105 protein-coding genes, 1 tRNA gene and 1 riboswitch (2 of these 107 only partly in view) are annotated in these 115,343 nt (G+C 46.1%); of the genes, 85 read left to right on the plus strand and 21 right to left on the minus strand.

Annotated elements, in window-relative coordinates; translation table 11 throughout:
- The 5 genes from ACETMN_RS08800 to ACETMN_RS08820 all read left to right on the plus strand — a co-directional run.
- Positions 1–379, plus strand: the 3' portion of a protein-coding gene (locus tag ACETMN_RS08800; protein WP_411736030.1) for a GNAT family N-acetyltransferase. Its footprint begins 311 nt before the window's first position; only the last 379 of its 690 coding nucleotides appear in the window; the start codon falls outside the window, past its left edge; its stop codon occupies positions 377–379.
- A complete protein-coding gene (locus ACETMN_RS08805; RefSeq protein WP_091014889.1) occupies positions 379–849 on the plus strand; it encodes a GNAT family N-acetyltransferase in 471 nt (156 codons plus the stop codon). The genes ACETMN_RS08800 and ACETMN_RS08805 overlap by 1 nt, the downstream gene beginning before the upstream one ends.
- A gap of 67 nt (positions 850–916) precedes the next feature.
- Positions 917–1,303, plus strand: a complete 387-nt coding sequence (locus ACETMN_RS08810; protein ID WP_411736031.1) for a hypothetical protein — start codon at positions 917–919, stop codon at positions 1,301–1,303.
- A gap of 115 nt (positions 1,304–1,418) precedes the next feature.
- Positions 1,419–2,201, plus strand: coding sequence for a glutamate racemase (murI, locus tag ACETMN_RS08815; RefSeq protein WP_411736032.1), 783 nt, complete (start codon positions 1,419–1,421; stop codon positions 2,199–2,201).
- A 24-nt stretch (positions 2,202–2,225) separates the two neighbouring features.
- Positions 2,226–2,777 carry a histidine phosphatase family protein gene (locus ACETMN_RS08820; RefSeq protein ID WP_411736033.1) on the plus strand — a complete coding sequence of 184 codons (552 nt, stop codon included), beginning with the start codon at positions 2,226–2,228 and terminating at the stop codon, positions 2,775–2,777.
- A 69-nt stretch (positions 2,778–2,846) separates the two neighbouring features.
- On the opposite strand, the gene ACETMN_RS08825 is transcribed toward ACETMN_RS08820, so the two are convergent.
- Positions 2,847–3,209 (minus strand): DUF423 domain-containing protein, encoded by a 363-nt coding sequence (locus tag ACETMN_RS08825; protein ID WP_091014882.1) that lies wholly within the window; start codon positions 3,207–3,209, stop codon positions 2,847–2,849.
- Positions 3,210–3,273: 64 nt separating this feature from the next.
- Complete coding sequence (gene coaA / locus ACETMN_RS08830; protein ID WP_036610217.1) at positions 3,274–4,203, minus strand: type I pantothenate kinase; 930 nt, start codon at positions 4,201–4,203, stop codon at positions 3,274–3,276.
- Positions 4,204–4,398: 195 nt separating this feature from the next.
- Here coaA and ACETMN_RS08835 point away from each other — a divergent pair, with 195 nt between their 5' ends.
- The 7 genes from ACETMN_RS08835 (at position 4,399) to odhB (ending at position 12,325) form a co-directional block, all read left to right on the plus strand.
- Positions 4,399–5,187: a DUF3891 family protein gene (locus ACETMN_RS08835; RefSeq protein WP_411736034.1), complete on the plus strand. Its 789-nt coding sequence runs from the start codon at positions 4,399–4,401 to the stop codon at positions 5,185–5,187.
- Positions 5,188–5,425: 238 nt separating this feature from the next.
- A complete protein-coding gene (locus ACETMN_RS08840) occupies positions 5,426–5,935 on the plus strand; it encodes an 8-oxo-dGTP diphosphatase (RefSeq protein WP_091014877.1) in 510 nt (169 codons plus the stop codon).
- Positions 5,936–6,071: 136 nt separating this feature from the next.
- Positions 6,072–6,494 carry a GNAT family N-acetyltransferase gene (locus ACETMN_RS08845; protein WP_306299270.1) on the plus strand — a complete coding sequence of 141 codons (423 nt, stop codon included), beginning with the start codon at positions 6,072–6,074 and terminating at the stop codon, positions 6,492–6,494.
- 117 nt (positions 6,495–6,611) lie between these two features.
- A complete protein-coding gene (locus ACETMN_RS08850; RefSeq protein WP_091014876.1) occupies positions 6,612–7,109 on the plus strand; it encodes a GNAT family N-acetyltransferase in 498 nt (165 codons plus the stop codon).
- On the plus strand, positions 7,110–7,544 hold the full coding sequence (locus ACETMN_RS08855) for an NUDIX domain-containing protein (RefSeq protein WP_091014874.1): 435 nt from the start codon (positions 7,110–7,112) through the stop codon (positions 7,542–7,544).
- Positions 7,545–8,177: 633 nt separating this feature from the next.
- Positions 8,178–11,051: a 2-oxoglutarate dehydrogenase E1 component gene (locus tag ACETMN_RS08860; RefSeq protein WP_105597929.1), complete on the plus strand. Its 2,874-nt coding sequence runs from the start codon at positions 8,178–8,180 to the stop codon at positions 11,049–11,051.
- A 5-nt stretch (positions 11,052–11,056) separates the two neighbouring features.
- Positions 11,057–12,325, plus strand: a complete 1,269-nt coding sequence (odhB, locus tag ACETMN_RS08865; protein ID WP_411736035.1) for a 2-oxoglutarate dehydrogenase complex dihydrolipoyllysine-residue succinyltransferase — start codon at positions 11,057–11,059, stop codon at positions 12,323–12,325.
- Positions 12,326–12,459: 134 nt separating this feature from the next.
- Here the strand turns inward: odhB and ACETMN_RS08870 are convergent, their stop codons facing one another.
- The 4 genes from ACETMN_RS08870 to ACETMN_RS08885 all read right to left on the minus strand — a co-directional run bounded on the left by ACETMN_RS08870 (position 12,460) and on the right by ACETMN_RS08885 (position 16,187).
- Entirely contained in the window at positions 12,460–13,440 is a 981-nt protein-coding gene (locus ACETMN_RS08870) for an alpha/beta fold hydrolase (RefSeq protein WP_411736036.1), read from the minus strand.
- A gap of 41 nt (positions 13,441–13,481) precedes the next feature.
- On the minus strand, positions 13,482–14,459 hold the full coding sequence (locus ACETMN_RS08875; protein WP_105597932.1) for a type I phosphomannose isomerase catalytic subunit: 978 nt from the start codon (positions 14,457–14,459) through the stop codon (positions 13,482–13,484).
- 189 nt (positions 14,460–14,648) lie between these two features.
- On the minus strand, positions 14,649–15,233 hold the full coding sequence (locus ACETMN_RS08880) for a class I SAM-dependent methyltransferase (protein WP_192134635.1): 585 nt from the start codon (positions 15,231–15,233) through the stop codon (positions 14,649–14,651).
- Positions 15,234–16,187 carry a TIGR01212 family radical SAM protein gene (locus ACETMN_RS08885; protein ID WP_210107585.1) on the minus strand — a complete coding sequence of 318 codons (954 nt, stop codon included), beginning with the start codon at positions 16,185–16,187 and terminating at the stop codon, positions 15,234–15,236.
- A gap of 432 nt (positions 16,188–16,619) precedes the next feature.
- Here ACETMN_RS08885 and ACETMN_RS08890 point away from each other — a divergent pair, with 432 nt between their 5' ends.
- Positions 16,620–16,820, plus strand: a complete 201-nt coding sequence (locus tag ACETMN_RS08890; RefSeq protein ID WP_105597935.1) for a hypothetical protein — start codon at positions 16,620–16,622, stop codon at positions 16,818–16,820.
- Between the two features lie 152 nt (positions 16,821–16,972).
- Complete coding sequence (gene trmB, locus ACETMN_RS08895; protein WP_411736037.1) at positions 16,973–17,728, plus strand: tRNA (guanosine(46)-N7)-methyltransferase TrmB; 756 nt, start codon at positions 16,973–16,975, stop codon at positions 17,726–17,728.
- Positions 17,729–17,856: 128 nt separating this feature from the next.
- Here the strand turns inward: trmB and ACETMN_RS08900 are convergent, their stop codons facing one another.
- Positions 17,857–20,109 (minus strand): AraC family transcriptional regulator, encoded by a 2,253-nt coding sequence (locus ACETMN_RS08900; RefSeq protein ID WP_411736038.1) that lies wholly within the window; start codon positions 20,107–20,109, stop codon positions 17,857–17,859.
- A 408-nt stretch (positions 20,110–20,517) separates the two neighbouring features.
- On the opposite strand from ACETMN_RS08900, the gene ACETMN_RS08905 reads away from it, so the two are divergent.
- From ACETMN_RS08905 to ACETMN_RS08915, 3 genes are all read left to right on the plus strand, one after another.
- Positions 20,518–21,423 (plus strand): ABC transporter permease, encoded by a 906-nt coding sequence (locus ACETMN_RS08905; RefSeq protein ID WP_017689672.1) that lies wholly within the window; start codon positions 20,518–20,520, stop codon positions 21,421–21,423.
- A 96-nt stretch (positions 21,424–21,519) separates the two neighbouring features.
- Positions 21,520–22,383, plus strand: a complete 864-nt coding sequence (locus tag ACETMN_RS08910) for a carbohydrate ABC transporter permease (protein ID WP_370511436.1) — start codon at positions 21,520–21,522, stop codon at positions 22,381–22,383.
- A gap of 100 nt (positions 22,384–22,483) precedes the next feature.
- On the plus strand, positions 22,484–24,037 hold the full coding sequence (locus ACETMN_RS08915; RefSeq protein WP_373419814.1) for an ABC transporter substrate-binding protein: 1,554 nt from the start codon (positions 22,484–22,486) through the stop codon (positions 24,035–24,037).
- Positions 24,038–24,177: 140 nt separating this feature from the next.
- Here the strand turns inward: ACETMN_RS08915 and ACETMN_RS08920 are convergent, their stop codons facing one another.
- Positions 24,178–25,329, minus strand: coding sequence for an MGDG synthase family glycosyltransferase (locus tag ACETMN_RS08920; RefSeq protein WP_091014854.1), 1,152 nt, complete (start codon positions 25,327–25,329; stop codon positions 24,178–24,180).
- Positions 25,330–25,379: 50 nt separating this feature from the next.
- Positions 25,380–25,907 carry a phosphatase PAP2 family protein gene (locus ACETMN_RS08925; protein ID WP_091014852.1) on the minus strand — a complete coding sequence of 176 codons (528 nt, stop codon included), beginning with the start codon at positions 25,905–25,907 and terminating at the stop codon, positions 25,380–25,382.
- Between the two features lie 711 nt (positions 25,908–26,618).
- On the opposite strand from ACETMN_RS08925, the gene ACETMN_RS08930 reads away from it, so the two are divergent.
- From ACETMN_RS08930 to ACETMN_RS08970, 9 genes are all read left to right on the plus strand, one after another.
- A complete protein-coding gene (locus ACETMN_RS08930; protein WP_036610177.1) occupies positions 26,619–27,857 on the plus strand; it encodes a glycosyltransferase family 2 protein in 1,239 nt (412 codons plus the stop codon).
- Positions 27,858–28,193: 336 nt separating this feature from the next.
- Positions 28,194–28,688, plus strand: coding sequence for a translation initiation factor IF-3 (gene infC, locus ACETMN_RS08935; protein ID WP_017689666.1), 495 nt, complete (start codon positions 28,194–28,196; stop codon positions 28,686–28,688).
- A 24-nt stretch (positions 28,689–28,712) separates the two neighbouring features.
- A complete protein-coding gene (gene rpmI / locus ACETMN_RS08940) occupies positions 28,713–28,916 on the plus strand; it encodes a 50S ribosomal protein L35 (protein WP_017689665.1) in 204 nt (67 codons plus the stop codon).
- An 88-nt stretch (positions 28,917–29,004) separates the two neighbouring features.
- Positions 29,005–29,364 (plus strand): 50S ribosomal protein L20, encoded by a 360-nt coding sequence (gene rplT, locus ACETMN_RS08945; RefSeq protein WP_017689664.1) that lies wholly within the window; start codon positions 29,005–29,007, stop codon positions 29,362–29,364.
- A gap of 580 nt (positions 29,365–29,944) precedes the next feature.
- Positions 29,945–30,985 (plus strand): BMP family protein, encoded by a 1,041-nt coding sequence (locus ACETMN_RS08950; protein ID WP_091014850.1) that lies wholly within the window; start codon positions 29,945–29,947, stop codon positions 30,983–30,985.
- Positions 30,986–31,284: 299 nt separating this feature from the next.
- Positions 31,285–32,823 (plus strand): ABC transporter ATP-binding protein, encoded by a 1,539-nt coding sequence (locus ACETMN_RS08955; protein WP_210107588.1) that lies wholly within the window; start codon positions 31,285–31,287, stop codon positions 32,821–32,823.
- Entirely contained in the window at positions 32,816–33,895 is a 1,080-nt protein-coding gene (locus ACETMN_RS08960; RefSeq protein WP_036610168.1) for an ABC transporter permease, read from the plus strand. Before ACETMN_RS08955 ends, ACETMN_RS08960 begins: the two co-directional genes overlap by 8 nt.
- The gene (locus tag ACETMN_RS08965; RefSeq protein ID WP_091014847.1) at positions 33,896–34,858 is read left to right on the plus strand and encodes an ABC transporter permease; all 963 of its coding nucleotides are present in this window, start codon (positions 33,896–33,898) and stop codon (positions 34,856–34,858) included.
- A gap of 218 nt (positions 34,859–35,076) precedes the next feature.
- Positions 35,077–35,466, plus strand: coding sequence for a hypothetical protein (locus ACETMN_RS08970; protein WP_047842246.1), 390 nt, complete (start codon positions 35,077–35,079; stop codon positions 35,464–35,466).
- 6 nt (positions 35,467–35,472) lie between these two features.
- Here ACETMN_RS08970 and ACETMN_RS08975 read toward each other — a convergent pair whose 3' ends face one another.
- A complete protein-coding gene (locus ACETMN_RS08975) occupies positions 35,473–35,916 on the minus strand; it encodes a GNAT family N-acetyltransferase (protein ID WP_237176231.1) in 444 nt (147 codons plus the stop codon).
- Between the two features lie 604 nt (positions 35,917–36,520).
- Here ACETMN_RS08975 and ilvB point away from each other — a divergent pair.
- From ilvB to ACETMN_RS08995, 4 genes are all read left to right on the plus strand, one after another.
- Positions 36,521–38,272: a biosynthetic-type acetolactate synthase large subunit gene (ilvB, locus tag ACETMN_RS08980; RefSeq protein WP_036610160.1), complete on the plus strand. Its 1,752-nt coding sequence runs from the start codon at positions 36,521–36,523 to the stop codon at positions 38,270–38,272.
- Positions 38,269–38,751 (plus strand): acetolactate synthase small subunit, encoded by a 483-nt coding sequence (gene ilvN, locus ACETMN_RS08985; protein ID WP_024628317.1) that lies wholly within the window; start codon positions 38,269–38,271, stop codon positions 38,749–38,751. The genes ilvB and ilvN overlap by 4 nt, the downstream gene beginning before the upstream one ends.
- A 261-nt stretch (positions 38,752–39,012) precedes the next feature.
- Positions 39,013–40,005 carry a ketol-acid reductoisomerase gene (ilvC, locus tag ACETMN_RS08990; RefSeq protein ID WP_036669754.1) on the plus strand — a complete coding sequence of 331 codons (993 nt, stop codon included), beginning with the start codon at positions 39,013–39,015 and terminating at the stop codon, positions 40,003–40,005.
- Positions 40,006–40,144: 139 nt separating this feature from the next.
- Entirely contained in the window at positions 40,145–41,686 is a 1,542-nt protein-coding gene (locus tag ACETMN_RS08995; RefSeq protein WP_017689653.1) for a 2-isopropylmalate synthase, read from the plus strand.
- 260 nt (positions 41,687–41,946) lie between these two features.
- On the opposite strand, the gene ACETMN_RS09000 is transcribed toward ACETMN_RS08995, so the two are convergent.
- The gene (locus tag ACETMN_RS09000) at positions 41,947–42,927 is read right to left on the minus strand and encodes an aldo/keto reductase (RefSeq protein WP_091014844.1); all 981 of its coding nucleotides are present in this window, start codon (positions 42,925–42,927) and stop codon (positions 41,947–41,949) included.
- A gap of 233 nt (positions 42,928–43,160) precedes the next feature.
- Here ACETMN_RS09000 and leuB point away from each other — a divergent pair, with 233 nt between their 5' ends.
- The 14 genes from leuB to ACETMN_RS09070 all read left to right on the plus strand — a co-directional run bounded on the left by leuB (position 43,161) and on the right by ACETMN_RS09070 (position 63,832).
- Positions 43,161–44,246: a 3-isopropylmalate dehydrogenase gene (gene leuB, locus ACETMN_RS09005; protein WP_091014842.1), complete on the plus strand. Its 1,086-nt coding sequence runs from the start codon at positions 43,161–43,163 to the stop codon at positions 44,244–44,246.
- A 277-nt stretch (positions 44,247–44,523) separates the two neighbouring features.
- Complete coding sequence (locus ACETMN_RS09010) at positions 44,524–45,063, plus strand: peroxiredoxin (protein WP_036610146.1); 540 nt, start codon at positions 44,524–44,526, stop codon at positions 45,061–45,063.
- Between the two features lie 356 nt (positions 45,064–45,419).
- The gene (locus ACETMN_RS09015) at positions 45,420–45,836 is read left to right on the plus strand and encodes a hypothetical protein (protein WP_017689649.1); all 417 of its coding nucleotides are present in this window, start codon (positions 45,420–45,422) and stop codon (positions 45,834–45,836) included.
- A gap of 447 nt (positions 45,837–46,283) precedes the next feature.
- A complete protein-coding gene (locus tag ACETMN_RS09020) occupies positions 46,284–47,390 on the plus strand; it encodes a PAS domain-containing sensor histidine kinase (RefSeq protein ID WP_091014840.1) in 1,107 nt (368 codons plus the stop codon).
- Between the two features lie 121 nt (positions 47,391–47,511).
- A complete protein-coding gene (locus ACETMN_RS09025) occupies positions 47,512–48,477 on the plus strand; it encodes an AAA family ATPase (RefSeq protein ID WP_017689647.1) in 966 nt (321 codons plus the stop codon).
- 4 nt (positions 48,478–48,481) lie between these two features.
- Positions 48,482–49,597 carry a DUF58 domain-containing protein gene (locus ACETMN_RS09030; protein WP_091014838.1) on the plus strand — a complete coding sequence of 372 codons (1,116 nt, stop codon included), beginning with the start codon at positions 48,482–48,484 and terminating at the stop codon, positions 49,595–49,597.
- On the plus strand, positions 49,594–50,907 hold the full coding sequence (locus ACETMN_RS09035) for a DUF4129 domain-containing protein (protein WP_091014836.1): 1,314 nt from the start codon (positions 49,594–49,596) through the stop codon (positions 50,905–50,907). Before ACETMN_RS09030 ends, ACETMN_RS09035 begins: the two co-directional genes overlap by 4 nt.
- Positions 50,908–50,990: 83 nt before the next feature.
- The gene (locus tag ACETMN_RS09040; RefSeq protein ID WP_047842252.1) at positions 50,991–51,947 is read left to right on the plus strand and encodes an aldolase catalytic domain-containing protein; all 957 of its coding nucleotides are present in this window, start codon (positions 50,991–50,993) and stop codon (positions 51,945–51,947) included.
- 287 nt (positions 51,948–52,234) lie between these two features.
- Positions 52,235–54,361 (plus strand): EAL domain-containing protein, encoded by a 2,127-nt coding sequence (locus tag ACETMN_RS09045; RefSeq protein ID WP_091014835.1) that lies wholly within the window; start codon positions 52,235–52,237, stop codon positions 54,359–54,361.
- Positions 54,362–54,520: 159 nt separating this feature from the next.
- Positions 54,521–54,591: transfer RNA gene (locus ACETMN_RS09050), tRNA-Gly, on the plus strand.
- A gap of 520 nt (positions 54,592–55,111) precedes the next feature.
- Complete coding sequence (gene abc-f / locus ACETMN_RS09055; protein WP_091014753.1) at positions 55,112–57,004, plus strand: ribosomal protection-like ABC-F family protein; 1,893 nt, start codon at positions 55,112–55,114, stop codon at positions 57,002–57,004.
- A gap of 410 nt (positions 57,005–57,414) precedes the next feature.
- Positions 57,415–58,449, plus strand: coding sequence for a phenylalanine--tRNA ligase subunit alpha (gene pheS / locus ACETMN_RS09060; protein WP_017689641.1), 1,035 nt, complete (start codon positions 57,415–57,417; stop codon positions 58,447–58,449).
- Between the two features lie 82 nt (positions 58,450–58,531).
- Positions 58,532–60,985, plus strand: coding sequence for a phenylalanine--tRNA ligase subunit beta (gene pheT / locus ACETMN_RS09065; protein WP_091014752.1), 2,454 nt, complete (start codon positions 58,532–58,534; stop codon positions 60,983–60,985).
- Between the two features lie 138 nt (positions 60,986–61,123).
- The gene (locus ACETMN_RS09070; protein WP_091014750.1) at positions 61,124–63,832 is read left to right on the plus strand and encodes a cell division protein ZapA; all 2,709 of its coding nucleotides are present in this window, start codon (positions 61,124–61,126) and stop codon (positions 63,830–63,832) included.
- A gap of 104 nt (positions 63,833–63,936) precedes the next feature.
- Here the strand turns inward: ACETMN_RS09070 and ACETMN_RS09075 are convergent, their stop codons facing one another.
- Both ACETMN_RS09075 and ACETMN_RS09080 read right to left on the minus strand, forming a co-directional pair.
- The gene (locus tag ACETMN_RS09075) at positions 63,937–64,329 is read right to left on the minus strand and encodes a cytochrome C oxidase subunit II (protein ID WP_091014748.1); all 393 of its coding nucleotides are present in this window, start codon (positions 64,327–64,329) and stop codon (positions 63,937–63,939) included.
- A 220-nt stretch (positions 64,330–64,549) separates the two neighbouring features.
- Positions 64,550–64,909 (minus strand): phage holin family protein, encoded by a 360-nt coding sequence (locus ACETMN_RS09080; protein WP_017689637.1) that lies wholly within the window; start codon positions 64,907–64,909, stop codon positions 64,550–64,552.
- Between the two features lie 187 nt (positions 64,910–65,096).
- Between ACETMN_RS09080 and ACETMN_RS09085 the strand changes: the two genes are divergently transcribed.
- From ACETMN_RS09085 to ACETMN_RS09100, 4 genes are all read left to right on the plus strand, one after another.
- Positions 65,097–67,463 carry an endonuclease MutS2 gene (locus ACETMN_RS09085; RefSeq protein WP_091014746.1) on the plus strand — a complete coding sequence of 789 codons (2,367 nt, stop codon included), beginning with the start codon at positions 65,097–65,099 and terminating at the stop codon, positions 67,461–67,463.
- 50 nt (positions 67,464–67,513) lie between these two features.
- A complete protein-coding gene (locus ACETMN_RS09090) occupies positions 67,514–67,954 on the plus strand; it encodes a DUF350 domain-containing protein (RefSeq protein ID WP_082219034.1) in 441 nt (146 codons plus the stop codon).
- Between the two features lie 119 nt (positions 67,955–68,073).
- Positions 68,074–68,640 carry a hypothetical protein gene (locus ACETMN_RS09095; protein WP_091014744.1) on the plus strand — a complete coding sequence of 189 codons (567 nt, stop codon included), beginning with the start codon at positions 68,074–68,076 and terminating at the stop codon, positions 68,638–68,640.
- A gap of 133 nt (positions 68,641–68,773) precedes the next feature.
- On the plus strand, positions 68,774–69,988 hold the full coding sequence (locus tag ACETMN_RS09100) for an MFS transporter (protein ID WP_091014735.1): 1,215 nt from the start codon (positions 68,774–68,776) through the stop codon (positions 69,986–69,988).
- A gap of 89 nt (positions 69,989–70,077) precedes the next feature.
- Here the strand turns inward: ACETMN_RS09100 and ACETMN_RS09105 are convergent, their stop codons facing one another.
- Entirely contained in the window at positions 70,078–71,298 is a 1,221-nt protein-coding gene (locus ACETMN_RS09105; RefSeq protein ID WP_091014733.1) for an NAD(P)/FAD-dependent oxidoreductase, read from the minus strand.
- A gap of 97 nt (positions 71,299–71,395) precedes the next feature.
- Between ACETMN_RS09105 and ACETMN_RS09110 the strand changes: the two genes are divergently transcribed.
- The 7 genes from ACETMN_RS09110 (at position 71,396) to ACETMN_RS09140 (ending at position 75,651) form a co-directional block, all read left to right on the plus strand.
- Positions 71,396–71,632: a hypothetical protein gene (locus ACETMN_RS09110; RefSeq protein ID WP_091014732.1), complete on the plus strand. Its 237-nt coding sequence runs from the start codon at positions 71,396–71,398 to the stop codon at positions 71,630–71,632.
- A gap of 31 nt (positions 71,633–71,663) precedes the next feature.
- Positions 71,664–72,059 (plus strand): spore coat protein, encoded by a 396-nt coding sequence (locus tag ACETMN_RS09115; RefSeq protein WP_091014731.1) that lies wholly within the window; start codon positions 71,664–71,666, stop codon positions 72,057–72,059.
- Positions 72,060–72,219: 160 nt separating this feature from the next.
- The gene (locus ACETMN_RS09120) at positions 72,220–72,720 is read left to right on the plus strand and encodes an Lrp/AsnC family transcriptional regulator (RefSeq protein ID WP_024628343.1); all 501 of its coding nucleotides are present in this window, start codon (positions 72,220–72,222) and stop codon (positions 72,718–72,720) included.
- 13 nt (positions 72,721–72,733) lie between these two features.
- The gene (locus tag ACETMN_RS09125) at positions 72,734–73,942 is read left to right on the plus strand and encodes an aminotransferase class I/II-fold pyridoxal phosphate-dependent enzyme (protein WP_036610094.1); all 1,209 of its coding nucleotides are present in this window, start codon (positions 72,734–72,736) and stop codon (positions 73,940–73,942) included.
- Positions 73,943–74,128: 186 nt separating this feature from the next.
- Positions 74,129–74,350 (plus strand): aspartyl-phosphate phosphatase Spo0E family protein, encoded by a 222-nt coding sequence (locus ACETMN_RS09130; protein WP_179198508.1) that lies wholly within the window; start codon positions 74,129–74,131, stop codon positions 74,348–74,350.
- Positions 74,351–74,519: 169 nt separating this feature from the next.
- Complete coding sequence (locus ACETMN_RS09135) at positions 74,520–75,071, plus strand: hypothetical protein (protein WP_091014722.1); 552 nt, start codon at positions 74,520–74,522, stop codon at positions 75,069–75,071.
- A gap of 37 nt (positions 75,072–75,108) precedes the next feature.
- Positions 75,109–75,651 (plus strand): bifunctional adenosylcobinamide kinase/adenosylcobinamide-phosphate guanylyltransferase, encoded by a 543-nt coding sequence (locus ACETMN_RS09140; protein WP_411736039.1) that lies wholly within the window; start codon positions 75,109–75,111, stop codon positions 75,649–75,651.
- A gap of 85 nt (positions 75,652–75,736) precedes the next feature.
- Here the strand turns inward: ACETMN_RS09140 and ACETMN_RS09145 are convergent, their stop codons facing one another.
- Complete coding sequence (locus ACETMN_RS09145; RefSeq protein ID WP_091014720.1) at positions 75,737–76,348, minus strand: DedA family protein; 612 nt, start codon at positions 76,346–76,348, stop codon at positions 75,737–75,739.
- 148 nt (positions 76,349–76,496) lie between these two features.
- Here ACETMN_RS09145 and ACETMN_RS09150 point away from each other — a divergent pair, with 148 nt between their 5' ends.
- From ACETMN_RS09150 to ACETMN_RS09185, 8 genes are all read left to right on the plus strand, one after another.
- Positions 76,497–77,072 carry a cob(I)yrinic acid a,c-diamide adenosyltransferase gene (locus ACETMN_RS09150; RefSeq protein WP_036610088.1) on the plus strand — a complete coding sequence of 192 codons (576 nt, stop codon included), beginning with the start codon at positions 76,497–76,499 and terminating at the stop codon, positions 77,070–77,072.
- A complete protein-coding gene (locus ACETMN_RS09155; RefSeq protein ID WP_091014718.1) occupies positions 77,069–78,052 on the plus strand; it encodes an RluA family pseudouridine synthase in 984 nt (327 codons plus the stop codon). The genes ACETMN_RS09150 and ACETMN_RS09155 overlap by 4 nt, the downstream gene beginning before the upstream one ends.
- Positions 78,053–78,494: 442 nt before the next feature.
- On the plus strand, positions 78,495–78,860 hold the full coding sequence (locus ACETMN_RS09160; RefSeq protein ID WP_091014717.1) for an arsenate reductase family protein: 366 nt from the start codon (positions 78,495–78,497) through the stop codon (positions 78,858–78,860).
- Between the two features lie 138 nt (positions 78,861–78,998).
- On the plus strand, positions 78,999–79,892 hold the full coding sequence (locus tag ACETMN_RS09165) for a 5'-3' exonuclease H3TH domain-containing protein (RefSeq protein ID WP_017689620.1): 894 nt from the start codon (positions 78,999–79,001) through the stop codon (positions 79,890–79,892).
- A gap of 5 nt (positions 79,893–79,897) precedes the next feature.
- The gene (locus ACETMN_RS09170; protein WP_301291341.1) at positions 79,898–81,004 is read left to right on the plus strand and encodes a phosphodiester glycosidase family protein; all 1,107 of its coding nucleotides are present in this window, start codon (positions 79,898–79,900) and stop codon (positions 81,002–81,004) included.
- Positions 81,005–81,035: 31 nt separating this feature from the next.
- A complete protein-coding gene (locus ACETMN_RS09175; protein WP_091014712.1) occupies positions 81,036–81,722 on the plus strand; it encodes an MOSC domain-containing protein in 687 nt (228 codons plus the stop codon).
- 72 nt (positions 81,723–81,794) lie between these two features.
- A complete protein-coding gene (locus tag ACETMN_RS09180) occupies positions 81,795–82,673 on the plus strand; it encodes an ROK family protein (protein WP_047842269.1) in 879 nt (292 codons plus the stop codon).
- Positions 82,674–82,851: 178 nt separating this feature from the next.
- Entirely contained in the window at positions 82,852–83,853 is a 1,002-nt protein-coding gene (locus ACETMN_RS09185; protein WP_047844208.1) for an HRDC domain-containing protein, read from the plus strand.
- A 71-nt stretch (positions 83,854–83,924) separates the two neighbouring features.
- Here the strand turns inward: ACETMN_RS09185 and corA are convergent, their stop codons facing one another.
- Positions 83,925–84,860 (minus strand): magnesium/cobalt transporter CorA, encoded by a 936-nt coding sequence (corA, locus tag ACETMN_RS09190; RefSeq protein ID WP_062833460.1) that lies wholly within the window; start codon positions 84,858–84,860, stop codon positions 83,925–83,927.
- Positions 84,861–85,311: 451 nt separating this feature from the next.
- Positions 85,312–85,435, plus strand: a riboswitch (SAM riboswitch).
- A 235-nt stretch (positions 85,436–85,670) separates the two neighbouring features.
- On the opposite strand from corA, the gene metA reads away from it, so the two are divergent.
- The 6 genes from metA (at position 85,671) to ACETMN_RS09220 (ending at position 92,567) form a co-directional block, all read left to right on the plus strand.
- Complete coding sequence (gene metA / locus ACETMN_RS09195) at positions 85,671–86,588, plus strand: homoserine O-acetyltransferase MetA (protein WP_036610071.1); 918 nt, start codon at positions 85,671–85,673, stop codon at positions 86,586–86,588.
- Between the two features lie 24 nt (positions 86,589–86,612).
- Complete coding sequence (locus ACETMN_RS09200) at positions 86,613–87,800, plus strand: PLP-dependent transferase (protein ID WP_105597999.1); 1,188 nt, start codon at positions 86,613–86,615, stop codon at positions 87,798–87,800.
- Positions 87,797–88,969, plus strand: a complete 1,173-nt coding sequence (locus ACETMN_RS09205) for a trans-sulfuration enzyme family protein (protein ID WP_105598000.1) — start codon at positions 87,797–87,799, stop codon at positions 88,967–88,969. The genes ACETMN_RS09200 and ACETMN_RS09205 overlap by 4 nt, the downstream gene beginning before the upstream one ends.
- A gap of 241 nt (positions 88,970–89,210) precedes the next feature.
- The gene (gene mqnC, locus ACETMN_RS09210; RefSeq protein WP_074096829.1) at positions 89,211–90,347 is read left to right on the plus strand and encodes a cyclic dehypoxanthinyl futalosine synthase; all 1,137 of its coding nucleotides are present in this window, start codon (positions 89,211–89,213) and stop codon (positions 90,345–90,347) included.
- A 232-nt stretch (positions 90,348–90,579) separates the two neighbouring features.
- A complete protein-coding gene (locus tag ACETMN_RS09215; protein WP_411736040.1) occupies positions 90,580–91,557 on the plus strand; it encodes an aldo/keto reductase in 978 nt (325 codons plus the stop codon).
- Positions 91,554–92,567 (plus strand): zinc-binding alcohol dehydrogenase family protein, encoded by a 1,014-nt coding sequence (locus ACETMN_RS09220; protein WP_411736041.1) that lies wholly within the window; start codon positions 91,554–91,556, stop codon positions 92,565–92,567. The genes ACETMN_RS09215 and ACETMN_RS09220 overlap by 4 nt, the downstream gene beginning before the upstream one ends.
- A gap of 79 nt (positions 92,568–92,646) precedes the next feature.
- On the opposite strand, the gene ACETMN_RS09225 is transcribed toward ACETMN_RS09220, so the two are convergent.
- The 4 genes from ACETMN_RS09225 to ACETMN_RS09240 form a co-directional block, all read right to left on the minus strand.
- Complete coding sequence (locus tag ACETMN_RS09225; protein ID WP_411736042.1) at positions 92,647–93,552, minus strand: YitT family protein; 906 nt, start codon at positions 93,550–93,552, stop codon at positions 92,647–92,649.
- A 112-nt stretch (positions 93,553–93,664) separates the two neighbouring features.
- Positions 93,665–94,903 carry a cation:proton antiporter gene (locus ACETMN_RS09230; protein ID WP_091014701.1) on the minus strand — a complete coding sequence of 413 codons (1,239 nt, stop codon included), beginning with the start codon at positions 94,901–94,903 and terminating at the stop codon, positions 93,665–93,667.
- Positions 94,904–94,907: 4 nt separating this feature from the next.
- A complete protein-coding gene (locus ACETMN_RS09235; RefSeq protein WP_036610059.1) occupies positions 94,908–95,402 on the minus strand; it encodes a cation:proton antiporter regulatory subunit in 495 nt (164 codons plus the stop codon).
- 294 nt (positions 95,403–95,696) lie between these two features.
- On the minus strand, positions 95,697–96,101 hold the full coding sequence (locus tag ACETMN_RS09240; RefSeq protein ID WP_091014699.1) for a hypothetical protein: 405 nt from the start codon (positions 96,099–96,101) through the stop codon (positions 95,697–95,699).
- Between the two features lie 180 nt (positions 96,102–96,281).
- On the opposite strand from ACETMN_RS09240, the gene ACETMN_RS09245 reads away from it, so the two are divergent.
- From ACETMN_RS09245 to ACETMN_RS09320, 16 genes are all read left to right on the plus strand, one after another.
- Entirely contained in the window at positions 96,282–97,226 is a 945-nt protein-coding gene (locus tag ACETMN_RS09245) for a putative sporulation protein YtxC (protein WP_143786484.1), read from the plus strand.
- Between the two features lie 414 nt (positions 97,227–97,640).
- Complete coding sequence (thrS, locus tag ACETMN_RS09250; protein WP_091014697.1) at positions 97,641–99,578, plus strand: threonine--tRNA ligase; 1,938 nt, start codon at positions 97,641–97,643, stop codon at positions 99,576–99,578.
- Positions 99,579–100,007: 429 nt separating this feature from the next.
- Positions 100,008–100,547, plus strand: a complete 540-nt coding sequence (locus ACETMN_RS09255) for a 3D domain-containing protein (protein ID WP_411736407.1) — start codon at positions 100,008–100,010, stop codon at positions 100,545–100,547.
- Positions 100,548–100,658: 111 nt separating this feature from the next.
- On the plus strand, positions 100,659–100,874 hold the full coding sequence (locus ACETMN_RS09260) for a hypothetical protein (protein ID WP_411736043.1): 216 nt from the start codon (positions 100,659–100,661) through the stop codon (positions 100,872–100,874).
- A gap of 198 nt (positions 100,875–101,072) precedes the next feature.
- Positions 101,073–102,101, plus strand: coding sequence for a cell wall-active antibiotics response protein LiaF (gene liaF / locus ACETMN_RS09265; RefSeq protein ID WP_192134689.1), 1,029 nt, complete (start codon positions 101,073–101,075; stop codon positions 102,099–102,101).
- A gap of 3 nt (positions 102,102–102,104) precedes the next feature.
- The gene (locus ACETMN_RS09270) at positions 102,105–103,130 is read left to right on the plus strand and encodes a HAMP domain-containing sensor histidine kinase (protein ID WP_091014695.1); all 1,026 of its coding nucleotides are present in this window, start codon (positions 102,105–102,107) and stop codon (positions 103,128–103,130) included.
- A gap of 18 nt (positions 103,131–103,148) precedes the next feature.
- Complete coding sequence (locus tag ACETMN_RS09275) at positions 103,149–103,811, plus strand: response regulator (RefSeq protein WP_091014686.1); 663 nt, start codon at positions 103,149–103,151, stop codon at positions 103,809–103,811.
- 148 nt (positions 103,812–103,959) lie between these two features.
- Complete coding sequence (locus ACETMN_RS09280; RefSeq protein ID WP_091014685.1) at positions 103,960–105,624, plus strand: S1C family serine protease; 1,665 nt, start codon at positions 103,960–103,962, stop codon at positions 105,622–105,624.
- Positions 105,625–105,799: 175 nt separating this feature from the next.
- Positions 105,800–106,489 (plus strand): response regulator transcription factor, encoded by a 690-nt coding sequence (locus ACETMN_RS09285; protein ID WP_091014684.1) that lies wholly within the window; start codon positions 105,800–105,802, stop codon positions 106,487–106,489.
- Position 106,490: 1 nt separating this feature from the next.
- Complete coding sequence (locus tag ACETMN_RS09290) at positions 106,491–107,951, plus strand: sensor histidine kinase (protein WP_091014683.1); 1,461 nt, start codon at positions 106,491–106,493, stop codon at positions 107,949–107,951.
- A 67-nt stretch (positions 107,952–108,018) separates the two neighbouring features.
- Complete coding sequence (locus ACETMN_RS09295) at positions 108,019–108,972, plus strand: 4-hydroxy-3-methylbut-2-enyl diphosphate reductase (protein WP_411736408.1); 954 nt, start codon at positions 108,019–108,021, stop codon at positions 108,970–108,972.
- A gap of 290 nt (positions 108,973–109,262) precedes the next feature.
- Positions 109,263–110,327 (plus strand): 3-deoxy-7-phosphoheptulonate synthase, encoded by a 1,065-nt coding sequence (aroF, locus tag ACETMN_RS09300; protein ID WP_036610039.1) that lies wholly within the window; start codon positions 109,263–109,265, stop codon positions 110,325–110,327.
- Positions 110,328–110,740: 413 nt separating this feature from the next.
- Positions 110,741–112,165, plus strand: a complete 1,425-nt coding sequence (glnA, locus tag ACETMN_RS09305) for a type I glutamate--ammonia ligase (RefSeq protein ID WP_091014681.1) — start codon at positions 110,741–110,743, stop codon at positions 112,163–112,165.
- A gap of 239 nt (positions 112,166–112,404) precedes the next feature.
- Positions 112,405–113,493, plus strand: a complete 1,089-nt coding sequence (gene serC / locus ACETMN_RS09310; RefSeq protein WP_411736044.1) for a 3-phosphoserine/phosphohydroxythreonine transaminase — start codon at positions 112,405–112,407, stop codon at positions 113,491–113,493.
- Positions 113,494–113,632: 139 nt separating this feature from the next.
- Positions 113,633–114,100 (plus strand): tRNA (uridine(34)/cytosine(34)/5-carboxymethylaminomethyluridine(34)-2'-O)-methyltransferase TrmL, encoded by a 468-nt coding sequence (gene trmL / locus ACETMN_RS09315; protein ID WP_017689589.1) that lies wholly within the window; start codon positions 113,633–113,635, stop codon positions 114,098–114,100.
- A 167-nt stretch (positions 114,101–114,267) separates the two neighbouring features.
- Complete coding sequence (locus tag ACETMN_RS09320) at positions 114,268–114,522, plus strand: AbrB/MazE/SpoVT family DNA-binding domain-containing protein (RefSeq protein WP_036610032.1); 255 nt, start codon at positions 114,268–114,270, stop codon at positions 114,520–114,522.
- Between the two features lie 100 nt (positions 114,523–114,622).
- On the opposite strand, the gene ACETMN_RS09325 is transcribed toward ACETMN_RS09320, so the two are convergent.
- Positions 114,623–115,343 carry the 3' portion of a serine hydrolase domain-containing protein gene (locus tag ACETMN_RS09325; RefSeq protein ID WP_411736045.1) on the minus strand. The gene runs 197 nt beyond the window's last position, so only the last 721 of its 918 coding nucleotides appear in the window; its start codon lies off the right edge, out of view; its stop codon occupies positions 114,623–114,625.

The raw sequence follows: 115,343 nt of genomic DNA on the forward strand, positions 1-115,343 counted from the left end.
TCAGTTGATTGGTCAGGAGCAGCATTATTTGCTGGCAGAGCATTTCCCTGAATTAACAGACCACTTGCATGAAAAAAGCCCTGTTGCCGCTTATGTTATTGGGGATTCTGCAGTGGCAGTGTGCTGCTCCGCAAGACTCTCCGATCATGGGGCGGAAGTGAGTCTATATACGGCACCCGGTTATAGAGGACATGGGTATGCAGCGGAGACGGTAAAATGCTGGCAGTATCATGTCAAGGAGCGTGGACGCATGCCAATCTACAGTACATCTTGGGATAATCTCGCTTCACAGCAAGTTGCCCGTAAACTGGGATTAATTCAGTTCGGTGTGGATTTCAGTATCACAACTGTAGATTTGAGGAAGGACTGTGATGTCTGATGATCCGCACTTTCGTACAAAAGGATCTGCAGTATGTCATTGAAGCGCATATTCGAATTTATCGAAATGAGTATAATTATGATCATAGCTTTGCTGAATTTATCGCCAACGCGGTTAATTCGTTTGGACTTAAAGGCAATCATTCGAGGGAAATGTTATGGATTGTAGAGTTAGATCAGACAGCTTCCGGCTCCATAGGACTTACTCAGGTGAATGAAAATACGGCTCAACTTCGCTGGTTTCTGATCGAACCGGAAGCACGTGGTGCAGGATGGGGCGTGAAGCTTATCGAACAGGCAATTCTTTTTGCAAAAGAAAAGGACTACACATCCGTGATCCTGTGGACCAATGAGTCTTTGATCGGCGCGCGTAGATTATATCAATCTGTGGGCTTTGTAATGAAGGAAGTCCGCAAGCAGATGTTGTCAGGTCAGGAGCTTACCGAAGAACAATGGGAACTTGTTCTGTAGTTGGCCGGGGGCTTGAGCATGAAAGCCGAATCTGTTGTCTTAACTCATTGTTGAAAGGAGTGGCACAGTGAATCGCAGAAGACTGATTCTGGGTTTGTTATCCGTATGCACAGCCTTGATGGTAGCAGCGTGTTCGACTCGGACGGAAGAACAGGTATTATCAGCAACCATTGCAAGCAATCTACAGCAGATCGTTAGCGACCCTGTCCTCGTGACCAGCAGCAATCCCAATGATTATATTACTGCTAACCGGGAGACTTACGAGGACATTCTGAATACGGGTGAGGCGGGACTGCCTCTCCTGCTACAGCAACTCGAATCCAGTCCGGATAACGGGCTCAAGGAATGGGTCATGGCTCAGGCAAGTACGGAACTGCTTGGAAAGCATAGCCCCGTAGAGGAATGGCATAGTGGCAAGGACTGGCTCATGCAGTATAAAATGAACGTAGAATAATGGTTCATCATCCTAGTGTGTGATGGGCCGGAAGTACAAACCTCACCTCCAGTCAGCATGAGCAGCATTGAGAGGTTCTTGGAACCCGAAATAATACATTATAGAGGTGAAATCCTTGAATAAGAAAATTGCTTTTTTTGATTCAGGCATCGGTGGTTTAACCGTTTTGCATAAGGCATTACAACAGTTTCCGGAAGAAAAATTCCTATATTACGCGGATACCTTACATGTCCCGTATGGAACCAAGTCTGCGGATGAGGTTAGAGGACATATTTTTGATTGTGTGGAAGCCATCGTTCAGGAGGATGTTCAAGCAATCGTGATTGCTTGTAATACAGCAACAAGTCTGGCTGTGAAGGATCTGCGCGCCAAGTACGATATCCCGATCATTGGCATGGAGCCTGCGGTGAAACCAGCCGTGGAGATGAATCGTGATAGTGGGAAGAGAGTGCTTGTATTTGCCACGGCCCTCACCTTGAGCCAAACCAAGTATAACGAACTGGTATCACGTGTTGATGATCACCACAGTGTGGATTCCATTGCGCTGCCGGAACTTGTGGAATGGTGTGAACAGCTGGATTTTGATCCGGGCAAAATCGCTGATTATTTCCGCTTCAAGCTGGCAGATCTCGATCTTCATGAGTATGGCACAGTGGTGCTTGGTTGCACGCATTATCCATTCTATACGTCCATTCTGCGCACGGTTCTGCCCGATCATATACAGATTATTGATGGCAGTACAGGTACGGTGAACCATCTCAAGCAGCGGCTTGGACTGGTGGCTCAACATGGAGACAGAACAGGGAAACAAGTCACTTTCCTCAGTTCATCAGGCCGACCGGAAGAGCAGGAGAAGATGTACAGTGCACTTCAATATCTTGAGAAGAACTCTATGTAGGTTACACTATAGGAGGTGATCGCTATGCAGTCCATTTATTTTATCCGTCACGCCAAGGCCACAGGGCAGGAACCCCATGCAGAGCTTACAGATGAAGGGATCAGGCAAGCCGAAAAACTTGCAGATATCTTGGCTCATCAATCCATTACGTATATTGTTTCCAGTCCGTGGAAAAGGGCCGTTCAGACGGCTATGCCGCTGGGCATGGCAACGCTGCAACATATACATACGGATGAACGTCTCCAGGAGAGGGTACTTAGCTCTTTGGATCTGCCTAACTGGATGGATGTACTGAAACGTACATATGATGATGTGGATTGGGTGGAAGAAGGCGGGGAATCTTCGAGAAACGCGGCTGCAAGGGGGTTGGCACTACTGGAAGAGTTGTGGAGCAGACCTGAACAACACGGGGCCGTGGTTACACATGGGAACTTGTTATCACTGCTTATTCGTGAGTATGAACCATCCTTTGGCTATGAAGAGTGGGCTAAACTTTCTAACCCGGATGTGTATGTGCTGGAGAGACAACGGCCAGATGCAGGGCAGCTCACCATTCGCAGAATCTGGACAGATTAAACAGGAAAAGAGTGCTCCAGCGATAGGATATCAGCCAGAACACTCTTTTCGTTTATCCAACGGGCATGTTTACAATGCGGCAATCATGATCATAACCCATCCAGCCAAAAATGCGACTCCGCCAAGTGGGGTAATGGCTCCCAATTTGCGAACACCCGTTACACTTAAAGTGTACAGGCTACCAGAGAACAGGATGATCCCGGCGAACATCAGCCATCCGGCAAACATGACGAGTGAAGAGGATTCGAGACGGTCTGCCAGCAGTCCAATCAGGATGATCCCAAGTCCGTGGATGAGGTGATATTGAACACCGGTTTCATAGATTTTGATCATGTCAGCGGATAGTTTGCGCTTGAGCGCGTGTGCGCCAAAAGCACCCAAAGCAACAGCCAGGAACATCATAATACTGCCGAGTATAATCAGGGTTTGCAATGTGTTTTTCTCTCCTTTTAAGGGTAATTAGTTATAACATCAAAGTGTACTGCACGAGTGTTGTCTACAGTTTACGCAATTGAATCTGCCCAATGGAGTGATCGGCTTCCTTTTTCAGAATCAGTCTGGCACGCCCTTTGGTTGGCAAAATGTTTTCATGCAGATTTTTGGCATTGATATCCTGCCAGATCTGGTTGGCCGTACGCACGGTTTCTTCTTCATCGATATTGGCGAATCGTTGATGGAAAAAGGAATCCGTGTTCTGGAAAGCTGTATTGCGGAGCAGCTTGAAACGCTCAACGTACCAGTGTCGTATATGCTCTTCTTCCGCATCAATGTAGATTGAAAAATCGAAGAAATCACTAACCAGCAAAGGCGTTTCCTTTTTGATCTGAAGTACATTGATACCTTCAATAATGAGAATATCCGGTTGACAGATCTGCTTCTCTTCCCCTTGAATGACATCGTAGGCGAGGTGAGAGTAGACGGGTGCTTTCACTTCGGGTTTTCCAGATTTTACATCACCCATGAACTGAATCAGGGATTTGATATCATAGCTTTCCGGGAATCCTTTGCGGTTCATGATGCCCTTCTCTTGCAGCACCGCATTGGGATATAAGAAACCGTCGGTTGTGACAAGGTCAACCTTCGGGCTATTCTTACCTCTGGCGAGCAGTGCCTGTAGCAAGCGGGCCGCTGTGCTTTTGCCCACGGCAACACTACCCCCGATTCCAATGATGTAGGGGGTGGGGAGAGCTTCTTTTTTCATAAAGGAGGCCGTCAGTTGATTCAGCTCTCGTGAAACTCTTGCATATAGGTCAATAAAGTGGGTAAGAGGCAAATATATATCTTCGACTTCTTGAATCGATACCTCTTCATTCAATCCCTTTAACTGTTCTAATTCGGCTTCCGTCAGTGGAAGAGTGGTCTGATGTTCTTTAAGTTCAGCCCATTCCTTGCGGTTAAACTCGATGTAAGGAGAGTATAAATTCATGAGATCCCGCTTTCTGTATGTAATATAATTGTGGACACAACCTTTAGTGTATCAAATTTCAGGAAACTGACAACACCTTTACATTGTGCCTTTCATAATGCCTTTCGTCAAAATGGAGCGAAAAACAACTTACTAGGAAAGTTTAACCCAATTTATGTTAAAGTCAACGTATACCATGCGGAAGGGTGACAGCAAATGATCGTATATGAGAGAGAGCATGATTTTGTTTTGACTGCACAGCATGAGCATGGATTAGTAGCCGGAGAGATGGCTGCCCACTGGAAAAATGAATTACTAGCCGATGCTGCGCATCGGGATGAATTGATTCTAGCGGCCAAGGAACATGACCGTGGCTGGATTGAACTGGATTCGTCTCCGTTCTGGAATGATTACAGTCAATCACCGTATTCGTTTCGTGACTTTCCATTGCGTCCGCGTTTTGTATTCTACCATAAAGGGATTGAAGAAGTTCGTCAGAAAAACCTCTACGCCGGATTATTGTGTAGCTTGATGTACACGGAGCTATTTCAGAAAAATCTGGGGGCCAATGCTCAGGATGATGATGACATCCGAGATTATCTGCAGCAAGAACACGAACGTCAGTTGAGTTTGGAGAATCAGCTGGGTGGCGATGCTGAAGCGCTGAAACGAAGGCTGCAAAGCGATGTGGAGATCATGCTTTTTTGTGATCAGCTCAGTCTGTTTCTCTGTATGGAGGAACCTGGAACACCTGCTGCGCGTTATGATTTTTTTGCAGAAGGGCTCAGTTGTACGTTTGATGCCTGTTCCAGACAACCGATTCAGGCAGAGTGGTTATCCAATGAAAAAGTAGGCCTGTCTTTTTTCCCGTTTGATGAGGACTTTACGATTGTTTTGCCTTATAAATCGGTGCCAAAGGCAAGTATCCGCAAATTTGGTATGCAACAGGCTTATCGCCGGGCTGAATGGAAGGAACGCCGGGTGTTGATTACGGAATTGAACTGAGAACTGTAAACTCCAGGCTTGAGGAAAGAGCAGCATAGAATATCACAAAACAGGCGGGCTTCTGATGTACAGGTGTACAGGGCGTCCGCCTTTCGTATGCATATATATCATCATCGACTATACTGTGAGACCGGTGAAAATACGAATGAATCAGAGTGGGAATAAAGAAGGAAAACACAGGTTATTCCCAGAAATGTTAGTGTACAGCAGAGAAGTGCATGTTAGCAGGAGGACGAATATGGATACTAGAATAGAGATATTAACGATGTGTATGGTATGGGACAAAATGAATGATCAGGTGTTGTTAATGAATCGGCCGGATCGCAAAGGATTTCCGGGATACATCGCTCCTGGGGGGAAGGTAGATTTTCCGGAGAGTATCGTGGATGGTGCCGTGCGGGAGGTTCTGGAGGAGACGGGGCTAGCAGTTAATGAGATTACGTATAAAGGGCTTGATGAGTTCTGTGATCCCGAACAAGGATTGCGGTACATGGTATTTAACTATTTGGCGACTTCATTCGAGGGTCAGTTATTGCAAGATCCGCCCGAAGGCGAACTGTTATGGGTGCCTATGAAGCGGGTTTTTGAGCTGCCTATGCAGGACTGGTTCGCTGAACGTGTCCCGCGTTTTTTCCAAAATGGTACTTTTGAGCGGAGTGTAATCTGGGAGAAGTCATCCGGACGTACGCTGCAAGAGACATTTATGGTGTATAGCGATTCTGTTCTTGAACAGCGCGAAGTCCGGTAAGGGGATTGAAGGTTGGATACAGCATGTAAAATTCTCAATTAATGATCGGTCATAATGTATCATCCATATCTATATATTTATATCCAGATATTATGATATAATGAAGTTTACTATTTTTATGGGAGATGAGTAGTCTGTGGGGATCGTATTTCGTGATAAGTTGGAAGATATAGATCTTGAACAGCTAGATGGGAATTTTTTTTATGGTTGGCCAAACCCGCCGTCTACGCCAACTTTTCTAAAGTTGCTGGAAAAGTCCTATGCCATTGAACTGGCTGTTGATGAAGATACAGGAAAGGTGGTCGGATTCATACAAGCCATCTCTGATGGTGTTCTCAGCGCGTATATCCCCTTACTGGAAGTAGTCCCAGAGTATAAGGGTCGGGGAATCGGGACGGCTCTTGTTCAACGCATATTTGAACGTCTTCGTGATCTTTATATGATTGATCTCTTATGTGATCCGGAGCTGCAGACGTTCTATGAGAAACAGGGGATGTCCAAAGCATCAGGAATGGTTATTCGTCATTATCAAAATCAATCGGGTACAGTAGTTGGTTAATAGATTGGGTGATAGGTTTGTTAGACTTAAGCAAGATATATTTGTAGATCTGCCATACATAGGCTTCTGCAAACAGAACGAGAATGAATATTGTACGATGAAAAGGTGGAGATTGGCATGAAATTGTCGTTCCGGATTTTGGACTGGGAAGAAGAGCGACCGTACGAACTTTTATTGATGGCTGATCCTTCAAAAGCAATTGTTGATGAGTACCTGAGTCGGGGTGTTTGTTTTATTGCTGAGTATGAAGGAGAGATGGTTGGAGAGTTCGTATTGTTAAAGACTCGTCCGGAGACTGCCGAGATTGTTAATATTGCCGTACAGGAAGAACTGCAGGGACAAGGTGTAGGCAAACACATGATTAAGGAAGCGATGGAAGCTGCACGTAGATTGGGCTGCCGGATTCTCGAGATTGGAACAGGCAACTCCAGCTTTCATCAATTGAAGTTATACCAACGTTGCGGTTTCCGCATTATCGGGGTTGATCGTGATTTCTTTGTGAGACATTATGAGGAAGAGATTATAGAGGATGGTATCCGCTGTGTGGATATGATCCGTATGGCCATAGATCTGGATGCTGTTATCGAGGATGAAGACGAAAGGAAGGGTACTTAAGTGAATCGGCATACACATATTGGCGTATATGGTTTGGTCACTTGGGAGCACAAATTCCTGTTGATTCATAAGGCACGCGGGGCATATCAGGGGCAATGGGATTTACCAGGCGGAAGGCTGGAATTTGGTGAACAGCCAGAGGCCGCACTTCAACGTGAGATTGAAGAAGAGACGGGCCTGACCCATCTGCAATTGATGATTCGTTCTGCGGAGTCTACGGTACTGGAATGGGTGTATCAAGGTGAGCCGGAAGAGCTGCACCATATCGGGATGTTGTATGATGTTGTTTTGACCGCAGCCAGTCAGCCGGATCATATCAAAAAAGAACCCGATGGCGAAGACTCGCTGGGCGCGGACTGGTTTACAATGGAGCAGGTTAGAGATCTTTCCCTAACGCCGTTTGCAGAGTATATGATTAGTCAAAGTACAACTTGATGCGCATTATCAACTGTAGTGTTAACTCAAACTTGTTGAATTCAAAGAAGCTGCTCGGATAATTTATGTCTGGGCGAGCTTTTTTCAGTTGGTCTCCTCAAGAAAACCCCAATTATTTGTTGAATGTGATGTCAATTGGTTAATGTTTAACTGGACGGTTTGTTTTTGAACATAATGGACCACAATTTAATTAAGGAGGTAAATGGGAGATCGTATGCCTATTTTGTTGTAATTAAGCGTTCGTTGTTCTATCCAAATTGCTCGATTTATTCGATTCATCTAATTTATGCATCAATTGAACTAAAAATAGGAAATGCTCCTGAGCGTAAAAGTTTATAGAATAGATATTAGAACATGGACTTCACTTGAAGAAGAGGAGAAAGTGTAACCTTCGAACGGATCAGGACAGTATTCGACATCTGTGCGACGGTATATACAATCATTGTTTTACTTTGATTTTGAAAACGCAGACAAACCTTGACGGGAGCGTCGGACTAACGTTACTACCACCAACAGCACGATTATTGGACTTCATGAAAAATTTAGCTTAAAATGTTGAACGAACGCAAATTACGGCTTAGTCAATGATTTCCGTCAAAAACTTATGACTAAATCAAGACGGAGGGAACGTCGATGACGATCGTGGAAGGCAACAAGAAGCCCTGGGAAAGTTACTATGGCCCCAATATGGGATACGTACAGGAACAATATGAATTATTTGCTCAAGATCCTGGTTCGGTTACACCGGCCTATCGGGAACTATTTGAACAATGGGGTGCACCGCCGATGTCTGGCAGGGATGCACGCACAACCTCGAATTCCGGCAACGCCCAATCGGCTTCCGGAAGCGTAGACATTCAATTATTACAGAAAGCGGTTACAGCAGGTAAGCTGGTATGGAATATCCGTACGTATGGTCATCTTGCTGCAGACATAGATCCGCTTGGAATCAGTGAAGATACAGATACATCTTTGCTGGAACCTCAGCATTTTGAATTAAACGAAGAAGATCTGAAAGCTTTGCCTGCTTCCCTGATCTGGGAAGGTGCAGATGGGCAGACAGCAACCGGATGGGATGCAATCCAACGCTTGCGTCAGATTTACACTGGACCCATGGCTTATGAATTCAGTCATGTACACGAAGTTCAAGAACGTGAGTGGTTGAATCGCCGTGCGGAATCCCGGACTTCACCAGCTCCGCTTATGCCGAAAGAACGTAAGGCTTTGCTGGAACGTTTGGTTGAAGTTGAGCAATTTGAAGATTATCTTCACAAAACATTTGTTGGGCAGAAGCGTTTCTCCATCGAAGGTAACGATGTGCTTGTACCGATGCTGGACGAAGCTGTCCGTATCATGGCAGAAGCCGGATCAAGCCACATTCTGATGGGTATGGCCCACCGTGGACGGTTAAACGTACTTGCCCATGTATTGGGCAAACCGTACAGCAAAATTTTCTCTGAATTCCATCATGCTCCGAACAAAGACCTGGTTCCATCGGAAGGTTCGACGGGAATCAACTACGGTTGGACGGGGGATGTCAAATATCATATGGGTGCTAACCGTTTTGTAAAAGACGGGGAAACTGTGCAGGCCCGCCTTACTCTGGCGAATAACCCGAGCCATCTGGAATACGTCAATCCGGTTGTACAGGGTTTTGCACGTGCGGCTCAGGATGACCGTCGTGACCCTGGATATCCGAAGCAGGATGTAACGAAGGCAGCTACCATTTTGATGCACGGTGATGCTGCATTCCCTGGAGAAGGGATCGTTGCGGAGACGCTTAACTTCAAAGCTCTGCCAGGATATCAGAATGGCGGAACCATCCATATTATCGTCAACAATCGTCTGGGTTTCACTACAGATAGCGGTGATTCCCGTTCAACATACTACGCAAGTGACCTTGCTAAAGGGTACGAAATTCCGATTGTACACGTGAATGCGGACAATCCGGAAGCTTGTATTGCAGCCATTCGTATGGCAGCAGAGTATCGCAATCGTTTCAAAAAGGATTTCCTGATCGACTTGATCGGTTACCGTCGTTACGGCCATAATGAAACCGATGATCCCGAAACAACTCAACCTATCGTTTATGACAAGGTGAAAAACCATCCAACGGTAAGCCACTTGTATCAGGATCAGTTGAAGCAGGAATCGGTTATCGATGATGCGTCCATCACGAGCATTCGCGATGGAGTAACGAACAAATTAAAAGAAGCTTATGACCAGATGAAGAAAAATGAAGTACATGAATATTATCAACGGAAAATCAGTGAGCCGGAAGCTGTTACGATTACTCCGACAGCGGTACCACTGGAGAATCTGCGCAGCATTAATGCCGATCTGCTGAAATGGCCTGAGAACTTCAACGTGTATCCGAAGTTACAGCGGATTTTGCAACGCCGGAGCACTTCCTTGAATGAAGGGGAGAAAGTGGATTGGAGCCTTGCGGAGACACTTGCATTCGCAACCATTCTCGCTGATGGCAAACCGATTCGGATTAGTGGACAGGATGCCGAGCGTGCTACATTCGCTCATCGGAATCTGGTGTTGCATGATTCGGAGAATGGAGCAAAGTTCTGCCCTTTACATCACTTGCCACAGGCAAGAGCATCCTTTGCAATCTATAACAGTCCGTTGTCTGAAGAATCCGTTGTTGGATTCGAATACGGATATAACGTATATTCACCCGATACACTGGTTATCTGGGAAGCTCAATTCGGTGACTTTGCCAACTGTGCACAGGTTATATTCGACCAGTTTGTATCATCCGGCCGTGCCAAGTGGTCTCAGAAGTCCAGTTTGGTGATGTTGTTGCCACATGCGAATGAGGGTCAGGGACCTGAGCATACAAGTGCTCGTCTGGAACGCTTCCTTCAGTTGTGTGCAGAAGACAACATGACGGTTGCTAACTTGTCAAGTGCATCTCAGTACTTCCACTTGTTGCGTCGTCAAGCTTCGTTGACTGAAACAGAAGATGCCCGTCCTCTTGTGATGATGTCACCGAAAAGTCTCATTCGGAATCCGCGTGTTGCATCACCGGCAGTGGAATTCAGTGAAGGCAAGTTTGAGCTTGTGCTGGAGCAAGCTGGACTTGGGACACAGCCGGATCGCGTAGAGCGCATTATTTTGTGCAGTGGCAAGATTGCCATCGACTTGGAAGATGCTTTTGAAAAAGATAAAGCAGATTGGTCATGGCTTCACATCATTCGAGTGGAACAACTATATCCGTTCCCGGCAGAAGAGATCAAACGTATACTTGCACGTTTCAGCAATGTAAAAGAATTGGTATGGGTACAGGAAGAGAATAAAAACATGGGTGCCTGGACATACATGGAGCCTCGTCTTCGTGAAGTTGCCCCGGAAGGCACAACCGTTAGATACGAAGGTCGCCCGGAACACGCAAGTCCTTCCAGCGGTTATCAGCTTGTGCATAGTATGGAACAGCAACAGATTATTACATCTGCGTTGAAACAAACGACGAAGAATAATATTCCACTGGGGAGGTAACAGCTGTGAGTGAAATTAAAGTACCTGCAATGGGTGAGTCAATAACTGAGGGAACTGTATCCAGATGGATGGTTAAAGAAGGGGATACCGTTAATCAGGGTGATGTGCTTCTTGAACTGGAAACGGATAAAGTAAATATTGAGATCAGCGCAGAAGAAAGTGGCGTGCTGGAGAAGATCATTCGTCAGGAAGGAGAGACGGTCGAGATCGGTGAAACGATCGGTACACTCTCAGCTGGTTCTGGAGGAGGAAGCGGTGCACCCGCTTCCGAACCAGTAGCTGAAGAGAAAAAGGCCGTTACTCCTGCACCTGAAGCTCCAACACCACCAGCACCTGTTGCGGCAGCGCCGGAGTCATCCGATAGTGCCAAGACGGCTTCACCGTCTGCCCGTAAGCTTGCACGTGAACGTGGTATCGAGTTAGATCAGGTTCAGAGCAAAGATCCAATTGGGCGGGTATACCAGGATGATGTGAAGAGCCATAACAATCAGGCGCCTGCTCCTGCTGCTCCACCTGCGAGTAAAGCTCCAGCAGCACCAAGTGCTCCGACAGCTGGAAGTTCTACCTATACCAAACCAGTGGAGCGTCAGCGGATGTCTCGCCGCCGTGCGACCATTGCCAAACGTCTGGTAGAGGCTCAGCAGACAGCAGCCATGTTGACTACGTTTAATGAAGTTGATATGACTGCGATCATGGATGTACGTAAACGCCGTAAGGACAAGTTTAAAGAGAAACATGAGATTAACCTGGGCTTCATGTCCTTCTTCACCAAAGCGGTTGTGGGGGCTCTGAAAAAATTCCCTACAATTAACGCAGAGATTGATGGCGAAGATGTTGTGCTCAAAAAGTATTATGATATCGGCATCGCCGTATCTGCGAAGGAAGGACTGGTTGTACCGGTTGTACGTGATGCCGATCGTCTGGGCTTTGCCGAGATCGAGAAGAGCATTGCGGACCTGGCATCCAAAGCTCGTTCCAACACACTGGCGTTATCTGATCTGCAAGGTGGAACGTTCACCATCACCAATGGTGGAACATTTGGTTCCTTGTTGTCTACGCCAATTCTGAATACACCTCAAGTGGGTATTCTGGGGATGCATAAGATCCAACTTCGTCCAGTGGCGATTGATGCAGAGCGGATGGAGAACCGTCCAATGATGTACATCGCGTTGTCCTACGATCACCGGATTATCGACGGTAGTGAAGCTGTTCGTTTCCTCGTGACCGTGAAGGAACTGCTGGAAGACCCGGAATCTCTGTTAATTGAAGGTTAATCCATAAAGCTTGGTTATAGCTATTATTCATATCGCTTAACAAGAAAACCCCTGAACTGGAGCGCAGCGTGAGCTGCACATCTGATCCAGGGGTTTCTTTTGCTGTTGCTCATGGTATGTTGCCTTCGACTCTATTAGATAGAGTCAGCCGTCTCAGTAGGGTTCATCGGGCTAGGGTGTGTATTCGAGCCAGGGGTATTCCGCTCTAGCCAGTTCACAACATGCTGAGCCACTTCTGTTCGGTTGATCTCATGCAGCATTTCGTGGCGTCCACCCGGATATAGGCGATACTCAATATTCTCCAGATGAAGCTTCTTATACTGCGAGACCAGATTAAGAACGCCTTTGCCATGAAGTCCGACAGGGTCCTTCTCACCTGAGAACAGGTATACGGGTTTGTGTTTGGGTATGCGCTCCATATTGTGTGGAAGATGGACTTCAAGCAGCAATTTGAAGAAGTCGCGGAAAAAGCCTGCTGTACAGACTGCTCCGCACAGGGGATCATCAATGAATCGCTGAACCTCTTGGGAGTCCCGGGACAACCAATCAAACGGTGTCGCGGCAGGGCGGAAAGAGCGGTTAAATCCACCAAACACAATCGCGTTGAGCAGCATGCTGGGATGAGTAGCCCCCTGAATACCACATTGCAAAAAGGCGAGCTTCTCTCCAAACCGGAGCAGACCGCGTCTGCCGTTTGTACCGGATAAAATAAAGGCGTGGTACTGCTCATGACCAGCGTACATGAGATGTTGTACCAAGAATGAGCCCATGCTATGTCCCATGAGAAACAGGGGCACCCCAGGATTCTCCTTGGCGGCTACTTCGCCCAGATTGATCATATCACTCGCCATCCAGCGGAAGGCATCGATACCAGCATTACCAAGTAGCTTGGCATTCTCCACGGTTTTGCCATGACCCCGATGGTCATTGGCATAAACCGCATAGCCATTTTGGGTAAGAATGTCGGCAAATTCGGCGTATCGGGCTGCCGTCTCGCCCATGCCATGTGCAATTTGCACTACACCTTTAACGTTGCATTCCGGATCGGGAAGCCAGCGGTACACATGAATACGGGTACCTTCACTAGCGACCAAGGCAAAGGTAGATTCCTGCATCTCGTGTAATTCCTCCTTCACAGGTTACATATAAGCTTGATTTATGGCAGATAAGAGCGAAGCACAGTGGTATTTCCATCTAATGTATAAGAACCCAGATTGGCTGGCAAGAGATAACATTGTCCAGCTTTCAATTCAATGTTGTCTGATTCAGCATGTGCCCACTCCAGAGTTCCTTCTCCTTCACAGACAACGAGAATCGTGAAGCTGTCAGGATTGGTGGAGAGTTCCCAACGTTTATTCACAACCCCTTTTTCAACTACAAAATAAGGGCATTCCGCAAGCTTGAGCCATTCACCAGGAGTAGCGTTATTTGTTTTCATCGTTGAGGCACCTGCGCCCTCATAGGCGGTGACATTTAATGAGTCTTCAACATGCAACTCACGTGGTTTGCCATCCAGCCCTGGACGATTGTAATCGTATATCCGGTACGTCGTATCCGAGTTTTGCTGAATCTCAGCGACAACGACACCTGCACAGAGCGCATGCACTGTTCCAGCAGGGATAAAGAACGTATCACCAGCTTCTACAGGCACCTGACGAAGGGTATCCATCACCGTGCCGTTTTCCAATGCTTCTTTTAATGTTGCCCGATCAACGCCTTCATTCAACCCGTAGATGATGTGTGCGCCCGGTTTTGCGTCGAGTACATACCACATTTCTGTTTTGCCAAGCTCGCCAGGAGGCAGTGCCTCATACTCGTCTGTTGGATGAACCTGAACGGACAGGTCATCGTTGCAGTCAAGCAGCTTAATCAGAAGGGGGAAACGGCCGCCTTTTTCGGAAACGCCTTTGGTTCCAAGCCATTCGGTGCCCAGTTGTTCACGAACTTCATCCAGACCCTTGCCAGCAAGTGCTCCATTTAATACCTTGGTTGTACCGTTTGGATGATCCGCAATCATCCATCCTTCTCCGATATGTCCTTCAGGGGGCGTAAGGCCGAATTGCTCCAGCGCACGACCGCCCCACACACGTTCTTTGAATTCAGGTTGGAATTGTAATGGGTATGGCGTAGACATCAGTAATCTCTCCTCTAGTATATGAAGTGGTGGATCGCTTTAATCAGTCATGGGCATGTAGTCGCCATGAGCAAACAAGTGAATACGTTTGCATATGTAGATGTAGAACACAGATCGCAGTAAGAAAAAGCCGTTAATAGCTCGCCTTGCGATTGTGTCTAGTTTATTGTATTTGGTGAACAAAGGAAATTATTTTTTCTCGATTCCGATCAGAAAAGGAGAAGTTTCTCGCTGCAATTGGCGATACATCACAACCTGTGCCTGTTCCACCGGCAGGGCAGAGGACCATTCCAATACGGCTGATGCTTCCTGTGCGCCTCCGTCATGACCGGGGTAGAGCACAACCGTAATGATTCCGCGAGGGCGTAATAAAGTGAGTGCAGCCTCGAGTGCAGCGATCGTGCTATCAGTTTCGGTTATGATGGAGGAATCTGCACTCTCTGAAGGCAGGTACCCCAGATTGAACATAACTGCACCAACCGCACCAGGCCATGACTCAGGCACCGCTTCTGTCATTCGATCATGGCTTAGTTGAAGCATGGAGATGGAGCCAAGTTTGGCTTCGTCGGTTTGTTTTCGAATCCGGGCCTGTGCCAGTGTGAGGGCTTCACTTTGAATATCGAATCCAATGACTTGACCACGCCTGCCAACTTGTTGTGCCAAAAATAGTGTGTCTGCTCCTGTACCCACCGTTGCATCTATGGCCAGATCACCTGGCTGAAGACGGGAAGCGATCCACTGATGCGCACAGCTGAGAACTGAAAGAAAGCCCATCTATGCTCGCCTCCAATACTTACCTTGCCAGGAATCCCGCTCACGCAACTCACGATCAATGGAGTTCAACACTTCCCATTTGTTCATGGACCACATTGGTCCAATCAGCAGATCACGCGGTGCGTCGCCTGTAAGACGGTGTACGACCATTTCCGGTGGAAGCATCTCCAGTGTATCTACGATCAGTTTGATGTACTCATCCTGTTCCAGAAAACGTAAAAGTCCGGCTTCGTATTGCTTCACCATCGGTGTTTTGCGCATGAGATGTAACAGGTGAATCTTGATTCCCTGTACATCCATATTGGCAACTGCTCGTCCAGTGTCCAGCATCATCTCATGTGTCTCTTGAGGCAGACCATATATGATATGTGTACACACTCGTATATTCCGTTTGCGCAGTTTCTCAACCGCTTCTTCGTAACACTTCGTGTCGTGCGCCCGATTAATCAATGTTGATGTGGAATCATGGATCGTTTGAAGTCCCATCTCAACCCACAGATAGGTGCGTTTGTTCAGTTCAGCCAAATAATCAACAACGTCATCTGGCAAACAATCCGGGCGAGTGGCGATGGACAAACCAACAACACCGGGTTGCTCAAGAATTTCTTCAAAATATTCGCGCAGCTCCTCAACCGGAGCATACGTGTTCGTATAGGCTTGGAAGTAGCCAATATAATGGGCTGTAGGCCACTTGAGGTGCTGTTTATCTCGAATTGTATTAAATTGGGTGACCAGATCTTCACGTCTGCTGCCAGCAAAATCGCCTGATCCACGCGCACTGCAGAAGGTGCAACCACCTTTGGCGATGGAACCGTCGCGGTTGGGACAGGTGAATCCAGCATCCAGCATCACTTTGAAAACCTTATTGTTAAACTGATCACGCATCTCATAATTCCAGGTATGGAATCGTTTATCTCCCCACAACATAGGGGACTGTAATGCAGGTGCATTCATCTTCAGGGTACTCCTTTGGCTGTCGAATTACAGTAATCATACGTGAACAAAAGAAGAAGCGCTATGCGATTTCCGTCATAGACGATGGATAGCGATTATAGGGGTCTTCATGAACTTTAGCATTATTCGATTTGAATCGCTCACGGGTACAAGATATGGACAGGAAAAATCATCCTGATCCATATCTTGCTGATTGGAAGACGCTTATGGGATTTATGCAAAATGCTCACTTTATCATTGTATCAAAAAACTAAAAAAAAAGGGAATCGAAACGCAAAAATAGGCCGTAAAATCAAGGGTTTCTCCTTGCTATAGTTTACACCTTGTGTTATATTTAAATCAGCGTCAGACACCATCTAGTGGGTATTATTCATCATAGCATTTGAATCAAGATTGACGTCATGGACCATACTATACCGTGAGGTGATATGAATGAATTCCCAAGTTAAAAACAATGAATTGAATCGTGTGTCTGTTGAATTGACGGCAGAAGAAGCACTGGCTTTAACAGGTGTTCGTTTTAATGGAAATCCGAAAGTGAAAGCGGCTGCAAGACAAAAAGTTCGCGATGCTTTCGAAAAGACATTTGATTTTTCACACCAAGATAAGGTAGACTATGAACTACTAAAGTAGTTGGACCCCAATTCCAAATAAATCGAAGAGGGAATCTTTGAGATTTGCCCAAAGTGGCAGATCCGAAGATTCCCTTTTCATTGCTCTTTACAATTTGCCAGTTCTTCGGCAAAATAAGTCTGAGACAAGTATGGGACAAACGGAGGAATAAAATGCGTTTACGTGGCAGAAAAGGGATAAGAGAAAATCTGGAGCAACAAGTTGATCTTGTTGTACTGGACCCCAAGCAGCATAAAGGAAAATGGTCTGAACTGTTTGGCAATGACCATCCGATCTTCGTGGAATTTGGTATGGGTAAAGGTCAATTTATCAGCCAAATGAGTTATAAATATCCGGAATTTAATTTCATCGGTATTGATATGTATGATGAACTGGTGCGTCGTGCCAGTGAGAAAGCTCGTAATGCGTGGAGTCAGGCTGATGTGGAGACACCTCCGAACCTGAAGCTTGCGCTGGCGAATATTGAACAGATCGAGGAAGTTTTTGAACCGGAAGAACTGGAACGTATCTATTTGAACTTCAGCGATCCATGGCCAAAAGCAAAGCATGCACGTCGCCGGTTGACGCACCCACGATTCCTGAAGAAATACACGGAATTGCTTAATCCAAAAGGTCAGATTCATTTCAAAACCGATTCGGAGACGCTGTTTGATTTCTCACTCAATGCCATTGCCGACTTCGGCCTGCAAATGACCAATATTTCTTTGAATCTGCATCGTGATGGTTTGAATGAAGCACATGTGATGACGGAGTACGAGCAGAAATTCATGGGCAAAGGCATGAACATTCACCGGGTTGAAGTGATTGTTGGTGAAGAGGCCCTGCGTGAGTATCAGCAGACACGCCTGGACAAGTATAAAGTTCGTGAAGCTTCTGATGAGTCCGGCGAAGATCAGGAACAGGAATAAATCGAAATCTAACTTAAACTTATCAAGGAAGAGCGACACATGAGGTGAATGATTCATTCTCATAGGTCGCTCTTTTTTTGCATTAACATCAATGTGCAATGCTCCATAAACTCAAGCCTGGTATGATTTCAAAAGTTCTCTGAATGAAACTCTTTGCGACGATAATCGTTTGGTGTAACACCATTGAATTTTTTGAACATGCGATAGAAGTATGAACTGTTGGTGAATCCAGTTCTCTCGGCAATGTCGGCAACGGAGTTCTCCGTTTCCACCAGCAGATGCTGGGCCTTGGCTATGCGGGTTTCGTTAATCACGTCCGTGAGCCCTTTCAGGGTGAGTTGTTTGTAGAGCCTGCTTACATAGATGGGCGACATGTTAAGCTCATCTGCAATGGAAGTTAGACATAGATTGGGGTCCGCATAGTCCCGCTCAATAATGCCATTGATTTTACGAATCAACTCTTCGTGCTTCAGTGTACGTTTCTCCTCGACTTTGGAACCAAGCTCATCAAACATCCGATAGAAGTGTTCATGTACTTCACTGATGTCTTCCGCTTCTTTCACAGGCAGCATTAGTCCATCCGAGACTGAATCAAGCGTGAGTTGATTATTCTTCTTGAGGGTATTTCGTACATGGTTCAGTGTCATCGTCAGATGGGATAAGGCCAGCTGGAAGACGGTAAACGGGTAAGCGGCTGTTTCGCCGACGATATCTGCATAGACTTGTTTGGCTTCTCGCGTCTTGCCTGTCATTAGATGGTCGACAAGCTGTCTTTCCTTACCTGCTGGGAAGGCGTACTCCTTGGCGTGATAAGCCATGATGTCAGAGGTATAGATCAGACAGCCCGGTCCCATGAACAAACGATGCAGTGAGGCTTCGGCTGATCTGGTGTAGGATGCAATACTGTCTTCCAATGAATCTTCTTCCGTGCCGATCGTACAGGAGATAGAGCATTTCAAATGGGTCATTACAGCAGCCTGCATCATGCGCAGCAGCTCCTCGATCGGATGATGAGCAGGTTGCCCAAGTTCATGGTTTTCCGCTTTTTCATTGAAGATGAGTGTGATCAGATCACCGCCCATGTCCACAGCTTCCGCATTGTAGTGGAGATCGGCTGTCTCAGTGCATATGTTCATCATGGCGTATTTTACAAGCTGGGTCTCATCACGATACGTTTCGCAGAATTCGGTAAAATGGTCAATACGGAGCAATACCAGTCTGGATGCATGCTGAACATCAATGGAGGAACCGTAGAACTTCATCCGTTCTTCCAGCATACCTCCAGTTACTGTTTCGCGGCCCTGTAGGGCCCCTCGTAGAAAATCCTGCCGTAACAAATGAAGACTGCCACGTCGCTCAGCTTCCATCACACGTAAACGAACAAGCACCTTGTCAATAGGGTGATATAGTTTTCGGGAAACAAGGTAAGAGAGCAGTAAGCCTGCGAAGAGAAGTCCAACACAAAACAGAACGGTATGTGTGCGCATATTCCGTATATCTGAGGTAATCAGATCATAAGGTGTTATTCTCACATAACGCCAACCCAGGTCATCGGGAGCGGTATAGGTGATGAGAGATTTTTCTCCGTCGACCTTCTCGGTAAAGTAAGCTGACTGCTCCGTATCCTGCATAATTGGCTTCATAAAAGCTTCGCTGGAAAGATTTTTCATCAATGCACGGTCGCCAAAGTCAGATAAAAGGTCTCCATTCTCATTTACAATAAAGGTTTTGCCTGGTTGATCCACAGCATTCATATTCGGACTGAGCCAATCATCCTTGATATTAACGATGACAGCATAGTTTAGCTTTGCGTTATCATTAATCGTGTCATAACAGAGATAGGTGTAGCTGTTAACCTCTGTTGCTTCGGTAGAGCCGACCTGATATGTACGCGGGATGGGCACAAAAGGTTTATAGTCATGGAAGCGTTGGAGGATGCTTGTAATCCCTTGATCATCGATCTCCGAGATGGACTGCTGCCCATTGCGCACGTTGGAACTGATATAGAATTCATTACTTTTGGAGTTATATACATAGATGGATTCGATAAAGGGAAGGGACATACGGTAGTTGTCTAGCTGTTCCATCGCCGATGTGATCTCATAGATATTTGGTTTGGAATAGAGCAGTAATGAAGAGATGGTGTAGTCCTGATAGATCTGATATGACAATGATTTTGCAGTCTCGGTCATTTTCGCCACTTCACGGCTGGTTTGAGTAAGACTGTTCATATCTGTACGATACACCTGACGAAGAGCAATCCGATTATAGTTGACGTACAAAATAGTAGAAGCCACAAGTAAGGTAGCGACGGTACTGATAATAATGCCGATCAGAATCCGTGTGAAGACCTTCTGACTGTCCTCTGAACGTTTACGCATTCATCTTCCCCCTCGAACCACCTGTTTTGGGTGAACAACATAGAATTTCATATACATAAGTGGGGCTTCATACATGGATGAGCAGAAGAGCAAGAGTAACTTGAATTATATATTATGTATGCGTTTACATCAATGCTGGACAGGCCATTTTGCCTGTTTTCTCTACATAAAGTTCAACTTTCGCTGGATTGTTCACTAGGTGTAGCCTATGCACGATATCAACATTTGTGAACGGATGTGTGTGGGTGTCTGTTCATTTCATGGTTCGTTCATTTTGTTCATAGTTCATTTCGCAGAATCGTTCATTTTCTGAAGGGAAGCTTCAGTATCCGTGAGTGAAGAGAGCATCTACAATAAAAAGAGAGCTCCACCACGCAGCACCGCAAGAAATTCGGGAGGGATCGAGCCATGCTCAAAGAATTGAACAAAAACAAAATCATGTTTCTGATGCTGTTGCCCACGCTGATCTTTTTTCTGATTAACTCGTATTTTCCGATGGTCGGCATCTATTATGCGTTCACCCGGTATGATTTTGAAGGCGGATTATTTGGTAGTCCATTTGTCGGTCTGGAGAACTTTAAGTTCCTGTGGCAATCCGGAATGCTGCTGAAGCTCACAACCAACACTGTGGGTTACAATCTCGCCTTCATTATATTAGGAAACGGTCTGGCGATCTTCTGTGCGATCATGCTTAGCGAAATCCGGGGCAGGTTATTCAAAAAAATCACGCAATCCGTCATGTTCTTGCCGTATTTCATCTCATTTGTACTATTGAGTGTAATCGCTTACAACATGTTTAACTACGAGTCGGGTTTTGTGAACACGGTGCTCAAACGTTTTGAGGCCGGTCCAGTCGACATTTATAACACACCCTGGATCTGGGTGTTCCTGATCATCATCTTTTATCTGTGGAAAAATCTTGGATACAGCATGGTCATCTATCTGGCCGCCATAACGGGGATCAGTGACGAGTACTATGAGGCTGCCCGAATCGACGGAGCCAATATATTTCAGCGGATCTGGTACATTACGGTACCAATGTTGAAGCCAACCTTTGTCATCCTATTGTTGTTCTCGCTCGGCAGCATCATGAAGGGACAGTTTGACCTGTTCTATCAACTGATTGGCAACAACGGGGTGCTATACAACGCTACAGATATTATTGATACGTATGTGTATCGTTCTCTGAAAGTAACGTTTGATATCGGGATGGCAACGGCTGCTGGTCTCTATCAATCGTTGTTTGGATTCATTTTGATCATGACCGTCAACTATATTATCCGCAAAGTAAATGAGGACTACGCCTTGTTCTAGAACGCCCGCAGGGCAGGAGGGAGAACGATCATGAACACGCCAATGAATACTCACACGCGTACGAATACGCGTCTCAGAGATTCGGAATTCACTTTCATGTTTCAACTGATTTCCTACAGCTTCATCATCATTTTATCCATCATGTGCTTGCTACCGTTTCTGCTGATCCTATCCGGTTCATTCAGCAGCAACGAGTCCATTGTGAGGGATGGTTATCACCTCTTTCCAACGGACTTTTCCCTGGAAGGTTACAAAATGGTGTTCAAATTCCCGACTCAGGTACTCAAAGCTTATGGGGTAACGGTCTTTACAACGGTGGTGGGGACTACGCTAGGGCTGTTCCTCATTACGATGGCCGGATTTGTGCTCCAGCGTAAGGACTTTAAATATCGGAATACGTTCTCGTTTTTTATCTACTTCACAACCTTGTTCGGTGGGGGACTTGTGCCTTGGTACATTATGCTGGCGAACTACTTCAATCTCACAGATACGTACACCGTACTTATTTTCCCGGGGTTGATGACGCCATTCCTCATTATCCTGATGAAAAACTTCATTCGCTCGGCAGTGCCGGATGAATTGATTGAGTCCGCCAAAATTGATGGAGCGAATGACTTCCGCATCTATTTCAGCATTGTGTTGAAACTGGCGATGCCTGGTATCGCCACCGTAGGTCTGTTCCTGGCATTGGGTTACTGGAATGACTGGTTTACCTCATCCCTCTTCATTAACAACCCGGATATGTACCAACTGCAATTTTATCTCTACAACACGATGAACACGATTACATTCATTGACCAGATGGCGATTGGCACAGGGATCACACTCAGTCAGGATGTGCCTACGGAATCAACCAAGATGGCAATGGCTATCGTTGTAACGGGACCGATTTTGTTCCTGTATCCGTTTGTACAACGTTATTTTGTCAAAGGACTCACCATTGGTGCAGTGAAAGGTTAGAACGTGAACACGCTGTGGGTGTCAGGCTGCTGGCATCATTTCCGGTCTGAAACATGGCGAGTCTGCGCTAACATATAAAGGTTCACCACAAAAAGGGAGGATGCGTATGCGTAACAAAACAATTCGGCACCTGTCTCTGGTACTTGCCCTGATGTTGTTCGCCGGGGTACTTGCCGCATGTAATAACGGTTCGGGGGGATCGACGCAAGGAAGCGAGCAGGGAGGAACATCCGGGAACAAAGGCGAGAAAGTCACGCTTCAATTTTACATGCTTGGGGATGCTCCGAAAGATCTGCCTGTTATTGAATCCGAGATCAATAAGCTGGCGGAGGCTGATCTGAACGTCAATGTGAAATTCAACTACACCTCATGGACCGACTGGGATCAAAAATATAAACTGCTGCTGTCTTCGGGACAGCCGATCGATCTGATCTTCACAGCGGATTGGACATTCTACCAGTCCTATGCCAAGAAGGGTGCGTTCCTGCCACTGGACGAAATGTTGCCTACAGCAGCGCCAGCACTGAAAGCTCATGTCCCTGATGACATGTGGAATGCTGTCAAAATCAATGACAAAATCTATACTGTTCCATCCACTTGGATTGAGTATGTAACCGAGGGGATTGCGTACCGTGAGGACTTGCGCGAGAAGTACAATCTTCCAAAACCGGAATCATTGGAGACGCTCGAAGCGTATCTGGAGGGCATCAAAGCCAACGAACCCAATATGATTCCTATTGCGGATAGCAATGCCAACCATACCCATGGTATTCGTCAATTGACATCCAAGCTGGTTAATACAGCAGGTCAACTTCCATATGGACTGGATATTATGTATGACACACCATCAACCGTGACGCCCTACTGGGGATCCGCGCAACACCTGGAAGACCTGAAAACATACAAACGTTGGATGGATAAAGGATTTTTCCCGAAAAACGTACTGAATGTAAAAGATACATCCAACTCGTTGTTGCAAAATGGAAAAGCGGCTGTTGTTCTGTCTGGGGAAAACCCTAACAAATTTAATGCAGATGTAATCAAGGTGCAGTCTACGCATCCAGATTGGAAATTGGCTTATTTCCCTTACCCGAATGCAAAAGGGTTTGCACAACCGGTTCACCCGATCCACAATGGTTTTGCGATTCCGCGTAGCAGTAAAAACCCGGAAAAAGCATTGGCATTTTATGAGAAACTGGTGACAGATAAACGATATAACTGGTTGACTGAATACGGCGTTGAAGGCAAAAACTTCGAGGTAGATAATGGATACTACAAAATGGTCGGAGATGCACAAACAAACGGCTTCCCGCGTGAGGGCATGAATGGGTGGGCTTGGCGTAATCCGGAATTCATGCTCTATGATAAAACCTTTGATGACGTGCTGACCATGTTTGAAGATCTCGACAAAATCAAAAAGCCGGATATCTTTACAGGATTTGCTGAAGACTGGACTCCGTACCAAGCCGAGAAGGCTGCATTGGAACAAGTGGAAAAACAATATTTGTATCCGCTTAATGTAGGTTTGGTGGCAGACGTAGAGGCTGGATTGAACACATTTATGGAGAAGGCGAAGCAAGCAGGATTGGAAAAAATTCAGGCGGAATACACCAAGCAGTGGCAGGAGTACTTGAAGTCAACAGGCATTCAATAATTTGTACTTTCCTTCATAAAGAAAAGGTGCCTTCAAATCCGAAGGCACCTTTTCAATGTGGTTGCAGGCTTGTTTGAAGCCGTTGGTTAGAGGCATGATTGGATAAAGATTATGGGAAGCAGCACTTTATTTGGATAAATTCATAAACGGGCCTCTTCTGCGGATGAAGGACGAACGTCCTCCAGCAGATCGATAATACTTTGAGCGCTCTGCATCGGATGAACCTTGGCGATTTCGGCCAGATGACGTTTGCGTTTACGTACAACATCCGGGTAGTGATGCAACAGCTTGTTCATCCATTTGACCACTACGTCATGCGAAGTTATGGGTTCTCCCAATCCTCTTGCCGTAAAATAATGGACGTTTTCTTCTTCCTGACCAGGTATAGGGTTGTGGAACAACATTGGAATTCCTTTGGCCAAGCCTTCACTGCATGTCATTCCCCCAGGTTTGGTGATCAGCAGGTCGGATACTTCCATCAATTTGTCCACTTCGTTGGTGTACCCCATAATATGAATGTTTTCTTTGCGATACATGGGGTTCTGTTCCATGCTGATCCGTGCTTTATCATTGCGACCCAGACAAAAAATGATCTGAATATCTTCATGCCAGCGTGTCAGCAGCGGGTGGACCAGCTTGTCACTGAGCATTCCCCAGCCGCCACCCATCACCAGTACAGTAGGCATGTTCTTGAGGTTAAATCTGTTTCGAATCTCTTCTCGCCCGGGATGCTCCCAGAAATTTGGATGTACCGGAATGCCCGTGACTCGAATGTTGTCTGTAGGTACGCCGCGTAGCATTAGTTTGGACTTAACCTCATCTGAAGAAACCAGATAAAGGTCTACTTCACGGTTAATCCACGTCCCATGTGCATCATAGTCGGTGATGACTGTGCATAGGGGAACCTGTACACCCAGACGCTTCAGTCTGGATATGACAGCACTTGGAATCGGATGTGTACAGACGATTGCATCGGGACGTAACTGGCGCACAACGCTGCGTGTATGTGTATAGAACAGTTTATGCAGCGCCAGTGTTGTCAGCCTGTTTAATGATTTTTTATATTGGTGTCTGTATACGTATCCGACAAGTTTGGGTTGGTTGGTAACCGTTTTTTTGTATGCTGTTATAATCAGAGGTGCAACCTTGGGATTTAAGAAACTTCCCAGTTCAAGCACTTTTGTCTGCACGTCTGGCGAGAGCTTTCGCAAATTGCTGGACAGTGCATAGGCGGCTTGAGTATGACCCGTACCAAAGCCTTCAGATAATAGTAATACTCTTTTTTTCTCCACGCTTGCTTCACCTGTTCCTGCTAGGTTTTTCTGAGTCTAACATATCGGCTTTAAGACCAGAATGCAACTGTTGCAAGTGCGACTAAAGTACCTATTGTGGCACCAGCCAGAACATCGGAAGGATAGTGTAATCCCAGATAAATTCGAGAGAATCCGACAATAAGGGCCACAGGCAACAATATTAGCAATAAGATCGGATCAGTGGTCATAAAGGGAACTGTGACCGAAAAAATGGCAGTTGTGTGCCCTGAAGGAAACGAGTGATCCGTCAGGGGATTACGGAACGTAATTGTATCCGGCAAGGCCAGATAAGGTCGAATGCGGGGATACAATTTTTTCGCGATGGCAACAGGAATGTGGCTGATCGCAAGAGCGATACAAGCCTGGAGTCCTGTTGTGCTCCATGGGGCTGGAGCAAGCAGCCAGATTAACAAGGATATTGCAATAGAAGATGTTGCTCCACCCAGATGGGTAAAATAATACAGCCAAAAATTCATAAAACGATTATGAAGTCGGCCGTTGATCCACATAAAAACATTTCGATCATAATCTTGAAACTTTAAGAATAAACGGCTCATATTGGCCTCCTGCCAGTCAGGCCGCCCGTAATGGCGGCATTATTTCCGGTGATTTTCTGCATCCGGTTTCGTCCTGATTAGTATATAACCGTTTTTCGTGAACTTGAGGTTATTTCAGGTATATGTTTATCATATTTTTAAATGTTGTCCTTTTCAAGAAGAACCCATGTAAAGAAAGTAAAATTCATGTTAAAGAGTGGATATATACCCATCTTAACTTTTTGACTTGGGTCAACCAAAAAAGATACAATGATTCAACATGGCTGAAATGAGGTAAAAAAATGTGAGTTCTGTTTCAAACTTTTTGAGTTCTGTTTGCGTTATTTGTTATAGAGCCTCTGACGAAGAATAACATGCTGATGAAAAAAGCAGGGACTTTAGAAATAAAAATCAAGTAAACGGCTGAAAATAAGATATAACAGGCATGAATGCGAGGTTGTGGTATCACGAAGTGTCTATTCAGCGTTTAAAGATCACATTTCTGCTTCAGAAAGTGGAATTGGGGTTTTGACAAATGACTGAAAAGGATACAGAATCGATAAAGCAGCCAACTGATAGCAACCAAGCTTTGAAACATTGCCTGATATATTCACGTAGTACACAAAAGAAACAGGGTCATATTCTGCAGATCAAAAAAAAATAAATTGCAGAATCAGGAAGAGAAATGCTTGAGTAAACTGGGGTTTGAAAAAAAGGGGGTAACAGAGAACGATGTTGGACGCTATATTCGTCACGATGCAGGTCATTCTGGCACTGCTAGCCGTGTACCAATTCACGTTTTCGCTGTTCGGTCTGATTAAGAAAAAGAAAAAGAAACATTATCCGGCGACAAAATCATTCGCTGTTCTCGTCGCAGCACACAATGAGGAACAAGTCATTGGTGCCTTGATGGAGAACTTGAAACAACTTGATTATCCGGAAGATCTGTACGATGTGTTTGTCATCTGTGACAACTGTACGGATGGAACGGCTCAAATTGTCAGAGAGCATGGATTAAACGCCTGTGTACGTACCAATGCCGATTTAAGAGGTAAAGGGTACGCCATCGAATGGATGCTTAAGTACCTGTGGAAATTGCCACGTCAGTATGACGCAGTTGTTATGTTTGACGCGGATAACCTGGTTGACCGTAACTTCTTGCTTGAGATGAATGATGACTTGAACAATGGTTCGCGTGTTATCCAAGGATACATTGATACGAAAAATCCGGAGGATTCCTGGATTACTGCAGCTTATGGTGTATCTTACTGGTACATCAACCGTCTGTGGCAGTTGTCTCGTCATAACTTGAATATGGCGAATTTCCTCGGAGGAACCGGAATGTGCTTTGAGACCAACCTGTTGAAGGAAATTGGTTGGGGTGCAACAAGTCTGGTTGAGGATTTGGAATTTACGATGCGCAGTGTGCAACGTAATGTGTATCCTGTTTTCAACTATGACGCCAAAGTATTTGATGAGAAGCCATTAACATTCAAAGCTTCAGCGAGACAACGTCTGCGCTGGATGCAAGGTCACTTTACAGTTGCGCGTAGATACTTCTTCCCGTTGCTATGGCAGTCCATTAAGGAAAGAAGCCTGGTGAAATTCGACCTTGCTATCTATGGAGCCAATGTCTATGTGGTATTGCTTACGTTCCTGATGACGGCTGTGATGTGGGTAGACATGGCTATATTCAGTGGTCCGCACATTGCTAATATTTATGGATACTTCCCGCTATGGGTTGGGTTCGTGGCTATTGGTTTGAACATTCTGACGTTCCTGTTGTCCATGGCGCTGGAGAAGGTTACCTTTGCCAAAGTTTATCTATATCTGATTTTGTTCCCGATCTACCTGCTGTCTTGGTACCCGATTACGTTCTACGCTTTCTTTACGCAGAACAACAAACAGTGGAGCCACACTCAACATACACGTGTTGTGCGGTTGGATGAGGTGCAAAGCAAACAAGGGTAAGGAACTTGCATGCGATACCTTGTTGACATCTGATATCACAAATGTATAATTCACAAAAAAAATGTTGTGAAGAATGTTGACAATGTGTTTTGTGGGTGATATAGTATTCAAGTGCCTTAAAACGAATAGAAATGGAATCACAAGCAGAAGTCCGACTTCTCACCTGATCAACAAACATGTTGGCTGGTCAACGATCCCAATAATTTATGAAGTGTATACTCATGAAGAATTGTGTTGATTACAGGGATGTCGGTAGCTTGACCGGCATCCCTTTTATTTTTGTTTAACTGGATATTCAAAATGACCTGGAGGTGGACGATTATTAGTAAAGATCACATGATTAATGATGAGATTCGGGCGAAGGAAGTACGCCTTGTCGGAGCTGAAGGAGAACAAATTGGGATTACGCCCATTCGCGAAGCACTGCAAATGGCGATTGACCTGAATTTGGATCTGGTCAATGTGGCACCACAGGCTAAACCGCCGGTGTGTCGTATTATGGACTATGGCAAATTCCGCTATGAGCAACAAAAGAAAGATAAAGAAGCCCGTAAGAACCAGAAAATTGTTGATATTAAAGAAGTATGGTTCCGTTCCAATATTGAGGAGCACGATTATCAAACGAAGCTTCGTAATGTAGTTAAGTTTTTGAACGAAGGCGACAAAGTGAAATGTTCTGTTCGTTATCGCGGACGTGAAATTGCACATGCCGCGATTGGTCAACGGATTTTGGAGCGCGTTAAGGTAGAAGTTGCAGAACTTTGTACTGTTGAACGTCAACCAAAATTGGAAGGCCGCAGTATGATCATGATCTTGGCTCCTAAAGCCTGATAACATTGGAGGAGGAAACACAAAATGCCTAAAATGAAAACACACAGCAGTTTGAAAGGACGCTTCAAAATTACCGGTTCCGGTAAAGTCCTTCGTTACAAAGCTCACAAAAACCACTTGCTTTCCCACAAATCCAAACGTGCTAAGCGCGTTCTGAACGGTAACCCAGTTATGGCTGCCGGGGATGTTAGACGTTTGAAACAAGGTTTGGCTAACTTGAAAGGCTAATTCTAATTAGTACATTCCGTATGGGGGATCGGCTACGGCCGTACACATACCACGGATATATTTATATTTATTTGGGAGGTTCTTTAATATGGCAAGAGTAAAAGGCGGTTTTGTAGTACGTCGTCGTCATAAAAAGGTTTTGAAACTGGCAAGAGGTTATTTCGGTTCCAAACACCGTATCTTTAAAACAGCTAACGAGCAAGTAATGAAATCCCTGGTATACGCATACCGTGACCGTCGCAACACGAAACGTAACTTCCGCAGACTGTGGATCGTTCGTATCAATGCAGCAGCACGTATGAATGGTTTGTCTTACAACAAACTGATCCATGGTTTGAAACTTGCTGGAGTAGACATGAACCGCAAAATGTTGGCTGATCTGGCCGTTAACGACATCAATGCGTTCAACTCTTTGGCTACTGTAGCTAAAGGCAAAATCAACGCTTAAATTGTATGATCCAAGCCGCCGTACCTATATGGCGGCTTTTTTTACGGCTTGGAAGAAATTCGAAGATGAATCTCTGAATGAGTAGAGCGAATAGGCTGTAGTCTGGAGGGGAACAATGAAACCAGATAACTGGTTGAATAACCGTCCATGAGAATACATAAAATACGAACGGTGAAATAATACAAATGAATACAGGTGAATCCCACTCATCACTAAAGTTCACGATATGTTTTTGTGATATAACATCACATCGTTGTAACGTTAGTGTGTTAAAACGCTAAATTATTAAGCGTTTTCAATAAAAAAAGAACAAAAATATGTGATATTTGGTGATGAAACATCTGGATTTTAACACTGGTTGATTGTATAATCACCTCTAGTAGGCTAGTCCTAGATTTTTCTCTCCATGTCATAATGTTCGGTTTTTCGACAGATGATAGGATGCCACAAGGGTGAAAATGCGCTTTTAATGTCGAAGAAACCATACATTCTGCATAAAAGTCATTTCTGCTATCTGTTAACCGTTCAATTGTAGGCTGGATTGGAATGAGGGATATATCATTAAGGGGGAAAAAGAGAAATGAAAAAGATGCTCAGCTTGTCTTTGGTAATGTTGCTGGCGGTATCGGTTATGCTCGCGGGTTGCGGTAGCAAACCGAAAGAAGAAACAAATGCCGGAGGAGATACAGGTGGAACTCCCACTGAAGCGAAATCCGATCTCAAAATCGGTATGGTTACTGACGTAGGTGGAGTTAATGACAAATCCTTTAACCAATCCGCTTGGGAAGCTCTGCAAGCGACTGAAACAGAAACAGGTGTAGCAGTTAAATACCTGCAAAGTAAATCCGATGAAGAGTACATTCCTAACTTGAACGAATTCGTCAAAGGTGGATATGATCTGACTTGGGGTATCGGTTTCCAATTGGCTGATGCAATCAAGACTGTAGCTGAGCAAAACCCTGATTCCAAACTCGCGATCATCGACAGTGTTGTTGATGCTCCTAACGTTAAATCCGTAACATTTGCTGAAGAAGAAGGATCTTACCTGGTTGGTGTTGTGGCTGGTCTGACAACAAAATCCAACAAAATTGGTTTTGTAGGTGGTATGGAAAGCCCACTGATCAAAAAGTTTGAAGTAGGATTCAGAGAAGGCGTTAAAGCAGTTAACCCTGATGCTCAATTCATTTCTAACTACACAGGTGCATTTGATAAACCTGACTTGGGTAAAGCAGCAGCAGCGACACTTTACAATGAAGGCGTAGATATTATCTTCCACGCTTCTGGCGCAACAGGTAATGGTGTGTTTAACGAAGCAAGTGCTCGTAAGAAACAAGGTCAAGATGTATGGGTTATCGGTGTGGACAAAGACCAATCTCTTGAGTTTGGTGATGAGATCACTTTGACTTCCATGATCAAAAAAGTTGACGAAGCAGTTAAGCGCGTTAACAAAGAAGTAGTTGATGGTACATTCGCTGGCGGTTCCGAGAACCTGACTTTGAAAGAAAACGGCGTAGGTATTGCTGATACTTCTACTGCCAATGTATCTGCTGATACACTTGCAAAAGTGGAAGAGTACAAAGAAAAAATCATCAGCGGCGAAATCAAAGTTCCTACAGAGTAATTTTGATCTTAGTCGCAAATGAATAATCATTGGGGCCGGTCTTGACCGGCCTTATGATTGCAAGAACAGGAACATTTGATCAAGTCATCATAACAATTGTACAAGGTCACTGTGCACCAACGCTCCGGTAGGAGCTTTTCTTAAAATAATGGAATTGATATGTTCTTAATGAGCTGAACCATTCGATTCTCGCAAGAAAAACTTCAGCTAAGCGCGGTCTGTCTTCTTTGAAAGTACGTCGATAGACGTTTTTTTTTACGTTTGCGGAACCACACTATATCAGTTATAAGGGTGATTACATGGGTGCAGCAACCCCCGTCGTTGAGTTAAAACAAATTACGAAGCGTTTCCCAGGCATTGTTGCCAACGACGCCATCAGCCTTCAGCTTCGTAAAGGCGAGATCCATGCGCTACTGGGCGAAAACGGCGCTGGTAAGTCAACGTTGATGAATATTGTATTTGGTCTCTATCAGCCAGATGAAGGTTCCATTGAAGTGAATGGCAAGCCTGTCATCATCGACAGCCCTAATCGAGCGATCGATCTTGGCATAGGCATGGTGCATCAGCACTTTAAACTTGTACAGCCGTTCACGGTAACAGAGAACATTATTTTGGGATCTGAACCAACGAAGGGTCTCAATATTAACTATAAAAAAGCAGCCGCTGAAGTTCAGCGTCTTTCCGAACAGTATGGACTTAAAGTGAATCCTCATGCCAAAATTCATGATATTTCTGTCGGAATGCAGCAACGTGTAGAGATTGTTAAAACGTTGTATCGCGGTGCAGACATTCTGATTTTTGACGAGCCTACAGCTGTATTGACTCCTCAAGAGATCAAAGAGCTGATGATCATCATGAAGAAGCTTGTATCTGAAGGAAAATCCATTATTTTGATCACGCACAAACTGAAAGAAATCATGGAAATCTCCGATACGGTAACGATTATTCGACGGGGTAAAGTGATTGATTCGGTCAAAACTTCGGAAACAAATCCGAATGAGTTGGCAGAGAAAATGGTGGGGCGGAATGTCACATTCAAAGTGGACAAAAAACCGGCTACACCTGGAGCCAATGTGCTCGAAGTCAGTAAATTAACGGCTAAGAATAAAGAAGGTATTTCGGTTCTGAACCAACTTAACCTGAACGTACGTGCAGGAGAGATTGTCGGAATCGCAGGCGTGGATGGTAACGGCCAAAGTGAACTGATTGAAGCCCTTACTGGACTTCGTAAAGTAGAGAGCGGTTCAATTCTTTTGGAGGGCAAGGAGCTGTCCAATCATTCTCCGCGCCATATCTCGGAGTCGGGTGTAGCCCACATTCCGGAAGATCGCCATAAACACGGACTTGTACTTGATTTTTCAGTGAGTGAAAATATCGTTCTGGAATCGTATTATAAAGCACCATACACCCGTAAAGGGTTCCTTAACTTCGATGCCATCAAACAGCAGGCGAAGCGGCTTGTTGAGGCATTTGACGTGCGTACACCAAGCATCGAGACCAAAGCTCGGTCCTTGTCCGGAGGAAACCAGCAAAAGGCCATTATCGCCCGTGAGGTAGATAAAAACCCTGAACTGCTTATTGCTGCGCAACCAACACGTGGTTTGGATGTAGGGGCTATTGAGTTCGTGCAAAAGCAACTGATTGCACAGCGCGATCAAGGGAAGGCTGTTCTGCTGATTTCATTTGAGCTTGATGAGATTATCAATGTATCTGACCGAATTGCTGTTATTTATGAAGGCCAGATCGTTGGCGAGGTGCTGCCGGAAGAAACCAATGACAGGGAGCTCGGCTTGATGATGGCGGGCAGCACCCAAAAGAGAGGTACTGCGCATGAATAACGTATTGAAATGGTTTACCCGAGATTCATTTATTTTGCCTGTAGTAGCTATTATTATGGGTCTTATTCTCGGTGGAGTTGTCATGCTGATTGGTGGCTACAATCCAATTGAAGCCTATGGTGCACTGTTCACCAAGGTATTTGGTGACATGTACAACTTTGGTGAAGCAGTACGGGAAATGACACCACTAATTATGACTGGACTTGCATTTGCATTTGCATCACGTGCAGGATTGTTTAATATCGGGGGAGAAGGTCAATTTCTCGTTGGTATGACCGCTGCAACATTTGTTGGTGTTAAATTTGCAGGTTTGCCGATCTACCTTCATGCGCCACTGGCTTTGATTGCCGGTGCATTGTTTGGTGGTCTGTGGGCCGCTATTGCTGGTTATCTGAAGGCGGCACGTGGGGTCAATGAAGTTATCAGCAGTATCATGTTGAACTGGATTGGTCTATATCTCGCCAACCTTATCGTTCGCCAATTCTTGCTGTTGAAGGGCGAGAATCGTTCCGTGGATATCAGCGAATCGGCTTCGATTAGTTTGACATGGCTTTCTGAGCTGATGGGCAATTCCCGTGTACACATGGGGACGTTGATTGCCCTTGTGATGGCTGTGCTCTTTTATATCTATATGTGGAAAACAAAACAAGGTTATGAAATCCGTGCGGTAGGTTACAACCCTAATGCGGCTGAATATGCAGGTATGCATGTTAACCGGAATATCGTAAAAGCGATGTTTATCAGTGGTATGCTTGCCGGTCTTGGTGGTGCATTCCAGGTTCTTGGTGTGTTCCAATACCAAACCGTAATGTCGGGTTCACCAGGAACAGGCTTTGACGGAATTGCAGTTGCCCTGATTGGTTTGAATCATCCGTTTGGGGTGTTATTGGGGGCAGTGTTGTTTGGTACCCTCACGTACGGATCTGCAGGTATGAGTTTTGCTGCGGATGTTCCGCCTGAGATTATTCGGATTGTGATCGGTTCGATTATCTTCTTCATTGCGGCACAAGGCATCGTGCGCTGGATACTTAAACCGTTCTATTCGAAGCGTAAGAAAGAGAAGGTGTTGTAGATGGACTTGTTGACAATTGGGCAAATTATCAATACGACGCTTGTCTTTGCTACGGCATTGATTTTTGCATCACTCGGCGGAATTTTTTCGGAAAAATCAGGTGTAACCAACCTTGGACTTGAAGGTTTTATGGTCTTTGGTGCCTTTGCAGCTGGAATCGGGGCGCATTATGCTCAAGAAGCGGGCATGGGAGGAACGACATCGGCCTGGATGGGGGTTTTGCTCGCGATTGTATTGGGCGTACTGGTATCTCTGATTCATGCCGTTGCGTCTATCACATTTAAGGCAGACCAGATTATCAGTGGTATCGTCATTAACTTTTTGGCAGCAGGAAGTACGTTGTACTTGGTTAAACTGTTGTTTGAAGGTTCTGGTGATTCACCGTTGGTTCAAGGCTTCAGCAAGTTTGATGTGCCATTGTTGAAAGACATTCCTTTGCTTGGAGAAGCCTTCTTCAAGAACGTATATCCAACAACATATCTGGCCATTCTGTTCGTATTCCTGACGTATTACATCATGTTCAAAACGCCATTTGGTCTGCGCCTTCGTTCTGTAGGTGAACATCCAAGTGCGGCTGATACGGTTGGTGTTAAAGTGCTTCGTTATCGCTATATTGGCGTTATGATCAGTGGTGCGCTTGCGGCCATTGGTGGAGCTGCGATTACGTTGACGACTACGGGTACATTCTCACACAATACGGTTTCCGGCCAAGGTTATATTGCCATTGCAGCTATGATCTTTGGTAAGTGGAATCCGATTGGTGCCTTTGGTGCGGCTGTCTTCTTTGGATTCTCACAAGCGATCCGAAATTATGTACAGTTGTTTGAATGGTCACAAAGTATTCCCCAGGAAATTATTTTTATGTTGCCTTACCTGCTTACCATCATCGTTCTCGTTGCAGCGGTTGGACGTTCTTCGGCTCCGTCTGCACTCGGTGAAGCATATGATCCGGGTAAAAGGTAAAAACCTTTTCCATATCAGTTTAGCTATTCAGAGTTTTGACAAAGGGCCCGCCTTATGCGGGCCCTTTTTTTGTTTTCTTGAGCGTCACAAAGCCGCTTTTTGACGTTTAACTTGGTTCTCGTGCAGATACCCATATTTTCAGGTAGGGACAAAGAAACAGGCGAATTCAGTGATGGACGAATACACTGTTTTGAACGATCCGAGGAGGAGGGGAAAGTATGAAACAACAAGTTACGCGTGATGAAGCGATGAAATTAATAGGCAAAAATATTGTTGCAATCAAAAAAGACGGCACTCGGGTTACGGGAAAGCTGTTGAAAGTATCGGGCAACAAACTGGTACTCAAGCGTTTGAATGGCAAAAAAGTACGTACAAAAGCGATTCTGCCACTGGTATTGTTTGATCTGCTCGCTATTGCCACACTGCCTTATGCTTATGGAGGTGGTCCCGGCTTCGGTCCCGGATATGGACCTGGACCAAAACCAGGCCCTGGATATGGTCCAGGCTACGGACCGGGATATGGACCTGGAGGACCTGGTGGCGGATATGGACCTGGTCCTGGATTCGGCCCTTATGGTCCAGGTCCACGCCCACCAGGATTTTTCTAGGACATTCTATAATGTTTTTTCCAATTCGTAGCAGCGGCTGATCATGATGTATCGAATCGCGCTGTATCCATTTTTTTGATAAAACTGAAGTCCTTTGGTATTTCCCTCATCCACCATCACTTTAGATCTTCGACAACCCCTGGATGCCGCAAAGCTCTCTGCTTTGAGCAACAAAGTTTGCCCGTATCGTTTGCGTTGTTCTTTCGGACTAACGGCCATCATATCGACATATAGCAATTCCCCATGCATGAGAAAATGGATGAATGCCACAGCAGCTTTGTCTGGCTCCGGCGAGACAACAAAGGTCATGCCCCTGTTCATTCGCAGGGGTATTTCTTTGCGGATTTTATTTATTTCCTTTTCGCTCATATGGGATAAAGGAACAAGTTGAGTGTCAATCAGCTTCATGATGGCGCCATCATCCAGCTTGGATGTGCGTTGCCGAATCACCATGCGGAGCCTCCTTTCAGGACCAGTCGTGCTGCTCGTATATCCTATGCCCGAGGCAAGATAAAAGGTGACTGAATGAAGCGCTGGGATTAGGGCAACCTTATAGGCTGGAGAGGGAGGAAGGAAAGTTCTCTGAATTTTTATGCAAAACAGGTATTGACTTATCGGTTGGAGGAATCATATAATGTTCCTAACATTTAACGAGAATATTTCATCGGCTATGAAGAGGACGAAGTTTTAAGGGCTCTTTTGTTCAGAGAGTGGCTGGAATTGCTGAAACCACCACCATTATCCCTTATATACGAGCTCACCTCGGAGCTGTTTTCCTGAAAAGCACTGGATGTCACTCCTTTCGCGTATTAGGGAAAATCGTATGTCTGCGTTACAGACAACAGGTATGGGAAACGACTATGTTCGTTTGAGCTATTCGTTTTGTTGTACCTGGTAAGGTCCGTTATTGCGAAATTTCGGGCAAAGTTGGGTGGTACCACGGAAGCGATAACCTTTCGTCCCTCGCAAGCATGAACTTGTTTGCAGGGGATGGAAGGTTTTTTTTGTAACTTTAAATGTCAGAATGGTGTAAATTCCGAGAGGAGGATGACTAATGGGAGCTCAAATTCCAGAAGTACGATCGACAGATGAATTACGTGAAAAATGGATGAAGCCGGAGGTCATTAGCGGTTCCGAGATTCTGCTGAGAAGCTTGTTGCTTGAAGGTGTGGATTGCGTATTTGGTTACCCGGGTGGCGCGGTGTTGTACATTTACGATGCAATGTATGGTTTCGAGGATTTCAAACACGTCTTAACCCGTCACGAACAAGGTGCAATTCATGCAGCTGACGGATATGCACGTGCAAGCGGCAAAGTTGGTGTTTGTATCGCTACCTCCGGGCCGGGAGCAACCAATCTGGTTACTGGAATAGCCACGGCATATATGGATTCTGTGCCGCTGGTTGTCATTACGGGAAATGTTAATTCCAGCCTGATCGGCTCGGATGCTTTCCAGGAAGCAGATATTACCGGGATTACAATGCCGATCACCAAACACAGCTATCTGGTAAAAGATGTTAAGGATTTGTCGAGTATCATTCATGAGGCGTTCCATATTGCCAACACTGGCCGTAAAGGTCCTGTACTGATAGACATCCCGAAAGATGTATCAGCCAACAAAACCTTGTTTGAACCAAGTACTGAACCTGTTACATTAAGGGGGTACAATCCACGGACAGTACCAAACAAACTGCAGGTTGACCGTTTGGCTCAGGCCATTCAGGAAGCAGAACGTCCAATGATACTGGCTGGTGGCGGTGTGGTATACTCGGGAGGACATGAAGAACTGTTCGAGTTTGTTGAGAAGACAGGCATTCCAATTACGACTACTCTCCTTGGTCTAGGCGCATTCCCAAGTGGGCATGAACTATGGACAGGGATGCCAGGAATGCACGGAACATACACATCCAACCTGGCCATCCAACAGTCGGATCTGCTGATTAATATCGGCGCACGATTCGATGATCGGGTAACAGGCAAGCTGGACGGATTCGCTCCACATGCCAAAATCGTTCATATCGATATTGATCCGGCTGAGATTGGTAAAAACATTGCAACTGATATTCCAATCGTTGGTGATGTGAAGACCGTACTTGAAATAGCCAACAAAGAAGTTGGACGTGCAGAGCGTGCAGATGCATGGAGAGACCAGATCAAACAGTGGAAACAAGAGAAGCCGTACAGCTATACGGATTCAGACGAAGTGCTGAAACCGCAGTGGGTTGTTGAAATGTTGAATGATACAACCAAAGGTGAAGCGATTGTGACTACGGATGTGGGACAACATCAGATGTGGGCGGCACAGTATTACAAGTTTAATCAACCACGTTCATGGGTAACTTCGGGTGGTCTCGGAACGATGGGCTTTGGATTCCCTTCTGCAATTGGTGCTCAGATGGCCAATCCGGACAGACTCGTTATCTCCATTAACGGTGACGGCGGAATGCAGATGTGTTCCCAAGAACTCGCAATCTGTGCTATTAACAATATACCGGTAAAAATTGTGATCATTAACAATCAGGTACTCGGAATGGTTCGCCAATGGCAGGAACTCATCTATGAGAACCGGTACAGCCACATTGATCTGGCAGGAAGTCCGGATTTTGTAAAACTGGCTGAAGCATATGGTGTGAAAGGATTGCGTGCAACGAATAAAGAAGAAGCAGCGCGTGCTTGGCAGGAAGCTTTGGATACACCGGGACCAGTCGTTGTAGAATTCGTAGTACGCAAGGATGAAAATGTGTACCCAATGGTTCCGCAGGGAGCAACAATTGATCAAATGCTGATGGGGGATGCGGACGAATGATTAGACATACGATTTCAATATTGGTAAACGATCAGCCAGGCGTCCTTCAGCGGGTATCAGGGTTGTTCGGTCGACGCGGATTTAACATTGAGAGCATTACAGTAGGTCAATCGGAAGAACCTGGACTCTCCCGGATGGTTATTGTCACCATTGGTGACGATAAAACGCTGGAGCAGATTGAGAAACAATTGTACAAAATCATCGATGTTATTAAAGTGGTTGATTTCAGCCTGAAACCGATGGTAGCCCGTGAACTTGCTTTGATTAAAGTGAAAGCAGAGCCTTCCGAGCGTCCTGAAATTCTGGGTGTGGTAGAAACATTCCGCGCATCCGTTGTAGATGTTGGTCCAGGCAGCCTGATCGTTCAAGTAGTCGGAGATACGGACAAAATTGATGCTATGATTGAATTGCTCAAGCCATATGGCATTCGCGAATTGTCCCGTACAGGCATTACTGCATTGGTACGCGGCAACGTATAAAGCTATAATGAATGAAGAGGGACGGCGGTTAGCTAACATATACAGTTGATCTTATGTGAGTGTCAGTCCCTTTACAGTTGTAATTTAACATTTTAGTGATGTAACGCTTGAAAATATAGCTACATTCCCGCATTAATGGGCGGGTGTCTGAACGGATCGGATCAGACCAGAGATGCTTTTGACACTCCAAGCGAGTCGGTCCCTTGAGACACCCGCTCATTAATGAAGGGTTCTTTACAATACAAAGGAGGACTTATAAACATGCCAGTAACTACTTATTATGAACAGGATGCAGAGCTTAACGTATTGAAAGGAAAAACGATCGCGGTAATCGGTTATGGTAGCCAGGGCCACGCCCAAGCTCAAAACCTTCGTGATAGCGGATTGAATGTAGTCATCGGACTTCGTGAAGGTAAATCCTTCGACACTGCAAAAAATGACGGATTTGAAGTTCTGTCCCCGGCTGAAGCAACAAGCCGCGCAGATGTAGTTCAAATCTTGCTGCCAGACGAAACTCAAGCTTCTGTATACAAAAACGAAATCGAACCAAACCTGAAAGAAGGCGCTGCATTGCTCTTCTCACACGGTTTCAACGTTCATTTCGGTCAAATCGTTGCTCCAAAAAACAGCGATGTATTGCTGGTAGCTCCTAAGTCCCCAGGTCACATGGTACGTCGTACTTATGTGGAAGGTTTTGGTGTACCAGGCCTGATCGCGATTGAGCAAGATGCAACAGGTAAAGCTAAAGAAATCGGTTTGGCTTATGCTAAAGGTATCGGTTGTACACGCGCAGGGGTTATCGAAACTTCCTTCCGTGAAGAAACAGAAACAGATCTGTTCGGTGAGCAAGCTGTTCTGTGTGGTGGCGTGAGTGCATTGGTAAAAGCTGGATTCGAAACATTGACAGAAGCGGGTTACGCTCCTGAAATGGCATACTTCGAATGTCTGCACGAGCTGAAGCTGATCGTTGACATGATGTATGAAGGCGGACTTTCAAGCATGCGTGATTCCATTAGTAACACAGCTGAATACGGTGACTATGTAACTGGACCTCGCGTTGTAACTGAAGATACGAAGAAAGCAATGAAAGAAGTGCTGACGGATATCCAACAAGGTAAATTCGCACGCGACTTCATTCTGGAAAACCAATCCGGACGTGCATTCCTGACAGCAACTCGTCGTAACGAAGCTGAACACCCAATCGAAGTGGTTGGCGGACAATTGCGTGAGATGATGCACTGGATCAAGAAGTAAGCATTAACTTCTAGAACATGCACTTTAAGGTATTCAAGTAAACTTAGAGCTTTAACTGGGAATAGCGGCCGTGCTTATGCGTGAGCCGCTATTGCTGGTTCAGAGAAACATATAATAACAAGTACAGGAGGTGCGAAGCGTGCGTAAAATCTATGTATTTGACACAACGCTGCGTGATGGAGAGCAATCCCCGGGAGTCAATCTGAACACTCGTGAAAAGGTGGAAATTGCCCATCAGCTCGAGCGGCTTGGCATTGACCGGATGGAAGCGGGTTTCCCGGCGGCATCTCCAGGTGACCTGGCAGCTGTCAATGCAGTAGCAAATGCGGTCAAAAATGTGACTGTAATTGGCTTGTCCCGTTCCAGAGAGCAAGACATTGATGCGGTTAAGGAAGCACTTAAAGGTGCGCAGGACCCGTGCATTCACGTTTTCCTGGCAACTTCGCCTATTCACCGCCAACATAAATTGCGCATGGACAAAGCGCAGGTACTGGATACAGCTCGTTCCGCAATTCGTTATGCCAAGAAAACATTCTCGAAGATTGAATTCTCCCTTGAGGATGCAGGTCGTACCGAGTATGATTTCCTCGTGGAAATGGTGAATATGGCTGTTGAAGAAGGTGCAGCCGTCGTGAATATTCCGGATACGGTTGGTTACCTGAGCCCATATGAATACGGAAACATTTTCAAACATCTCAAGGAGAATGTACACGGTATTGAAAAGGTACAGCTGAGTGCCCACTGCCATAATGACTTGGGTATGGCGACGGCCAATACACTTGCAGCCATTCTCAATGGAGCCGATCAGATCGAAGGTACGATCAATGGCATCGGTGAACGTGCGGGGAACACGGCGATCGAGGAAATTGCTATGGCACTGGAGACACGTCAGGAATTTTTCCAGGCAAAAACATCGCTGCAGCTGTCTGAAATTGCACGGACCAGTCGTTTGGTTAGTCGTTTGACAGGTATGGTTGTGCCTGGAAACAAAGCCATTGTTGGGGCAAATGCCTTCGCACATGAATCCGGCATTCACCAGGACGGCATGCTGAAGGAAAAAACAACGTATGAGATTATGACTCCAGAGTCCATCGGTCTGAAGGAAAGCAAGCTTGTACTGGGTAAACATTCTGGTCGGCATGCCTTCCGTGAGCGGTTGATTGATCTGGGATATGAGCTGGAAGAAGAAGCATTGAATCGGGCTTTCGCCCAGTTCAAAGATCTGGCTGATAAGAAAAAAGAAGTGACTGACGAAGATCTGCTTGCCGTAATCGAAGAGAAATTGCAGGATGCACCTGAGGTGTATAAACTGGAATCCATCTTCGTAACGTACGGAGATGAATCGGTACCAACGGCCAAAGTCCGCATTGCAACGCTTGACGGGGATACGCTTGAGAAGCAAGCAGAGGGTAATGGATCGGTAGATGCAATCTACAATGCGATTGACCAAGTGAGTGGGGAAGACGTAACGTTGTCTGACTACTCCATCAAATCGGTAACGCATGGTAAGGATGCATTGGGTGAAGTACATGTTGTGCTGACTCAGAATCAGGTTTCGGTACAAGGACGCGGCGTAAGCACAGATATATTGGGTGCAAGTGCACGTGCCTATGTAGACGGCCTGAATCAATTGATTGAGAAGCGCAAGACATATACGAACCGTGTAAACGTTAACCTGTAGGCTCCGATGCAAGAAGCACGCACCCTTCATTGAACTGAACTATAAGCCGAGATACATGTATGCTGCTAGAATGATCAATCTTTAATTTAATGGATATAGAAGATCGTCTCGGCTTGCTTTGTTACGTTTAGTGAGGTACGTAAAGAGTCTGACTCTCCTGTGGAGGGTCAGACTCTTTTGCTTGTATTTATATAATTATGGCAGTGAAACACAGTGAATATTTTACGGTTATCATTACATTGACTTACGCTATCAAGCTATTACCACGCGTATGCATTAGGTGCATGTCCACCTGGACCTGGGAAAATCTCATCCAGACGTTTGAGCACAGCTTCATCCAATGTCACGTCCAGACATTTGAGTGCGGTCTCAAACTGCTCCAGCGTACGTGGTCCGATAATCGGGGCGGTCACTGCAGGATTGGCTGCAACCCATGCCAAAGCCACCGTATCCTGTGGTTCACCGAGATCACGACACAGTGCGGCAAAGTCTTCAAGCTGAGTTTGCTGCTGCTCGATCCGTCCAGCGATCCCCCCGCTGCGTGTTCCTTCCACCTTCTGCAGAGCGTTACGTCCCAGTAAACCACCATCCAGTGGACTCCATGGAATGACGCCGAGGCCCAGCTCTTTGGCAGCGGGCAGTACTTCCAACTCAGGCAAACGACAGTTGAGACTATATTTATGTTGTTCGGAAACCAGGCCGAGGAAATGACGATTCTTGGCTTCGCTTTGAGCGATTGCAATCTGCCATGCAGCAAAGTTACTTGATCCTACATAACCGATTTTACCCTGATGAACGGCATTCTCGAACGAACCCCACAGCTCGTCCCATGATATGGCAGGGTCTACATGATGCATCTGGTACAGCTCAATATGATCGGTCTGTAAGCGGCGGAGGGAACCCTCGAGATGCCGTCTGATTTTGTAGGCGGAGAGGCCAGCTTCGTTGTTGGGACCATCTGTATCATCATGCATGGAGCCATAGACTTTGGTGGCCAGAACGACTTTCTCACGTCTGCCACCACCCTGGTTGAACCAGCGTCCGATAATTTCTTCGGTAAGACCGGAATTCTCACCCCAGCCATAGATGTTAGCGGTATCAAAAAAGTTCACGCCTGCATCAAGTGCTGCGTCCATAATTCGAAAAGCTTCTTTTTCATCTGTAGCAGGCCCAAAATTCATGGTACCGAGACAGATTCTGCTGACCTTGAGGCCTGATTTACCCAAATACGAATATTGCATGTTGCTTATCCCTCCTGCGTACCTGATTTGAATTCAGCTATATTTTAACCCAGCCGGGAGGTCAGAACAACTTGGAAAGGCCAATCTCTATTGGCTTATAGGTAAAATCTATTAAAGTCATAGATTGTATATCTTGGTCAAATGACCTTGGAATATGATACAAAAGAGAGAGTTAATATGAGACGTTACTTTATGAATAATTAATGAATGAAATATAAGGAGTGGACAACCCAATGGCAGACGTGAAAAAAATTGCAGTTATTGCAGGTGACGGAATCGGCCCTGAAGTCGTAGCTGAGGCTGAGAAAGTTCTTAAACGTACGGAGGAAGTATTCGGTTATCGTTTTGAGACAGAGCATGCCCTGTTTGGTGGAATCGCGATTGATGAGAAGGGTACACCTCTTCCTGAAGAAACACTGAGCGTATGTAAAAGTGCAGATGCAGTTCTGCTTGGAGCGGTTGGTGGTCCTAAATGGGATAACAACAGCAAAGAGCTTCGCCCGGAAACAGGCCTGCTGGGTATTCGAAAAGCACTTGGATTGTTCTCCAATCTGCGTCCGGCTGTCGTATTTGATTGCCTGAAGGATGCTTCAACTCTGAAGCCTGAAATACTGGAAGGTACAGATCTGATGGTGGTACGTGAATTGACAGGTGGGATCTACTTCGGAGAGAAGTTCAGACGTGAAAGTGCACAGGGCGAAGAGGCTGTGGATACATGTGCATATAATGTAACAGAAGTGGAGCGGATCGTTCGTCAGGCATTCGAAATTGCGCAAGGACGTCGCAAAAAGCTGGCTTCTGTAGACAAAGCCAACGTATTGGAAACTTCCCGTCTCTGGCGTGAAGTTGTGAACCGGGTAGCACCGGATTATCCGGATGTTGAACTGGAGCATGTACTGGTAGACAACTGCGCAATGCAATTGCTGCGTCGTCCGTCCAGCTTCGATGTCATCGTAACGGAAAACATGTTTGGAGATATCTTGAGTGATGAAGCAGCTATGCTGACAGGTTCCATCGGTATGCTTGCATCTGCTTCACTGGGAGAGGGCAGCTTCGGACTCTATGAACCGGTACATGGTTCCGCACCGGATATCGCAGGTCAAGGCCTCGCTAATCCGATTGCAACCATTCTCTCTTTGGCGTTGATGTTCCGCACAACCTTTGGTTATGCAGAAGGTGCGGATGCCATTGAAGCAGCTGTGTCGGATGTATTGAACGCAGGACACCGCACAAGTGATATTGCTGTAGACAAGAGCACAGCGATCAGCACGACCGAAATGGGCGATTTGATCGTGGCGGCTATTCAGAAACAAGCGTAATTATATTACCAACTACAGGCAGCCCTTTGTTTCCAGTTATGGAATGTACAGAGGGCTGTTCCTTTATTATTTTTGCCACGAAAAATCCTTATTTATAATGATTATAAAAAAATAATGTTTATAATCTTGACTTTGGGAAGTCCGGATGATAACATTTTACTTGTACTTGTTATCAAGGTTCAAATCATTTTAATTACAGGAAAAGCGTACGCGTTTTTCTTGATGATGAGCAATCCGCAAGGTTGCTTACATAATCCCAAAGGAGGAATTTTTAGTTATGGCAGAACGTTTGGTAGGTAGACCAGCACCGGATTTCGCAATGGAAACAGTATCGGGAGACGGACAAGACTTTGGTTCCGTTAAACTGTCCGATTATCGTGGCAAATGGCTTGTATTCTTCTTTTATCCTTTGGACTTCACATTTGTGTGCCCAACTGAAATTACAGCTTTGAGCGTTGCTTCCGAGCAATTCAAAGCTTTGGATACAGAAATCCTTGGCGTGAGCGTAGACTCCGTACACAGCCACAAAGCATGGATCAACACACCTGTAGACAGCAATGGTCTGGGCCAATTGAACTTCCCATTGGCTTCCGATATCACGAAGCAAGTGGCTAAAGATTACGGCGTTCTGATCGAAGAAGAAGGCGTAGCATTGCGCGGTCTGTTCATCATCGATCCAGAAGGCGAATTGAAATATCAAGTGGTTAACCACAACGATGTAGGCCGTAGTGTTGAAGAAACACTTCGCGTACTGCAAGCACTGCAATCCGGCGGATTGTGTGCAATGAACTGGAAACCAGGCGACACTAACCTGTAAGCCAGATTAACTTGAACGGTTTTTGTTCAAGCCCTCATCCCGTTAGGGATTGAGGGCTTTTTTCACCCTTTTGGCCGAAGTTATCACGAAGGTAATTAAAAGTGTTTGAACAAGCAGCTAAGCGTGTTAATAATATATTAGAAGAAAGTCTTCTTTTTATCTGTTGAAAGAGGAATTGATGGCCTTTAAGGCGAATAGGGTATGGAAACCCGGTAAATATTCCGGTGCTCTGCATTTATAATCTGTACATGAATGTGATACACTGATGGAACTATTCCTTTTCGGAAGTGCTGTAAGTGTACGGGATGGCATTTTAACAAAAAAGTCCCGGCACGTAATAAGGAGGGTGAACAAAAATGAGTTACTGTTGTGGGGCAAGTATGGTTGGAACGAAGGGCACGCTGAAGCATTACCGCACCCAGGTTCATAATGTTCCCCTGCTGTTTTGCCCGGTGTGTCACCGGGTCGAGGTGCATTATAAAGTGGAAAACGAATACGAAATTCTGGCTGAATATGCGCATGGAGACGGTGCATCCGAGATCGACTTTCAAGATTATGTTACAGAAGATGAGGATGCCATTTTCGAAAACTGTGTAAACCGTGAGAGCGAGGATGCCATGGTCATTGTACAGCGCCAGATTGATATGGCTCTGGACCTGCTCAGGCTCGCCAAGGAAACCAAAGACGAGAAGTGGGAAAGCGAACTTAAACGTCGATTAGCTGTGATGAGTCAGCGCAGACTAAAAATTCAGCATAATAAGACCGGACTATAGATGATCTCGGATATATCACCAATTAAAGATATTAAAAACGAAGCTGATTTGCCTATTGGGTGAAACGGCTTCGTTTTTGTGCTGTATTCTGGAACTAATTCGAGGTTTTTTTTAAAATAATTTCCATTCGACACTTTCTCCGATTGACTCTCTTCTATAAACTTGTCTATGATAAAAACAGACTTGCAAAAGAGGCGGAGCAAAAAATGTTCGTGTTTGGGAATAGGAGAAGGTCAGAATGGGACAAACGTATATGATTTTCCGGATCGACTGTTGGTTACCGGGAATAGACCAGCTTGAGTTCCGGCCATGCCATCCATATTTTCGGCTCAGCCCCCCAACGAAAGGGCACCGGTAATGAAAAATAAAATCGGCCCTTCCTGTTTCTGTGATGATATGATGTCCGAATGGCAAGTTTATCATTTACGTGAAAAGGAGGAACCTGACATGATTAGTGAATTTCAGGATACAGTGCCTCAACCAACGAATGGATTCCCGCCTGTGCATCTGGATAACAACAAGTACGAGAATGTACTGGAACATCTGGATAGCGGTATTATGTTGTTTGACAGTCACGGTGTATTGACGTTTATTAACGTTCAGATGGCAAAGTTGTTGGAACTTCCAAGAAGTCTGTTGAGCGGCTGCACCCTGATGCAAATGCTGCATCATCCACAGATGAGCCGATTCAAGAAAAAGAAAATTTTACGTATCTATCGGGAAACTATTTTTCACCGTAAGCGCTATCATGAATTGATTGATGAATACGGAAGGCATTGGCTGGTTACTGTGACGTACGGTGATCAGATGGATGGCGACTTCTTGTTCAGCGTCAAAGATGTATCTGATTATAAACAAATTGAACAGACCGCTTATCAAAATGACAAACTTGCGATGCTGGGGCGAATTTCAGCATCTATTGCTCATGAAATTCGTAATCCGTTGACTGCAATCCGTGGGTTCATCCAACTGCTCAGGCCCCATTTGCTGCAGCTCGGCAAAGACGAGTACGCTCGAATCATACTGACGGAGATTGATCGGGCGAATGACATCATCTACGAATTTTTGAATTCTTCCAAACCGTCAGCTCCACAGAAGACCGTGATATCCGTCGACTCTTTGCTCAAAGAGGTGGTCTTGCTGACCGAAAGCGAAGGTTTGATGAAGGGATGCGAGATCGTACTGGATGAAGGGGATGCCCCGTTGAATGTATCCATTGATGTCAAACAGATTAAGCAGGTTATTTTGAATATGGTGAAAAACGCAATGGATGCCATTGAGGAAGTCGGCGAAGAACATACGGGTCTAATTCGAATATCTACCGCCACGGAAAACAAGTTCGTGCAGATCTCCATCGCGGATAACGGTCATGGAATGGACCATAACACGCTTGTACGTCTGTTTGATCCATTCTTCACGACCAAGGAGAGCGGAACGGGGCTTGGACTTTCGGTGAGTTACCGAATCATCAAGAACCATGGAGGCACCATCTCTGTGGATAGCAAAAAGGGCGAAGGCACGCGGTTTATAATTATGTTACCCTTGGTATATTGAGAAAAGCGTGGAGTTAAGGAGTTGGCCATTTGCCAACTCCTTTGTTTTATGTTGCCAATAACGGTTATAGTTAGTAATGAATGCGAATACATAAGCTCCATAACGGAAGGATGAGATGCAGATGGAAATCCAAGGAATGGAACGAATGAATCAACAACTGATGGATCACGTGGGAAAAGTGATTGTGGGAAAAGAGCATACGATAGAGCTGGTAATGACAGCGATCATAGCGTCAGGACATGTGCTGCTGGAGGATGTGCCGGGTACCGGAAAAACGATGCTTGCCAAATCGGTAGCCTCTTCATTGGACTGCACATTCCAACGGATACAGTTTACACCGGACTTGCTGCCCTCGGACTTAACAGGGATTCATTTTTTTAATCAAAAAGAAGGGGATTTTGAATTCCGACCCGGCCCCTTGTTTGCCAATCTTGTACTAGCCGATGAGATTAACCGGGCTACACCGCGTACACAATCAAGTTTGCTGGAGTGTATGGAAGAGCGCCAGATCAGTATCGATGGTTCAACGAGACAGCTGGAACGGCCATTCATCGTTATCGCCACCCAGAATCCTGTAGATAACCAGGGGACTTTTCCGCTACCTGAAGCGCAGATGGATCGTTTTATGATGAAAATTCGCATGGGTTATCCAAGCAGTGAAGAGAGTGTAGAAATTTTGAGACGTACGGTAGCCAGTCGTTCTGTTGATGATCTCTCGGCAGTGATCAGTCGTGAAGAACTTTTGAAGGCGCAGGATACGTATAAAACAGTGCAAATCAACGAAGATTTGCTACGATATATCATTCAGTTAACCGAAGCAACAAGGCAACATCCCGAGCTCTCGCTTGGCGTAAGTCCACGAGGGGCTCAGGCATTACTCAAGGCAAGTCAGGCATGGGCTGCACTGCATGGCAGAGACTTTGTGTTGCCTGATGATATTAAAGTACTGGCGGAACCTGTGCTGGCGCACCGACTGGTATTCCGTAACCGGATCAGACAACAAGAGGGCTTGGCGGAGCGTATCATCCAGGAACTTCTGAATCAGACAGAAGTGCCTACGGAGAATCTCGCTACAAGCGGGCGTTAATCTTATGGCATTATTATGGCTTGTCCTTGTTGGAGGCATTGTCGTTGTTATACATGGTGTGTGGTTTGGACGACCTGCACTGCGAAAACTCAGGTACAGCAGACAATTCAGCAAGCTGCGTTGTTACGCTGGAGATGAACTTGAGATGGTGGAGACGATATCAAATGAGAAACGAGTCTCCGTACCTTGGCTCAGACTTGAATCGATGATGCCAGTGTCGTTTGTATTTCGTTCCGGTTCAGGTATGGATATTAGTCAAGGCGAAATCTATCAGAACCATAAGAGTATTTTTACGTTAAAACCGTTTACTCGTATTACGCGCAAGCATCCTTTTACATGTACTCAGCGTGGGATTTATCCATTAAATACAGCAACGATGACAGGTGGGGATCTCTTTGGTGTGTGGCGTTCCACCAAACCGATTCCTTTGCAAATGTCTATGATCGTGTATCCTTCATTAGTGAATACAGAGGATCTTCCTGCAATTTATCAGGTATGGCAGGGAGAAGTGGAAGTATCACGATGGATCGTTGAAGATCCTTTCTTGATCCTGGGTGTTCGGCCTTATGGTGCAGGCGACCCCATGAATCGTATTCACTGGAAAGCGAGTGCACGTACAGGTGAATTACAAGTCTACAAGCAGGGATGGACGGCTGATCCGCAATCCTGGATTGTAGTCAACATTCAGGAATCTGCAGATATGTGGAGTGTTGTTACTCGACCGGAAAAGATTGAACGGGCACTTCGTTACGCTGCCACGGCTGCAGTGGATGCCATCGGTAGAGGGTTGCCAGCAGGTTTTGCCCATAATGGTTATCATGTGGGTGGAGGCCGCGATACCCTTCGGATTGAGCCGGATCATGGCACGCCCCATCTGGAACGGTTACTGGAAGCTATGGCTGAGACAGAGTTGAAATGCATGGTGCCCATGGAGCAATTCCTGAATGATGAAGTACGTCTGAATGAAGAAGCACAGCAAATCCGCAGCTATCTGCTGATTACATCCTATGTATCTGCCGCTATGGAGCACGAGATTGCACGTCTGCACGAACAAGGACATCGTGTAACAATTCTCCCGGTAGAGGACGTGAAGGGTAATACGAAGGCGGTGAGTGCATGAGGAACAGACCGGTAGCGACGACCACAGGACTCATAGCGATGCTTGCCGTCTTGATGTCTGGCATATACCTTTTTCCGATATTTACGCTTGCTTCATTCTACGCAATGGAACATTTGCCGTACACATTATTCATCCTGGTTGTTCTTGTAGGTTGGTTGGGACAGTTCATTCAGCATAAAATTCCAGGTTTTAGCGAGAAAAGTACACTCATTCGTGGACTAGCGGCACTCGTCATAGGATTTCTCTTCGCACTCGTTGTTGGGATGAGCCTTATTCTTCCGTTGCCGGATATCATCACATTGGTACTGTGTGGAGTCATCTCGGCTTATGCAGGTCTGACCTTCCAGCCAGTCTTTCATTCTGTGTTGTTATGGCGCTTGCAGATTATGGGCGTAATCAGTGCAATCGTGCTTATGATTGCTTCGAATTCGTTGGAATTCATGCAGCCGATACAAACCTACACTGTATGGATCTATATTGCGGGAGTGATCAGCTTTGCCTTTTGGCTGGTTGGACGATATATGCTGCAACTGGATCAGGCCATACTCAATGATGACAAGAGAAGATTGGTATTAAGAGATTTTGCACGTGCGAATCATCAGCGGTTCATGTGGATGTTTATTGTTATCGTTGCGATTGGTGCTTTCCCAAGTCTGGCTGCCTGGCTGGGGCCGCTGCGTGACAGCTTGCTCGCATGGATCAGGGGATGGTTTGGTCCGATTTCCGGCGAGGAGCCACGATTACCAATGGACAACCCCAATCAGCCGCTAAATATACCGAATGACTGGAGAGAGCCGCCATCCGAGCCCTCAGTCTTCTGGAACATCCTCGGGTGGGTAGTGATGTGTGCTGTAGCCGGAGCAATCCTGTGGCTGCTTCTGAGGTTGGGGCAAAAAACGATAAACAGACTTATGGATCGATTCAAGGGGATGTTACAACCAGGTGAAAAGAAGGCAGAACCACGGACGGAGTATATCGATGTCAGTGAGACACTTGATGCGCCAGCAAAAGTCCGAAAGAATTGGTTTCGGAAGAAAGAAGCGCCACCTGCACAGGATGCTGAACGTGTTCGGTATTACTATCGGACTTGGATTGAAAGAGCCGCTCATCGAGGCGTGGAAATACAGGGGACGCACACTCCGCTGGAGGTTGCACAGACTATTATTCAGAATGGTATGAAGGTAGAAGAAGATGAGCTGTCTGCGAGACTGCCAGATACGTATAATGCCGTTCGTTATGGAGAGAAAGCTCCCGATCGTTCCGATATGGTTGAGATTGACCGAATCTGGAGATCTTATCGAAGTAAATAAGTCCGGAATCCCTTTACTTTTCTTGTCACGTTCAAGTATCATGAGAGGAATACACAAGTTGGTCAGAAAAGGAGCAGACATTAATGAAGACAAATCATTGCAAAATTGTAGATTGTACGATCCGTGATGGCGGATTGGTGAATAATTGGGACTTTAGCGTGGACTTTGTTCAACAGCTGTATGCTGGATTGAATGAAGCTGGCGTTGATTATATGGAAATTGGATATAAGAACTCTCCGAAGTTGCTTAAAGGTGCCGAGGAAGCAGGACCGTGGCGTTTCCTGAACGATGATTTCCTGCGTAAAGTTATTCCTCAAAAAGGAAATACCAAACTGTCTGCACTGGTTGACGTTGGACGTGTGGACGAAAATGATATCTTGCCTCGTAGTGAGAGCATGCTGGATCTGATCCGGGTTGCCTGCTACAGCAAAGATGTGGACAAGGCACTTGCACTGGTTCAAACATTCCATGATCGTGGATATGAAACTACACTTAATATTATGGCACTCTCCAATGTTATGGAGAATGAATTGCTGGAAGCATTTGAATTGATCAAAGAAAGCGCTGTGGATGTTGTTTACATTGTAGACTCCTACGGTAGCTTGGACCATAATGATGTGAAATATCTGGTAGAGAAGTTCAAGACTCACTTGCCTAACAAACGTCTTGGTGTTCACACACATAATAATATGCAACTTGCGTTTTCTAACACATTGGTTGCGGCAGAACTTGGCGTCGAACTGCTTGATGCTTCTGTGTATGGTATGGGCCGTGCTGCTGGAAACTGTCCAACCGAATTGCTCGTAGCTCATCTGAAAGGAACAAAATACAATCTGCGTCCAGTACTTGGTGTATTGGAACAGTTGATGGTTCCACTGAGAGAAAAAGAAGAATGGGGTTACATTCTGCCTTACATGATTACAGGCGCGTTGGACGAGCATCCACGTTCAGCGATGGCGATTCGCTCATCGGAAGACAAGGATAAGGTTGTTGATTTCTATGATAAATTAACAACACCAGAAGTGAATTTTGATAAGTAATATAGTCTGAAATACAGTTGCGAAATAGGAAAACATGGACTCTAACTGGAGATCCATGTTTTTTTAGTTCTTAATGCCTTGTTTTTCTCTATATTTATGAATAAATATTCCTAGGAGTAACTATTTTTTAGTTCACGTATACAAAATTAAATGTTATTATGTACCAGATAGCATGTGTATGCATGTGAATTGAACGTTGGTTAATATTTTTTTGTCGAATCGTGTAGTAAGCTGTTAAGTTTGGTTAATGTAATTCAGGATAGGTGATCCCGGGAAGGAAAACACGCATGAAGGTTAATCTGCAAGATCAGAGAAAAATAAGTTGGGTCGCTGTATGCGGCTTATTGTGTTTCCTCGCAAGTCAATGGTTTCGTTCTTCTTCAAGCTCTGATCTGACCATATCGGGTTACCCGGTTTTGACACTCTTGGGTGGATTTGCTGCGGCAGCAGCTTGTATCGGCATCTATAATCAAAGCTGGTTGTTTCGGACACAGAAGCTAACCCTTCGGAGGACAGTATTGACCACACTTTTTTTATTGATTGGTCTGTTTGAACTGGTTCATATCGTTTCATTTGCAGAAGAGATTCCAAATGGAGCCATGATGGAATCGGATTTCTCCTTAATGATGTCAACCATGGGATCTTTGGTATGTTCTGTAGGTTTACTGCTCGTGTATACCTTAAATGAGAAAGAAATTGCATTACCACGCAAATTCTTACTGTTCAGTGGGACATTGGGTACCTTTGTTATTTTGTACATACTGGCTATTCAGGAATGGAGTATGTTGCCAAGTATGCTTGATGGAGATGTGCTTGGTGGAATCTTCACCCGCGTTCATTTTATGGTTGGATTGCTCTATGGCATTATTGCAGTTCTTTTGTTTGTACAATGGAAAAAAACCAAAGATGGTGATCTACCAACCATTCTGTGTGGCATTCTGTGTTTCTTTTTTGGTGAATGTTATTTTGTTTCAGCAACTGGGGTGAACGATCTCAATTTGCTGTTAGGATTGCTGAGTAATTGTATGGCCTATTTTTTCATTCAAAAAGGGCTGTATACGTCCGTAGTGGACACGCCTTTCCTGCAACAGCAGGTCGCGGAAGCCAAGATGAACTATATTGCTCATCATGATGATGTAACGGGACTTCCAAACCGTCGTCGCCTTTCACAGCGGTTGAAAAAGATGATGGATGATGCCGTGGTGGAGGAACAGCTTGTTGGTGTACTGGTCCTGAATATTAATCGGTTCAAAACCATTAATGATTCGCTCGGACAGCAAGCAGCTAACCGGGTTTTGCGTCAGGTAGGCCAACGACTGAAACATTTGTCACTTCCAGGAGAAGAAGTCTTTGGATTGGGCAGAGATGAGTTTGCATTAACGATGACAGATTTCAGTTCAACCGATACAGCATTGCGTCGGACAAGATCCATATTGCAACTTTTTGAGAAGCCGGTCTTGGTTGATGGCAATGAGTATCATCTTACACTTGGAATCGGGATGGCCATTTTCCCACATGATGGCGAGTCACCACTGGAGATTATTCAGAATGCCGATACGGCTTTGCACAGTGCTAAGGAACAAGGAATGGAACTGAATCGTTTTGCCCATGCGATGCAGATGAAGGCACAGGAGCGTTTGCAGCTTGAGAATGATCTGCGCAAGGCGTTGGATCGAGGTCAGTTCTACCTGGTTTACCAGCCGCAGGTTAATCTGCAAAGTGGGCTAATCGTTGGCATGGAAGCCTTGGTGCGTTGGCAGCATCCGCAGCGAGGCCCGGTATCTCCGGCGGAATTTATTCCTCTGGCAGAAGAGAGTGGGCTCATTGTGCCACTTGGCGAATGGGTGCTTCGTGAAGCGTGTGCACAGAACAAACAGTGGCAGGAAGCCGGTTATCGTAAACTGTGTGTTTCGGTGAATCTGTCGATGAGACAATTCAGGCATTCCCATTTGTTGGACAATATCAATGGCATTCTCAAAGAGACGGGACTAGAGCCTGTATGGCTTGAACTGGAGATTACAGAGAGCATGACATTTGACAAAGACCGGTCATTCGAACAGTTGCGCAAAATCAAAGAAATTGGTGTGCATATCAGTATTGATGATTTTGGAACGGGATACAGCTCGTTGCACTATCTGAAGGATCTGCCGATTGATCGACTCAAAATTGACCGTTCATTCGTGAATGAAGTCATGGAGGACAGCAATAACGCCGCGATCGTATCTACCATCACTTCAATGGCACATCATTTACAACTGAAAGTCACAGCTGAGGGCGTGGAGAACGAAGATCAGATGGTCTTTCTTCGCAATCAACACTGTCACGAGGCTCAGGGTTATTTCTTCAGCAAACCGATTAAAGCCGCTGAATTTGAAAAGCAGTTTTTGAGAGATGTGGATAAGCCTACAGGCTAGGGAACAGCGGGGGTGCGAGGGTGCTCCTGCTTTTTTTGATGGATTCGTAATGAAAAAAATGGGAAATATGACTTGCATGCTATAGAGGATCATGGTATATTATTATTTGTAAAATCACTGTTAAATTCCTAAGGAACTTAACAATAAATCTTCAATCATGCGGGTGTAGTTCAATGGTAGAACTTTAGCCTTCCAAGCTAATAGCGTGGGTTCGATTCCCATCACCCGCTTAACGAAGCAGTACCGGAGTCCTTGCGATGCAGGGGCTTTTTTCTATTGCGCTAAAGGAAATCTCGTCGTAATAACGAGTAGAAGGTTGTTTTGTCATCGGAGTGGCGAGTAAGTAAGTATTCTTTAGTTTAATTTATATAACCTTTGCTTTTTTACAATGATCTGGTACAATAACGGAGAAATTGATACTACACATGAATGAGAGGTAACCATACGTCCCATGAAGTAAAACACATGAATTGAACCCCAGTTAACTGCAGACGGTTTTATGACGCAGTCAGCCAGAGCGGCTGAGCAATGAGGGGATTCGTGTGTCCAAATTCAGCTATGGGAAAAGGTATGGAACAAGTAAGCCTTGAAGGTTTACGTGTACCCTGTGTTTGGGGTTTCTTTGTTCATGCCGTAGCTTACCTTAGATCTGTCTTTGAATGCTTGATCCAACCCTGAATTGCCAAACCGCCGGCTGATGCCAGCGGTTTTTTTTATTCAGCAAAAAGGATGCAGGAAGGATGAGGCCTCATGATGACATTGGTACGCTTACATGAAGTATCAAAAGAGTGGAACGGTAATGAATTGTTTACAGGATTGAATTTGGAGATTAATGAGGGCGAGCGACTCGCTATTTTGGGTCGCAACGGATGCGGCAAGACAACGTTGTTACGCATCATTTTGGGTGAGGAGCATGGTGGTGGACGGATTGAACGTCATATCCCTCAGCAGGAATGGGGGTTCATGCGCCAGCGCTCGGAGATTGGGGCCGGGATGAATGTACTGGATGCGGTCCGGCGTGAGAGCGGTCAGATCTATGAAGTAAAACGGAACTTGGAAGAACTGGAACAACGTCTGAGCATCAGCACTGAAGCGGATGAAGAGCTGCTTGCAGCTTATACACAAGTGATGGAGCAATATGAACAGTTGAACGGTTATATGTGGGAGACTGAGGTAGAGAAAGTACTGACTCGCCTTGGATTATCTGCAGAGCATTGGAGTAGATCCTATCATTCCTTGAGCGGTGGACAAAAAACAAAGGCTCGTTTGGCGGGACTGCTTGTCAGCAAACCCAGATTCCTGATTCTGGATGAACCGACGAATCATCTGGATGAGGGAAGCATGCGCTGGCTTGAAGAGTGGTTATCCTCATATGAAGGTACGCTGTTATTTGTATCACACGATCGTACGTTTATTGATCAGGTAGCAACAGGAGTCATTGAGTTCAGTCCAGATGCATTGACCAAATACAAGGGCGGATATTCCGACTACAAGCTCCACAAAGAGCGAGAATTACGCGAACAGGAAACGATCTACCGCAGGCAGGAATTGGAACGTAAGGCGCTGGAAGAAACGATTCGGAATTATCAGGAATGGTTCCATAAAGCGCATAATTCGGCAACCGATGTGGAGGTGAAGATCACCCAGAGCTTCTACAAGGCCAAAGCCAACAAAAATATTTCACGATACCATGCGAAACAAAAACAGCTGGAACGTTTGGAGCGGGAACGGGTGGATAAACCTCGTGAAGCTGCAAAGTTGAACATGGAATTACAGATGAATCCACTGGCTGCACGCCAGCTTCTTGCGCTGGAAGAAGTGAGTTTTTCATACACGGGTAATGAGCCAGTGCTTCGCAACCTTCGAATCACTGTTGAACGTGGAGACCGTCTTGCCGTAAGAGGCCCCAATGGAACAGGAAAAACTACACTGTTGAAGCTGATGATTGGTGAGCTGGAACCTTCGCAAGGCAAGGTCACACGGCATCCACAGCTGAGAATCGGTTACTTTTCACAGGAACTGGAGGGACTTCCCGAGAATCTGACCCTGCTGGACAGCTTGCTTACCCTTCCATCCATGACACAAAGTGCGGCACGGACCATTCTGGGATGTTTTCTGTTTTCCAGAGATGATGTGTTCAAGCGTATTGGGGATTTGAGCATGGGGGAAAAGTGCAGAGTGGCATTTCTGAGACTGTACTTTGGCGGAGCGAATCTGCTGGTACTGGATGAACCGACGAACTATCTGGACATCGATACCCAGGAAGTCATGGAGAATGTATTAAAACAGGCTTCAGGTGCTTTGGTGCTTGTATCCCATGATCGGATGCTGACGAAGTCACTCGCGAATCGGTTATGCGATCTGGAGGCTGGAGGCACAGCAACTTTGTTTGAAGGAGGTGTGTCAGATTGGGAGCAGTCCAGCAAACTTCGGGAGGTGGCGCTGGAGACCCGGGAATCCGATGACGAGCGGTTGCGATTGGAGATGCGACTATCGGAGTTGCTGTCTCCTGTGAGCACTGCTGGAAAAGACAGCCTGACACAGCCCGAGCATTGGAATGAGCGAGCAGTCGAGGCAACTGAGATTCGGGAAATCCAGCAGCGCCTAAAACAATTGAAAGATAAGGGTGCAAGCATAAATTAGAACATGGACGGCTTGCTATTTCGATTTATTTTGCATATAATTATGAACGATCATCGATGATTATATCGATATGGGTAAACTAAGCAAACGTGATGATGGAGACAAGTAAGCAGTGCCTCTGGACAGGGAGGAAGCGCCGTAGATTGAGAGCGTTTCTGTAGAACAAGGCTGCCGAAATTCACTCCGAAGCGGTTCCCTGAACCTGTTTGTGTGCAGACACAGAGGCAACAGTAGGGGCAAACGGTTAACGGTCGTTATTCCGTACAAAGTGAGACAGAACCGGTTGCAGGCCAAAAGGGCCACGCAGCAATGGATGTCTAACAAGGGTGGTACCACGGTCTTTTCGTCCCTTCAGGGGAGAGAAGGCCTTTTTTTGTTGCAAAAACACCACAAAAAGGGGGCAATTACACATGAAAGAACGTTTAGAGGCATTGAAGATCGAAGCGCTGGAGCAGTTGTCTGGTGTGAATGATCCGCAGACGCTCGGTGATCTGCGTGTAAAGTATTTGGGGAAAAAGGGTGCATTAACTGAAATTTTGCGCGGTATGGGTGCACTTAGTGCGGAGGAACGTCCAGTTATTGGTCAAGTAGCCAATGATGTTCGGGCTGCCATTGAGGAAGTCATCGACAGCAAGCAGGATCAGTTCCAGAAGGAAGAGACGGCGAAGCGTCTGCAATCCGAGAAAATTGATGTGACTCTGCCAGGACGTCGTGGACGTCAAGGCGGACTGCATCCACTGACCAAAGTGGTACAGGAGATCGAAGATATTTTCATCGGTATGGGATACCGCGTTGCGGAAGGTCCTGAAGTCGAAATGGATTATTACAACTTTGAAGCATTGAATCTACCGAAGAATCACCCGGCGCGCGATATGCAGGATTCCTTCTATGTTACCGAGGACTTGTTGATGCGTACCCATACATCGCCGGTTCAAGTACGTACCATGCAGAGCATGAAGGGCGAAGTGCCTGTCAAAGTCATCTGCCCAGGTAAAGTATACCGCCGTGATGACGACGATGCGACGCACTCTTTCCAATTCAACCAGGTTGAAGGATTGGTCATTAGCGAAAACATTCGTATGAGCGATCTGAAAGGGACCCTGCTGCAATTCGTGCGCGAAATGTTCGGTTCCCACACGGAAATTCGTCTGCGGCCAAGTTTCTTCCCGTTCACAGAGCCAAGTGCGGAAGTGGATGTAACCTGTGTACAATGTGGCGGCAGCGGCTGTCGGGTATGTAAACAAACAGGCTGGCTTGAAATTTTGGGCGGCGGTATGGTTCACCCGAAAGTACTGGAAATGGGTGGTTATGATCCGGAGAAATACAGTGGTTTCGCATTTGGTATGGGCGTAGAGCGTATCGCGATGCTGAAGTACGGTGTTGATGATATCCGTCACTTCTACAATAGCGATCTGACCTTCCTGAAGCAATTCGGACGGCTATAACTTTAAGACAAGAAAGATTAACCATATAGAGCAAGCAAATGAACTGGGAACACCAATTTATAGATGAAGGAAGTGAACGTCCATGAGAGTATCGACAGATTGGCTGTCTGATTATATTTCCCTTGAAGGTGTGACGCCACAGGAATTGGCGGAGAAAATCACCCGTGCGGGTGTCGAAATTGATGTAGTGGAGAACCGCAACAAGGGCGTGAATAAAGTTGTTGTAGGTTATGTGAAGAGCAAGGAGAAACACCCGGATGCAGACAAACTGAATGTATGTGTCATCGATGCCGGCCAGGAAGAAGATCTGCAGATCGTGTGTGGTGCGAAAAATGTGGATGCAGGCCAAAAAGTAGTCGTAGCACTGGTTGGAGCGAAGCTCCCTGGTGGAATGGATATCAAAAAAGCCAAACTGCGCGGTGTTGTCTCCCTTGGCATGATCTGTTCCGCCAAAGAGCTGGGCATGAACGACAAATTGCTTCCCAAAGATCAGCAGGAAGGTATTCTCGTTCTGCCGGAACAAACGGAGGTTGGCACGCCAATCAGCCAGGTTCTTGGTCTCGACGATCATGTGCTTGAACTGGACCTGACACCGAACCGTTCCGACTGTCTCAGCATGCGTGGTGCTGCCTATGAGGTGGGTGCCATTCTGGGTCGTGAAGTGAAGCTGCCAAGTCCCAAAGACCAACTGGTTGAAATTGGTGATGTAGCCGCGAATCATATCTCTGTAGAGATTAAGGCACAGGAGCAATGCAGTCACTATGCAGCTCGTTATGTAACTGGCATTAAGCTGGGTGCTTCCCCGCTGTGGATGCAAAACCGTCTCATGGCGGCAGGTGTTCGCCCAATCAATAACATCGTTGATATCACGAACTATGTCATGCTGGAATACGGTCAACCGCTACATGCATTCGATGCGGATAAGCTGGAAAAGGGCCATATTGAAGTGCGGATGGCCAACGAAGGCGAAACGATTGTTACGCTGGATGGACAGGAGCGCAAGCTGGAGCCGCACATGTTGCTCATCACGGATGGAGTGAAACCTGTAGCCATCGCTGGGGTTATGGGTGGCGAGAATTCCGAGGTATCGGAAGGCACGGTGAATCTGTTGCTAGAGTCCGCCAAGTTCGACGGCGGGACCGTTCGGAAAACGTCGCGCCAACTGGGGCTGCGTTCCGAAGCAAGCATGCGTTTTGAGAAGGAAGTAGACCCGGGTGCGGTGATTACGGCTTTGGATCGTGCGGCTGAACTGATTCAGCGTTATGCTGAAGGTGAAGTGCACCAAGGAATCGTGGAAGCTGGAGCAGAAGCTGCGGAGAAACGTGTAATTCAATTGTCGCTGGACCGACTGAATCGTTATCTGGGAACGGATCTGTCTTTGCTTGAGGTAAAAACGATCTTCGCTCGCTTGCACTTTGCATGTGGTGATGCTGATCAAGGATTGCTGGATGTGGAAGTGCCAACACGCAGAGGGGACATTACGCTCGATGTAGACTTGTTTGAAGAGATTGCACGCCTGTACGGATACGACAACATTCCAACCACATGGATTGAAGGACCCACGACTCCAGGGGCATATACACGCTCTCAAGCGATGCGTCGCACGATTCGTGGATTGCTCTCAGGCAGTGGCTGGCAGGAAATGATCAGTTACTCCTTTGTGCACCCGGATAAAGCGACCCTGTTCCCGGCGTTGACACAAGGAAGTAAAGCCGTGAAACTCGCGATGCCTATGAGCGAGGACCGCAGTGTGCTTCGTACGAGTATTTTGCCACAAATGCTGGATGCAGCGGTGTATAACATGAACCGTAAACAGGATTCACTGGCTGTATTTGAAGTGGGCAATGTGTTCTTCACCGAAGAAGATCAGTTGACCAAACAACCGCATGAAATCCCAGTACTGGGGCTGCTGCTCACCGGGAATCGTGCAAGCCAGCAGTGGAATGTTGGAGCGGAGAAAGTAGACTTCTTCGATCTGAAAGGTGCTCTTGAGCATCTGTTCGCCTATGTGGGGCTTGAACAACGCATTCGCTTGGTAGCAAACAGCCCTGAAGGATTCCATCCGGGACGTTCCGCATCGGTTTACCTGGAAGGTAAGGATGGCGGGGAAGGCACATTGATCGGTACATTGGGTCAATTGCATCCGGAACTGCAACAGCAGTATGATCTGAATGATGTGTACATCGCAGAGATTGCACTTGAATCGATCTACAGCGAAGCAGACGCTGACATTCGTTATCGTGAGCTTCCGCGTTTCCCAGCCATGGAACGTGATATCGCGGTTGTTGTGAATGAGGATGTTGAAGCTGGAGATATGCTGCGCGCCATTCGTGAATCGGCGGGTGAATTGTTACAAAACGTACAGGTATTCGATGTGTTTACTGGCAGTAAACTGGGTGAAAACAAGAAGAGCGTGGCGATGGCACTGGTATACCGGAATCGTGAACGTACACTCACCGATGAGGAAGTTACTGAAGTTCATGCCCGTGTAGTGGCTCGTCTGGAAGAGCAATTCGGAGCGGAATTGCGTAAATAGGACAAAAGAAGATTTTTTGAACAAAGATTAGCAGGAATTGTTTGAAGTCACATCGAATCCTTAGCATTAGAGGATCGATGTGACTTTTTTGTGATTACAGCTTAGAATCAACATACAGACTTGAAGGAGGGCACAACTGTGACTACACCTGATCGTACACGCGTCACCGTAGAGATCTACGGGACTTCCTATAAACTGGTTGGCAGCAGTGCCGACTATATGAAACAAGTAGCTAACCTGGTAGATGAGCGTATGGGCGCAATCTCCAAGCAAAATTCCCGTCTGGATACTCCGCGTATTGCGGTACTGGCGGCTGTACATATGGCTGAACAGTCTCTTCAGACTCAGGAAATCCGTAATGAACTGAAGATGCTTACTGGAGAACGTACAGAACTGAGAAACGAATTGAATCGGTTAAACGCCATACAAAATGAACATCAACAAGAATTGGAACGTCGTGACCAGGCTCTTGCTGATTTGCAACAGCTGAAGATTGAAGCAGAGCAGGCGTTGCAAAAGTCCGAATCGGACAAAAATTCAGAGATAGCCAAGTTGAATAAGCTGCTGGAGCAAGAGCGCGCCCAAGCAACGGAGCGAGTGCAGAAATTGCAGGCCCAAGCGACGGCACAACTGAAGGAAGCAGAAGCCAAGGGAACGAAACAGCTGAAGGAAATGGAAGAGAAAGCGGCTAATCAGCTTAAAAATGCACAGGCACAGGCAGCTTCCCAGCTCAAAGAAGCTCAGAACCGTTCTGCAGCCGAATTGCAGCAGGCGCAGGCCAAAGCTGCGGCGCAATATAAAGAGTTGCAGGACAAGACTGCAGCTCAATTAAAAGAAGCCGAAAGCCGCGCCGTTGCAGAACGTCAACAGATTGAAGCCAAGGCTGCGCAGCAGGTTCAGACAGCCAAGGAAGAAGCCGAGTCGGCCATTTTGTCCGAGTTGGAGCAGGCAGAGAGAAATCTGAAGAAAGCTCAGGAAGAAGCAGCGCTGCGATATAACGAACTTCAGCAACAGATGGAACTTAAGCTCCAGCAGGTTGAAGAAAAAGCGCTGCAACAGACACAAGAGCTCACGGATCAGGCGAATCAGGAACGGGCTGACTTGCAGGAACAAGCGGAGCAGAAGCGCCTGACTGAGATAAATCAGTTGACTGCGGAGTTCAAGACGTTATCCGAGCAGTTGGAACTCGAATGGATGGAGAAAGAAGCAGCCCTCGAGGAACAATTGCAGCAAGCCAAGGAAGCAGCAGCGTCCCAGGCGAAAGAAGCCGCAGCGGCGGCAGAGGCCTTATTGCAAGAAGAACAGGGCAAGCTCAAACAGCAACTTGAGGAACAACGTAAACAGACGGAGACTCGACTATTAGATGTCGAAGAGCAATTAGAAGAAGTGATGACCCAGCTCATCAGTGCACAGGACATGGTTGCAGAGCAAGAACAGCAGCTTCAGCACGAGCGTGGTCAATTGGAAACGTTACGTCATGAGTATGGGGTCCGTAAACAGGAGCAGGAAGTTCAGACTCGCCGAATTACGGAACTGGAGCAACAACTGGAGCAGTTGAAAGAAGACCGTTCCCAGTTGCAGGAACTTCTGCGTGAAACGGAACAGGCTGCCCAGCAATCCCGTGATTCACAGGAACAATGGAAGCAGAAGTATAATGAAACTGTGGATAGAGAAACCTCTCTCACAGCACAGCTACGCAAACTTCAGGAGCAACATGCACAGCTTGAACAGGAAGCTCAAAAGCTTCGTGAGGCTGAAGTGAAGTCGGAAGAGGAACAGCGCAGACTGCAAAAAGTGCTTGAACAGGCTCATGCTGCGGTGCGTACATTGCAGAATGAGATCGGGACGCTTACGGAACGTGAGCAGTCCTTGAAGGACCTTGCAGAGCAACGGTTAGCTGAGATCGGAGACCTGGAGAATCAGATTCTTGAAGTTGCTGAACAAAATGAAACGTTGGAGTCTGGTGTGCAATCCCTTCATGATGAATTGTCCGTGGTGAAGGAAGAGTCTCGTTTCAACCATGAAGAGGCTGTGCAATACCAGAAGGATGCAGAGCTTTTGGAAGAGAAACGCAATCAGCTTGAAGTTGAGCTAAATGTTGTTCGGGAAGAGCTGAACCGACTTCAGGATAACTATAAACAAATCCGTAATGATTACAGTGATGCATTACAACGGGAAGAGAATAACAGTTCCAAGCTGGATGAATTGAGCAAAGAGAAACAAGAGATTGTGAGCGCACTTGAAGAAGCAAGACAGTCTTCAGTTAAACTTTCCGAGCGCTACTCGGAGCAAGAGAGCCGGCTAGCCCAGACTGAGGAAGAAGCGTTGGAGTGGCAGATCAAACACGAAGAACTGTCAGCCAAACAGGCCGAGTTGGTATCCCGTCTGGAGCAGTTGACAAGACGTGAAGAAGAACTTCGCTCAAGTGTTGAACAAGCAGAGCAGAACGACCAGGTGTGGCAACGCCGTGCAGATGAATGGGCGGCTCAGGAACAATCCTGGCAGGAACGCTGGGCTGCACTTGAGAATGAACTGACGGTTTGGAAGAAAGAAAGTGCGGCAAGTAGTGAGTTGCTGGAGGGATTGGAGCAAGAACGACAGCAGCTTGACAAGTTACGTGCAGAAGCGACCCAAGAGAAAGAGATCATGGAAACTGAACTGCTTGAGATGGGTGAACGTTACGAACTAGCGGCCAATCAATTACGTTTGTTACAGGTTGAACGTGAAATGGAGCAGGAGAAAGCAGAGCAGCTGAACACGGAATATCGTCAGTTGCATGATGAATATACGAAATTGCAGACGGAATATAACGAATGGATTGAATTGATTGAACAGGACCAGACCTAGCCGAATGAATGTAGCAGAACTGGCTCGTGGGCAACGTACTCTGGTACAATTTGTTATACTAAAGAAGGAGCTCCCGTCGCTGCGGGGGCTCCTTGTCTTGAAACCTATTCTTCAACGATAATTTTGGAGATCATGCTGCTGTGTCCTGAACCACAGAAGACAGAACAGGACATTTCAAACTCACCAACTTTGTCCGGGGTTATGACTTTGGAGCTATTTCTGGTATCCAGTTGAAGATTCAGCTCAGGCACAAGGATACCGTGATTTCCGTTTTCATTTTTATAAACAATGTTAACGGGAACGCCTTTTTTAAGATGGTACTCAGGTTGATCGAATTCATAGTTACTTGCCTTGATCACCAATTCTTCACTGGCTGTGACTCCAGCATCAGCATCGGTTCCATTGCTGCCAGATTCTGCGGACTGTTTCGCCCCTCCACATGCAGTGAGGACCAGAATTAACATACAGGCAGCAAGCCATGTTATGCCTTTCTTCATCATGTGCCTCCTTAAAGCGTGATATGGATAAAATTTGAATGATTGCTCCAGTCATCATACCGCAATATGTGGATGCCTGTACACGCTGCGTATGTCGTTTTTTTGAAAATTGTACGTGTACAGCAGAGCGTCCGTACTGCCCGAATAAAATAAACCCCTTCCGGCCCAGGGCCTTCAGAGGTTTAGGAGAATTCATGGGGACGTTAAGGTGAAGTGGAGATTAACTTTTGGAGCTTCGTCCGGCATCAAAAGGGGTGGATACCGGGATGAAGAGATCGATAATCCCGATAACCAGCGCAGCGAGAATGGCACCGAGCAGGCTGACTTCAACATGATCTACAACATATTGACCAAGCCAAATCACCAGTGCGCTAACGATAAATCCGACAATACCGCGACCAAACGGGTTGACTCTTTTGCCGAAGATACCTTCAACGATCCAGCCGAGCAGGGCAATGACAAGAGCAAGCAACAGGGCGCTCCAGAAGCCACCAACGGCGAATCCGGGAACGATCCAGCTAACCACCATTAATACAATTGCAGCGATGATAAATCGCACGACATGTCCCAGGAAATTCATGGTGTTTACCTCCTTTTATTCGGATTGAACTGAGCAGGGCAACTCCAAGGGGATGGAGAGGTTGCACAATCCTGACACCTGTAGTTTGTGGTGTTATGGTTGAAGTTATGTGTGGAAGGATTCGTTAAATAGCGTAAGAAAGTTTCTTTCGTTATAATACAGATATAGTTTGGAAGGAGTTGTACACTTGGACACGAAAATTTTACACACATTGGAATATCGCAAAATTTTAAATACATTGCTTAGCTTTGCCCAGACAACTATGGGAAAAAAGAAAGCGGAGCAACTTGAACCAAGCAGTGAACTTGAAGAAGTGAAGCGGTTGCTGCAGCAAACCGATGAAGCCTTCACATTTGATCGCCTGAAAGGCTCACCGTCGTTTGGGGGAATTGTAGATATTACGGCTTCCATTAAACGTGCTGAAATTGGAGGCACACTTAACCCTCACGAACTTTTGGGAATATCCAATACAACCTATGCGGCGCGGCGATTGAAACGTCAGATTGGTACTTTGCATGAAGATGAGCCCATCGAATCATTGTTCTATATTAGTGATCAACTGTCAGAGCAAAAAACGCTTGAGGATGCCATCAAAATCTGTATTGACGATAATGCAGAGGTTGCCGACAGTGCAAGCGTAACGTTGGCGCAGATTCGTCGTGAGCTGCGAGGCGGAGAAGCTCGTATTCGCGAAAAGCTGGATTCCATGATTCGATCCTCTACCGTATCCAAGATGCTTCAAGATCAGCTCATCACCATCAGAGGAGACCGTTTTGTTATCCCGGTGAAAGCTGAATATCGTTCGTACTTTGGCGGGATTGTGCACGATCAATCCGGTTCGGGTGCGACATTGTTCATTGAGCCGGAATCCATTGTTGCAATGAACAACAAATTACGCGAAACCCGGATTAGGGAAGAACGCGAAATAGAAATTATTTTGCAGAAATTGACGGCACTTGTCAGTGAGCAGGGAGAGTGGCTGTTGTATGATGTCGACTTGCTGGGATCACTTGATTTTATCTTTGCCAAAGCACGTCTCGCTCGTGAACTGAAAGCAACATTGCCTCGCATGAATGACCGCGGGTTCCTGAAGCTCAAGAAAGGCCGTCATCCACTGATTCCGATTGAAAACGTGGTTCCAATTGACATAGAGTTGGGCAATGATTACACATCCATTATCGTGACAGGTCCGAATACGGGTGGTAAAACGGTAACGCTCAAAACAATTGGATTGCTGAGCCTGATGGCCATGTCCGGTTTATTTGTTCCGGCTGAGGATGGCAGTCAGTTATGTGTATTTGATGCGATCTATGCAGACATTGGGGACGAGCAGAGTATCGAGCAGAATCTGAGTACTTTCTCCAGTCATATGACCAACATCATTCGTATTCTGAAAAACATGACACCAAAAAGTTTGGTATTGCTCGATGAACTTGGCGCAGGGACGGATCCGGCTGAAGGTTCCGCACTGGCGATTTCTATGCTGGAGCATATGCACCGGACGGGATGTCGCATGGTTGCAACCACTCACTACAGTGAACTGAAAGCATACGCATATGAGCGTAAAGGTGTCATTAATGCCAGCATGGAATTTGACATCAACACACTGAGTCCAACCTATCGCCTTCTGGTGGGTGTACCTGGACGAAGTAATGCATTTGCCATTGCAGAGCGACTGGGACTGCCGGGTTACATTCTCGACTACGCCCGTGGCGAAGTGAAGGAAGAGGATCAACGGATTGAGCACATGATTGCTTCTCTTGAAGAGAACCGTCTTACGGCTGAACAAGAGCGTGAGAAGGCAGAGAGCTTGCGCCAGGATATGGAGAAATTACGCAGTCGTCATCAGACCGAACTGGAGAAGCTGGAACAGCAGCGTGATCGCCGGATTGAAAAAGCAGAAGAAGATGCACGCAGCATTGTGGACAAGGCTCGCGCGGAAGCGGAGAAGATTATAGCCGATCTTCGCCTGTTGGCTATGGAAGAAGGTGCTTCTGTGAAGGAGCACAAACTCATTGCTGCCCGCAAACAGCTGGACGAGGCTGAACCGGAGAAACGCAGGAAAACGGTCAAAAAGACGGCAACAGCGCCGAAGACTCGTGCCATCGGTCCTGGTGATGAAGTGCTTGTCTACAGTTTGAATCAAAAAGGCCATGTTGTAGAGATGGCGGGCAGCAAAGACGCTATGGTACAACTGGGGATTATGAAAATGAAAGTATCCCTGGATGACTTGGAACTGCAGCAATCGGCTCCCGCAGCCAAACCAAAGCAAAAACCGGTAACGGGTATGAAGCGCACACGTGATGACAATGTGAAAAGTGAATTGGATCTGCGTGGTACCAACCTGGAAGAAGCCCTGATGGAGACAGACCGGTTCATTGATGAAGCTTTCCTTGCCAACCTGGGCCAAGTTTATATTATTCACGGTAAAGGTACAGGAATTTTACGTTCCGGTATTCAGGATTACCTGCGTAAGCATAAACATATTAAAAGCTACCGGCTGGGCAATTACGGAGAAGGCGGGAACGGTGTGACCGTCGCAGAATTGGAGTAGCCGGTCCATGAATCAATGATATTCTGCGACCTTATTCATGAAGGTCGCAGATGGGGAGAGGGGAACGGTGCGTGATAGAAAGCATTGACCAATTGCTGTCTCATCCCTTGGGGATGGTACTCGGTTTTTTCTCGGTAGCGATTATGGAGCTGCTCGTATTTCTGGCTTGCTTCGAACTGGTGACTAAGTATAAATGCTGGACGGAGATCAAGAAGGGTAATGTGGCCGTTGCGATGGCTACAGGAGGCAAGATCTTCGGGATCTGCAACGTATTGCGGTTCTGCATACAAGCGAAATCTTCGGTGTATGAAGCCATGACGTGGTCATTTGTAGGGTTTATCCTTCTGCTAATTGCCTATTTTTTGTTCGAATTCCTGACACCCGTGTTCTCCATTGATAAGGAGATCGAATCGGATAACCGAGCTGTCGGATTGATATCCATGATTATTTCAGTCTCGCTGTCGTTTGTTATTGGCGCGAGCATTATCTAGGGGGACCGGTCATGAAGATATTGATACGGATTCTGTTTGCGGCATCGATCGTGTTTTTTGCCATCGGTGTCATCTATGTAATGAATACATGATGATATGAAAGAGAAAGGTTGATCAATATGGAAACAACAGTATGCCCTTGGTGTCAGACGGAGATTGTATGGGATGAGGAGCTCGGTCCTGAAGAAGAGTGTCCTTATTGCCACAATGAGTTAAAAGGATACCGTACGCTCAACATTAACATCGATGATGAAGAGAACGATGAAGCTGAGGACGACATCTATGATGTAGATGATGTAACGAACGAGAAACAGACTACGGATCTTTCTGATCTGTGGGGGGATGAAGTCGAACTCAAATTGCCGGAGTTGCGAACGTTAACCAAATACGCGGATGAAGGTAATGATCTCATTCAGTATGAACAAGGTGTACAGAAGCAACTTGATCATCAAGAAGAAGTACCAGAGTGCCCGAATTGCCGGGAATTCATGATTCTCGTAGGTACACAAGCTGCAACGAAGGATAACTTCACACCAGTTGCTAACGCAGCTTCAGGCGAAGGTTCACTATTGGCATTACCGTTTAAAGTATTGACCTATGTATGCTCGGGATGTTTCCAAGTTCAATACAGTCTGTCTGAGGAAGATCGTCTGCGTCTGATTAAGAACCTGAGTACGCAGGAATAAACATTTATTTCGGAGATTCTAACCAATTTCATAGCAATCCTGAAGATTCATCATGTTTTCTTCTTTCTTGGGGCACGTTAACCCTAAGACCTACCTGTACATAGTTCACTTCAGGTGGATGAAGGAGGAGCAGATGAAGATTACTTTAGGCCGACAATCCATTCTGCTTTTGGGCGTGAATGGATTGTTTGCGTTAGCCGGAGCGCTGTCGGGAACCTTTTTGAATGTGTTTCTGTGGAAAAGCCGTCCGGATTATGCCATGTTGGGGTGGTTCACTCTCAGCCAGCAACTGGCCATTGGACTGACATTCTGGCTTGCTGGCAAATGGGTCAAGGAACACAATAAAATGAGTGCACTACGACTAGGTACTGCGCTGTCCGGCATATTTTATATGATAGTCCTCTGGGCTGGTTCCAAAGCTGTAGACTGGATATGGCCTCTGGGTATGCTACTAGGTTGTTCCTTGGGGCTATTCTGGATTGCATTTAATGTTGTGTATTTTGAAATAACGGATCGGGAAAACAGGGATCTGTTCAACGGCTGGGTGGGGTTACTTGGTTCGATGACAGGAATTATAGGTCCATGGTTCTCCGGTCTGATTATTACTCGCATGACAGACAACACAGGATATCGGCTCATCTTCACGGTATCACTCGTTATTTATGTCATAGCGGTAGTTTTTAGTTTTTTTCTGAAAAAAAGAAAGGTGAGCGGTACATACCGCTGGTCGGAACCTTGGATACAGCTATCCAAGCGGGATAGCCCCTGGAGGACCTTAGGCTTGGGTTTATTCGCTCAGGGTGCACGTGAAGGTGTCTTTGCCTTCCTGATTGCACTGCTTGTATATTTGGCTACCGCACAGGAGTACAAATTGGGGCAGTTCTCACTCATCACTTCAGCTGTGGCATTAGTAAGTTATTGGGCAGCCGGGAAATGGTTCAAACCACAGTATAGATCAAGAGGCATGTTCATCGGAGCCCTTGTTCTGCTCGTTGTGCTTCTTCCTCTTCTCTGGAAAGTGACCTATGGAACGCTGTTAATCATGGGGATTGGGAGTGCTGTTGCGATGCCGTTATATGTACTGCCGATGATATCAGCGGGATTCGACATGATAGGTACAAGTGGCGAAAATGTGGAGAAAAGGGTTGAACTTGTCGTTTTGAGAGAGTTATGCCTGATGCTTGGCAGACTATGTGGGTTGGCCATATTTATTGTGACGGTCTTAAATGCTCCGTCTCTACGCATGTTAACCTGGCTTATTTTTGTCCTCGGTGCTTCTCCGCTAATTGGATGGATCTTTATGCGCAAGTTATTGAACCGAACGGAAGGGCAAGAGCCTTCGGCCTAGCAGGCTCCCCAATATATAAACAGGGTACAGCGGCGGGGAAAGAGAACTTTCCGTGTGCTGTACCCTGTTTGTATTGATTTATTTTGATGTTATACAGGAGATGGTTTACTTGTACGTGTGAGAGAGAACAGGTCCATATCAGGGTTTCGTTTGCCAGTAATAGCATCCACAATTAAGGAAGCAGCAATCATGCTGTATACGGTTCCGTTACCTCCATACCCTTCTACAAAGTACGAATGCGGATAATCCGGATGTGTGCCAATCAGGGGGAGGCCATCATTCGTATTACCAAACACAGCGCCCCAGGCATAATCGACTTCAAGATCATCTAAAGGGAAATAGGAAAGAACTTCTTCCAAGAGTGTATCTCCCCGATGATATGCCCGTATTTCACGTTGATCCTCCCGAGGTGTTTCTTCATCCAAACCGCCTGCGATGATTCGGCCGTCGGGTGTTGTTCGCATATATAAATAAGGACGTGCTGTCTCCCAAATCATGCTGTGTTCAAACCATTCACTAAGATCAGACAACGGTTTGGTAGCAATCGCGTAGGTCGTTTTCAAATAGGCTCCACGATCCTTTTTGATATCCTGAGTTTCGTAACCGGCAGCAAATATGACCTTCTTCGCACGGATTTTACCATCGGAAGTGTGGCATACTACACCATCTTCATTGTATTCACAGTGTATCATCTCTGTCTGACCATAGATTCGAGCGCCACGCTTATTGGCGGATTCAAACAAGGCATGAACAAAACGATAGGGGTTCACTTCTGCATCTCCCATTGTGTACAGTGCAGCGGGTTTGCTGAAAGGGAAATGCTGGCTTATTTTGTCGGCATCCCACAGTTCCGCTTCAAAACCATAACGCTTCAAGGTCTGATATTCTTCCTCCAATAGGGTCACATCGTCTTCACTGCTCGCAAAACAAAGACTTGTACGTGGGATAAACCAAGGGTCTGTATCCAGGCTGTCTGCAATTTGAGCAAGTTGTTTCATGGCTTCACGACAAAGCTCATAAAAACGTACGCCTGTTGCTTCACCAAAAGTATGGATACATGAGGTTAATGTTTTGTCATTGGTATATTGTAAAAGACCTGTATTGGCAGAACTGCTGCCGTTGGCGATGTCTCGCTTATCAATCACAACAGTGTTAACACCCTGTTCCGTAAGTAGTTTAGATGTTAATGCGCCCCCCATGCCCCCACCAATGATGAGGCAGTCACAAGAGATGTCTTCTTGCAGAGCAGAATAATTAAATGTGGAATTGAAAGTGGAGGGCCAGAAAGGTGTGCCATAGACCAGATCCATTAGAAACATCTCCTTTATAATTTGAATTTGTATACTTTTGTGCGACCGGGTTAACAATAATTGCGCATAAACTTTATGCCGAGGAGGCCATCGAAACATGCAGAATCAGACTATGCAAGCGCTGAGTCCCAAGGAATTGAACTACATTGCGGACTCTATCACCAATGAAGAACTGCTGATTAAGCAGTGTGCAGCTACAGCTTCCATCACACATAATCCACAAATTCAACAGGCACTGAATCACTATGTTCGCTCACATGAACAACATCTGAACACGCTTGTCAATGCACTGCAACAACATCAGTCTCTTGCACCGGCGCAAGTCAGTAATTGAAAACAACTCTAACTGTATAGGAGGAAAACGCATGTATTCTCAATCTCCATCATCTAATGGCGCTTTTATGCAGGAGCAGGATCTGCTGAAGTCGATTCTTGCAGATTTAAGACGAACCTCGCGCGAATATACGACTGCGACAACGGAAGCTTCCTGCCCCATGACACGTCGAATGTTCACAGACCTGACAAACGATACCCTAAGATTACAAGGGGAACTGTTCAATCTGATGCAGCAAAACAACATGTATTCTGTTTCGTCCAAAGCACTTCGTCAGGATGTGGACAAGCAAATTCAGTCCGCCCACCAGACCCAACAAAAGTGTCAGCAATTCATTCAGGAAAAGAATACGCAGAACAGTTCATATAGCCAAGCTCCTAATGTGCCGCAGCATCAACCGAATTACGGTAACCCTTATTACATGTAACCTTTGCAAAAGAGGTTTGAAGCACCTAATGGTAAAGGACCATACCACCGCTTGCCTGAATTCAGGGCAGGCGGTCTTTTGTCTATGCATCAACGTCAAATTCATGTAATATAAGTATTAATTCATTTTCAGGAACCTGGATGATGCTGGAGGGAAAACCATGAAAGATTTGAACGATCTGCAATTAAAAGTTCTGGATCTGCTGAAGGAAGACGCGAGAAGGACTCCCGCACTGCTGTCGACGTTGCTGGGGGAGTCGGAAGACAAGATCAAGAACGCCGTGGCACAGCTGGAACAAGACCACGTCATCGTGAAATACGCAACCGTCGTGAACTGGAGCAAAATAGATGATGAAAAAGTAACGGCCCTGATTGAGGTGCAGATCACGCCGGAGCGTGGTCGTGGCTTTGAAGGGATTGCCGAACGCATTTATCTCTATCCGCAAGTGAAGTCCGTATATCTCATGTCCGGTGCATACGATCTGCTCGTAGAAGTGGAAGGTGGCAACCTGCGTGAAGTCGCTAATTTTGTGTCGGAGAAACTGTCTCCGATAGACTCTGTACTTTCAACCAAAACGAATTTTATTCTTAAAAAATATAAGCAGGACGGGATTATCTTTGAAGACCATCAGGAAGACAACCGTCTCATGATCTCGCCGTAAAGGAAGATGTGTCATGATAGTGAATGAACAGACAACCGGGAACAACAAGAAAATGACATCGTATCTGGCACCCCTCGTGCAGCAGATACCTCCATCCGGAATTCGTAAATTCTTTGATCTGGTTGGAGACAACAAGGATATTATCACATTGGGTGTGGGTGAACCTGATTTTGTTACCCCTTGGCATATGCGTGAAGCTTGTGTATACTCGCTGGAAAGAGGTATGACCAGTTATACATCCAACGCAGGTATGCCGAAGTTGAGAGAAGCCATCAGTGAATATCTGGATACTCAGTTTGATACCAAATACGATCCCAAGGATGAGATTATTGTTACGGTGGGTGGCAGTGAAGCGATAGACTTGGCTTTGCGCGCATTAATCGTACCTGGTGACGAGATTCTCATTCCTGAACCTTCGTACGTGGCGTATTCACCAATCGCTTCAATCGGTGGCGGTATACCAGTTGGTGTTGAAACCTACGCGAAAGATCAATTCAAGTTAACGGCCGAAGCACTGGAAGCTGGCATCACACCGAAGTCGAAAGTGGTTATTCTGTGTTATCCGAGTAATCCCACTGGAGCCATCATGACGTATGAAGAGTGGCTGCCTATTGCTGAAGTGATTAAAAAGCATGATCTGATTGTGATCGCGGATGAAATTTACGCTGAATTGACGTATACGCAAAAACATGTTAGCTTTGCAGCTATCCCTGACATGAAGGAGCGGACCATTCTCGTAAGCGGATTTTCGAAGGCTTTTGCAATGACAGGTTGGCGGATCGGTTACATGTGTGGTCATCCTGAGCTTATTGCAGCCATGCTCAAAATCCATCAGTATACGGTAATGTGTGCGCCGGCCATGGGTCAGGTTGCTGCACTTGAGGCGTTGACGAATGGTTTGGGTGAGAAAGATCGGATGGTAGAATCGTATAATCAGCGTAGACGTTTAATTGTGCAGGGCTTCAGAGATATTGGACTTGATTGTCATGAACCTCAGGGAGCATTCTATGCATTCCCGAGCATTCAAAAGACGGGTATGAGTTCCGACCTGTTTGCTGAGCGATTGTTAACGGAGAATAAAGTGGCTGCTGTTCCGGGCAATGTTTTTGGCCCTCAAGGTGAAGGCTTCTTGCGTTGTTCTTATGCTACTTCTGTAACCCAATTAAATGAAGCTTTGGAACGAATCGGAAACTTTGTTTACAAACTGCAAAAAGAGGGTTAATACTAAAGTAGAATCTTTTTACAATTGTGACATTTTTATCATTGAAAAAAATACTTTCTTTTACAAAATAATGTGATATAATTCAAATTTGAAATAAGTTTTCATATATTTGGAAACCATTTTTCCAAGGAGGGGTTAGCTTTGTTTTGTGTTGAATATGATTTACCGACGAATCGTGGGCACGTTCTGGCAGAAGGCGATCATGGCGACCGATGGTCGGTGAAACCCGATAACGCATCTTTGCATGACATTTCCTTGGAAGATGAAATTCATATGCTTCGTCGCAAGATGGAACAGATCTTCCTCGAAGAGAAATCATTCACATCCGATATTGTAATTGAAATCAGCAGTTTGCTGGATTTAAAGATTAATGAATATATGAAGGCTAACCCGATTAAAGCAAAATAACGTTTATGCTGGATTGAAACGTTTCATTAATCGAATTAGAAAGGGAGACCTGAGAAGGTCTTCTTTTTTTTGTGTGTAAAGGCAGGGTGATCCCCCGATAAGCCAGGTTATTTTTTTGCGTGGAACAATTGTGATATATTGGACATAGGAGACTAAAGGGGGAACTGGAATGAAGAGATTTTGGGGGCTTACTGCAATCATTTCTATCGTTTTTCTGCTTGCTGGTTGTGGAGGTAAAGATGGTTTTTCCATATTCATCATTGATAACCAAGGAAATCCATCTGTAATCTCAGAGCAGTTACAGGCCAATCTGCAACAGAAACTGGGTGAGGAACCCAAGGTGGAAGTGATTACCAGTGCGATGTATGATGTTCAGAAAATTATGGTAGAGTATGCGGCTGGAGGACATGATATTTTCATTTTGCCTGAGTCCGACATGAAACAATACGGAAGTAATGGCTCCAATGTTCCGCTGGATGATACTTTTGATCCCAAGAAGTTTGAACGGGGTGTATTTGAGGGCGGAGTATTGGTAGAGAAGGGTGAAGGAGATGGAGGTTCAGATATCAAACAAGAATCACATCTTTACGGCATTCCGCTCGAAGATATGAAAATGTTTAAAGATGTAGAATATGCTGCGAGCAATCTGTTCGCTACCATTCCAGTGTCATCTTCCAATGTCGAAGAATCCAAAAAAGTGCTGAAGGCGCTGACAGAGTAAAGAAAATTCAGAATGGCTATGGAAGGAGGGAAGCGGATTGCTGATTACGGTCACAGGCGGCATAGGTAGTGGTAAAACCCGGTTTGCCCTCAAGTACGCAGCCGGAATTAGCCGGGAGGGTGTATATTTATCCACCGGTGATCATGATCCCGTTATTCCCGAATTGCCATCCGCTCATTATCGTGCCATTCATGCCGGGAACGGTCAGCATCTGACAGAGGTGATCACCCAGATTAATCGGGAATCCAATCTGTTTTCGGCGGATCAGCGAATTGTAATTGTAGACAGTCTGACCTCCTGGATGGCTGCCGGTTTCAGGGCAACAGAGGATCTGGATCATCAGCGTTCAGAGACACAGCTTTTGCTTGATGCTTTATTGTCTTATCAGGGGAAGTTGCTTGTGATTACCAATGAAATGCATGGCACATTGCATCCTACCGAGGAAGAACGAATATTTACAGCGAGAATGGCTTCGGTTAATCGGATGCTGCAGATACATGCTGAAAAGATGTACATGCTGGTATCTGGTCTGGCTATCGATCTTAAGAGTCAGGGCATGCGAAATGAAGATGAACGATAGCGAGATGACATAAACGGGTGACATAAACAAGCCTCCTTAACCACGAATTGGTGGCGAGGAGGCTTCATTTATTAAGCTGTCCTTTTTATTTCTGCTTTTTGCTACGTCTGATCCACCAGATGATACATCCGATGACAATGATGGCGAGAATGACGTACACTACAATGGAATAGACGTCCATAAAGTGCAAAATGCTCTCCCACGATGCGCCAAGCGCAGCACCAACGCAGACAAGAATGACATTCCAGATCAATGTACCAATGGTTGTAAAGAGAAGGAATAAACCAAATTTCATATTGGACATGCCTGCGGGAATGGAGATAAGACTACGAACGAGGGGAACCATTCGGCAGAATAATACGGTCCACATGCCATATTTGTCAAACCATGCATCGACACGGTGAATATCCTCTTTTTTGATGCGCAGAACATGTCCCCAGCGTTCCACAATTTTCTCAAGGCGTTCGACGTCAATGAGTAGTCCAATACCATACAGGAGAACAGCACCAAGGACAGAACCAATAGTTGCAGCGATAATAACTCCTGGAAGAGTGAGACTGGTATAGGTGGTCATGAATCCGCCAAACGGCAAGATGATCTCGGATGGAATCGGGGGAAATACGTTCTCAAGAGCAATAATGAGTGCAATGCCTATGTAGCCGTATTGTTCCATGAAATCGGTTATCCAGTTTTGCATAATCGTCTCCTTTACTTTTGGTTTCCTTCGATTTGTCGTATACTCGGCAGAGCACACCAATTCTTATATACGTGTAGAGCGATAGACGGGTTTCTGAAAAAATGGCATTCCCGTATTCATTATTATATTACCAATTGGAGGGATAACGATGGGCATATATACACGAACAGGTGACGAAGGACAGACTTCGGTCATCGGTGGACGCGTCATCAAGGATGATGACCGAGTTGAGGCTTATGGCACGATTGATGAGTTAAACTGTTTTGTAGGCCAGGCGATCAGCCTTATTGACTCTGCTCAAGGGGAATTTGAAGATCTGCGTGAGCATCTGCTGGAAGTTCAGCAGGAACTGTTTGATTGCGGGTCGGATCTGGCCTTTGTGAAGATTAGTGAGACCAAATATAAGGTGAGAGATGAAATGGTCACACGTCTGGAACAATGGATCGACCAGTATGATGCAGAGAATCCAAAAGTGGAACGGTTCATTATTCCAGGTGGCAGTCAGCTGTCTTCTGCTCTTCATGTATGCCGTACTGTGTGTCGTCGCGCAGAGCGTCGCACGGTAACACTTGGACAACATACAGATATTAATCCGTCTGTACGACGGTATCTAAACCGACTGTCTGATTATTTCTTCGTGGTTGCACGGACGGCCAACGCGAGACAACAGGTGGCGGATATTGAATATGTGCGGAGCAAAAAAGTCTTCCGCCGCAAAGAATGAGCCAATATTATTCGCCGATTGTCTACACGGTGACCGAACAAGAAGATGGCTGGCTGCTGAAGACCGTGCTTCAGCGGCGGTTGCTGGTGTCGCGTAAGCTTTTATCTAAAATTAAGCTGACTGAGCAAGGTGTCATGCTTAATGGAGAGCGCGTGTACATTAGCGTCAAGGTAGCTGCGGGTGATGTCGTTGAAGTTCGGATGGAGCAAGAGGAATCGGATGATATTTTGCCTGAACCTATTCCCTTTACCGTTCTGTATGAAGATGAGCACTTGCTTATTGTCAACAAGGATGCGGGCATCATCGTTCATCCAACACATGGACATTACACGGGTACTTTGGCAAATGGCGTTGTTCATTACTGGAAATCCAAGGGCGAGCGCTTCCGGTTCAGACCGATTCATCGACTCGATCAGGAAACGTCAGGTGTGCTGGCCATAGCCAAGAACCCTTATGTGCATCAGCATGTGTCCGAACAGATGATTGCAGGAACAGTGGATAAGAAATATATTGCACTTGTGCACGGCAGCCCTGTCCCCGAACAGGGGGCAGTAGATGGCCCGATTGATCGCGATCCTGAAGAGCCACACCGCCGAATCGTTACACCTGATGGCTACGCTGCAAAAACGCTGTACACAACCTTAACACGCTGGGCAGAAGGCAGCGCCAGTGCGATAAGTCTCAAGCTGGAAAGTGGCAGAACCCATCAGATCAGGGTACATATGACGTCCATTGGTTGCCCATTGATCGGTGATCGAATGTACAAGACACTACCTGTACACGAGATCGATGAGCAAACCATGGCTATTCGGGAAGTACGGGACAGCTGGATCGAACGCCAGGCATTACACGCTTGTGAATTGACGTTTGAACATCCCTTTCTACAGGAACGCGTAACGTTCCAGGCTCCTTTTCCAGCAGATATGGCCGTGCTGGAGCAGCGTTTGAATGATGAGGCAGCTCCCAGAGAAGAACTGTAGGAAGCCTGCGAAGAGGGCTTTAGATACGCCCTCTGTGTAGTGGGTGTCGTAGCTTTCCTGTACTGTCCATCTTGCTAGGCCCTTTCTGCTTAAGTTTCAACGCTAGTAAGCTATTCCATTGTGAGGGGTGCTATAATGCACCCGAACAACATGCCGTAGGCTAATCATTATGGTTTCATGGTCTAATGTATTGATGTTTACCAATTTGATGTTAAATATTTCAAGAATTCAAATCTCAAAAGCTTTTAAGGATATAAAAGCTGTAAGATTTTGACCCAAAAAATATAGCGAATGTGTGTTTTTGATCTCATTCGCCAAAGTCAGTAAAATTACATGGCGATGGTATCGATTTGGAGCGACTTTTGGATTTGCGAAGCAAACCAAGGGAAGCGAGAAGTCGAGACCGGAGCCACACGAAACCGGAGCATTTGGAGGTAAATAAATGAGCAACTTAAAAGTATATCAATATGCCAAATGCGGCACATGCCGCAAAGCTGTAAAATGGCTTGAAGCGCAAGGACATGAGCTGGAGTTAATCCCTATTTTTGACTCACCGCCATCCGAATCTGAACTAACAGAACTCATCCAAAAGAGTGGACTGGAAGTGAAAAAGTTCTTTAATACGAGCGGGGAAGTGTACAAAGAACAACAATTGAAAGACAAGCTTCCGGGCATGTCCGATGATGAACAGATTCGTTTGTTGGCTTCCAATGGTCGGCTGATCAAACGTCCGATCGTTACGGATGGAGAAAAGGTAACGGTTGGATTCAAGGAAGAAACGTACGAGCAGGAATGGAACAACGCATAAACGCGCTGAATATTAGCCTTGAATTGTTCAAAATTCAGGGCTTTTTTGGCTGAGCGATGGTTGGCGGAACTATGCTATAATGATAGAATTAGTTTCGTATTTTATATGCTAGATTTAGATAGGAGAGAACAAATTCAAGTGAATCAACGTAATGAACCTACTTTGTTGCTGGTAGACGGTATGGCGGTGTTGTTCCGTGCTTTTTATGCGACATCTGCAAGCGGATATATCAGACGTACAAAGGCAGGATTGCCTACCAACGCAGTCTACGGATTTATCCGTTATTTCTGGGATGCGGTTCAGACTTTTGGACCAAGTCATGTCGTTTGTTGTTGGGATATGGGCGGTAAGACGTTCCGCGGTGAAGAATATGCAGCCTACAAAGGCAACCGGGCCGAAGCTCCGGATGACCTGATTCCCCAGTTTGCCCTGATTCGTGAAGTGATGGATAGCCTGGGTATTCCGAATATAGGTGCACAAGGATTCGAAGCCGACGATTGTATCGGGACGCTTGCGAAGTATTATACCGAAGAGACAGATATGAATGTTATGGTACTGACGGGTGACCACGACATGTTGCAACTGATTAATGACCGCACGAGTATCATTATTATGAAAAAAGGCCATGGCAACTACATGGTGTATAATCCTGAAACGCTCATGGCAGAGAAACAACTGACACCTCGTCAAGTGATTGACATGAAGGGTCTGATGGGAGATGCCAGCGACAATTATCCCGGCGTACGGGGAATTGGTGAGAAAACAGCGTTGAAGCTGGTACAGGAATATGGCTCCATTGAAGGGATTTTGAGCAACATGGATAAACTGACCCCTTCGGTGCGTAACAAGATTGAGAATGATCTGGACATGCTTCATCTGTCCCGCAAACTGGCAGAGATTCATTGTGCTGTTCCGGTTGCCTGTGCGCTGGATATCTGTGAATTGCGTCTTGATCCGGATATGGTCATGGACAAGTTTGAACAACTTGAGATGAAGAGCCTTGGCTCTTGGATGGGAGTGGCAATAGGGTGAGCAACATGAAGAACGTACGAACAGGCAAAAAGTGGTGGACAGGGGCTATGGCCCTTGTCCTGGCCTTGCCCGTAATTCTTTCGGGAGCAGTAAGTGCACCACAGACAGTGGATGCCAAAGCAGCAATTAGTACCAAAGTACAGAAAGTAAAAGCAGCAGGACGTAATTTTACCGTACAGACCGTTTCGATTCCAAAGGGAACACCGGTTACTGTCGGACTCGCGAAGAAGCAAGTTGGCCAGACGGCAACATTGCCATCGATCGTGAAAGCCTATGGTGCGCAAGCAGCCATTAACGGAGCATTTTTTGAAGCATATAACGGAGCACCAGATCCATATGGCATGTTAATAGCAAATGGTAAGGTCATACATATTGGAAGATACGGAACATCCATCGGATTTAAGGAAGACGGCTCGGCGATCATGGATTCACTTCAGGTGAGTTTGACAGGTAAAGTAACGGATACAAAAGGTAAATCACGCAGTTGGTATGCGACTTTTATTAATCGAACCCCTTCAGCGAACGCAAGCATTACGATGCTGTATACGCCTGAACGAGGTGCCACAGTTGGGTTCAAAGGTGGCACTGCGGTTGTCATGGAGAAAGGTATCGTGACCAAAAAAGTGCCCAATACCAATGTAGCGATTCCTAAGAATGGCTCGGTATTGGTCTTCACAGGTAATCAGAAATCTTCTTCGGACCGTTTTACCGTGGGTTCGACCGTAGAAATGAATTATAAGTATACGAACGCAGCAGGCAAAGAGATTCCTTGGCAAGATGTAGTGACTGCTGTGGGAGCAGGACCCCGTCTGGTGAAAGACGGCAAGGTAGCTGTCAATCCGACGAGCGAAGGTTTCAAGGATGCCAAGATTCTTAATGCTTCTGGAGCCAGAAGTGGTATTGCGATTATGGCGGACGGTTCTGTTATGCTGGCTACCGTTTCCGGAGCAACAATCAAGGAGTGGGCAGCGGTGATGCAGAAGCTTGGTGCCAAACAGGCCATGAATTTGGATGGCGGTGCTTCCTCGGGTATGTATGCCGGGGGCAAAATGCTGACTTCACCAGGCCGGCTCTTGAGTAATACACTCGTATTTGGCGGCTCTGTGCGTTAAAAGAAAGCGATTATGGGAGGTATGATGCCAAATGACACTCACATCGGATCGAAAGCCAGGGGAGGACAATACAGCTGTTCTGGCCATTAATGTAGGACTGCCGCAGCCGCTCCCTGGGCAGAAGCGTGAGGTGCTGAGCGGCATTGTAAAACATCCTGTATCCGGCGCGGTTTTCCTGTCATTCACTGGAATGACAGGGGATGCGCAGGCGGATCTGGTGCATCATGGTGGGCCTGACAAAGCCGTTTGTGTATACGATTACAGTCGTTATCCGGCGCTGGAACAACTGATGGATCGCACGCTGGATTGGGGAGCTTGTGGAGAAAATCTGACAGTTCAAGGCTGTGCCGAAGAAGACGTCCGGATTGGTGATGTGTACGAGTTGGGCGAAGCTACAGTGCAGGTCAGTCAGCCCAGACAACCTTGCTTCAAGCTGGGTGCAAGGTATGACTATAAGGACCTGCCTGTTTATTTTCAGGAGAGTGGATATACCGGCTTTTACTTTCGTGTACTGCAAGAAGGTGAGGTAGGACCTTCATCGATATTTCGACGGATCAGCACCGATCCAGCCTCAATGACGGTTCTTGAAGCCAATCGAATTATGCATCAGGGGAAAGAAAATGTCGAAGGTATTCGGGCGTTGCTGGCCATTCCTGCGCTGTCAGACAGCTGGAGGCAAACGTTAATGAAACGATTGTCCAAGCTGGAGAACAAGTAGCAGGGTAATTATAGTGTCATCAAGTAAAGCAATTCGAATTCCTTTTTAAACTAACTTGGGAGTGTGACTAACATGACGATCTTAGGCGCAATTGAAGCAGGCGGAACCAAATTTGTATGTGGTATTGGCACAGAAAACGGAGAAGTTTTGGAACGCGTAAGTTTTCCAACAACAACACCGGAAGAGACCATGGCTCAAGTGATTTCGTTTTTTGAAGGCAAAGGCATTGAAGCTCTGGGCGTAGGTTCATTTGGTCCGATTGATCCGATTGAAGGAAGCCCAACATATGGATATATCACAACAACACCTAAACCACATTGGGGACAGTATAACGTGATAGGCAAGCTCAAGGAGCATTTTGATGTGCCGATGACATTTGATACGGATGTGAATGGTGCGGCACTTGGAGAAGCAACCTGGGGCGCTGCACAAGGTCTTGAGAGCTGTCTGTATATCACTGTGGGTACAGGTATTGGTGCAGGTGCTGTGGTTGGCGGTAAAATGGTCCATGGATTGTCACATCCAGAGATGGGACATATCATTGTACGCAGACATCCGGAGGATACATACGAGGGTTTCTGTCCGTATCATGGTGACTGCCTCGAAGGCCTTGCAGCAGGACCGGCCATTAACAAACGTTGGGAGCAACCGGCTTATGAACTGCCTGCAGATCATAAAGCTTGGGAGATCGAAGCACATTACTTGGCACATGCACTGATGAATTATGTTCTCATTCTTTCTCCGCAGAAAATCGTCATGGGTGGCGGAGTAATGAAGCAGGAGCACCTGTTCCCGATGGTGCGTAGCAAACTGCAGGAGTTGCTGGCTGGATACGTTCAGCATCCGGCACTTCAATCCGACATTGACCAGTATGTTGTTTCACCAGGACTTGGCGACAATGCAGGGCTGTGTGGTTCGCTGGCGCTTGCCAAGTTGGCATTGAATAAGTAGGTCATTAAGGGATTGACGAATTTTACCATTGTGGTATGATATGGGCAACAGCATAGTACGGTTAATGAGGAAGCACCTCTCTTGCATGGATTTTGCAGGAGGGGTGTTTTTTTTTGTGCTGCCTATAGGTAGTATCTCTAACTCGTATAAGCTGAATATTCAAAGGGAGGGAACGAAAATGGAAGTCATTTTCATGAACAGATTGTCCAGAATGTCGGATCAGAATGCAGAGTATGCACAGTTATGGATTGGGGAAGAGGAAGATAGTTGGCAGCTGGGATGGAGTCGCTACGAGGAAGGAGAGCGTGAGGACAGCATCTGGTATGAAGGGACTTCTTGGGAGGAGCTGCTTCATATTTACCGTCATCAGCTTGCCATACAGATGAGTGAGGGGTACCGACCGCAGTTGCAGGGGTTATTTCATGAGAATGATGATCTGAAGTCACGCAGTTATGGTGGACAGCGGCTCCATTGTTACAGTGAGTTATACGGCAATGAGCAATTATATACGGATCTGTGCACATGGCGCAGGAAGAGAGCTGTGTCTGACCGGAAGGCACCGTATTTTATTGCAACAAATCGTTTGCTGCGTTTGATCAGTGCCTTTGTTCCGCAATCGCTGGATGAACTGATGCAACTGCCGGGCGTAGGAGAGAGCAAAGCAACTGAGTATGGTACGGAATGGATGGAGATTACAAACGGGTTGGAGCGTTCAACGACATTCCCGCTGGACTGGGTATACACGGCGCTGAAGGAAGAAGAGTATGAGAGTTGGTTATACAAGCAGAGAGAGCAGAAGTATAAGCAGGAACTTGATAAGTTCACCACGCGCAAGCAGGTGCTTGAAGGCATGAAGGAAGGGTATACGTTAGAGGAGATTGTTAATCGATCCGGATTATCCCGACGCGAGTTGGTTGAGCTGTTAGAGGCACTGGATCACGAAGGTTATGACACCGATTGTCTTCTTGATGTGGAGCTGGCAGTGATGCCAGAGAACGAACAAGAGGCCGTATGGAGTGCGTATGAGGAGCTGGGAGATACGTTCCTGAAGCCAGTATTACATAAGGTGTATGGAGGAGAGAAACCCGATGGAGGAAGTCTGGAGCAGGTCTATGAAAGACTGCGCATGATTCGGATCCGCTTCCGTCGGCACGCAGAGACAGAGAAGAATGTTGGTTAATGATCAGAAATGAAAAAAGACGAGGCGTTTCTCCCGGAGGAGCGCTTCGTCTTTTTTCATTTCATACGAGTTCATACCCAGTCTTTCTTGCGGAAAATGAAGAACATGCTCAGGCCCAGTGTAACCATCAGGCCAATTACAACAAAATAGCTGTATTTCCAGTTAAGCTCTGGCATATTCGTAAAGTTCATGCCGTATATACCGGTAATGACCGTCAGCGGCATGAAGACCGTGGTAATGGCGGTAAATACACGCATGATCTCATTCGCCCGGTTCGCAATACTGGATTGGTAGGCTTCTCGCAAGTTGCCCATCAGGTCGCGATAAGTCTCAAAGGTTTCAGATATTTTTACAGCATTCTCATAGATGTCACTGAAATACTTTTGCAATTGATCATCGATGAGACGCAGATCTTTTTTGTTCAGGGTGTTGATGACCTCTTTCTGAGGTCCAAGGACTTTTTTCAGCCACAGAATCTCACTGCGCAGCCCGATGATTTCATTCAGATGTGACTTTTTGGTGTGCATCAGAATGTCTTCCTCAAGCTTCTCGATCCGTGCTTCAATTCGGTCACCTACGGTGAAATAATTATCAACAATCAAGTCAACCAGCAAATACAGCAGACGATCCGGTGTGCTGATTTCCTGTTCCCACAGGATGGGTTTCAGTGTGCGCAATTCGCTGACCTTTTGCTTGGTAACACTAATAATGAAATGTCTGCCGAGGAATAAGTTCACCGCACGTAGAAATATCTCTTCATCATCGAAACGGATGCTATTAATCACAATAAAATAATGGTTCTCATAAATTTCAATCTTCGGACGTTGTTCTTCGTCACTAAGACAGTCTTCCACAGCCAGATCATGCATCAAGAACAGCGGCTGAAGTACCGCCAAATCGTCTACGTCTGCATCAATCCAGTAAAATCCTTCCGCTGGTGGAGTCAGCGCCTGCTGAATGTCGTCCACCGGAATAAATACACCGTTGTTTACCAACCGGATTTTCATCGTTAATCTACTCCTTCTGCACCCGCCAACTTGGCGGATATTATCATTATGGGCGCAAAAAGAACAAATCAGCCGGTCGGCAGCGGAGCCTGGAGATCAGGGCTGCGTTCACTATAAAATCAAACGGAAGTCACGTCCCGCTGCCGGCATGCTGATGTCAATTCTCTATGCAGTTTGTCGGAATTCGGCTGCCAGTCAGGCCTCGGGTCGCCATCCATTTAATATGTCACCTCTCACATAAGGGTTTATAACACCTTGTTTAGTATACCGCTGGTACAAGGTGCTTTCAAGCGCAAAAATGTGTCTATTTCGCGCCCTGAGGCAGTGTATGACAACGGATGATGAACGGTTCCGATCTGGGAAGCAGACATCGAACTGCATCTTGACGTGAGGGCATTAATGTAATAAAGTAGACGGTGAACCATATTAAATTACAATCTAATACAGCGAAATCTTATCAAGAGTAGGTGGAGGGACTGGCCCGATGAAACCCGGCAACCGGCGGTATACCGCACGGTGCTAATTCTTGCAGCGACTAAGTGTCAAGTGGCACTGTTGTAACTGAGAGATGAGAGAGGCGCATATCTATTTTACATATGACCTTTCTCGAAATCCGAGGAAGGTCTTTGTCATATGCCCCGACTTCTCAGCAGTGATTTTCGCTAAGGAACTTGAGGTTGTTTGTAACGTTGGATGAAAGAACAATTCAATGTTTTTACAAGCTCAAGGCAGTCTATAACTGTATTGATGTGAAGACATCAAGCCAGGGTGGCTGCATCTATCTATGCACAAGGAGGAGTTAGATTTACTATGCCAATCAAAATACCTGATACTCTACCAGCAAAAGAAGTACTTGAAGGAGAGAATATCTTCGTCATGGATGAAACTTCTGCATATCAGCAGGATATTCGTCCACTCCGTATCGCTATATTAAACCTGATGCCCACAAAGGAAACGACCGAAACACAATTGCTTCGTCTGGTGGGAAACACGCCTATTCAGGTGGATGTCGTTCTCGTACATCCCAAATCCCATACGTCGAAGAATACGTCTCAGGAGTATTTGGATCTGTTCTATAAAACCTTCGATGAGATTGAGCACCGCCGTTTCGATGGAATGATTATTACGGGTGCCCCGGTGGAACAGATGGATTTCGAAGACGTGAACTATTGGAATGAAATCCAGGAGATCTTCGAATGGACCAAAACCAATGTGACTTCAACCCTCCACATATGTTGGGCTTCCCAGGCAGGTTTATACCATCATTTTGACGTACCCAAGGTTGCACTTGATGAAAAGTGTTTTGGCGTTTTCCCACATACCATTAATAAACCACATGTTCCGTTGTTGCGTGGATTCGATGAAGTATTCAACGTTCCACATTCCCGTCATACGGAAGTGAGACGCGAAGATATTGAAAAGAATGAGAATTTAGAGATTTTGGCTGAATCCGAGGAAGCGGGGATCTTCCTGGTTGCTACCAAAGACGGCAAACAGATTTTTGCCACAGGACATGCCGAGTATGACCCGTTCTCATTAAAGTGGGAGTATGACCGGGATGCAGCCAAAGGGTTGGATATCGCATTGCCTAGACATTATTATCCGAATGACGACCCTTCCCGTGTGCCACCGGCTACTTGGCGCGCTCATGCCAACTTATTATTCTCTAACTGGCTCAATTACTATGTGTATCAAGAAACACCTTATGATATTGGTCCGCAAATCTAATCGAGATTACAGGAGGATGCAGCAATGGAAGACAACAACAAGTTGAAAATCGAAAGCCGCTTAGCACAAATTGGGTCCATCAATGAACCGGTAACAGGCGCCATTAACTTTCCGATCTATCAATCCACTGCGTTTCGCCACCCGAAGCTTGGACAAAGCACGGGGTTTGATTATATTCGTACGACTAATCCAACCCGTAAAGTATTGGAAGAAGCCGCTGCAGCGCTGGAGTCCGGTGATGCAGGGTTTGCCTGTAGCTCGGGAATGGCCGCGCTGCAAACGATTTTTGCCATGTTTGGTCAAGGGGATCATCTGATTGTATCGCTGGATCTGTATGGTGGAACCTATCGTCTGCTGGAACGTATTCTGTCCCGTTTCGGCGTAACTGCCAGTTATGTGGACACGAATGACCTTGCAGCACTGGAGAAGGTTCGTCAGCCGAATACCAAAGCGGTATTTATTGAGACACCAACCAATCCACTGATGATGATCACCGATGTGGAAGCCGTTGCTTCCTGGGCGAAAAGTTACAACCTGTTGACCATTGTTGACAACACGTTGTTGACTCCATTTTTCCAACGTCCGATTGAACTGGGTGCCGATATCATCATTCATAGCGCTACCAAATATCTGGGTGGACACAATGATGTGCTCGCTGGACTAATTATTACCAAAGGTGAAGCGTTATCTGCAGAGATGGCGTTCTTGCATAATTCCATTGGAGCGGTATTGTCTCCAAGTGACTCCTACCAGTTGATGAAAGGGATGAAAACGCTGGCTCTTCGCATGGAGCGTCATGAGCACAATGCACTTACTATTGCTAAATACTTGCTTGAGCACCCAGCGGTGGTTGAAGTGTATCATCCAGGCCTATCCGATCATCCGGGGTATGAAATACAGAATAAACAATCCACCGGTAACACAGGTATCTTCTCTTTCAAAGTGAAGGATGCACGTTATGTTGAACCGTTGCTGCGTCATATCAAACTCATTGCTTTTGCCGAAAGTCTCGGCGGAGTTGAATCACTCATGACTTATCCCGCAGTACAGACTCATGCAGATATTCCGCTTGAAATTCGTGAAGCCGTAGGTGTGGATGACCGTCTGCTCCGGTTCTCCGTAGGCATTGAACATGCAGATGATCTGATTGCAGATCTCGGCAATGCTCTGACAGTTGCACAACAGGAAGTGGAAGGAGGCGTGCACTCATGAGTGAGTCCAACAACAAACCCAATTCCGAGTTAAAATTTGATACCAAGTTGCTCCATTTTGGCGATGAAATTGACAAAACGACTGGAGCATCGAGTGTACCGATCTACCAAGCATCAACATTCCATCATTTTGATATCTTCAATCCGCCTCAACATGATTACAGTCGTTCGGGTAATCCGACACGTCAGGCTTTGGAAGATTACATCACATTGCTGGAGGGCGGGGCACGAGGTTTTGCCTATTCTTCAGGGATGGCTGCGATCTCAAGCGTGTTCATGATGTTCTCCGCAGGGGACCACATGATTGTAACGGAAGATGTATATGGAGGTACGTATCGTTTGCTTACTTCCATATTAAGCCGTATGCAGATCGAGACAACCTTTGTAGACATGACCAATATAGATGAAGTAAAAGCGGCACTCAAACCAAACACCAAGGCAGTTTATATGGAGACACCGTCCAACCCTACACTGCGAATTACGGATATCGCTGCTGTAACTGACTGGTCGAAGGAACATGACCTGATCACGATTCTGGACAACACCTTTATGACACCGTACTATCAGCGTCCAATTGAGCTTGGTGTGGACATCGTCGTACATAGTGCTACGAAGTTTCTCGGAGGTCACAGTGATGTACTGGCAGGGTTAGCGGTTGCTCGCACGGAATCACTTGGTGTACAACTGAAACAGTTGCAAAATGGACTTGGAACTGTACTCGGGGCACAAGAATCCTGGCTTCTGATGCGCGGTATGAAAACCTTGGGGGCTCGCATGGCTCATAGTGAACGGAGCACAGCCAAACTGGCGGCATGGCTTAATCAGCGCAGTGATATTACCGCTGTCTTTTATCCTGGACTGGAGGATCATCCGGGCCGTGAGGCACATGAGCGCCAGTCCACAGGATATGGAGCTGTCGTTTCATTTGACGTCGGTTCAGGCGATCGTGCAAAAGCAGTTCTTAACCGGGTGAAGCTCCCCATTGTTGCAGTAAGCCTGGGAGCTGTGGAGAGTATTCTTTCCTACCCAGCGATGATGTCTCATGCGGCAATGCCGGCTGACGTTCGCCGTGACCGTGGCATTACAGATGGGTTGCTGCGCTTCTCGGTAGGTCTGGAAGATATCGAAGATCTCATTGTAGATTTGGAACAAGCACTTCAGGAATCCTAACAAAAGTGGATGCCCGAATACGCCGATGCGTATCACTTAATCTCGAACTAATTCTTTTCCATATGTAAAAATTTTTACTTATTTTTAAAGCACCTGTACATAAGGTGCTTTTTTTCACATGTAACCTGTGTTACGATATGTGGAGTACAGAAATACGATGTTGCCACCAGAACTTGCTTCTCTTGAACAAGTTGGGACGGATCGTTATATAATTTCTCTTCATGAGGGAGGCTTTTTTACGATGAGTACGGTAGACCGTATCTTAGATAAAGCCCTTCGGGGCGAACGTTTGGACTTGGAAGACACGATTCAGCTATTTGAATCCAATGAAGTGGACAAAATCGGGGCAGCTGCTAATGTCATTATGAAACGCATGCACCCTGAACCATACAGAACATTTGTAATTGGGCGTAACGTCAACTACACAAACGTGTGTGATGTGTACTGCCGTTTTTGTGCTTTCTACCGCAGACCTGGTTCGGATGAAGGTTATGTGCTTCCGGACGAAGTGATTTTCCAGAAGATTCAGGAAACGGAAGATGTGAATGGTACCGAAATTTTGATGCAAGGTGGAACGAATCCAAACTTGCCTTTCAGCTATTATACAGACCTGTTGAAAGCCATCAAAGAGCGTTTCCCAAACATCACGATGCACTCTTTCTCTCCAGCGGAGATTATGAAAATGGTTGAAGTATCCGATGGCCTTACATTGGAAGAAGTTGTTCGTGCCATTCACGAAGCTGGACTGGATTCCTTGCCTGGCGGCGGCGCTGAAATTCTGGATGACCGCACACGTCGGAAGATCAGCCGTTTGAAAGGTTCATGGCGGGATTGGATGGACGTTATGCAAACTGCACACCGCATCGGTATGAACACCACGGCAACGATGGTTATCGGACTTGGTGAATCGATGGAAGAGCGTGCATTACACTTGCTCCGTGTACGTGAGGCTCAGGATGAATGTATTGCGAACAAGTATGACTCCGAAGGTTTCTTGGCATTCATTCCTTGGACTTTCCAGCCAGACAATACCAACCTTAAGCTGGAGCGTCAGACTCCGGAAGAGTACTTGAAGACTGTAGCTATTAGCCGACTGGTGCTGGATAATATCAAGAACATTCAATCCTCTTGGGTAACGATGGGTCCTGAGATCGGTAAGAAGTCGCTTGAATTTGGCTGTAATGACTTCGGTAGCACGATGATTGAAGAGAACGTTGTATCTGCTGCTGGTGCAACTTACAAAGTTAACATCGAATCGATTCTGCGTTTAATTCGGGAGTCCGGTTATATCCCGGCACAACGTAATACCCGATATGACATCGTGCGTATGTTCGATGAAGAGAATGCCGTACATGAAGATTTCGTAATGCAGAACTAATCCTGATTATTTGAATACTACTCCCATAAATGCTGATCGTTAGATAAGTATTTATGAAGCCAAGCCCGCTGACTACTCCGTTTGGAGAGACGGCGGGCTTTTTGATTTCTTTCTGCGGTTCGAGGTCATCAAACAGTACATGTTACGCAATTGGCGATATTTTATATTGAAATTGAACTGTTACAATGAAAGGGAACTTGTGTAGTCAGACACGCTGGAAGGGGTTAAACCGATGAAGAGAAGAATACTTGGCAAGACGGAACTGGACGTACCTGTATTGAGTTTTGGAGCATCCTCACTCGGTTCTGTATTTCGTGACATTGACCGGGACGAAGGGATTCGCACTGTACATGCGGCCGTAGATGCGGGGATGAATTACATAGACGTTTCGCCTTACTACGGGCTGACAAAAGCGGAGACAGTGTTGGGTGAAGCCATCCGCAGCTTGCCGCGTAGTTCATATATGTTATCAACCAAAGCCGGACGGTATGGGGAAAATGAGTTTGATTTCTCACGTCAGCGAATTCTGAATAGTGTGCAAGAGAGCCTGGGTCGACTGCATACAGACTATATCGACATTCTGTTCCTGCACGATATTGAATTTGTGCCAGCAGAGATTATTATCGAAGAAGCTTTTCCAACGTTGCTGCGTCTGAAAGAGCAGGGAGTTATACGACATGCGGGCATTTGTGGATTACCCTTACCGTTGTTCGAGAAGGTTCTGCCACAGATCGATGCAGATGCGATCATCTCGTATTGTCATTATTCATTGAATGATACCTCATTATTATCGTTATTGCCCCTGTTGGAAAAAAAAGAAATTGGCCTCGTCAATGCTTCACCTCTTTCTATGGGCTTGTTGAGTACCCGAGGGGCTCCTGCCTGGCATCCGGCAGATGATCGTGTGAAACAGCTCTGCCTTAAGGCTGCCCGCTTCTGTGCAGAACAAGGCAGTGACATTGCCAAGCTGGCCGTGCAATTCTCTACGTCGAATGAACGAATTCCAACAACACTGGTGAGCAGTGCCAGCCAGCGCAATATCCTCAATAATGCAGCCTGGGTAGAGGAACCGATCGATCAGAGCTTGCTGGATGAAGTGCTGCGCATTCTGGCCCCATTGCATAACGAGACGTGGTCAAGCGGACGACCTGAATATAATACGAAGCCAAGCAACACTTCAGCAGAAGCATCCAAGGGGGAACAACGATGAGAGCCATTGTATGTGAAGAAATAGATCAATTGAAACTCCAGGACCTGCCTGAACCGGAACGAGCAGAAGGAGAGGCGTTGGTTGCCATTCGGCGGATTGGGATCTGTGGAACGGATCTGCATGCGTACAAAGGCAACCAACCTTTCTTTACCTATCCTCGTGTTCTGGGTCATGAACTGGCGGCTGTTATTGAAGAAATCGGTCCGAACGAGGCAGGATTAAAGCCTGGGGATCAGGTAAGTATTATTCCGTATCTGCACTGCGGGCACTGTATTGCATGTCGCAGTGGAAAAACCAATTGTTGTGCGTCCATGCAAGTCATGGGTGTGCACGTAGACGGAGGCATGAGAGAAAAAATCAGTGTGCCTGTCTCACATCTGCTCTCAGCAGAAGGTTTGACGCTGGATGAAACGGCAATGGTAGAACCATTAAGCATTGGAGCCCATGCCGTCAGAAGAGCAGGAATCAAGCCTGGTGAGCATGTGGTTGTGATTGGAGCTGGCCCCATTGGACTTGGCGTGATGGCATTTGCCAAACAGGCGGGGGCACGTGTTATTGCCGTTGATCGTAATCTGGACAGGCTGGAGCTTAGCCGGACTTGGGCTGGAGCGGATGACTTGGTTCAGGCTAATGAACATTCTGTACAACAAGTGGCTGAAATCACGGGAGGTGACTATGCTACGGCTGTCTTCGATGCAACCGGTAACGTGAATTCAATGAATGAGTCCATTCAATATGTTGCGCATAGTGGTCAACTCATTTTTGTTGGACTGGTGAAAGCGGATATTACCTTTCATGATCCTGAGTTTCACAAGCGGGAGATGAGCATCCTGGGCAGTCGAAACGCAACCCGTGAAGATTTTGAACAGGTCCTGTCAACCTTGCGTCAAAAGAAATTAAGTATGGATGGATATATCACACACCGCGTGGAATTTGATGAGTTACCTACTGCAATAGACCAATGGCTATTGCCAGATTCACATGTAGTCAAAGCCATCGTTGAACTATAATCACAAGTAAATCGGATAACAGAAAAACGCTCTCTGACCTTGGTGGACAATACCATCCATAGGGTAAGAGAGCGTTTTTTTATTTTTCCGGATTTGTCACAATACCCGCATGTGGATCAATGTGACGCACAATGGACTTCAACCAGATCATCTCCAGCACATGTACCTCATAATAAAGTGCACCCGGGATTTGCCTGATCCATCCTTCCGCCATCGCGAGTTGTGTTGATTTAGAAGTGGCTTTCAGCGTTCCAGGTTCACGGCGCAGCCGTTTGCGTACAGCTTTTTCAACTTGAGAGCTTTGTGTGGTCAAAATGCATACTTTGCGTTTGGAAGAGAAGCCCCTGAACGCAATGTACACCATTTCATAAGCAATAAGGTAGGCGATTACGGAATACATCGCTTGGTCCCAGCCAAAGACAACACCAGCGGCTGTCAGTATCAGCAAGTTAAGCAGCATGATTATTTTTTCGATAAGCATCCGTTTTCCGCTAAATACACGTTCAGGTGGGCGGGAAGACGGATCACCGATTTCCAGCGTATCCAGTGTCCCGCCATACCGCACGACGAGTCCAATTCCGAGTCCGAGGCATAATCCGCCAAACATGGCGGCAGCCAGCGGATGCTCTACAAGTGGCGGCATGGGATGAAGCACAATGGCACCGATCGAAAAGACAACCAGACCCAGAACAGTAACCAGTACAAATTTCTTCTGCACAATCTTGTAAGACAGAAATATAAACGGAACATTGAATAAAAATAGGAACAAACCAATCCTCATTTCGGTCCAGTGGGCGAAGAGTGAGGAAATGCCTGTAATGCCTCCAATAATAATTTTATTGGGGTGTAAGAACAATTCAAGTCCCACGGAGGCCAGAATTCCGCCCGCAATAACGAGAAACAGGTTTAACCAGCGGCGGGTAGACGATATCCTGGTCTTGGCGGTGTTTGGCACCGGATTAGCCGATATCAGAGGTGCTTTCATAGGTCATCCTCCTTAGTGCGGCTTTCGAGCCATTCTCCCTGGGTTAGTCACAGAAAGATCGGCGTAGAGCCGCGAAGTACGTTAGTATGTCTGTTCTGTACAGACATAGGAGTTATCCTTCTTTCTGCAGAACCTTAGGTTCTTCTTTCTTTTTCCGAGGATCTTTGAACTTGAATATTTTATCCAATAAACGGAATACATGTTTGGACTCTTTGGTTAATAAAGGACCCAGAATGGCCAGAATTAGGACATACAGCGCGGCAAATGGCTGAATCATTGGCAACAGTCCTCCGGCTTTACCCATGTTGGCCAAGATGATGGAAAACTCACCCCGTGACACAATGGTTAATCCGATATTGGCCGATGCTTTGGGTGATAGTCCTGCACTGCGCCCGGCCAGCATACCCGCCAGGAAGTTACCGAACAATGTAATAACAACTGCAATCAGAGCTAACCATACGGCTTCGCCACCCAAGGACAACGGATCAATGGACAATCCAAAGCTGAAGAAGAAGATTGCTCCGAAGAAGTCACGGAACGGTAGAATCAAGTGCTCAATCCGTTTTGCATGTTCTGTTTCAGCAAGCACCAGACCAACCAGTAATGCACCAATCGCTTCGGCAACATGAATAGTTTCAGAGAAACCAGCTACCAGGAACAAGGCTCCGAATACAACGAGAGAGAATAGCTCATTCGAGCGAATTTTAAGCAATTTGTTTAGTAGCGGTGTTGCTTTGCGTCCAAGGATAATCACGATAAGCATGAATCCGAGGGCAATAAGTGCAGACATGATGACGCCTCCGATGGAGGATGAATCACTAAGCACAAGTCCGGACAAGATCGAGATATATACAGCGAGGAATACATCTTCGAACATGATAATACCCAATATCATCTCTGTTTCCGGATTGGCCGTTCGTTTCAAATCAACGAGTACCTTGGCCACAATGGCACTGGAAGAGATGGTAGTTATACCTGCGATAATAAGTGCTTCTGCAACTGGGAAACCGGACACAAAACCGAATATTAATCCCAGCGTAAAGTTAATGCCGATGTAGATCGAGCCGCCAACTGCAATAGAGCGACCCGATTTAATTAAACGACCTACCGAGAATTCAAGTCCAAGGTAGAAGAGAAGGAACAGGATACCGATCCGACCCATAAATTCAATAAAAGGCTGACTCTCAATAAAACGGAAGTCCAGATGCCAGATTTTCATGGCATGTGGCCCCACGGCCATCCCGATCAGAATATAAAATGGAACGACCGAAAATCTTAGTTTTGCCGATAAAAGGCCGGCTGCTGCAATGAGAACAAGGGCCAGACCTACTTCGAATATCAAATGATCCATCTATTTACCCCCTTCCAGTCAGGAGGAGGGATTTAAACAGTTTCTGCTGATTGCGTTCGCCAACGGCTACCACCGTGGATTCTGCACTGATAACTACCTCCGGACCTGGGCTGATATGTTTTTTGTGATTTTTCTCTACAACGGCGATAACCGTTGCCCCAGAGTTTTGACGTACGTCCAATTCACCGATGGATTTACCGATACTTCCGAAGGAGGGTTCGATTTTGTACCACTCGATAATCAGGTCGTCAAACGTTACTTCAATATTTTCAAGCTGCTTTGGTTTGTAAGTTAATCCGCCAACAATAGCAGCAATCTGTCGTGCTTCGTAATCGTCAAGTGTGATCATCGAGATGCTTTGATCGGGATCATCATACTCGAAGTGGTACATTTCCCGGCGACCGTCATCGTGAATAATAATGACAATTTTATCACCGCTGCTTGTTTCAATCTGAAATTTTTTGCCGATTCCCGGCAAGTCTGTTTCGCGTACATCCATGGATTGTTGCCTCCTTATAATTAGGGGCTGGCCACAGAAGACAGGCTTATTTCCCGAAAATGATTAATCTGCTGCTCAAGGGAACATCAAAAGATGCGGGTAAACAGAGCCAGAAATTCCTGACACAGCCATATGATTTGAATTTGTCGGTGTGGGTACAACAAAAATAGGTACTGTTATAAACATGGGTTTATCTAACGTGTGCTAAAAGGGTTATAAGTTATGCACAAGCACACCGTCTTTAAATACAGAGGTGTCTCCATGCAAAAGCAACCTGTAAATACGTCGCAACGGCTAGTGAAGAGCGTTCACGTACTTAGGTGCTATAGGGGTGAGGGATACATACATGCTGGTAAACTTAATAGGTAGCAGAAATAATTTGCGTTTAAACAGACAATACCACGGTTTAAAGGACAGACCCGTTGTAGGGATTCGCAGCATCAATAACAATGCGAGGACAAGAAAGACAGGCTTATTATGCGTAACCGCAATCAGCTTGGACATGACTTGTGGGTATTTGCGAATGACAGATTTCTGCTGGGATTCGGGTATTTGCAACAGCACTTCCTTGTTGGAAGTTGCTTCTACAGACACCCCAACGGCAGATTCGGTCTGCATTGGAATAGGGAAGCACAAGGCTTGGAAAACGCACAAAATGATAATGATAGTGTAGTGGAGTATTCTAGGTTGTTGTCTCATTTTGGCTTCCCTCCTTTCCCGTGAAACATACTGTTATTAAAATAATAACACATTTTTGTCTTAACTCCAAACCTCTTCATAATATACTGAGAAATCATGACACGCTTTCCATCAATCCGCTTCGTATATCCCCATCGGCCTTGCCATATACTTTGAACAGGAAGGAAAGGAGTGATTCTTGTGGAACTGTTTGCTGTATGGACCGATGTATCGGGGCAAGAGGAAGCGGATCAATTTTATCGTTGTGTCAAGGAAAAAACCAAAGGTTTACATATAAGTAAAAGAGGATTTCGGCTCACCTTCAAACATAATGATGGAAGAGCAACCTGGGTGTGCAGAGGGAATGAGAATCACGAAGACTTCCAGCAATGGCTTCCCCGGATCAGTGATCTGCTCTCCCTTGGACTCGCCGACTTCATTATGGAGACACAAGAACGGAGCATGGTGGAGGATATGATCGCCAAGGCGTGTTCTGTCATGGATGAGCATGAAGTGGAAAAGGTCAATCGAATCTGCATGCCACTTCTATTAAATGGTGATCTGGATCAGCCCGGACTTCGGGAGCGCCGCCGTACTACGTTAGCCAGTGGACTACGGCAGGATCTGGAGGATGTTCACTTTTTTCACCTTGAAGGCATTATCAATTTCCGTATACGGCCATATAAGCAGGAACTTCAGGAGTTAGTGGAGTATGCGCTGGATGAATTTTGGATGGATCGGCAGTATGAAGAGTTTATGGGACTGTTAAAATATTTTGTGTTTTTTCAAGAAGCCAAAGTACCTCTGGTTCATCTTGTACACAAGGGAATGCATGAATTTCAGGTGCTGGATGCTGGACTTAATCTGTTACCCGTGCAAAAGGATGAACAGGTTGTTGTTGAAATGCCGGGGCTGGAACTGGAGATGGATATCGAAGATATGATTGTAAGTACACTCATCTCCATCTCTCCTGAGAAGGTCATGCTCCATACAAGCACCCCGGATCTGCCAATCATCTCGACCATATGCCAGATCTTTGAAGACAAAGTGCAAATATGTCATCATTGCCCGGAATGCGAAGTGCTGCGCTCAGGATTGTTGACAGGTCTTGACGCAAGTGATCTCGGCAATTATAATAACTGTTGATCCATGAATTTTTTATGTGAACCATTGAACCAAAAGCGTTGACAAAGACAACAACCACACGCAAGATCGGTGCAGAGAGAGGAACCAAGGCTGAAATTTCCTCCGGATATCACGTATGGTTTACCCCTTTGTAGCTGCAATTTTGAAAGTGGAGTTAGAATATCGCCTTTATTGGGATTATCCGCGAGTAAGGATCTGCCGGGTCATGCCCGTTATCGTCATGCCAATGAGGGCTGTATTTCCGAATATGGATGAATCAGCTGAATTAGGGTGGAACCACGAGTATATATCACTCGTCCCTTTGCCGGGACGGGTGTTTTTTGCGTTCCTTTGCAAAATGACTGGAATAGCAATAGATAATCAGTCCATAAATATCTGGACACGAAGGTTACATTAACAGGAGGAATGAGACAAATGGCAGTGAACATTAAATTACCGGATGGTTCGGTACGTGAGTACGCGGATGGCAGCACGATTGAGGACGTAGCCGCTTCAATTAGCAGCGGATTGCGCAAAAATGCCGTAGCCGGCAAGTTGGATGGTATCGTGGTGGACTTGTCCACAACACTTCATGAGGGAGCATTGGTGGAGATCGTAACTCTGGATTCACCAGAAGGACTTGAAGTGATGCGTCATAGTACAGCTCACTTGATGGCTCAAGCAGTGAAACGTTTATATGGTAACAAAGAGGTACGCCTCGGTATCGGCCCTGTCATTGAAGATGGTTTCTACTATGATATGGACCTCGAACATGCGCTCAATCCTGAAGATCTGCAAAAGATCGAGAAGGAAATGGAACGTATTGTGAATGAGAACTTGCCAATTGTACGTAAGGAAGTTAGCCGCGAGGACGCGATCAAAACGTTCGAAGAAGTGGGCGATCCTTACAAACTTGAGTTGATTCGTGATTTGCCAGCGGACAGCGTGATTACGATTTATGAGCAAGGTGAATTCTTCGACTTGTGTCGTGGTCCTCACGTACCATCAACTAGCAAAATCAAAGTGTTCAAACTGATGAATGTAGCGGGTGCTTACTGGCGTGGAGATAGCAAAAACAAAATGCTTCAACGTATCTATGGTACGGCTTTTGTGAAAAAAGCACAGCTGGACGAGCATCTGCACTTCCTCGAAGAAGCTCGCAAAAGGGATCACCGTAAGTTAGGTAAAGAGCTGGAAATGTTCACATTCTCCCAACTGGTCGGTCAAGGCCTGCCAATCTGGTTGCCTAACGGTGCGAAGCTGCGCCGTACTCTGGAGCGTTATATTGTGGATCTGGAAGAAAGCCTGGGATACCAGCATGTATACACACCGGTTCTGGGTAACGTGGAATTGTACAAAACATCTGGCCACTGGGAGCACTACCAGGAAGATATGTTCCCAAAAATGGTTATGGATAACGAGGAACTCGTTCTCCGTCCAATGAACTGTCCTCACCATATGATGGTGTACAAGTCCAGCATGCACAGCTACCGTGATCTGCCAATCCGTATTGCAGAGCTTGGTATGATGCACCGTTATGAAATGTCGGGGGCATTAACAGGTCTGCACCGCGTACGTGCAATGACACTGAACGACTCACACATTTTTGCACGCCCGGATCAGATCAAAGAAGAGTTCGCTCGTGTTATCGAGTTGATTCAAACCGTGTACAAGGATTTCGGTATTAACGAATACCGTTTCCGTCTGTCCTATCGCGATCCGAAGGATACCGAGAAATACTTCCAGAACGACGAGATGTGGGAGATGTCCCAACGCATGCTGCGTGAAGTTGTGGAAGAACTTGACCTTCCTTTCTATGAAGCTGAAGGTGAAGCGGCGTTCTACGGTCCGAAACTGGATGTTCAGATCAAAACAGCCCTGGGCAAAGAAGAGACATTGTCTACAGTTCAACTGGACTTCCTGTTGCCTGAGCGCTTTGAACTTGAATATGTGGGAGATGACGGACAGAAACATCGTCCGGTTGTTATTCACCGGGGTGTAATTAGTACAATGGAACGTTTCACAGCATTCTTGCTGGAAAACTTTGCAGGAGCTTTCCCATTGTGGTTGTCTCCGGTACAGGCAAAAGTGATCCCGGTATCCGGAAACTTCGACGATTATGCGCGTGAAGTGGAAGCGAAGCTGAAACGTGCGGGAATCTCTGCTGAAGCCGATCTGCGGAATGAGAAGCTTGGATATAAAATCCGTGAGGCGCAGCTTGAGAAAATGCCTTATATGTTTGTTGTCGGTGAGAATGAGCGTAATGCAGAAGCAGTATCCGTACGTAAGCGTGGAGAAGGCGATTTGGGCATGAAACCGGTCGATGAAATTATCGCTCAACTGAAAGAAGAAATTGCAACACGTTTGGTATAAAATGAACAAATGATCTATTAGATAACCAGTGCATAAATTGTGCTGATCACTCTGCATAACGCCTGGATAACATGGGATTGACCTATGTTATCCAGGCGTTTTTTTGTAGTGTTTGCAGTAAAAAGTATAGATTAATTGCTTTTTGGAAAACCTTTGCAGTGAGGGGGAGGTTATACAATGAAAAAGCAATTCTCAATTCAAAAGAAACATATACGGGGTTTATTGGTTAGCTGTGCGATGTTCGCCGGGATGATGATTAACCTGAATCAGGCGGATGCCTATACATTTGAAGAGGAAAGTACAGTACTGCATGTCGAGAGTCAGAGCAGCGGCAGTGAAGTCCCGATTATTGAAACTTCCAACAAGTCTGATCAAAAATTTCCAGAACAGGTCAGCCATCAATACAGCGATGAGGCCCAGCTGACAACCATGGGGTATATGGCTTTATTGTGGTCACCACAACCAATGGTCATTCCAAGACCTGAGCTTCCAGAGAAACAAGTGGCAGATCCGTCTATGCCGGTGCTTGCTCCGCGGTCAGAACAAATCCTGGGTACACAAAAGGTTACAGCAACGGGATATACGGCAGGTGTAGAGTCTACAGGAAAAGGACCAAAACATCCTCAATACGGAATTACGTATTCTGGTGTAAAAGTACGTCGTGATAAAGAAACAGTTTCCACGATTGCAGCTGATCCAAAATTGTTCCCGATGGGTTCCATTCTGTACATTCCGGGCTATGGTTACGGAATTGTTGCAGATACGGGTTCAGCGATCAAAGGCAATAAAATCGATCTGTATTTCCCGACAACCAAGCAAGTGTACAAAGAGTGGGGCAAAAAGGATGTGGAGGTACAGGTGATCAGGCAAGGCGCTGGAAAGTGTACAGAAAAGATGCTCAGCGAGTTGGCCGATGCAATCGACGTGTACAAATCCGTACCGGATTCGTGGTTGGACAAGGCCATTTAATTTCACATGGTCAAATGAATAACTGAAGTGCTCTCTCCACATAATACTGACTGGGGACGAACCCCGCGGTGCAGCAATGCATCGTAAATATGAAGAGAGAGGTGATTCGTTGTGGCTAAAAAATCACAAGGGTTCCAAACGCCAAACGAGAAGTACAATGCAGAGTTTGGAGAAGAGAATGCAGCAGCAAAAGTGAAGCAATCCGCTCAAAACAAAGTACAAGATAATTTCCAAACACCTGATGAAAAATACAATGCCGAGTTCGGTGTAGAAAACACAGGCCAAACTGGCCAAGGTCAAGGCAAAGCATCAAAATACAAAAATTAATTGAAGATTCATTAATCAAATGATGATTCAGCACCCTGGAGCACCAGCTCCGGGGTGTTTTACATATGCGAAGTTTTTTACATTAATATCCTCCCATCTCAGTCTCGAGACCGAGATGAATTCCACCTGCCGCCGCTGTTCTCATTGTCTTGTCTGAGTTACACTGGATACATAATACAGACAAAGGAGACATGGGTGATGAAACGATCGACGCGTGACCGCTGGTGGGTTGGCATACCTCTTATTGCTATTGGTGCGATGATCTTGTTCAGACAATTGGGATATGACATTGATGTAGGATATATTTTCAGAACATATTGGCCGTTATTTCTAATCTGGTGGGGGGTCAAAGGAATCTCCGAGATTCGTCGCAACGGGGGTTACGCCTTTATTGGACCCGTAATTGTACTGGCGATTGGTGGTTACTTTCTTGCCCGTAACCTGGGATGGATTGATTACTCCATGGGGGAGTTCATTCGTTATCTGATCCCGGTTATGCTGATTGGCGGAGGATTGTTTGTACTGATTGGGCCACGACGTCGTGATCGGAAACATCATGACAAGATGCAGCCACCTCCAGCACCTGAGCAACCTTATAAACCGTTGGCTCCGGAGGATCTGGAGATGCCGTCATCGTTTGACGAACAGTTCGAGAAAACATTTGGCAAACCAAAACAGGAACAGAAGAATGATGCACATGGCCCTCATTTCACAGGATCAACGGATTCATCATCACAAGAGCATCAATATAAGAAGAAACATCAATCGTATAACTCTAATGATACCGGATATGGAGAACATTATGATGATGGCTACGGAAATGGTTATGGGGATTATGGCAATGGCAATACCATTAACAAATCGGCGTTCATCGGGGATCTGTACATGGGGCAGGAAGTTTTCTCGTTAAAACCAATGAACATCTCGGCTTTTATCGGAGATACCGTAATTGATTTGACCAAAGCACAGATTCCATACGGTGAGACAAAGATTGTTATTTCTTCATTTATTGGGGATGTGAAAGTATTTGTTCCAGAAGATATGGATCTGGGTGTGACGGTGACGACAAATTCCTTCATTGGAGATATGTCACTGTTGAACCAGAAACGTGGCGGATTCCTGAGTAGTGCCCAGGCTGAAACTGCCCATTACCATGAAGCAAGCAAAAAGGTACGGATTATTGTAAGTGTGTTTATCGGAGACGTCAAAGTGAATAAGGTGGGTTAACGCATGATTCGAACAATTCTCAAAGCTAATAAATGGGAACTGATGATGTATTTTGCGCTAACTGGTCTGATTACGCTGGGCGGATTCTATCTATTGTATGGAGAGGTGTTGATGGGGGCTGGTCGTCAGCGGGCATGGACCTATGTGGCCGTTGTTGTGCTGGCCACCGTTATCACCGGATATATCGCTGCATTACGACTTCAGCGCAAGATCGACCTGCTTGATCTCAACATGTTGAAAGTGTCCAAGGGTAATCTGGCGGTGCGCATGCCTGAAGCGGATGACGCTTCGTTTGGTCGTGTCTACCAGGAGTTCAATGTCATGATGGATTCGATTGAGAAAAAGATGAGACTGCTTCAGCGTCTCGGTGAGCAGGAAGTCATTGAGAAGGAGCAAGCCTCGGAGCAGGCTGTGCTTGAAGAGCGCAAACGAATGGCAAGGGACCTCCATGACACGGTTAGCCAGCAGCTGTTTGCCATGCATATGTCGGCTTCGTCTTTACCTCGTCTGCTGGAGATGAATCCGGAACATGGTGGTAAAGTACTGGACCAGTTAATCCAGATGTCACATATTGCACAGCGTCAGATGCGAGGACTGATTGCTCAGCTTCGACCGGTGGAGCTGGAAGGGCGTGACCTCACCGCAGCACTGGATAGCTGGTTTCCTGATTATTGCAGGCAGAATGGTCTTAAAGGTGTGAAAGAGCTGGAACTGGATGGCGGAATCTCGGATGCCATTGAGCACCAGCTGTTTCTTGTTATTCAGGAGGCAGTTGCCAATGTCGTGAAGCATGCAGAGGCAGGGGTGGTCAGTCTGTCCATACGGGAAAGTGAACATCAGATTAGCATGAGCATCAGCGATGATGGTCAGGGATTTTTGCAGCAAGCGGAGCGTCCGGGTTCATACGGGTTATCTACCATGCGTGAACGGGCGGAGAAGCTTGGGGGGCAAGTTCAGATTATATCGAAACCGGGAGCGGGAACGACGGTGCGGGTATTGATCCCGAAATTCCCGAACGTTCCTGAGTGAACCAGAGGGGGAGACTGAATGAGTGGTAAAGTAAACGTGATGATTGTGGATGACCATGATATGGTGCGCATGGGGTTGAAAACATATCTGATGCTGGAACCAACTTTTCATGTGATGGGAGAAGCGGGCCACGGGCAGGATGCGCTTGATCAGTTACGTAAGTTAAATGATAGTGAAATGCCGGACCTGATCCTGATGGATCTGATGATGCCGATAATGAATGGCGCTGAAGCAACAAAAGCCATCATGACTGAATTTCCAGGGATGAAAATTGTAATGCTCACCAGTTTCCTGGAGGATGATCTGGTTGTGCAAGCGATTGAAGCGGGTGCGGTAAGTTATGTACTGAAGACAGTCTCTGCTGAAGAACTGATCTATGCTCTGCAAGGGGCCTATAGAGGCATGCCTGTTATGACAGGTGATGTGTCGCAGGCGTTAACCCGGGGAATCAGACAACGTACAGCAAGAGAGAGTGAATCCGGTCTGACTGAACGGGAGAAGGAAGTGCTGCTGCTTATTGCAGAGGGAAAGACCAACAAAGATATCGGAGAAGAATTACATATCAGTATCAAAACCGTCAAAACACATGTAAGTAACCTGCTGATGAAATGTGAAATGGACGATCGTACACAATTGGCCATCTATGCGCATCGTCAGGGTTGGGTGAAAACGAAAGGGTAAAATGCTGTCGTGACGGGGAACAGAGTCTATTCTTACGTGCTTTTATCTCCTTTTTAATTGTTTTTAAGGTACGGTTAAGGTTTAAAGTACAAAATAAGGACAGTTAAAGAATATCTCTTGGGAATAAGAGATTGGGAGGTAGAGAGGCATGGACGAACGCAACTATAGATCGAACCGTCAAGACGAGGAAAACGAAACCAAACAAACGGAGAACCGCAATTCTTCCGGAACGGACGAATCCTCCTATTATTATTCTTATGGACCTTTTCAGTCCGTGAATCAGGAAGATACAGCAAATCACATGGGAAGCAATAATCAACGTGAAGAAGGAAATGTAGAGATTACAAAACCTGATCCGGTGAGACCCGTACCTACTTACTATAATAGTGAATCATCTGAACAAGCGAAGAGATCATCAGCAGGCGGTGGAAACGGCTCAGGTAACGGTGGAGATCAAGGGAATGGCGGCAAAGGCAACTGGAACTATAATAACCGCAAACCGCGTTCTTCCGTAAGATCACTTCTATTTTCCTTTATTGCCGGTATGCTGGTCATCACCGTTCTCATGTACACAGCTGACAGAACAAACATGTTCACACCGGAGACGGCACTTACGAACACGGACAATCAAAGTTCAGGACAGGAAGCATCCACAAACACAGGCGGAGGCAACAATGTCACAGCGTCGTTACTGCCAACAGGCAAAGAAGATGTTTCTTCCGTAGTGACGAGTACAAGTCCAGCAGTCGTCAAAATCGAAACACTCGCGAAGCAGTCCTCACGTACAGGATTGGGTCAGGGTGGATCAAACACAAGTGATCCGTTGTACCAATACTTCTTTGGTAATGGCGGTGGAACGGAAGGCAATCAAGGCCAAAGCCAGCAACCACAAAGTAGTAATCAGCTTGTACCTATGGGCATTGGTTCCGGGTTCATTTTTGACAAAGAAGGATATATCCTGACGAATCAACACGTTGTTCAGGGTGCAGACGTAATCCAGGTAACCCTGGAGAACAACAGCAAGCCTTATGAAGCTAAACTGCTGGGAAGCAGCTTTGATCTGGATTTGGCTGTATTGAAAATTGAGAAAAACAGTGGTGACGATGCGTTCCCTGTAGCTCCACTGGGTGATTCCAACAGTACCCAAGTCGGTGAATGGCTTGTAGCTATTGGTAACCCGGAAGGATTTGAACACACCGTTACAGCAGGTGTACTGAGTGCCAAAGAACGTACAATCAGCATTCCAGATGAAGAAACAGGAAAAACACGTGAGTACAGCCATTTGCTGCAAACCGATGCTTCGATTAATCCGGGTAACTCCGGTGGTCCGTTGCTTAACCTGAATGGGGAAGTTATCGGAATGAACGTTGCAGTAAGCGCAGATGCACAGGGAATTGGTTTTGCAATCCCATCGAGCGTCATCTCTGAAGCCGTTAAATATCTCAAAGAGAACAAAGAAGTGCCCAAAGAGCCAGTACCATTTATCGGCGCGTCTCTGATGGCTCTTACGCCTGAAGTTGCTAAACAAATGGGAACAGATGTTACCGAAGGTTCAGTAGTAGCCAGCACGATCTTCCAATCACCGGCTTACCAAGCAGATCTTCGTGCATATGACATCATCACAGGTGCCAACGGTACGCCGTACGCCACAAGTCAGGATCTGATTGATTTTATCAAGAAACAGGAAATCGGCAGTGAAGTTACACTGAATGTGGTGCGTGATGGTAAGAAAATGGATCTGAAAATCAAAATCGGCAACAAAAATGATTTTGATACTTCACAAACAACAGATACACAACAGCAGCAACCATAAATATCGGGCAAGGATTAACAGAACGGAAGGGATTGAAGGCCCTTCCGTTTTTTTGCCCTGAAGAGCAAGGTTACAATGGACCAGTACGGATTGGAGACCGCCTACTTGAAGATGCAGATTGTGCTTCTGCCTGTTACAATGGGATAAAACGTTAGGATAAAGGAGAAAGACCACCATGCGCTCAACTATTTTGATTGTCGATGATGACGAAAAAATTGTGTCCATGCTCCGCCGGGGGCTGGCTTTTGAAGGATATGAGGTACAGACGGCTTCCAATGGAGCCGAAGGCCTCAGCAAACTGATGGACAAGGAGCCGGACATCGTTGTGCTGGATGTGATGATGCCACAGATTGACGGATTTGAGGTATGTCGCAGATTGAGAGAAGCAGGCAGCAAAGTGCCTGTGCTAATGCTGACGGCTAAGGATGAAGTACAGAGCCGGGTGACCGGACTGGATACAGGAGCCGATGACTACCTTGTAAAACCTTTTGCGCTGGAAGAATTATTGGCACGTGTCCGCGCATTGCTCCGCCGCAAGTCTGATAGTGGGGGCACGCCGGACAACCGCTTAATGTATGAAGATATCATTTTGGACAATGACTCACGTGAAGTATTGCGAGATGGGCAGCGTCTGGAGCTGACTGCCAAAGAATTCGAACTGTTGAATCTGTTCATGCAAAATCCAAGACGGGTCCTATCTCGTGATCTGATTATGGATAAAATCTGGGGTTATGATTACAGCGGTGAGTCTAACGTGCTCGAAGTGTACATTGCCATGCTCAGACAGAAGACCGAAGAATACGGTGGCAAGCGTCTAATCCAGACCATCCGGGGAGCCGGCTATATCCTGAGAGGTGACTCTTGATATGTCCATCCGGTTAAGACTAACCGCATGGTATTCTGGCATTTTGGCGGCTGTTCTTATCTTTTGGGGCGTTGTAATCTATGCCTTTGTGTATTTTAACTCCTATCAGGAAGTCGAACAGCAACTGAAAGTGAAGAGTACCCGGATTACGGAGCAGATCGGTGTTAATCCTCTTTCACAGTCGTTGGATCTGGACCCATTTACAGAGAGTCAGCTTCAGGAGGCACAAATCTATATTCAACTCTGGGATTATCAGAGTCGCTCAGGCAGAATTTCGGGTAATATGGAGAAACTGCAGATTCAGTTTCCGGTATTAAAAGCCAATGAGATACTTAAAAAGCGAGGCATATCCAAGATCTATGTGGATGGAACGCCGTTTCTGGTGAATCAGCTCCCCCTTTCTCTTCAGGGAACCAATGAAGTACGTGGAATTCTTCAGGTTGGTGCGAATGTAAGTTCACAAGAGCGCTTGCTGGAAGCGTTGCTTAATATTTTGGTTTTTGGCTGGCTGGTAGCGATGGCATTGGCTATAACCTCAGGCCTTGTGCTGGCCCGCAAGTCGATGCGTCCGCTCGTGAATGTCATTGATGCTGCGAATCAGATCCAATCGGGAGATGACTTAAGTGTACGTATTCAATATGCGGGGCCCAAGGATGAGATCGGGCGTCTGATCGAAACGGTTAATAATATGCTTGAGCGTACAGAATTGTCATTCCGCGGTTTGGAGGAGACAAATGCTGCCCAGCGCCGCTTTGTATCCGATGCATCGCATGAACTGCGTACACCGCTGACCACCATTCGCGGAAACGTAGACTTCCTGAAGAAGCTGTGGGATCAAGAGGGTACCGACCGACCGAATCTGGATGAGGAGACCGTCAAGCAAATGTCATTGGAAGCCATTGAAGATATGGCGGACGAGGGAAAACGTATGAGCAGGCTGATCAGCGACATGTTATCGCTGGCGAGAGCGGATACGGGGCAGAAAATTGAACTGAATCCGATCCCGCTGCAGATACTCGTACAGGAAGTGGCACGCAGAGCACAATTTCTGGATCGTCAGGCAGACTGGCTTCCAGGAGATTTTTCCATCCTGAACGGCATTTATGTGAATGGTAGCAAGGATTATCTGCAACAGATGCTGTTTATTTTCATCGAAAATGCGTTTAAATACACACCTGAAGGCTCTGTGACGCTGGATGCCGTATTATACAAAGGTCAGGTGGGACTACGCATCAGCGACACCGGTATTGGGATGGATCGGGACGAAGTGCCGTTCATCTTTGATCGCTTCTATCGGGCAGACGAATCCCGCGGGGCTACACCGGGCATAGGTCTGGGACTTTCGATTGCGAAGTGGATTATTGAGGAACACCATGGATCGGTTGAGGTTGTGACCAGACGTGGAGAAGGAACCACCTTTATTATCTGGTTGCCGGTTGTCTTTGCTCCGCCTATCGAATAAAGGTATAATAGACAGGACTGCAATTACATCGGCAACGTTGCCGAGAAAGAAAGCGGGTGGCAACCAAGTGGAAGTACTACGAATTTCGCCGCGGGGATATTGTTACGGCGTTGTGGATGCGATGGTGCTCGCGCGTCAAGCGGCACGCAATCTGGATTTACCACGACCTATTTATATATTGGGTATGATTGTGCATAACCAACATGTGACGGATTCCTTTGAAGATGAAGGTATTATTACATTGGATGGTCCGAACCGGATGGATATTTTGAGCCAAGTGGAGAGTGGCACGATTATTTTTACAGCTCATGGTGTATCTCCTGAAGTGCGCAAGTTGGCACGGGACAAAGGATTGACAACAGTGGATGCAACATGCCCTGATGTCACCAAGACCCATGATCTCATTCGGGAGAAGACGGCAGAGGGTTATCAGATCATCTATATCGGCAAAAAGAATCACCCTGAACCAGAAGGTGCCGTAGGTGTTGCACCAGATCTCGTTCACCTGATCGAGAAGGAAGAAGAGATCGAAGCACTGAACGTACCTCCAGGCAAAATCCTTATTACGAATCAGACCACGATGAGCCAGTGGGATATCAAACACATTATGAGCCGTCTGCTGGAGAAGTTTCCGGGCGCAGAGATTCATAATGAGATTTGCCTTGCTACTCAGGTTCGTCAGGAAGCTGTCGCGGAACAGGCAGGTCAAGCGGACCTGGTTATCGTGGTGGGTGATCCTCGCAGCAATAACTCTAACCGCCTGGCACAAGTGTCGGAGGAGATTGCGGGTGTTACGGCCTACCGTGTATCTGATGTTTCCGAGATTCAGCAAGAATGGCTCAAAGGTGTAAATAAGGTGGCGGTTACTTCGGGTGCATCAACACCAACACCGATCACGAAGGAAGTCATCCTTTACCTGGAGCAGTATGAACATGACAAGCCGGAGACGTGGGAGATCAAACGTACCGTGAACATGAGCAAACTGTTGCCTCCAGTTAGAGAAAAAACACGTACACCTTAGGGCAAAGGAAATGTAAAAGTAAGTCTAAGTGTATGTGAATTAAAAACGAGATGTGAATGAGAAGAATCCTGTTATGCAGATCCGAATGTCGGAGCCTGTGGAGCAGGATTCTTTTTATATATGGATAAGGAATGTGTACCTTGACGCAATCAGATAACTATGGTATATTCACTTTAACGGATAAAAGCTTAAAAGCGAACAAGCGTTTAAGCGCGACAGAGTTTTTGCATTTAATCAGACGCACGTTAAGAAATTATGGTGCTCACATACAAGGAAGGATGGGAATTAATATGATCGTTATTGCAGGCAAAGCTACACCGGAGGAACAGATTCAGGATATCGTTGCAGTTATTGAAAAAGAAGGGCTTCAGGTGCATATCTCTCGCGGAGAGGATCGTACGATCATTGGTTTGATTGGCAAAGTTGAACCTAAAATGCAAGAGCATCTTCGCCAAATGAAAGGTGTCGAGAATGTCGTGAAAATCTCGAAATCCTACAAATTGGCAAGCCGTGACTTCCATCCGGAAGATACGGTGATCTCCATCAAAGGTGTAGATATCGGCGGAAAAGAACTTGTCGTCATGGGTGGACCATGTGCAGTTGAATCCGCTGCGCAGATTGATGAGATTGCGGGGCTTGTGAAAGCTGCTGGTGGGCAAGTGTTACGTGGAGGGGCATTCAAGCCGCGTACAGGTCCTTACAGCTTCCAGGGAACGGGCGTAGAGGGATTGATCATGATGGCGGAAGCAGGCAAGAAACATGATCTGCTGACCATTACAGAAGTCATGACACCTGAGTATGTGGATATTTGCGCCGAGTACGCAGATATTCTGCAAGTAGGTACACGTAACATGCAGAACTTTGACCTGCTCCGCAAATTGGGCGAGTGTGGCAAACCTGTATTGTTGAAACGTGGCTTCAGTGCGACATACGATGAATTGTTGAATGCGGCTGAATACATTCTTGCAGGTGGTAACCCAAATGTCATGCTGTGTGAACGTGGTATTCGTACGTTTGAATCCTACACACGGAATACGCTGGATCTGTCCGCGATCCCTGTTCTGCAGTCTCTCAGCCATTTGCCGGTTATTTCTGACCCGAGCCATGGTACTGGACGACGTGAACTGGTGGAACCGATGACAAAAGCTTCCGTTGCTGCGGGTGCCAATGGCCTGATCATTGAAATGCATACCGATCCGGATAACTCCATGACAGGAGACGGTGTGCAATCCTTGTTCCCTGACCAATTCGCCAACCTGTTGCAGGATCTGGAGAAATTGGCACCAATCGTGGGTAAATCATTCAGCACAGCCAAACAACCGGCAGAATTTTTCCCGGCACGTGTAGGCGTGTAATAAGAATTTCATAGTCAAGGTCTGGATTATCATCCGGGCATCTCATCTGGTCTCGTTCATTGCGACGGAAACAGATAGATGCTCGGTTTTTTGCATATTTTGCAGTTTTGAACGTATTTATTAATCAATAGTGATAAGAAACATTTATGATGTGAAGTTTTTTCCATGATTTAGGATAAAAAAGGGGTCGCTTTACCGCATTAAACCAGTTAAATGTATATGAAACTAGTTGTTATATGAATTTTTGTTATTTATAAAATGTGAGTATAGCTAACATACTCGCAAAAAATACCTTACATAAGTATTGACGATGTCAGGTTTTAAAATTTATAATGACGACAGAAAAAAATTCGAATTTAGACATTTTCTTAGTGGGGTTGTTTAATGTTCGGAATATTTGGGAGGACGAATACATGTCGGTTGAAAACGTATTGAAATCAATTCAAGAGAACAACATCGAGTGGGTAGATTTTCGTTTTGTAGATTTAGCTGGTCGTGCACATCACATTTCCTTGCCAGCTTCGGCTGTTGATGCAGACACGTTCGCAAATGGAGTAGCTTTTGACGGTTCTTCTATCCAAGGTTTCCGCGGAATTGAAGAGTCCGATATGGTTATGATGCCAGACCCTGAAGCGACTTATGTCGATCCGTTCACTGCACACCCTACATTAAATGTTATGTGTGATATCTTCACTCCGGATGGCGAGCGTTATGAGCGTGACCCACGCAGCATCGCTGTTAAAGCAGAAGCTTATTTGCAAGAGAGCGGTGTAGGTACAGCGGCATTCTTCGCACCTGAATCCGAGTTCTTCATCTTCGACGATGTACGTTATGAGAGCGGCACGAACAGCTCTTCCTACTATGTAGATTCCGAAGAAGCTTCATGGAACACTAACCGCAAAGAAGAAGGCGGAAACCTGGGTTTCAAAGTTCGCACTAAAGGTGGATATGTTCCAGTAGCGCCAGTGGATACACAACAAGATATTCGTAGCGAAATGTGTCGCCTTTTGGAAGAAGCAGGCCTGTCGATTGAGCGTCATCACCATGAAGTGGCGACAGCGGGTCAAGCTGAAATCAACTTCCGTTTTGATACACTGAAGAAAACAGCAGATAACCTGCTTGCATACAAATACATCGTGCACAACACTGCACGTCAATATGGTAAAGTAGCAACATTCATGCCAAAACCATTGTTCGGTGATAATGGTAGCGGAATGCACGTTCACCAATCTATCTTTGATGGCGATTCCCCATTGTTCTATGACAAAGCGGGATATGCTAACCTGAGTGAAATGGCATTGCACTACATCGGAGGTATCTTGTACCATGCTCCGGCACTGATTGCTTTGACTAACCCTAGTACAAACTCATTCAAACGTCTTGTACCTGGTTACGAAGCACCAGTTAACCTGGTTTACTCCAAAGGTAACCGTTCCGCAGCAGTTCGTATTCCGGTTGCAGCTGTGACACCAAAAGGTTGTCGTATCGAGTTCCGTACACCAGACTCCACAGCTAACCCATACTTGGCATTCTCCGCAATGTTGATGGCTGGTCTGGATGGAATCAAACGCAAAATCAACCCAACTGAGCTTGGATATGGTCCGCTCGATAAAAACATCTATGACCTGTCTGATGCAGATAAAGAAAACATCCGCAGTGTGCCAGCTTCCCTCGAAGAAGCACTTGATGCATTGGCAGCTGATAACGAGTTCTTGACTGAAGGCGGCGTATTCACAAAAGAATTCATTGAAAACTACATCAACCTCAAACGTGATGAAGCGAAAGCAGTAGCGATTCGCATTCATCCGCACGAGTACAGCCTCTACTTCGACTGCTAATCGGTCGGGGTCGGAACAGTTTTTGTTCCAACTTAAAGCCTCCGGGACACGCTCTCGGAGGCTTTTCCTTGAATTAAACAATGTAGTGCTTTAACTTTGCAGGGTGATAAAGGAATTTGATGACCTGAATTCAACACTTCAGTGCATATTGCCCTTGAAGCAGATAGAGAATACTGATATCATAGCGATAATATTCACCTAATATGTCAGAGTTACGGATGGAAAGGGCGGGGGACTTTGTGACAAAAAGAGCGTATAATTTTAATGCAGGACCTGCGGCGTTGCCACTTGAGGTACTGGAGCGTGCACAGGCGGAATTTGTAGATTTTCGTAATACAGGCATGTCGATTATGGAGATGTCTCACCGTGGAGCGGTGTACGAGTCTGTACATAATGAAGCTCAGGAGCGCTTGTTGTCGCTTCTAGGCAATCCAAAAGGATACAAGGTTCTCTTTCTGCAGGGCGGTGCAAGCACTCAGTTTGCGATGTTGCCAATGAACCTGCTCGGTGCAGGGCAGACTGCAAGTTACGTGATGACTGGCAGCTGGGCCAAAAAGGCTCTGTCTGAGGCGAAGTTGATCGGCGAGACACATGTTGCTGCATCTTCAGAAGCAGAGAAGTTTATGAAATTGCCGGACGTTTCGAATCTGAGTTTGCCAGAACGTACGGCTTATGTACATCTGACTTCCAACGAAACAATTGAAGGTACGCAATTCAAGTCGTTCCCGGATACCGGTTCAGTACCTCTGATTGCGGACATGTCGAGTGATATTTTCTGTAAACCATTTGATCTTAATCAGTTCGGCATGATCTACGCGGGTGCACAGAAGAACCTGGGTCCATCCGGAATTACGGTTGTAATTGCTCGTGAGGAACTGGTGAGCGATTCGCCTAAAACGATTCCAACCATGCTTCGTTACAGCACACATGTAGATAACAACTCCCTGTACAATACGCCGCCATCCTTCTCGGTATATATGGTGAATGAAGTATTGAAATGGATTGAAGAACAGGGCGGACTGGCTGGTATTGAGCAAAAAAATACGAAAAAAGCGGAATTGCTCTATAACACAATTGACACTTCCGGCGATTTCTACCGTGGTTGTGTGGAAACAGAAGATCGTTCCCTGATGAATGTAACCTTCCGTCTTGCTTCTGAGGAACTGGAGAAAAAGTTCATCAAGGCATCAGAGGAAGAAGGATTTGTAGGTCTGAAAGGACATCGCAGTGTGGGTGGTCTCCGTGCCTCCATTTATAATGCTGCTCCTTATGAGAGTGTTAAGGCACTGACAGACTTTATGAGCCACTTCCAGAAGATAAATGGATAATTAAGTATAGGTACGGTGTAATGGACCTTCGTGTCTAATCCTGTGCCTTACCAGAGCCTTCCACATTGACGTGTGGAGGGCTTTTCTTTAAGATTAGAGGGTTGTCGTCAACATGAAATGAAAAGGAGATTGAACACATATGGCTTTACACATCGTTCTGGTTGAACCAGAGATTCCGGCGAACACAGGCAATATTTCGCGTACTTGTGCGGCAACCGGTACCCATCTGCATCTCGTACGTCCACTTGGATTTCGAACAGATGATGCTACATTGAAACGTGCAGGGCTGGACTACTGGCATGCTGTTCATATTGAATACCACGACTCATTTGCTGAGGTTCAGGAAAAATATCCGGAAGGTCGTTTCTTCTACGCAACTACGAAGGCCAAGAACCGATACAGTGATTTTAATTTTCAGGATGGAGATTTCCTCGTGTTTGGTAAAGAGACTAAAGGCCTGCCACCTGAATTAATTGCTGCGAATCCCGATACATGCATGAAAATGCCAATGACTGGTGACGTTAGATCATTAAATCTGTCCAATTCGGCAGCAATTATTGTATATGAAGCGTTGCGCCAGCTCAATTTCCCGGGGTTAGAAGGATAAATTGAGGTTATAAATGACGGCTAGAATTCGGTAAAAAAACATTTTTCAAAAAAAAGGACAAAAAATGTTTATTTCCAGCAGGATTCGACAAAATCTTGGCGAATCTATAAACATAGTACAAATGTACCTAGAAATTTAGAGTAAGATAGGAGAGGTGTGCCGTAGCTATGAAGCCAGCTGGAGTAGTTCGCAAAGTTGACCAATTAGGTAGGATCGTATTGCCTAAATCTTTGCGTAAAAGGTATCAAATGAATGAGGGAGATCCTGTAGAAATCTTAGTACAAGGGGACCATATTATCTTGGAGAGATATCGTCCAAAATGTATTTTCTGCGGATCCATCGAGGAAGTCAACGAGTTCAAAGAGCGTTACATATGCGCACAATGTTTAGATGAAATGACTCAGCTTCCACAACACGGATAAGAAATAACGTCATGGGGTCCATTGACCCCGTGGCGTTTTTTTTGTTTTATTATCAATTGGATGGCATAATTGCAAATTGAAAAAAGATAAAATAAGTAGACTAACGCTGGGTGTAAAGGGGTAAAACCTCATTCCAGACGGCATTCAGGATGCCTTGCATATTTTCTTCCTCACTATTAATACATATGACAGCTTCCTTTGAGGGAATTACGATACACAACTGACCATAGGCGCCATCGGCGCGGTAAGCATCATGGGAACACATCCAGAACTGATACCCGTAACCTTTTCCCCAATCACCGTCTCCAGTCGTTTCGATCTGCTGGGACGTAGCCTGTCGAATCCAATCCGCAGGAACAAGCTGTCTGCCCTCCCAAAAGCCCTCCTGCAGCAGTAACTGTCCAAATCGACTCAGTTCCTCATTACTTATCCAAAGACCTGCACAGCCAAGTGTTACGCCGAGTGGAGAGGTTTCCCACTCTACATCATGGATGCCAAGTGGATCAAATAACCGTGGAGTCAGGTAATCTTTCACGGTTTGGCCGGTAGCAGCCTGTAGCATGGCTGAGATCATAAATGTATCCCCACTGCTATAGGTAAATTGTTCTCCAGGTACCCGGTCCAGAGGCAGAGACATATAATATTTCGCCCAGTCCTTTTCGGTCAATGAAGCTCGCTCATCAGCCCAAAGAGGGGGAGAGTCATGACCCGAAGACATTCGGAGAAGATCACGTAGTTTCAATTCCTGCGGCGATGGGAGATTGCGTTGTGCAGAGGGTACATGATGATAAGAGAAATAATCACCAAGTGTCGCATCCAGA

This window comes from Paenibacillus sp. M2, from assembly GCF_046713495.1.
Classification (GTDB): domain Bacteria; phylum Bacillota; class Bacilli; order Paenibacillales; family Paenibacillaceae; genus Paenibacillus; species Paenibacillus amylolyticus_B.

Coding starts and splice junctions, on each gene's coding strand:
- glnA (WP_091014681.1), top strand. CDS start 110,741: ATGTCGGTTGAAAACGTATTGAAATCAATTCAAGAGAACAACATCGAG.
- abc-f (WP_091014753.1), top strand. CDS start 55,112: ATGATGACATTGGTACGCTTACATGAAGTATCAAAAGAGTGGAACGGT.
- ACETMN_RS08960 (WP_036610168.1), top strand. CDS start 32,816: ATGAATAACGTATTGAAATGGTTTACCCGAGATTCATTTATTTTGCCT.
- ACETMN_RS09115 (WP_091014731.1), top strand. CDS start 71,664: ATGTATTCTCAATCTCCATCATCTAATGGCGCTTTTATGCAGGAGCAG.
- aroF (WP_036610039.1), top strand. CDS start 109,263: ATGATCGTTATTGCAGGCAAAGCTACACCGGAGGAACAGATTCAGGAT.
- ACETMN_RS09120 (WP_024628343.1), top strand. CDS start 72,220: ATGAAAGATTTGAACGATCTGCAATTAAAAGTTCTGGATCTGCTGAAG.
- ACETMN_RS08950 (WP_091014850.1), top strand. CDS start 29,945: ATGAAAAAGATGCTCAGCTTGTCTTTGGTAATGTTGCTGGCGGTATCG.
- rpmI (WP_017689665.1), top strand. CDS start 28,713: ATGCCTAAAATGAAAACACACAGCAGTTTGAAAGGACGCTTCAAAATT.
- ACETMN_RS08835 (WP_411736034.1), top strand. CDS start 4,399: ATGATCGTATATGAGAGAGAGCATGATTTTGTTTTGACTGCACAGCAT.
- ACETMN_RS09205 (WP_105598000.1), top strand. CDS start 87,797: ATGAGTGAGTCCAACAACAAACCCAATTCCGAGTTAAAATTTGATACC.
- ACETMN_RS09290 (WP_091014683.1), top strand. CDS start 106,491: ATGTCCATCCGGTTAAGACTAACCGCATGGTATTCTGGCATTTTGGCG.
- thrS (WP_091014697.1), top strand. CDS start 97,641: ATGGCAGTGAACATTAAATTACCGGATGGTTCGGTACGTGAGTACGCG.
- ACETMN_RS09135 (WP_091014722.1), top strand. CDS start 74,520: ATGAAGAGATTTTGGGGGCTTACTGCAATCATTTCTATCGTTTTTCTG.
- corA (WP_062833460.1), bottom strand. CDS start 84,860: ATGAAAATCCGGTTGGTAAACAACGGTGTATTTATTCCGGTGGACGAC.
- ACETMN_RS08880 (WP_192134635.1), bottom strand. CDS start 15,233: ATGGGCTTTCTTTCAGTTCTCAGCTGTGCGCATCAGTGGATCGCTTCC.
- ACETMN_RS09000 (WP_091014844.1), bottom strand. CDS start 42,927: ATGCAATATTCGTATTTGGGTAAATCAGGCCTCAAGGTCAGCAGAATC.
- ACETMN_RS09275 (WP_091014686.1), top strand. CDS start 103,149: ATGAGTGGTAAAGTAAACGTGATGATTGTGGATGACCATGATATGGTG.
- ACETMN_RS09025 (WP_017689647.1), top strand. CDS start 47,512: ATGGAAATCCAAGGAATGGAACGAATGAATCAACAACTGATGGATCAC.
- ACETMN_RS09280 (WP_091014685.1), top strand. CDS start 103,960: ATGGACGAACGCAACTATAGATCGAACCGTCAAGACGAGGAAAACGAA.
- liaF (WP_192134689.1), top strand. CDS start 101,073: ATGAAACGATCGACGCGTGACCGCTGGTGGGTTGGCATACCTCTTATT.
- infC (WP_017689666.1), top strand. CDS start 28,194: ATGATTAATGATGAGATTCGGGCGAAGGAAGTACGCCTTGTCGGAGCT.
- ilvB (WP_036610160.1), top strand. CDS start 36,521: ATGGGAGCTCAAATTCCAGAAGTACGATCGACAGATGAATTACGTGAA.
- ACETMN_RS09270 (WP_091014695.1), top strand. CDS start 102,105: ATGATTCGAACAATTCTCAAAGCTAATAAATGGGAACTGATGATGTAT.
- ACETMN_RS09220 (WP_411736041.1), top strand. CDS start 91,554: ATGAGAGCCATTGTATGTGAAGAAATAGATCAATTGAAACTCCAGGAC.
- ACETMN_RS09075 (WP_091014748.1), bottom strand. CDS start 64,329: ATGAAGAAAGGCATAACATGGCTTGCTGCCTGTATGTTAATTCTGGTC.
- ACETMN_RS09110 (WP_091014732.1), top strand. CDS start 71,396: ATGCAGAATCAGACTATGCAAGCGCTGAGTCCCAAGGAATTGAACTAC.
- leuB (WP_091014842.1), top strand. CDS start 43,161: ATGGCAGACGTGAAAAAAATTGCAGTTATTGCAGGTGACGGAATCGGC.
- ACETMN_RS09095 (WP_091014744.1), top strand. CDS start 68,074: ATGGAAACAACAGTATGCCCTTGGTGTCAGACGGAGATTGTATGGGAT.
- coaA (WP_036610217.1), bottom strand. CDS start 4,203: ATGAATTTATACTCTCCTTACATCGAGTTTAACCGCAAGGAATGGGCT.
- ACETMN_RS09175 (WP_091014712.1), top strand. CDS start 81,036: ATGACACTCACATCGGATCGAAAGCCAGGGGAGGACAATACAGCTGTT.
- ACETMN_RS08850 (WP_091014876.1), top strand. CDS start 6,612: ATGAAATTGTCGTTCCGGATTTTGGACTGGGAAGAAGAGCGACCGTAC.
- ACETMN_RS08910 (WP_370511436.1), top strand. CDS start 21,520: ATGTTTCAACTGATTTCCTACAGCTTCATCATCATTTTATCCATCATG.
- metA (WP_036610071.1), top strand. CDS start 85,671: ATGCCAATCAAAATACCTGATACTCTACCAGCAAAAGAAGTACTTGAA.
- pheT (WP_091014752.1), top strand. CDS start 58,532: ATGAGAGTATCGACAGATTGGCTGTCTGATTATATTTCCCTTGAAGGT.
- ilvN (WP_024628317.1), top strand. CDS start 38,269: ATGATTAGACATACGATTTCAATATTGGTAAACGATCAGCCAGGCGTC.
- trmB (WP_411736037.1), top strand. CDS start 16,973: ATGCGTTTACGTGGCAGAAAAGGGATAAGAGAAAATCTGGAGCAACAA.
- ACETMN_RS09100 (WP_091014735.1), top strand. CDS start 68,774: ATGAAGATTACTTTAGGCCGACAATCCATTCTGCTTTTGGGCGTGAAT.
- ACETMN_RS09125 (WP_036610094.1), top strand. CDS start 72,734: ATGATAGTGAATGAACAGACAACCGGGAACAACAAGAAAATGACATCG.
- ACETMN_RS09235 (WP_036610059.1), bottom strand. CDS start 95,402: ATGGATGTACGCGAAACAGACTTGCCGGGAATCGGCAAAAAATTTCAG.
- ACETMN_RS09230 (WP_091014701.1), bottom strand. CDS start 94,903: ATGGATCATTTGATATTCGAAGTAGGTCTGGCCCTTGTTCTCATTGCA.
- ACETMN_RS08870 (WP_411736036.1), bottom strand. CDS start 13,440: ATGCAGGAATCTACCTTTGCCTTGGTCGCTAGTGAAGGTACCCGTATT.
- ACETMN_RS08900 (WP_411736038.1), bottom strand. CDS start 20,109: ATGCGTAAACGTTCAGAGGACAGTCAGAAGGTCTTCACACGGATTCTG.
- ACETMN_RS09030 (WP_091014838.1), top strand. CDS start 48,482: ATGGCATTATTATGGCTTGTCCTTGTTGGAGGCATTGTCGTTGTTATA.
- ACETMN_RS09185 (WP_047844208.1), top strand. CDS start 82,852: ATGGAAGTCATTTTCATGAACAGATTGTCCAGAATGTCGGATCAGAAT.
- ACETMN_RS09045 (WP_091014835.1), top strand. CDS start 52,235: ATGAAGGTTAATCTGCAAGATCAGAGAAAAATAAGTTGGGTCGCTGTA.
- ACETMN_RS09015 (WP_017689649.1), top strand. CDS start 45,420: ATGAGTTACTGTTGTGGGGCAAGTATGGTTGGAACGAAGGGCACGCTG.
- ACETMN_RS08915 (WP_373419814.1), top strand. CDS start 22,484: ATGCGTATGCGTAACAAAACAATTCGGCACCTGTCTCTGGTACTTGCC.
- ACETMN_RS08930 (WP_036610177.1), top strand. CDS start 26,619: ATGTTGGACGCTATATTCGTCACGATGCAGGTCATTCTGGCACTGCTA.
- ACETMN_RS09010 (WP_036610146.1), top strand. CDS start 44,524: ATGGCAGAACGTTTGGTAGGTAGACCAGCACCGGATTTCGCAATGGAA.
- ACETMN_RS09255 (WP_411736407.1), top strand. CDS start 100,008: ATGGGGTATATGGCTTTATTGTGGTCACCACAACCAATGGTCATTCCA.
- rplT (WP_017689664.1), top strand. CDS start 29,005: ATGGCAAGAGTAAAAGGCGGTTTTGTAGTACGTCGTCGTCATAAAAAG.
- ACETMN_RS08860 (WP_105597929.1), top strand. CDS start 8,178: ATGACGATCGTGGAAGGCAACAAGAAGCCCTGGGAAAGTTACTATGGC.
- ACETMN_RS09150 (WP_036610088.1), top strand. CDS start 76,497: ATGGGCATATATACACGAACAGGTGACGAAGGACAGACTTCGGTCATC.
- ACETMN_RS08925 (WP_091014852.1), bottom strand. CDS start 25,907: ATGAGCCGTTTATTCTTAAAGTTTCAAGATTATGATCGAAATGTTTTT.
- ACETMN_RS09105 (WP_091014733.1), bottom strand. CDS start 71,298: ATGGATCTGGTCTATGGCACACCTTTCTGGCCCTCCACTTTCAATTCC.
- ACETMN_RS08875 (WP_105597932.1), bottom strand. CDS start 14,459: ATGTCTACGCCATACCCATTACAATTCCAACCTGAATTCAAAGAACGT.
- ACETMN_RS08965 (WP_091014847.1), top strand. CDS start 33,896: ATGGACTTGTTGACAATTGGGCAAATTATCAATACGACGCTTGTCTTT.
- ACETMN_RS09160 (WP_091014717.1), top strand. CDS start 78,495: ATGAGCAACTTAAAAGTATATCAATATGCCAAATGCGGCACATGCCGC.
- ACETMN_RS08805 (WP_091014889.1), top strand. CDS start 379: ATGATCCGCACTTTCGTACAAAAGGATCTGCAGTATGTCATTGAAGCG.
- ACETMN_RS09240 (WP_091014699.1), bottom strand. CDS start 96,101: ATGAGACAACAACCTAGAATACTCCACTACACTATCATTATCATTTTG.
- pheS (WP_017689641.1), top strand. CDS start 57,415: ATGAAAGAACGTTTAGAGGCATTGAAGATCGAAGCGCTGGAGCAGTTG.
- mqnC (WP_074096829.1), top strand. CDS start 89,211: ATGAGTACGGTAGACCGTATCTTAGATAAAGCCCTTCGGGGCGAACGT.
- ACETMN_RS08970 (WP_047842246.1), top strand. CDS start 35,077: ATGAAACAACAAGTTACGCGTGATGAAGCGATGAAATTAATAGGCAAA.
- ACETMN_RS09170 (WP_301291341.1), top strand. CDS start 79,898: ATGAAGAACGTACGAACAGGCAAAAAGTGGTGGACAGGGGCTATGGCC.
- ACETMN_RS09145 (WP_091014720.1), bottom strand. CDS start 76,348: ATGCAAAACTGGATAACCGATTTCATGGAACAATACGGCTACATAGGC.
- ACETMN_RS09215 (WP_411736040.1), top strand. CDS start 90,580: ATGAAGAGAAGAATACTTGGCAAGACGGAACTGGACGTACCTGTATTG.
- ACETMN_RS08820 (WP_411736033.1), top strand. CDS start 2,226: ATGCAGTCCATTTATTTTATCCGTCACGCCAAGGCCACAGGGCAGGAA.
- ACETMN_RS08890 (WP_105597935.1), top strand. CDS start 16,620: ATGAATTCCCAAGTTAAAAACAATGAATTGAATCGTGTGTCTGTTGAA.
- ACETMN_RS08885 (WP_210107585.1), bottom strand. CDS start 16,187: ATGAATGCACCTGCATTACAGTCCCCTATGTTGTGGGGAGATAAACGA.
- ACETMN_RS09225 (WP_411736042.1), bottom strand. CDS start 93,552: ATGAAAGCACCTCTGATATCGGCTAATCCGGTGCCAAACACCGCCAAG.
- ilvC (WP_036669754.1), top strand. CDS start 39,013: ATGCCAGTAACTACTTATTATGAACAGGATGCAGAGCTTAACGTATTG.
- ACETMN_RS09180 (WP_047842269.1), top strand. CDS start 81,795: ATGACGATCTTAGGCGCAATTGAAGCAGGCGGAACCAAATTTGTATGT.
- ACETMN_RS09200 (WP_105597999.1), top strand. CDS start 86,613: ATGGAAGACAACAACAAGTTGAAAATCGAAAGCCGCTTAGCACAAATT.
- ACETMN_RS09320 (WP_036610032.1), top strand. CDS start 114,268: ATGAAGCCAGCTGGAGTAGTTCGCAAAGTTGACCAATTAGGTAGGATC.
- ACETMN_RS09285 (WP_091014684.1), top strand. CDS start 105,800: ATGCGCTCAACTATTTTGATTGTCGATGATGACGAAAAAATTGTGTCC.
- ACETMN_RS09080 (WP_017689637.1), bottom strand. CDS start 64,909: ATGAATTTCCTGGGACATGTCGTGCGATTTATCATCGCTGCAATTGTA.
- ACETMN_RS09090 (WP_082219034.1), top strand. CDS start 67,514: ATGGGGAGAGGGGAACGGTGCGTGATAGAAAGCATTGACCAATTGCTG.
- ACETMN_RS09155 (WP_091014718.1), top strand. CDS start 77,069: ATGAGCCAATATTATTCGCCGATTGTCTACACGGTGACCGAACAAGAA.
- ACETMN_RS09020 (WP_091014840.1), top strand. CDS start 46,284: ATGATTAGTGAATTTCAGGATACAGTGCCTCAACCAACGAATGGATTC.
- ACETMN_RS09040 (WP_047842252.1), top strand. CDS start 50,991: ATGAAGACAAATCATTGCAAAATTGTAGATTGTACGATCCGTGATGGC.
- trmL (WP_017689589.1), top strand. CDS start 113,633: ATGGCTTTACACATCGTTCTGGTTGAACCAGAGATTCCGGCGAACACA.
- ACETMN_RS08840 (WP_091014877.1), top strand. CDS start 5,426: ATGGATACTAGAATAGAGATATTAACGATGTGTATGGTATGGGACAAA.
- ACETMN_RS09035 (WP_091014836.1), top strand. CDS start 49,594: ATGAGGAACAGACCGGTAGCGACGACCACAGGACTCATAGCGATGCTT.
- ACETMN_RS08905 (WP_017689672.1), top strand. CDS start 20,518: ATGCTCAAAGAATTGAACAAAAACAAAATCATGTTTCTGATGCTGTTG.
- ACETMN_RS08955 (WP_210107588.1), top strand. CDS start 31,285: ATGGGTGCAGCAACCCCCGTCGTTGAGTTAAAACAAATTACGAAGCGT.